Raw genomic sequence first — 98,466 nt, 5'->3', positions numbered from 1 at the left:
TTTGTTGGGTCTTTTGGACCTACCACGCCATCTAGAGCAACAAAGTTTGCCGTAATGGTCATATTTTTATCGATAGCAATAGCAGCATCAAGCGCAGGATTCCACCCGTCAAACCACTCGTCAAACTTATAGCCATCCTTTGCTATTGTGGCTGGAGCACTGTCTTTTAAGTCAGCAAATGTCTTATGGGCAGTCTTTAAGACATAAAACGTGTTTTCTGCAGCAACGGTGCCTTTAGTGGTGTCTCTTGACTCAAATGTTACCGTCCAATATTTGCTTCTGTCTGGGTTCTTTCCATCTGGCTTTGTTGGGTCTTTTGGACCTATCACTTTAACTAATACTGTCAATTCTGCATCAAAAACTCCATTTGGGTCGTCGCACAACTTATACTTAAATTTTATAGGGTTAGTTTGCTTATCCCAATTAAACACATCATCTTTTAAACTTGCACCAGTAATATCGCCCCAAATTTTATTTGTGACAAAACCTTGGGGAAGGGCACTAAAGGGAATTTTTGAAATTCCTTGCTCCATTGTTACAGTATATGATGGGTTCATAAGTAAGAGATCATATCCATCTGTTGGTTTAGCCAACTTCAGGGATATCAATGAATTACCAAGACCCAATAGTTCCCTAAGATCCGCGCAATTGCTTACGTCTAAGCTTTTGAGATTGTTGCTGCTGCAATCCAACTTAGTAAGAGCTGTGTTGTTGCTTACGTCTAATTCTCCGAGTGCGTTGCTGTTGCACCTCAGTTCAGTAAGAGCTTTGTTGTTGCTTACGTCTAATTCTTTGAGTGGGTTTGCGCCGCAATTCAATACTTTAAGAGCTGTGTTGTTGCTTACGTCTAAGCTTGTCAGTTGGTTGCCGTCACATACCAAGACACCAAGGTTTGTGTTCTTGCTTAGGTCTAATTCTCCGAGTGCGTTGCTGTAGCACCTCAGTTCAGTAAGAGCTTTGTTGTTGCTTACGTTTAAGCTTGTGAGTTGGTTCCCACTGCAACCCAACTTAGTAAGAGCTGTGTTGTTGCTTACGTCTAATTTTTCGAGTTCGTTTGTGTCGCACCCCAATACTTTAAGATCTGTGTTGTTGCTTACGTCTAAGCTTGTCAGTTGGTTGTCCCAACATTCCAAATTAGTAAGAGCTATGTTCATGCTTACGTCTAATTCTTTGAGTTTGTTTGTGGCGCACTCCAATACTTTAAGATCTGTGTTGTTGCTTACGTTTAAGCTTGTGAGTTGGTTATCCTTGCAATTCAATGTAGTAAGGGCTGTGTTGTTGCTTACGTCTAATTCTTTGAGTTCGTTCCAGCTGCAATCCAATGTTTTAAGAGCTTTGTTGTTGCTTACGTCTAAGCTTGTGAGTTTGCCGCCTTGGCTAAATTTCAAAGATGTAAGATTTTTAAAGTGTTCTACTCCCGTTAAAGAAGAAATATTTGAATTTTCAAGAGAAATTTCTGTAACACTATCGCATTCGCTCTGGCTTAAAGTATTATTTTTATCTTTATCAAAATTATCTTTTACGTATGTCCTAAAGCGAGCATCGGGGAAGTTTGTTTCATTTATTGGTATACCCCCCCCCGTTGAAGCATAGGCAACAAACTGGTTTATAGATAGACAACCTATAAGCGCTATAAGGGCAAACAAACAACCTGTTATGATTCTCCTATTTATTTTCATTTTCGCCTCGATTTTTGTCTTTTTACCTATATTTTCTTCTTATATAAAACTTATACATTTATACACTTATACAGAGTAAGCACTGTATTTTTATGGTCATCAATGAAATTTTAATTTCACAGAATTTCCTTAATTATAACTTAAAATTTTTTATAGTAAAGGTATTAGTAAAAATAAACGCGCACACGGATGCACGCGCGGAAATATATGCCCAAACGCGTACTCGTTCACACATCCACACGCCAACAGGCGCTCGCTCGTGCACACGCACGCCTAAACGCACGCTCTCCAAACAAAAAAACAGCCGACATGAGTCGGCTGTTTTAATCGTACAAAACTCAAACGAGGCTGTTTACGGGCGCGTTAACGCCACGTCACACGTGCATCAACGCCACGTCACGCGCGGCATCCAGCTCGCGCCAAGCGCCACGCGCCATGCGCGGCGCTCAAAACCTACTCGTCTTGTTTATCACTATCTGCGCTGTCTTGCTTCATAACGCTCGAAAGCAAGTCGCCTAAGGAATCAAGATCCTCGTTGATGATGTCGCTATCTTCGCTATCATCATGCTCATCGGAATCTGCACCACCAATAAACTCATCTTCGGTAAAGTGATGTGTTGCAGGAGCAGCAGTTCCAAGCATAATGTCGTTATCAGGATCGGGCGAGAATACCATGTTCAACAGCTGCGAAAGATCTTCGCTGTCGGCTTCGTCCTCATCGGGCTCCAAGATATACAGCAAGTTGCGTGCCTCAAGACCCTCGCGAAGCTCTTCAATTGCCTTCGCGCCAATACCGTCAATACGCAGCAGCTCGTCCTCGGTCTTGCCAATAAGATCGCCCACGGTTTCTATACCAACTTCGCTGAATTTATTTGTCCAGCGTTGTGACACACCAAGGTCGTCAAACAGGTAGAGCTTAGCATCCTCGGTAGAAAGCGAACGTCCGTTCTTAGAGTAAACACCATTGTTGGAGTAATCCTCACCAATCCAGTCAAGCTGCTTGGGGAGCTGCTCTTCAATGTCTTTAAGCTCATCGGGTGCCCAATCGGGGAGCGCCTTTGCGTTAGGAGAGGTAGGCCCATCGATAGCTTGACCCTTATACGTAAGCTGAACATCATCATACGCTTTAAGTCCAGTACCTGCAGGAATCTTCTTTCCAGCAATTACGTTAGACTTAAGGTCAAGTAAGTGGTCGGTTTCGCCCTTAATAGCAGACTCAGTTAAGACACCTGCCGTACGGATAAACGATGCGCTCGAAAGCCACGAATCAATTGAGGACGCAACTTTAAGCGTACCCAAAATAACTGCTTCTGCCTCGGGAACTTTACCACCTGCGGCGCTAATGTTTGCAACCGTATTGGCAAATACGTATCTATCAACATACTGACCAAGCAGGTATTGCGAATCGCCCGGATTGGTAATTTGAACACGACGCAACATCTGACGTGCAATAACTTCGATGTGTTTGTCGTTAAGGTCTACACCTTGTGAGGTATAAACGTCTTTAACCGACTTAACAAAGGTATGCATGGTTTCTTCGATACCAGTTAAGCTGCGTAAAACTCTAAAGTTAACAAAGCCGCGGGTAATCTGATCGCCAGGCTCAACTTCGCAACCATCTTCGATACCAGGCATAAAGCGAACTGATGCAGGAACACGCCACTGCGCAAGAATACGGCTTTCGTCGTCTTTATCGGTAATGCTAATTTGGTACTCGGTTTGCTCAGGCGTAATGTGCAAAATACCGCTGAACGTAGCAAGATCGGCTTCGCGTCCCAAAATCTTTTCGTTAACGTTTCCAACAACGTCGAACATACGAGCAACCGTAGGCAAACCTTGCGTAATATCCTCAGCACCTGCAACACCACCAGAGTGAATGGTACGCATCGTAAGCTGGGTACCAGGCTCACCAATGGACTGAGCAGCAATAATACCAACTGAAGTTCCGATGTTTACGGGACGACGTGTAGACAAGTCCCAACCATAGCACTTTTGGCAAACACCATAGCGAGACTTACAGGTAAGCAGCGCACGAAGCACAACGCTCTTAAGACCAGCATCAACAAGCTTTTGCAAGTCTTGCTTTGAAGAGATGTAAGAGTCTTTGGCAAACAAAACTTCGCCCGTGTTAGGATCACAAATGTCTTGCAAAACGCAACGACCCACCAGATCCATATCAACATCGTTTTCGCCCGGCTTAATAAGCTTATAGGTTACGCCGTCTACGGTTTCGCAGTCTTCTTCGCGAACAATAACGTCTTGTGCAACGTCTACCAGCCTACGTGTTAAGTAACCAGAGTCAGAGGTGTGCGATGCCGTATCTACCAAACCTTTACGTGCACCATAGGTAGAAATGAAGTACTCAAGTGGCTCTAGACCCTCGCGGAAGTTTGCTTTAATAGGCAAGTCGATGGTATCACCAGACATATCGGCCATCAAACCACGCATACCAGCAAGCTGACGAAGCTGCGTTTTAGAACCACGAGCTCCCGAATCTGCCATCATGTAAATGGGGTTGTCTTCGCTAAAGCCCTCGAGCATTTCAGAACCCAAGTGCTCGGTGCAATCGGTCCATACGTTAATTACTTCGCTGTGACGCTCTTTTTCTGACAAGAAGCCGTCTTCGTAGTACTCGTTAATTTGGTCTACTTTACCTTGCGCTTCTTCCAAAAGCTGAGGCTTATCATCTGGAATAATAGCGTCCCAAACAGAAACAGTTAAGCCTGCCTGAGTTGCATAATGGAATCCCACGTGCTTAATTGCGTCCAAAATGGGCTCTACGCGAGAAAGCGTATAGCGGTCGCAGCAATCGTTAACTAAAGTAGCAATGTCGCCTTTAGCCATCTTAAAGTTCATGTAAGGATAGTCGTCGGGCAAGCATTGACGATTAACAATAATGCGTCCAATTGAAGTTTCAAAACGAACAGGATCGCCGCTTAAATCGATTTCTTCAAGCTTGCCACGAGCAGAATACGTGCGGAAATAAGGCTTTCCATCAACGGTTGCATTTGCGTCTGCTGCGGTAAGACGTACAAAAATGCGTGCTTGAATATCAATACCAGTAAGCGCGTTATAAGACGCCAGTGCATCATCAAAATCTGAGAACACACGATCCTCACCAGCAAGACCGTCTTTTTGCGTAGTAAGGAAGTACACGCCAAAGACCATGTCTTGCGATGGAATATTTAACACTTTACCCGATGCAGGTGAGCGCAAGTTATTGCTTGAAAGCATAAGAACACGCGCCTCGGTTTGTGCCTGCGTAGAAAGTGGCACGTGAACCGACATTTGGTCACCGTCGAAGTCTGCGTTAAACGGAGCGCACGCCAATGGATGTAAGTGGATAGCTTTACCCTCTACCAAAACGGGCTCAAATGCTTGAATTGAAAGACGGTGAAGCGTTGGGGCACGGTTAAGCAGTACCAAACGGCCGCGAATGACCTCGTCCAAAATATCCCAAACCATAGCAGAGCCACGGTCGATAGCGCGCTTTGCACCCTTAATATTTTCGGCTTTGTTAAGTTCTACCAAACGGCGCATGACAAAGGGCTTAAAGAGCTCCAAAGCCATAACTGAAGGCAAACCGCATTGGTGGAGCTTAAGGCGTGGGTCAACAACGATAACCGAACGACCAGAATAGTCTACACGCTTACCAAGCAAGTTTTGACGGAAACGACCTTGTTTACCTTTAAGCGATTCTGCCAAAGACTTTAAGGGGCGGCCGCCACGACCAGTTACAGGACGTCCACGACGACCGTTATCAAACAGTGCGTCTACCGACTCTTGAAGCATACGTTTTTCGTTATTTACAATAATTGCAGGCGCATCAAGGTTAAGCAAACGCTTTAAGCGGTTGTTACGGTTGATGACACGACGATACAAATCGTTTAAGTCAGAGGCTGCAAAACGGCCACCGTCGAGCTGTACCATAGGACGTAAATCGGGTGGAATAACAGGGATAACGTCGAGGATCATGTTGGCAGGGTCATTGTTACCCTTCAAAAATGCGTCAACAATTTCCAAACGCTTGACCGCACGCTCACGACGTTGCTTTTGAGAATCGTCAGAAGCAATGATCTTACGTAATTCGGTTGCTTCTTTTTCCAAATCAACGCTGTGCAACAGGTCACGGATAGCACCTGCACCCATGTCGCCCTTAAAGTACATCTTGTAGTAACGACGCATTTCACTGAACAGCGACTCATCAGAAATAAGCTCACGGCACTCAAGCTGCATAAACTTGGTAAACGCCTCTTTGCGCAAGCGTTTTTCGTCTGCATACTCTTCGCGAAGATCAACAATACCGCGTTCAATTTCTTCGGCAGAAAGTGGCTCTAAATCGCTAAACTCTGGGTCATCGTCTGATGACTCGCCTTGCGCACGCAAGCGTGCAATTTCGTCTTCGCACTCTGCATCAAGTTCTTCAAGGTCGGCTTGAAGCTCTTCTTTAAGGTCTTGAGCATCTTGTTCGCGTGCTTCGGTGTCAACTTCGGTAATAACGTAGGACGCAAAGTAAAGAATTTTCTCAAGATCTTTGCTCTTCATGTCCAAAAGGCGAGCAAGAGGAAACGTGGCTGGGCTCTTAAAGTACCAAATGTGCGAAACAGGAGCAGCAAGTTCGATATGACCCATGCGATCACGACGAACCTTTGCGCTGGTAATTTCTACACCACAACGCTCACAAACAATGCCTCTAAAGCGAATACCTTTATATTTACCGCAGGCACATTCCCAGTCTTTTACAGGACCAAAAATCTTTTCGCAGAAAAGTCCGTCCTTTTCAGGCTTAAGCGTGCGGTAGTTGATTGTTTCGTCTTTCTTGACTTCACCACATGACCAACCGCGAATGTCATCCGCGCTGGCAAGGGAAATCTTGATAGCATCGAAATCTGTGGAATCAAAGTCTGCCACGTTCGCTACTCCTTATCCTTGAGCGTGCCGCCAATAAGAACCTCATCGGAATGATGAGACATAATTGTTGATCCGCCAATTAAATCATCAGCAGAATCGGCATGTGCAAATACATCGACCGCCTCGGGTTTGTCTTCTTGCTCCACAGGCTTGGCCGGAACATTTTCTTTATAAACAATAGGTTCAATGTTAAGTGCAAGAGAACGAATCTCTTTTACCAAAACCTTAAACGACTCGGGGATACCCGGACGAGGTGCGTTTTCGCCCTTAACGATAGACTCATATGTCTTAACACGGCCGTTGGTATCGTCAGATTTAACGGTCATAAGCTCGTGTAATACATTGGATGCGCCGTATGCATACAGAGCCCAAACTTCCATCTCACCAAAACGCTGACCACCAAATTGAGCTTTACCACCCAAAGGCTGCTGCGTAACAAGAGAGTAAGGACCAGTTGAACGAGCGTGAATTTTATCGTCTACCATGTGGCCAAGTTTTAAGATATAAGAAGTTCCAACGGTAATAGGGCTCTTAAATGCTTCACCAGTACGGCCATCATAAAGCGTGGTTTTACCTTGTTCGTTAAGCTGGGGAACAAATGCTTTGTTCATTTGCTTACCATAGGTGCGCATAGCTTTGTTGATCATGTTGATGTTGGTACGGCGAATTGCGTCGGCAACTTCTACATCGGTAGCACCGTCGAAGATAGGTGTAGAAACAAACATAGGTCCTTCTACAACCTTGTCTGAGTCCTCGCTGTCTACGTCGTAACCATGACTTGCAGCCCAACCTAAGTGGCACTCAAGCAGCTGACCAACATTCATACGAGAAGGTACGCCCAACGGGTCTAGCAATACGTCAATAGGAGTACCGTCTGCCATGTACGGCATGTCTTCAACAGGTAAAACGTTACAAATAACACCTTTGTTACCGTGACGACCAGAAATCTTATCGCCTTGTTGAATTTTTCTGCGTTGAGCAACAAATACGCGAATGAGTTCTTTAACTCCTGGAGGAAGCTCGTTTTCTTTAGATTTATCTTCGGGGCGAACAAAGCGAACAACATCCACAACGCGGCCGTATGCACCGTGTGGCATTCTAAGCGAGGTATCGCGAACATCTTGTGCACGGTTACCAAAGATTGCAGCAATAAGGCGTTGTTCTGGAGTTGGAGCAGGCTCACCTTTAGGAGTAACCTTACCTACCAAAATATCGCCAGGGCCAACTTCGGCACCAATGCGAACAATACCGTCTTCATCCAAATTGGCAAGCGCTTCTTCGGACTGGTTAGGAATTTCACGAGTAATTTCCTCGGCATGTTTTGCAGAAATGTCACGCGCGTCAACTTCGTGACGAGAGATATTAACAGAGGTTAACAAGTCGTCTTGAACAAGGCGCTCGGAGACAACGATACCGTCCTCGTAGTTATAACCTTCCCAAGGCATGTAGGCAACGGTTAAGTTAACACCTAATGCAAGCTCGCCTTTATCAATGGATGTACCATCGGTAAGAGGCTGACCTTGCTCAACCTTTTGACCTACTTTTACCACAGGACGGTGGTTAATGCAGGTGCTTTGGTTAGAACGTTGATACTTGGGGAAGTCATAACGCTCAAAACCATCCTCAGTTTGAACTACGGCGTGCGAAGCGTCTACCTCTACAACTTCTCCGGCATGAGTTGCCATAACCGATTCGCCAGAATCATATGCTGCAGCGCGCTCAAGACCAGTTCCAACATAAGGAGCATGAGGCTTAATTAAAGGCACGGCCTGACGCTGCATGTTTGCGCCCATGAGCGTACGCTTTGCGTCGTCGTGCTCAAGGAACGGAATAAGGTTAGCAGCAGCTGAAAGCATCTGAGAAGGAGACACATCCATATAGTCTACTTCGTTAACGGCTACTTCACTTGGTGCACCAAAGGTACCGTCGAAGTTGCGTGTACGCGCAACAACAGTTTCGGGATAATAAATTTTTCCGTGAGCGTCTGTTGCAACAAAACGACCCGTCTTTGGATCTACAGGAACATCTGCAGGAACAATAACATGATGTTCCTCTTCGTCTGCTATCATCCAATCAATTTCATCGGTAACCTTGCCGTCTACAATCTTGCGGTATGGTGCTTCGATAAATCCATACTCGTTGACATGCGCAAACAGCGCAAGAGAACCAATAAGACCAATGTTTGGACCTTCGGGCGTTTCGATAGGACACATACGCGAATAGTGAGAGTTGTGAACGTCGCGCACTGCGGTAGGAACATTAGTACGACGGCTTGAACCAGACTTATGACCTGCCAAACCACCAGGTCCTAATGCAGAAAGACGACGCTTGTGCGTAAGGCCAGCAAGTGGGTTTGACTGATCCATAAACTGCGACAGCTGTGAGGAGCCAAAGAACTCTTTAATAGCCGCTACAATTGGGCGGATATTGATAAGAGACTGCGGCGAGATGTCGTCGGGGTCTTGCGTTGCCATACGCTCGCGAATAACGCGCTCCATACGGCTTAAACCAATGCGGAACTGATTTTGTACCAGCTCGCCTACCGTACGAACACGTCTGTTACCAAAGTGGTCGATATCATCGGTCTTTTTGGTGGTATCTCCTGCGTGAAGGGCAAGCAGATAACGAAGAGCCGCAACAATATCTTCTTTAGTAAGAATCTTTACACTTGGATCAATATCAAGCGCAAGCTTTTTATTAACTTTATAACGGCCTACGCGTGCTAAATCATAACGCTGATTATTAAAATACAATCCTTCGATAAGCGAACGAGCAGAATCAACCGCAGGTGGCTCACCAGGGCGTTGACGACGATAAATTTCGATAAGAGCATCCTCACGCGTGGTTGCAACATCGCGCTGAAGCGTTGCTTTAACGATCTCAGAATCGCCCAAAAGCTTGATGATTTCTTCGTCGGACTCGGCAATGCCTAACGCACGAAGCAGCAGCGTTGCATTCTGACGACGTTTGCGGTCGATGGATACAACAAGATGACCGTGCTTGTCCACTTCAAACTCAAGCCAAGCACCACGTGCAGGAATAAACTGAACATGATGCGTTTGGACTCCGTTATCCATTTCTTCTGAGAAATAAACACCAGGAGATCTAACAAGCTGAGAAACAACTACGCGCTCGGTACCGTTGATTACAAAGGTACCGCGATCGGTCATGAGAGGGAAATCTCCCATAAACACGAGCTGCTCCTTCATTTCGCCCGTTTCTTTATTGATAAAGCGAACGTTTACAAGAAGAGGAGCTTGATACGAAATATCTTTAGCTCTACACTCGGCAATGGTGTGTGGTGGATCACTAAACTGATGAGCACCAAAGGTCACCTCCATTGTTTTAGTAGAGTTCTCTATAGGAGAAAATTCCATGAACGACTCAGCAAGACCATCGGTCATGAATCGTGCAAAGGACTCTTTCTGCACAGAGATTAAGTTAGGGAGCTCCATAGTAGGAGCAATCTTGGAGAAGCTTACGCGGTCGCGCTGCTTCGGTCTATCACCATGGATTGATTTTAATTTAGGCACCAGGCTTTTCCTCCTTCAAAAGGGTGGGAGGCGGCAATTGTCGCAACGTAACAATTTAGCTAAGGTTATGACAGTCGTCAATATCAGACCTTGACATACTTTACGCTTAGGACTAGATTTTCGATTTCACCATGTATAAACAGGCGTTTCTTAAAATCAACTCACGCGCATATATGGAGAGCATGTGAGGGGTCAGCAGAAACTGCACAGAATCTACACAGTTCAAACATATGACAAAAAGAGCTAGATCCAAGCGAATCTAGCTCTTCTTTTATGTATCACCTAAAAATTAGGCGCTTAAGAGGTGGTTGTTACTTAAGAGTAACAGAAGCACCTGCCTCCTCGAGTTGCTTTTTAGCAGCTTCAGCGTCTTCTTTCTTTGCGCCTTCAAGAAGTACCTTAGGGGCAGCCTCAACAGCGTCCTTAGCCTCTTTAAGACCAAGAGAAGTAAGAGAGCGAACAACCTTAATAACAGCAATCTTGTTAGAACCTACAGAAGTAAGCTCAACGTCAAAGTTGGTCTTCTCTTCTTCTGCAGGAGCAGCACCAGCAGCAGGAGCAGCAGCAACTGCTACAGGAGCAGCAGCGGATACGCCAAATACGTCTTCAAGTTCGTGAACGAGCTCAGAAAGCTCGAGGGCTGGCATCTCTTTAAGAGCCTCAATGATTTCATCTTTAGTTACAGCCATTGTATTCTCCTTATACAATCGGGGCTTTCGCCCTTTTATTTACTAAGACGGCAAGCATAGAGCCTGACCGATGCGCTTAAATCTAAGCAGCGTTTTTCTTTTCGGCAACTGCGTCCAAAGCAGTAACAAGTCCACGAGCAGGACCTGCGCAAACAGAAGCAATGCCAGACAGAGGACTACCAAGAACGTAAACGAGTTTAGCAACAAGCTCATCACGGCTAGCAAGCTCGGCGTAAGCTTTTGCACCTTGTGCATCAAGAGCTTTGCCATCGGCTAATGCGCCAACCCATTCGATCTTTTTAAGAGCTTCAGCTTGCTTTTTGATAACTTTAGCTGCATCAACAGGGTCATTTTCGTAGAACACGTATGCACATGTTCCTTCAAGACCGCTGATCTCGGGAAGATCGGCATTCTTAAGAGCAATCTTAACAATGTTGTTCTTGTAAACCTTCATGTGAGCTCCCGCTTCGCGAAGAGCACGACGAAGACCTTGTGTCTCTTTAACGGTAAGTCCGCGATAGTCAATAACAAACACACCTTTGGAGTTCTCAATTGATTGAGCGGCCTTATCGAGCATAGAAATATTAAGTTTGTTAGGCATAGATACACCTCCTTATGTTTTACTCGGGCACGAGCGCTGACGCGAGCGAGCCTTCATAAAAAAAGACCCTGCTTGGCTTATGCCAAAGCGGGGTCTACAAGAAGACGATTCTTAAGACCACCTCGGCAGGCGGTTATACACCATGTGTACTCCCTTTAAGCTTCTAGACGAAGCACCGGCTGTCTTTGGCAGCGAACGTGCTATGTGCACTTGAGCAGATTGGTATCTGCAACTTCTCTATTGTAGCTAACTTTTAGGGATGCGCAAGGTTCACAGGCAAAATATGTGGTAAATTGCTGGTCCTACATATGATTGCCATATATGCATCCAAGCCTTGCTATACAGGGACTCATTATTCCTGTGCGTAGATACGTTTGCCTATCTTATATACGGGCAAAATTCCTATGATGAGAAGCCCTCGTTATGCATGGTCTCAACAAAAATCAATCAATATCTTTCAATGAAGTAAAACTAAAACAGCTAAAAAAAACCTCGTCCAGAACAAACTGGACGAGGAAGATTCGCGCTTTATTGCGATTGCGTCTACTGAGCAAACGCGTTTATGCCTCGGTAAAGTTACGCGTTACAGAAGTGTCGGCTTTAACGCCAGGACCCATTGTAGAAGAAAATACAACGGACTTTACATAACGACCTTTAGTGCTTGAAGGCTTAACGCGCAGAAGCTCGGTGAAAAGTGCACCGTAGTTCTCTGCTAAGTCGTTAAGATCAAAGGAAACTTTACCCATAGGAACGTGGCAAATACCATAACGATCAGCACGATACTCAACACGACCTGCTTTAAGCTCGCCTACCATCTTTGCAACATCCATGGTTACGGTACCAAGCTTGGGGTTTGGCATTAAACCACGAGGTCCTAAGATTCTACCAAGGCGACCAACTTTACCCATAAGGTTAGGTGTTGCAATAACAGCATCAAAGTTGATAACACCTTTTTGAATGTCTTCCATCAAGTCGTCGGAACCAACAATATCTGCGCCAGCTTCTTGAGCTTCGCGAGCCTTGTCGCCCTCGGCAAATACAGCAACACGAACAGTTTTACCCGTTCCGTGAGGAAGAGAAATAGAACCACGAACGTTTTGATCTGCTTTACGCGTATCAACGCCCAAACGAATTGCAACTTCAACGGTCTCGTCGAACTTTGCAGATGAAAGCTCCTTAACAAGCTGAAGAGCTTCCTTAGGAGTGTAGAGTTTAGCTGCTTCTACTTTTACAGCAGCGTTACGATAGTTCTTTCCATGCTTTGGCATAAAAGCTACCTCCTTTAGGTAGTTGGGTGGTTATAACGGACGCCAATGTCCTCCCACATGAATACAAAAGCTCTGATATAACCTTTGAATTGCAGCAATGTTAAAAAGTTGCCAGCGACCCAAAAGTCATCAGAAAAGTGTTACTACTCAGCAACCGTAACACCCATAGAACGAGCGGTACCCGCAACGATCTTCTTAGCAGCCTCAATGTCGTTTGCATTAAGGTCGGGCATCTTGATTTCGGCAATTTTGGTTAATTGCTCTTGAGTAAGTTGTCCAACTTTGTCGCGTTGAGGAACGCCAGAACCGCCTTTAATACCAAGCTCTTTGATAATAAGCTTAGCTGCAGGTGGAGTTTTGCATACAAAATCAAAGCTGCGATCTTCGTAAACGGAAATCTCAACAGGGATAATGTCTCCGCCCTTGTCTGCAGTAGCCGCGTTAAATGCTTGGCAGAACTGCATAATGTTAACCTGAGCTGCACCCAAGGTAGAACCAATTGGAGGTGCAGGAGTGGCTTTACCTGCAGGAATCTGCAGCTTAATAAACTTTACAACTTTCTTAGCCATAATGCTCCCTTGGTGTTGTTTGAGGATCTTATTCTCAAAGCTACCCATACTATCTCTTGCATGCTGAGAAGCATATTCTTTCGAATACAACATGCACATCATTCATATCTTACCTGTTTTATGAGCAGTAAAGCAGGTAAGAGAATGTCAAACTTGTGGCTTTATACAAGCCCCGTAGAAAAGCTTAACTTCGCTTTGCTACGCAATAACTTCCACTTGATTCATGGTAAGCTCAACTGGAGTTTCACGGCCAAAGATGGTAAGCGAAACTTTAAGCTTACCTGCTTCAACCATAACCTCGGTAATTTTGCCTTCAAACTTTTCAAGCGGACCTTGGATAACGCGCACAGCCATACCCACTTCGAAATCGGTGGTAATGCTTTGTGGCGTAACCTTTTCTTGAGAAGCGTTTGATTTTCTCATCATTTTATTAAATTCAGAACGACGAAGCGGTGCAGGTTTTCCATCGATGCCAACAAAACCTGTTACGCCGTTGGTATTACGCACAACAGCCCACGAATTATCGTCAACTTCCATGCGAACCAAAACATAACCAGGGAAAACGTTTGTTTCAACGTTTTTGCGTTTTCCATCGCTTTTAACCTGTACAACTTCCTCGGTTGGAATTTTAATATCTACAATCTGATCCTCAAGACCATATGTTTCTATACGGTGCTCAAGATCTGACTTAACTTTATTTTCGTACCCAGAATAGGTGTGAATGACATACCAATGCTTTGCCACAACTAACCTCTCAAACCTGTGAAGCTCACGAGCAGAGCTACAAACCCTGTATCTACAAGCCAAATAACCAGCCCGCAAATAACGAGCGCACAAATAACGGCACCTGAATAATTTTTAAGCTCAGGTTTGCTTGGCCATACAACACGATGCATTTCTGTTTTAACGGCTTTAAAATAGGTTTTAATGCGCCCTCCGTTAGCCTTTTTTGCATCAGACTTGGAGTGCTTGTGTGATGGCTGAAGAGAAGATTGAGCTACTTTGCTAGATGATGCCTTTGTCTCATCGGTAGCGCCATCAGCAGACAAGCGTTCACGCTCCTGCGAACGTGCTTGACGAGCACTTCTCCTTTGTCGCTCTTTTTTTGCCATCAGTTCACTCCTTTAGAGCTCTTCTAAGTATGCATGAAACCGGCTCTCTTCTAAACGAAGAAAGCCGGTGGTATTTCTGGCAGGCCAGGTAGGACTCGAACCCACAACGAACGGTTTTGGAGACCGCCGCTCTACCATTGGAGCTACTGGCCTAATTACATCCGCTAATTAGCGGGTTTCCCTATGAAGGGTGTGTTTATGACACCACGGACAATATTTCTTGAGCTCCATACGATCTGGAGTGTTGGACTTATTTTTGTCCGTAGTATAGTTGCGACGCTTGCACTCGGTGCATGCAAGAGTAACTAAAGTACGCATGAATCCTCCTGTAACTGTTGCCTTCGATAAGACAACACGATAGCTAACGCTATCATTCAACAGTTAAGACTGTCAATAATTGTTTAAGCAAATTACAGAACTTAACAAAACCACCAAATTATCAAACATCGCAGCAAGTCATCTGAGTGATTTCTTCTGTATAACTAAAACGGTAAAATAGGTCCAGCGTCCCTATGTGGAGCACCGGACCTATTGTTTGCTGTAATAAACCTTACGGAATTTAGCAAGCAAACGAGAATGTACTACTCAATAATGGTAGATACACGACCATCGCCTACGGTGTGGCCACCTTCACGAATAGCGAACTTAAGACCTTCCTCCATAGCAATGGGGTGAATAAGTTCACAAGTAACGGTTACGTGGTCGCCAGGCATAGCCATCTCTACTTTACCACCGTTAGCATCGGTAAGAGCTTGTACGTCACCGGTTACGTCAGTGGTACGGAAGTAGAACTGAGGACGGTATCCAGAGAAGAATGGCGTGTGACGTCCACCTTCATCTTTAGTAAGAACGTAGATCTCACCAGTGAACTTCTTGTGAGGAGTTACTGAACCAGGTTTGCAGAGAACCTGTCCACGTTGGATGTCTTCACGTTTAATACCACGAAGAAGAATACCTACGTTGTCTCCTGCTTCACAGAAGTCAAGGGTCTTACGGAACATTTCGATACCAGTAGCAACGGTAGATTGAGTGTCTTTAATACCAACGATCTCAACGGTGTCGTTAAGCTTAAGCTCACCACGCTCAACACGACCAGTAGCAACGGTACCACGACCAGAAATGGTCATAACGTCTTCAACAGCCATCAAGAATGGTTTCTCGTTGTCACGAGCAGGTGTTGGAATGTAGGAGTCAACAGTGTGCATAAGCTCTACAACAGAGTCTACCCACTTTTGCTCGCCATTCAAAGCACCAAGAGCAGAACCACGGATGATAGGAATATCGTCTCCAGGGAAGTCATATTCGCTCAAGAGGTCACGAGTTTCCATTTCAACGAGGTCGATAAGCTCTTCGTCGTCTACCATATCGCACTTGTTAAGGAATACGATGATGTAAGGAACACCTACTTGGCGAGCAAGCAAGATGTGCTCACGAGTTTGAGCCATAGGACCATCGGTAGCAGCAATTACGAGGATTGCACCGTCCATCTGAGCTGCACCAGAAATCATGTTCTTAACGTAGTCGGCGTGACCTGGGCAGTCTACGTGTGCATAGTGGCGCTCCCAAGTTTCGTACTCAATGTGAGCAACGTTAATGGTAATACCACGTTGACGCTCTTCAGGAGCCTTGTCGATGTTCTCGAAAGCGGTGAAGTCTGCCTTGCAGCCCTCTTGCTCGGAGAGAACCTTGGTGATGGCTGCAGTTAAGGTAGTCTTACCATGGTCGACGTGACCAATCGTACCAATGTTAACATGCGGCTTACTACGATCAAATTTCTCTTTGGCCATTGCCGTCCTCCTCTGTGAAAAACAACCTTATCGGCCATTCACTTCTACATGTACTTTCAACTAGAGAGGAGTTGAAAGTAACTTTTTTTAAACGGTTTTCACCGTTAATTTCCTGGTACCGGTGACTGGATTCGAACCAGTGGCATCACGGGTATGAGCCGTGTGCTCTAACCAGCTGAGCTACACCGGCATAAATGCCTGAACAATGGAGCCCGCGACCGGACTTGAACCGGTGACCTCTTCGTTACCAACGAAGTGCTCTACCGACTGAGCTACACGGGCGAAATGGTGGGGGTGCTTGGACTCGAACCAAGGAACCTGGAAGGAGCGGATTTACAGTCCGCCGCAGTTGCCGCTGTGCCACACCCCCATATTTTCAAGCTTCCCACGAACTCTCGTCGTTGTGTTTTCTTCGGCGAAGACATACACATTTGTGAGTTTTTCTTGACTCAATCTTGTTCATGAGCGTAAGCATATTACGACTGAATTTTATTCTTGTCAACCTCTACCACTGACCCGCGCGTATCCATATCATATTTCCACCATAATTGGTAAAACTCGCCGATAGCTCATTGACATTAGGAGGGCTTTTATGATGACTTTTATTGCAAAGCTTATGCCTGTGCCTCACGCTTGCTCTTATGGTGACTCTTATGCTTGCCTGACACGCCCTCTTATGGTTGATGGCAATTCTTATGGCAACTCTTATGCACGCATGACATCAAGATACAAAAAAACCAAGCCGAAGCTTGGTTTGTTTAATTCAGTGGAGCTGGCGATAGGGCTCGAACCTACAACAACTGGTTTACAAAACCAGGGCTCTACCATTGAGCTACGCCAGCATTGCACTATGCATAATATCGTGTTCTTATTTTTTTTGCTACTGTTTTTTGCAAAATCGTTTAAATTTGGCAAAGTTCCACAATTTGCCGACAACAGGTTTCTTCAATAATATAAAGCGTTTGCGCAGGTGATGTTACTTGTAATTGGCAACATTTACGCAGGTGATATTGGTTGTGCTGTCAACATTTGAGCAGGTAATGTTACTTGGAGATGGCAACATGTGTGCAGGTGATAAAGCAGCAAGACGTATTAACTCCTAAACACCCAACTCAGCGATGAGAGAGATCATCCAAAAGTTTCCACAACTTATCGCGCGTTTCCTTTGACACACGCGATTCCACCGTCATCTTTTGATGACTCGTACGCGCAGAATCGGTATGTAAACGTGTATTTTGCTGCTCAACATCGTGCAATAAAAGCGCACTAGTTAATTTAGTAACGTCGTCGCCCACGGTAGAACGAATGGTATTATCCGAGGTAATAAGGGTAATTTTTCTGTTAACTTGCTTTTCTTGCGTAACCAGACGCTCAATTACGCTATCAGCCGTTTCACCGTTTCGAGAAAACACAACACAAATACCCGCTTGAATAGAAACGGCTGGCACACTTGACAAATTCTGTGTTCCGTCAAAAACCACCACTGCTTCGTAACTACCTTGAGCAAAAGCAGCAACGTCGCTGATCAAACGTTCGCGCGCGCGATCAAAAGGGTCGGCATGAGCGGCAAAAGTAGAAGACTCCCCTTCTACCAAGGTATTTCTGTGCAACCTAGAGCTTTGTGCCTGAGCACAAGAAGCATTATCAGATGGAGAAAAAGCAGCTTCGCCCATACTAGACGCGTAGTGTTTGGTAGCCATAAGTGCGTTGTAACCATCAACCACAAGAAGCGGCAAATGAGCAAACGCAGGGCGACAAATCAGCTGCAGCGACTGTTTAGCTCGCCGACCTGCAACTTTTGCAGACGCAGCTTGCGTTTCGCGCTTTCCCAGAGGCTTTTTTGTATACTGATTTTTATGACGACTCATGACTATTTCCGTATGGTAGCAAACTCACGTGCAGACGCAGATGGCTTAAACAGAGAGCGTGTTCTGACGCATCCATTCGTAACACATAACTGTTGCAGCCTGTGCAACGTTAAGCGATTCAATACGGCCACGTTGAGGAAGCTTGCAGATAAAGTCGCACTTTTTTTGTACAAGCGACGAAATACCGTTTTCTTCTGAGCCCATAACCAAACAAACGTTTCCCGAAAAAGGAGCGTTCCATACCGTTTGCTGCGCATGTTCGCTGGCTCCAATAACCCAAAAACCATGCTCTTTGAGCTCGTCGATTGCGCGCGCCAAATTAACAACCTGCGCAATAGGCATATGGAGCACTGCTCCAGCTGACGTTTTATATGCCCCCACACCAACCGATGCACAACGTGCATTTGCAATGATGACACAAGACGCGCCCACCACTTCGGCAGAACGAACAATGGCACCAAAATTGCCTTCATCAACTACGTGGTCGAGCAGCACAACAAGCGAAGCTTGTTTGGGGGCGCTAGGTTGATTGTTGGTGTTTGTAACGAGCTCGCTAGCATTTGCATCGAAAGCATCTGCGGCGCTAGCAGCTTTGCGGTCAATGGTGGCAAGCACATCACTGAGCTCGGCATATGCAAAGGGCGCCGTTTCAAACATAACGCCTTGATGCGCGGCGTGCGAGCTTAATGCGTCCATAGCAGACTTTTTAACATATTCGCACGAAATACCACGCTCGCGGGCACAAGCAATTAAACGCTCAACATCGGCTGTTTGCAACGCGGCGTTCATATTTTCTTGCACAAGGAGCTTTTTAAGTGGCAAATGAGCCTCAAGCGCTTCAAAGCAGGCGCGTCTACCCTCAATCATGGGCGCGTGTGTGCCACGTACACGCCGCGGACGCATGTGCGCAGAAGAAGCACCTGAACTACGCTTTTGGGATGAGAAAGAGCGCGCGTTTGCACTCGAAGAACGTGCACGCGCGTCGCTGTTAACAGCTGCACGCGTACGCTTTTTGTAAGGTGCGCCCTTTTCGCTTGAAGTAAAGCGGGCGATTGGCACATTCTTATTCTTTTTTGTTGGCTTTTTGAAATTGCCTCGTGGATTATGTGTTTGAGCCATCTTGTATTCCCTCATCAGCAGACCTGCTCACCAATACATTAAGCAAGCACGGTGTTAATACCAATTAGTTTTTAACCTTAATGCGCGTACCGTTAGCGGTATCTTCGAGCATAAGCCCCAGTTCTGCAATGCCGTCACGTATTGCATCTGCGCGCGCCCAGTCTTTATTGCTCCGAGCTTCTGCGCGAGCCATAATAAGCAGGCGTGCGGCCTCTTCGCAGCTAGAAGCACTCTGTTGGGTAACCTTTTGCGCTAAGTCAATAATTTCAGCAGGAAGCTCAGATGTTTTAGTTGCAAGCGTAATACCCAAAACCGAGCAGAGTTCGCAAAGCATGTCGGCACAACGAAGCATGGGAGCAACACAGGGATGAGCACCTGCTTCTTCGAGATATTTGTTTGCGTGCGCCATAAGATTAAAAATAGCAGCAAGTGCACCTGCGGCGTTAAAGTCGTCGTCCATTTGCGTATCAAATTCTATTTGAGCATGATCAACTGCATTGCCAAGAGCTTGTTCTGCTTTGCCTAAGGCACCTGATTTTCCCGACTGCTCTGCCGACCAACGTAAGTTTTCTACGCAACCAATAAGTTTTTGCAGGGTTCCGCGCGCACCGTTAAGCCGTTCAAACGAAAAATCAAGTGGCGCACGGTAATGTGTTTGCAGCATAAGCAAACGCACTGCATCGGCAGGATAGGCATCAAGAACTTCTTTGAGCGTGTAAAAATTGCCCAAGCTCTTTGACATCTTTTCACCGTCTACACGTAACATACCTGCGTGCATCCAATAATTTGCCAACGGCTTGTCCCATGCACAGCTTGCCTGCGCGTTTTCGTTTTCATGATGCGGAAACATAAGATCTTGTCCGCCACCGTGAATATCAATAGGCGTTCCTAAATACCTATGTATCATAGCGCAGCACTCGGTATGCCAGCCAGGACGACCTTTGCCCCAAGGACTATCCCAACTGGGCTCGGAAGGTTTTGCGGCTTTCCACAATACAAAATCAAACGGATCGCGCTTGGCATCGTTGACCTCGATGCGCTCACCTGCGCGCATATCATCAAGCTGCCTTCCTGAAACTACCCCGTAGTTGTGATCGCTTCGTACCGAAAAATATACATCGCCGTTATCAGCCACATAGGCATGACCCTTATCAATAAGTATTTGAATCATTGCCTGCATATGTTCGATTTCTGCAGTTGCACGAGGGCGAATGTCGGGATCCAAAATCCCAAAGCGGTGCATTTGCTCGATAAACGCACAAGAATATGTTTTTGCAAGCTCGTCTGCCGAAATGCCTTGCTCATTGGCTCGATTGATGATTTTGTCATCAACATCGGTAAGATTTTGAGCAAATACAACAGCAAAGCCTTTGTACTGTAAATACCGACGAATAATATCAAACGATAAAAACGTGCGAGCGTTTCCTATGTGAATTTGGTCATAAACAGTAGGTCCACACACATACATGCGAACGCGATTGGGTTCAAGAGGTATAAACTCTTCTTTTTTGTGCGTTTTACTATTGTAAATTAGCATGTGAACTCCTTGTTATACAACCGTTGCTTTAAAGGCGTAGCGGTTACTACGTTACTAGTTAATCTTAGCGCACACGTTTTCCTCAAGCAAAACGCATGCCCATGCAGCTATACCTTCTGACCTTCCAACAAAACCTAAACCTTCGGTGGTAGTTGCTTTAATGCCTATATGCTCAAGCGGTATATCCATAACCTCTGCCAATTTTTTGCGCATAAGCTCACGATATGGCGAAATCTTAGGCACTTGAGCCGCAATGGTGCAATCGCAATCAACAATTGCAAAGCCGCTTTGTTGAAGACGTCTTACTACCTCATGCAAGAGCTTACACGAATCGGCATTGTCATATGTAGGGTCATCGGGCGGAAACAGTTGTCCGATATCGCCTAGACGCGCCGCACTTAAAAGTGCATCCATAAGTGCATGTACGCAAACATCTGCATCGGAATGGCCCCATAAACCACGCTCATATGGTATGGTAACACCCCCAATAATACAGGGTCTATCTTTGGTAAACGCGTGAACATCAAAACCGTGCCCTATCCGCATGGTATCTCCTTGCTATGAGTCTTGCGCATTAAAGCGTTGCTCCAGCAAAGTTTTTGCAACGGCAAAATCTTCGGGGAGCGTTATCTTTATATTATCGCGCGGACTTTCAACGCACACCACATCTCCAAACATTTGTTCGACAACTGAAGCATCGTCGGTAACACTGCGTTTGTGCGTAAGTGCATATTCGTGCGCTTTACAGATAATTTCTCGCCTAAAAACCTGCGGAGTTTGCGCCGACCAAAACAGCGCTCTATTAGGTGTTGAGATAATGCGTGTACCGTCAACCGTTTTAAGTGTGTCGCTTACGGGAAACGCACAAATTGCCCCTGCTATATGAGGAGTGGTACGTAGTTTGTTGATACAAGCCTCTATGGTATCAACTTTAATAAGAGGGCGCGCGCCATCGTGGATAGCCACAAAATTAAAGGTAGAAGGTACGTGGCGCAGACCTTCATACACTGAAAGTTGACGCGTAGCACCAGCATGAGCAAACACTATGGGCTTTTGTGTATGCAGATGGCAAACCACGCGCTTTTCCATTTCGGATTGGCGCTCGGCAGCACAAACAATAACTATACAGCCTACCGAAGGCGCTTCTACAAAAGCACGTATTGCCCAATATGAAATGGGATAACCGCATAAGGTGGTGTATTGTTTTCCGCGCGCGTCGCCAAAACGCGAACCCGTGCCACCAGAGGCTATAACGGCGCAGGTATCTGCTGTCATGCGCGCTTGCCCCACATACGGTATAAACTATCAGCCAAAATTGAAGGATTATCCACACCAAGTTCATCGAGCTTAGAGGGGTTTTGTTCAATATCATCCAAAAGCTGTTGCAGTGAGCCAAACTCATCTACAATCTTATCTGCCATACCTTTTCTAACCACTGACACATTAGAAAGCGTTCTTAACCCAAGTGGAACCATAATTGATTCCTCGCCTTTGTTTTCAAATCCAAGAAGTTCGGCTATTTTATCGGGTGCATGCAGCTGCGAATTTGAAATTTCGTGCAATTGCTTACGAATGCGCTGCGCGTGCTCTTCGGACGAATCCTTTGCATAATCTCTAATAAGCAACGTGTAATCGCTTGACGCATTACCAATAAACTCTTCACGCTGCATTTCAATAGTTTTGCCCTCACTACCAAGCTGTAAAATAATGTCGCTTAATTGCTCGGAAACGGTCATAAGCACTTCAAAGAGATAAATGGTATCTGCAATATCAGAAAGCGTTACATAGTCATCAAGCTCAAGTGTGGTAAGGCGCAAAAGAGCACGGTCAAGCTGCGCGCGCGTGCTTTGCATAGAAACCAACATTTGGTTAACCGAACTCATAAGTTCTGGAACCGATTGAAGCTGATGGCCGTGACCGTCCACGTATATAGCAACCACTTGTCTGCGTTCAGACACCGAAATAACCACCGCTTTGGTGAGCAGGCTCATACGCGCTGCCGTACGGTGACGCATGCCCGTTTCGGACGTAGGAAGCGAAGGCGAAGGATTAAGATGATAATTTGCGCGCAAAATCTTAGTTAAGCCGCGGTCAATAACAATAGCGCCGTCCATTTTTGAGAGCTCAAACAAACGATTTGCCGTAAAAGAGATGTCCAAGCGAAAGCCATCGTCACCTGCCGCCAAAACATTATCCGTGTCGCCAATACATATAAGAGCACCAAGATGACCTGCTAAAATCATATCGAGCGCAAAACGCAAAGACGTGCCTGGCGCTGTTTTGCGAATGGCGTCACGCAAGCGTGCTTTAGTATCTTGCGCATCCTCAGGTGTTTGAGATGTGCTCATGGCATCTCCTTTCCTTGGCTTATGCTCTTACACGGTTTATAAAGGTGTTGCTCTGCTTTAACCAACGCGCAACGCCTTCAAAGGCTCCTTCATTTTGACACGAATTTCCTAGGCGCCACAACCATTATATAATTGTTGCACACACAAACGCTTACAAAGTCTGCATGCGGCATAAACTTATGTAGGTTACTCGCTGTATGCTCCACCACTTGCATTTTGAGTGCCAGCGTAAGAAACGCTGCGTTCATGCGATACGTGAGGTGCCACATCTGCAAGTTGTGATCCTTGCGCACGTAAAGCTTGTAACTTTTGTAAGTCTGCTTCGCGCTTTTTGAACACAAGCTCATGCTCCTGTGCGTCAACGTAAACCTCATCGCCTGCGTTCCACTTATGTTCAAGCAAGTCTTCGGCAAGACGATCTTCAACCAAACGTTGAAGCGTACGACGCAAAGGACGTGCACCATAAATAGGATCGGTGCCTTTTTGAGCAATTAAATCACAGGCGGCGTCGCTCAGCGTAAGCATAATGTGCTCTTGTGCAAGTCGATATGCCAGCTTAGAAACCATAAGCCCCACAATTTTTCTGAGTTCTTCTTTGGAAAGCGTGGTAAAGACAACAATTTCGTCAACACGATTAAGAAATTCTGGCCTAAATGAGCGCTTAAGTTCACCTTTAACGCGCGATTTTATTTCTTTGTACGACAGCCCGTCATCACCTTGGGAACTAAAGCCCATAGGAGAAGTGTGTGCAATCTCGCGTGCTCCAATGTTAGAGGTCATGATAATAACCGTGTTGGAAAAGTCTACAACACGACCCTGACCATCGGTTAAGCGACCTTCCTCCAAAATTTGGAGCAAGATATTAAATACGTCTGGATGCGCTTTTTCTATCTCGTCGAACAAAACAACCGAGTATGGACGACGACGAACAGCCTTAGTAAGTTCTCCGCCTTGATCGTAGCCAACGTATCCTGGAGGCGCACCAACTAGCTTGGAAACCTCATGTTTCTCCATAAATTCTGACATGTCAAAGGAAATAAGTGCCTCTTGGGTACCAAACAAAAACTCGGCTAAAGACTTAGCAAGCTCTGTTTTTCCTACACCCGAAGGCCCTAAAAATATAAACGAGCCGCCAGGGCGCGCAGGGTCTTTTAGAGGCGAGCGCGAACGACGAATAGCGTGCGCAACCTTTGCCACTGCTTCTTTTTGGCCAATAAGGCGTTTATGCAGCTCTTGTTCGCAGCGGAGTAATTTTTCTGACTCTTTTTCTGTTAGGCTCGTAACAGGAACACCAGAAATATCCGATATAACACGAGCTATATCATTTGCGTCAACATTTTGTTGCTCGGACGCGCGCGATTTCTCCCAGTCTTTTACCGCATGAGCAATCTTTTGCTCCAAAGATTTTTCGTCATCTCTTACCGATGCCGCATCCTCGTAATTTTCGCGCGCCAGCAAGCGCTCCTTTTTTTCTTTGAGCTTGGCAAGCGCGGTACGCATGGCAATTATCTCGCGCGGCTCGTGACGTTTAACCACCGATTTACGAGCGCCTGCCTCGTCAATCACGTCAATTGCTTTATCGGGCAAAAACCTGTCTTGAATATAGCGATGTGAAAGACGCGTAGCCTCAACTAAAGCATTTTGCGTGTAATGGACGTGATGAAACGCCTCGTAACGAGCACTTAAACCTTTGAGTATCTGCAGCGTTTGAGAAACCGTAGGCTCACAAACTTCAACAGGCTGAAAGCGTCTTTCTAAAGCTGGATCTTTTTCGATGTGTTTGCGATATTCTTCTGCAGTTGTGGCACCAATAACTTGAATTTCACTGCGCGAAAGCGGCGGCTTTAAAATAGAAGCAGCGTCAATGGAGCCCTCGGCAGAGCCTGCTCCTATAATCGTATGAATTTCGTCGATAAACAAAATGATGTTTTTTGCTTTGCGAACTTCGTTAATTACACGTTTTAAGCGATCTTCAAATTCTCCGCGATATTTTGCACCTGCAAGCATCGAAGAAATGTCAAGCGTCCAAATTTGTTTATCTGCAAGGGTAACTGGAGCATTATGCGTGGCTATCAGTTGAGCTAAGCCCTCTACAACTGCGGTTTTTCCTACGCCAGGATCGCCCAAAATAAGCGGATTATTTTTTTGACGACGGGCTAAAATCTGCGCAATGCGCGTGATCTCTTTATCTCTACCAATTACAGGATCAAGTTTTTCTTGTTGCGCCACGGCAACCAAATTTTTCCCATAGCGTTTAAGCAGTTTTCCCATCTTTGAGCGCGCTTGCGAAGCCGATGGAATACCATAGGCAACCTCGGTTAAGTCGTCATCTTGCTCGTCTTGAGTAGACTCTGCGTCTTCTGGAGTTGTGTATTCTTCGCTGTCATCAAGCGCGTCAATTGCCGTACTGAGCGACGAAAACGAAACACCTATACGCGTGAGCACCAAACATGCATGGCTCTCGGGCAGCGCAAGCATGGCAATAAAAAGATCCTTGGTGGTAATTAAACCAGTAGCATGAGCGGATGCAAGTGTAAAAGCCTGAGCAAGCGCGCGCTTGGTGAGTGCAGAGAACGGCACGTGTCCCGACGCGGCGTCGGCAGTACCTGTTGAGGCAAGCGATTCCACAATTTCATATGCCTGCGCGTAGGTAATGTCAAATGACGATAACACCTGCGTAACGGCATTTTCCTCGTCTTTGAGGTATGCGAGCAAAATATGCTCGGTACCAACGTAGAGTTTTCCTACGCTGCGAGCCTCCTCTTGAGCAAGCAATAAGATGTTGCGTGTTTGCGCGGTAAATTGTTCAAACATATGGGTTTAAGCCCCCTTTAGGAATTATCCACCTGAGCGGCAATATCGTCTTTTGAAATGCTTTCGGGCTTCATTTGTGGGAACAACAATACATCGCGAATAGACGGCTGGTCGCAGAACAGCATAATCATGCGGTCGATACCATATCCAATTCCGCCAGTTGGTGGCATACCATACTCAAGCGCGCGAACATAATCGTAATCGTAACCCATTGCTTCATCGTCGCCCATGCCCTTTGCCTTAACCTGTGCCATAAAGCGCTGCGCCTGGTCAACTGGGTCATTAAGCTCGGAAAATGCATTTGCGTATTCGTGACCACAAATCACAAGTTCAAAACGATCTGTTAAGCGCGGATCTTCATCTTTGCGCTTAGAAAGAGGCGAAACTTCTGCTGGATAGTCGCATACAAATGTTGGATCCTGCAGCGTTTGTTCACCCAACTCATCATAAATTTCAAAGAGTAGCTTACCTGCACCCCAGCTTTCTTCCCACGAAATCTCGTGCTTGTCGCAAAGTGCGCGCAAGTGCTCAACGGGCGTGTCCATGTTGATTTTTTCGCCCACAACCTCAGACGCAACATCGGAAAGTGCAACGCTTCGCCACGTGCCGCTCATATTAACACGCTTGTCCTGGTACGTAATAATTTCGCTTCCCTTTTCGCAGCCGCAAACATCTTGCGCAATAAGCTGGAACATTTGTTCGGTAAGCTCTTTCATACCCTGTAAATTGGAATACGCGCAATAAGCTTCCATAGACGTAAATTCGGGGTTATGGGTAAGGTCCATACCTTCGTTTCTAAACTGACGGCCAATTTCAAAAACTCGATCCATGCCGCCAACAATCAGGCGCTTAAGCGGTAATTCCGTTGCAATTCTTAAGTAAAAATCACAGTCGAGCGCATTAAAATGCGTGGTAAACGGGCGCGCATTTGCTCCACCTAAAATTTGATGCATCATAGGAGTTTCAACTTCAAGATAACCTTGGTTTTCCATAAAACGACGAATGAGCGAAATAATGTGGCTGCGCTTGCGAAAAACGTCGCGAACCTCGGGGTTCATAATCAAGTCAACGTAGCGCTGACGATAACGAATTTCGCGGTCACTTAATCCGTGAAACTTTTCGGGCAAGGGGCGCACGCTTTTAGAAAGCAAAACCAGCTTGGTAACCGACACTGACAACTGTCCTCTGCGCGTGCGTACAATCACGCCTGTTGCCTGAATAATATCGCCCAAATCGAGTTGCAAAAGCAAATTCCAGTCTTGCTCGCTCATATTGTTAATGCGCAAAAAGAGCTGAATGGTGCCTGTTTTATCTTCCAAAACTATAAAGCACACCTTGCCTTGACGACGATACGCCCTAATACGGCCTGCAACCGTGTAGGAATCTTCTGTAGCGGCTCCATCTTCAAGTGAGCCATACTGCGTTTCAAGATCGCGCGCGAAAGCAGTAATGGTGCTCGAAATAGGATATGGATTGATGCCTTGCTCAATAAGAGTCTTACGCTTTGCACGACGCGTGGCGCGCTCGTCATTGATAGTTGACTCCGATGAGGTTAAAGACGTAGATTCGGACATTTGATAACTCCTTAATAGCTGGTAATGCGTACGTTTACGTATTGTTGCTTGCCGTATGTGTGGCTTGCTTATGAAAACACATGCGCTGTTAAATGCAAAAACGCGCCTTGAGCCGCGGGGCGCAAGGACGCGAATGCTTATCGTATAAAACACACGAACGAATCAGTTGCACCTAACGAGTAATATTTAATATCGTGTAGGTTTTTTCTTTGCCGCTTGGGGTAGAAAAGCTTACTACATCGCCCACAACATGACCAATAAGCTCGGCGCCTGCTGGCGATTCATTTGAGATTTTATGCTCAAGAGAATCTGTTTCGGTGGTACCAACAATGGTAAAGCTGATTGACTTGCCTTTTTTATCGGAAAGCTCAACGGTAGTACCAATAGAAACGCTCAACTCACCGTCGGTGCGCTCAACCACTTTAGCAGTAGCCAAAATTTGGCGAATCTCATTAATACGCGACTCGTTGAGTGATTGCTCCTCTTTGGCGGCATCGTATTCGGAGTTTTCTGATAAGTCACCAAACCCACGTGCTTCTTTAAGGCGTTCAACAATTTCTTCGTGCTTCTCGCCCTCACGATACGCAAGTTCGTCAACCAACTTTTGGCGACCTTCCGGGGTAAGTATCAACTCTTTTTTATCCATCTGCTACCTTCTCAAAAGAAACTTACAAACCATGCTCATGTGTTAGCGCACAATACTTTACCTTACACACAAAGTGCGTGACGTGCGCGAACAAGACTAGTGCTCTTTGCTGTCCTCAACAACAACATCCTCTGCTTCTTGAGATTTAGCAGAGCTTTTTGCTTTTTCGTCTTTTTTATTGGTGTCATCGCTTGAATCATCAAGACCCTCGCGAACGCTTTTAACGGTTTTACCCAATGCACTTCCGAGTTTTGGAAGATTTTTAGGCCCAAAAATAACCAAAACAATGGCTACCACAATAACAAGCTCCAAAGGACCCATACCCAGAATCATATATGCCTCCAATACGTCCACGTATTACACATACCTGATGTTACCTGTTTTAGCGTACAATAGTATGCGATGTACAAGTTTGCACAAGTTAGTATAGCTGAGCCAACTGCAAAATAACAATTAGATTTTATCCATTATGCCTAACATAAGGAGTTTTCTTTAATAATGCACAATATACTTACATCACTTCTTACGATAAGCGGTTGGACTTGTGTAGTGAGCACAGGTATATTGGCACTATTTTACCTTATCTTACGAATGCGTGGGGCCCATCTCTTCATAAAAAGTAAATTTGGCCCCGTGCTGATTTTTGATTCACAAGATAAACAAAAAACGCCCATTAGGTTGTTGAACGTAGGTAACAAATTTCAGTCGGTATGCTACCTGCAAAAAGAGCTGCGCTATAAACTGGTATGCATCTATCATCAGTACATGATGCAATTGGTAAAGCTTGCGCATAAAGAATCAGGTAAAACTCTAGTCATAGGCGCAGGGGGTTATTCGCTCCCCAAATGGATGTGGGCGCACTACCCAAACATGCAGGTGAGCGTGGTAGAAATTGATCCTGTTATTACAAAACTTGCCAAGCGATTTTTCTTTTTACAACAAACGCTTGATACCTTTTGCAAAAACTCATATCAAGAGCTCAGCTATCCTGCGTGCCTAGAGGGGCAGCAACCAAGCACATGTCGCGCGCGCATTATCCATGCCGACGGTGTGCATTATCTGCAACACACTCAAGAAACCTACGACGTAATCATTAACGATGCGTTTGCTGGAAAAAACGCGCTGATCTCGCTTGCAAATCAAGAGGGCGCGCGCTTACTTAAAAACCGTCTGCGCCCAGACGGCGTATATTTAGCCAATATCATTTCCCCACTTGACATGTCTTCTGGCAGTATTTTGCATAAGGTTATTGCTTCTATGCAAACACAATTTGCCTACGTGTATCTCATTCCCGAAGACGAAGAAGATCCTCGTGTTGTAGCTAACAACGTGTTAGTTGCCAGCAATTTAGCGTTAAAGATTGCAAAATCCTACCGCGTGGAGTCTTTGCTCTCGTGCTAAGCGTGTAAAAATGTATCGGGTCTTTCGCCCATCATGTGCGCAAAGACTCAAACTACGCTAGTCATGCGCACGCTTATGTTTGAAAAACTGTTGCAGAAGATTTGCACTTTCATCAGCCAAAACGCCGCCTTTTAGCTCAAAGGAGTGATTAAGCCTAAAATCATTGCTTACGTTATACAGGCTTCCGCAAGCTCCTGCTTTTTGATCGTATGCACCAAAAACGCAGCGTGCAATGCGCGCGTTGAGCATAAGACCTGCGCACATAAGACAAGGCTCAAGCGTTACATATACACAGCAGTGCTCAAGATGCCATGAATCAAGCTTCTTTGCTGCTTGCAACATGGCAATAAATTCTGCATGATCGCTAGGGTTGTGGCTGTGTTGGCGTAAATTATGTGCTGCCGAAAGTATGGTATTGTTGCAAACAACAACCGCTCCAATAGGGACCTCTTGCTCTAAAGCTGCTTTTTGAGCCTGTGCAAGGGCGCATTGCATATAGTATGTGTCAAGGTCGCAAAAATCCTCGGCGTCACATGGATTCGGATGTGTTGTCGTATCAGGCGCCGTAGCAGCCAATGTATCAAACGCGCGCGAGTCGTACACATGGTGCAACGGCTGCTTGCAGTCAGCATGCGTACGCTGTAAAAGCGTCTCATTGGTTGTTGTGTTATTAGAACAAGAGCTCGTGTGTGTCATCGATAATTCCTTACAAATTTTTCCCCAAAACGGCACGTCATTTTGCGGCAAGAGCAAGCACATAGCATGCGTGCAAGCTTCGTATCCTTAAATTTTACACGAAAATCAAAAAGATATAAGTTTTTGTACACTTATAGAGCTTAATGTTGTACACTATAAAAGCTGTGCAAGAGCTTATGTACTTATTTCGTTTTGTTCATCGCACGTACAGAAGCTAGGCAGCTACGGAGGGGTGGCAGAGTGGTCGAATGCGGCGGTCTTGAAAACCGTTGAGCGGCAACCCCGTTCCGAGGGTTCGAATCCCTCCCCCTCCGCCATTTTTACTCAATCACGTTTACACAAATTTTTTGCAATATTCCCAGATTAACGTGCAGTTGTTTGCGCGCGCAAATCGCGTATAAAGTGCACGCAAATCGCACGTAAATTACGTTTTAATGCCTATGCACTTCATATAACCTGTATTTCATCAGCCGCTCCATCTTGCGTTGTTAGATTACTTCGTAACCATATGCCGCATCTCAAAACTGCTCAGCAACGTGTATAATAAAGATTTATGTACAACAAAATTATCAAACACAACAAGGCGAACAGGAGATACCATGCCTGAAACACTTATAATTGTCGGCATAATTGTGGTTGTGCTGCTTATTGCAGTTATGATGTATAACCACATTGTCCAGCTGAACAACCGTTGCGACAACGCATGGCAAACTATTGATACGCAGCTTCAACGTAGAAATGATCTTATTCCTAATCTCGTTGAAACCGTAAAAGGCTACGCCACGCACGAATCTAAGACGCTTGAAAACGTTATTGCCGCACGTGCAGCTGTTAACAGCGCAGCTACTCCCGTAGAAAAGATGGATGCTTCTAACACCCTTACGCAAACACTTGGTCATTTGTTTGCCGTTGCAGAAAGCTACCCCGACCTTAAAGCAAATGCCAATTTTCAGCAGCTTCAATCTCAGCTAAGCGATACCGAAGATAAAATTAGCTATGCGCGCATGAGCTTTAATGACTGTGTGCTTATGTTTAATAACGCCATAACCACGTTTCCTGGCGTTATTTTTGCAGGACTTTTCCACTTTGACAAACGCGAAGGCTTTGTTGTTACAAGCGAAAGCGCACGCAATGTTCCTGAGGTAAAGTTTTAATTGCCTCTTAAAAGCGTTGCCACTTAACAAACGCCGCTAACATAGCTTACAAATACGCCCCTTGTTCTTAAAACAAGGGGCGTTCTTTGCACGAAAGCTATCTTAAGAGAGTCGTATTATAAAACGAACAATGTAACAAATGCCCAAGTTAGTGAGCAAGCAAAGCGTTAACCGTCTTTACCACATCTGAAGCACAAAGGCCAAACTCTTTTTGAAGCCAATTGGCAGTGCCAACTTGACCAAACTGCTCGTTTACACCAATACGCTTAAATGGGACACATACTTGCGCTTCTACAAGAGTTTCGGCAACACTTGATCCCAAACCACCGTTAACACTATGATTTTCAAAAGTTACTACAGCGCGTTTACCTGCAGCTTCGCTTAACACAAGCTCTTTATCAAGCGGCTTAATGCAAAACATGTCAATAACTTCTACCGACAAGCCTTGTTTTTCTAATTCTTCTGCAGCATCGAGCGCATCTTTAACCAGCTGACCAGCGCTTATGATAAGAACGTCACTACCTTTTTGAAGAACATTTCCGCGTCCAAGCTCAAAGGTAGAACCACTCTCATAAATGCTGTACGAGGCTTTTCTTCCCGAGCGTACGTAGTGCACACCTTCCAAAGTTGCAAACGTGCGGATAATCCACTCCATTTGTACGGGATCTGCCGCATCGGTAACAACCGAACCCGGAATCATGCGCATAAGCGCTATATCTTCCCAGGTTGTGTGCGTTCCTCCGTTAGCCCCTACGGTAAAGCCAGGGTCGGAACCCCAAATATTGATAGTGTTGTGCGCATATCCACCCGACAGATAAATTTGGTCAAAGCATCTACGCGTAGCAAAAGGCCCAAAGGTGTGACAAAATGGAATATACCCCTCAGACGACATGCCCGCCGCTATACCCATCATGTTTTGCTCGGCAATACCCACTTCTACAAACTGCTCGGGGCGTTCTTTTTGAATTTTAAGCGTTCCGCTTGCGCCACCTAAATCTGCATCAAAACATAAAATACGATCATTTGCTTTCATCAGGTCAAGCAGTGTATCAACAACCGTGTCACGATAAGGTTTTCCTGCGCTTCTACAATCTTTTGCAAGTTTAAACATTATTCCTCACTCTCTGTAGCTACTCATATTAAGAAAGATTTTGTGTGGCGCAAGAACTTTCACCATCATCTAGACCGCTGCAAGCGCAAGGAAGGCTTTCTCCTTCGAGCGCAAAGGCAAGCGCAGCAATTTCTTGGTCAAAGCGCGCAATTGCTTCATCGGTAGCTTTATTGATTTCGTCGTTATTCCATTTCATCGAGTGATTCATTTCGGTTTCTTCAAAGTAAGGAACACCAGCACCTTTAATGGTGTCAAGCACAATAGCATTGGCTTGATTGTGCTGGTCTTTTGCACGAGTAATTGCCTCATCAAGCGCAATAATATCTTGACCATTAACCTTTTGTGTATAAAAACCAAAGGCGCGCATTTTGTCTACATAGTCAAACGGGTCAAGAATGTCTTTAGTTCTACCGTCTAGCTGCTTTTTGTTGTCGTCTATAAACACAATACAGCGATCAAGGCGATGCGCAGCAATGAACTCAAACGCTTCCCAACACTGACCTTCGTTAAGCTCGCCGTCACCTACAAAAAGATAGGTATTACGGGAAGAATGCTTCTTCTTAAGAGCATAGGCAATACCTGCTGCAAGCGAAGTCCCCTGACCCAAAGAACCAGTTGTTGCATCAACACCAGGTGTTTTAAGACGATCGGTATGAGAAGGTAGGCGTGTTCCGCCATCATTTAAGGTAAAGAGCCATTCCTTAGGGAAGAATCCACGCTCGGCAAGTGTTGAATACATAACGGGACCTGCGTGTCCTTTTGACAAAACAATACGATCTCTGTCTTCCCAGTGAGGATCATCGGGGCGATGGCGTAAGTGTTTTGCATAAAGCACAGCATAAGCGTCGGCTAATGAAAGCGAACCACCAACATGTCCGTAACCTCTGTGCTGAAGCATGGCAAGTACGTCACGACGAATTTTTGTTGCTAAAAGCTTAATTTTTTTATATTCCCTATCCTCCACGGAACACTCCTGTTCTATCACTGTTTTGCACGCTCTATATATCTAGCTGTTATAAAAATTGAATTATTTACCCACAAAACAACGACTATCCGATATGTTGTGCCAGCTTTTGTTCAAGCTCTGCCTTGTCTAAAATATTTATAAGAACTACTTTTTTCTCATCGGGAATACCTTGCATAAAATCCTTTAAATCATTACCGACAATAAATAAATCGGCAGCTTGAGGATTGATGTCAGAAATGGTAGTATGATCAACTTCAATTTCGGGATGACCAAGCTTTTTAACAGCGTCTTCCGCATTCATATGAACGATAAGGCTTGAACCCAATCCGGAACCGCAACAACATAAAATCTTATGTACACTCATAGCAACCCCTTACAATGTACTTGGACGCCCTCTACACCTACCGTATCACAGGGCTGTAACCTTATTACACTATTATTATCTCTGAACTTTATTGAACACATGTTTGCACTTACGGTAAACAGAGATATAACACAATACATTTGTAGGCTTGTACCTTTATAAGCCCACCGATAAAACAAGCGAGGCCAGCTGACCTCGCTTGATGTTAAACACTCGCCAAAGCCTTCTTAGCGCCACGGTAACACTTTCTTACGCCTGCGTCTTTGGTTTAGGTGCAAGGAAGTTATACAAAATAGGAGCAATGTAAACAACGACACAAATAAGCATTAAGAGCGAACCATTTGCATAATTTATAATGTTACCAAATACGATTCCCATCCAAGAGAAATCGGCATCGGAGAAAGTTGCGCCTGTATAACCAAGAGCATTAAACACTGGCATGCAGATAGCTGGCAAGAATGTAATAAGCAAACCGTGTGCAAAACCACCGGCAACACAACCTTTTACACCACCTTCTGCATTACCAAATACACCTGCGGTAGCACCACAGAAGAAGTGAGGAACAACGCCAGGCAAGATAAGAGCAACAGGAATCATAGCGTTTAATCCGCCAAGGATAAACAGTCCAACAATGCCACCAACAAATGAACTAATAAATCCAATGGTTACCGCATTAGGTGCATATGTAAATGCAACGGGACAGTCAAGTGCAGGTTTGGCACCTGGAACTAGCTTATCGGCAATGCCTTTGAAAGCAGGAACAATTTCGCCAATAATAAGACGAACACCACTTAAGATGATGTAGACACCACCAGCAAAGCTCAAGCCTCCTGTAATGGCCCATACGATCCAGTTGTTAACTGTTTCGGAACCAATGTTCATAAGCCCTTTTAATGCGCCAAACTGAGCGTCAAATGCTTTGGGATCTGCAGCGAGTAACGCTGGACCTTCGGTTAAAATTCCGCGTGCAACAGCAATACCTGTTACCACTAAGAACAAAATAACCATCGTTAATCCAATTGAAACCGTTGTATCACGTAAAAAGATAAGACGTTTGGGGAAGTTGATTTCTTCGGTGCTTTTGCGATGAGGGTCATTGGCAAAGCAGCGGCCAACCACACCAGCAAGCCAGTAACCAAGTCCGCCTAAGTGACCAAGTGCCACTGAATCGCTTCCTGTTACTTTTCTAAACGTTACCTGACAATATGCAGGTGACAGCACCATAATAAAACCAAGCAAGCAACCGCCGGCAAGATAGAGCATCCAACCTTCAAGATGACCTGCGCCACCTAAAATAACCGCAATCATACATGCCATATAAAGCGTGTGATGACCTGTTAAGAAAATGTAGCGCATGCGCGAAAAACGAGCAAGAACAATGTTGAGAACCATTCCTACTGCCATAATAACAGCCGAACTAACACCAAAGTTCTTAAGCGCGTCTGCAACAACGGCTTCGTTATTTGGTACAACACCTTGCATATTAAACGCATAGTTAAATATTTGACCAAAACCCGTTAGAGAGTTTCCTACCAAAAAACTCGCACCTGCACTTAACACCAAGAAACCAACAATGGTTTTAAGTGTACCTTTAACGATGTCTTCAACTGGTTTTCCTTGCAAACACAAGCCCAAACACGCAAGCAAGCCTACAAGAATAGCAGGTGTAGACAAGATGTTAATGATAACCTCAAGTACTGCCATCTGACTTCCTTTCTCTATGTATGCGCGCTTTATGTTAAAAACGGCGCACACCATAATTGGATTTATCACGAGCTTCTTATGTAAAGCGCATAGTTGGCACTGTTTTATCTGCTCTGTTACTACTGCTTTACCAACACGAGCAATGTGTGCGCCTTACGCTGAAGCGCTGATAAATAAATCGTAAATTTCCTGTGTTGTTTGAGCTTGTGCAATGCTGGTAATGTTTGCCTCACAAGCAAACATGGTTGCAAGAATACGCATAACGTCAATATGATCGTTAGGATTTTGCGCAGCAAGTGTCACCAAAACACGAACAGGAGCATTACCCTCCTTAAAGACAACTCCTTCACGTACCACCGTAACCGCAAGCTGCTGATGTATAACGCCTTGTTCAGGACGCGCATGCAACAGTGCAAGGTCGGGAGTTAAAACAAAATATGGCCCAAATTCATGCGCGTTTGCAATAATCCCGTCAATATAGGCACTCGTGACACTGCCATCATTCACAAGCGGCTGGACGGCAACGTGAATAGAATCTTCCCAGTCTTTGCACGCCGAAACAATTTGTATGTTTTTCAGCTTGAGCATTTCTTTCATAGTCATGCGTAAACTCCTTCAAATAGTTCGTATGCGTGCAAAAATATGAAAACCGTCGTTTAAGACAGCTCTTAGTGTAACAATTAGTTCGTAATATTGACACATTTTTTTATTGTTCTTTCCTGATTTTCCGTCAGCGGTCTTATTTCAAGCGTAAAAGTACGGCTAACTTGTCCAAACTCCCATAGCTCTTTAATATGCAACATAAGCTTAATATTGAGCATACAAAAGACGATCATCACTTTTGTGTGCAAATTATCCTTGAGGGGTTGTGCATAATCAAGGTTTCTTATGTTTACTTCTTATGATTACTTCTTACGTTTACAAGAAATTGAATAAACGTGTAGTGCTCAAGAAAATATAACTCATTTCACAAAGTACGCTACACTTAAATTGTCTAGACGAGAAAGGAGGAAACGTTGTTCCGAAAAGAACGCCATACAGAGATTTTGCGCCTGCTCGATAGACAAGGCCGTGTAGAAGTAGAAGATCTAGCCGCCCATTATAGAGTTAGCTGTGACAGCATCCGTAAAGATCTTCAATATCTTGATAAACACGGTTTATGCAAACGCGTGTATGGTGGTGCGCTTAAGAGTGCTGATGTGAGCGCGCTTAACAATTTTTTGCATCCCAACGTTGATTCCAAACTTTCTGCTCGTCCTAACAGTCAGCGTACAAAACAACGCGTTGACGAGCTTATACCTTCACTTAACCATGCTCTTTCACCTGAACCACAAACAGCGCAAGACTCAAGAACACAAGATCATGCTGACACCAACAGATGGGCGGTTGCAAAGCGCGCTTATTTGGAAATAAACGACGGAGATTCGATTTTTTTGGATTTATCGCGCATCAACATAGAGCTTGCACGGCTTTTAGCACAGGGAAACAAGCATGTTATTGTAACTACCAACATGTTAGATATTATTAAAATCCTCTCTGACGCACCGCACATAACAACACTTGCAACAGGTGGTTTTCTTAACATAAAGCTCAATGGTTTTGTAGGATCCGAAACTATCAGCTTACTCGAACCGCTCTTGTTCCTTAAAGCATTTATTGGCGCAGGCAGCATAGATTTGGATCAAATGGCGGTATCATGCGACAATATTGACGGCGGAGCCGTAAAAGAAAAAGTTATCCACAATGCTTCATATACCTTCTTGCTGGCAGATAAAAATAAATTTAATCGAGCAGAACTGTATCGCTTTGCAACTATAACCGATTTTTCGGCCATAATTACCGACTGCGATGATGAGGTTGTGTTAAGAAAGTTGCGCACAACAGGAACGCCTATACTACAAGCGTAATATAGGCGTTGTTTGGCACATATGTTCTATTACTTTACATTTAACAATGTAAAGTAATCATATCTTCCTAAATAATCTTCCTAGATAAACAGTATCATCGAAAGAATGAACATGAACACACAACCCAAAAGCATAGGCGCACTGACGCGCTTTACAACGTCGATAGGGTTGGTCTTGGTAGTACCCGATACAATCATAATAACCGCAGACACAGGAGATACCGCACGCAGCAAGTTTCCTGCCAATCCCATAGGAACTGAAATGGCAATAGGAGATATTCCTGCTGCCTGAGCCAAAGCCGGGATAAGCGGAACCATTGCGTAAAAGAGTGCCACACCCGAACCAGAAAGCAGCACGATAAGCGCGGTAAGACCAACCAGAATAAGCGGAAGTACAAATCCTAAACCATTACCGCTCATACCAGTCATCATTGCTTGTAGCGAAGCAATAAGGCCAATAGATTTAAGTCCAATTACATAAATCATTGCAGCAACCAACAAAGCGATAATAGGAAGTGTTGAACCCATGCCCTTGAAGAAAGTTTCGGTTTTGCCAAGTGCTTCATGCATATCCTTACGTCTTGCTGCGTCACAAATAAGCGCAATTACAAACGAAATAAGAGTTGCGAGCTCTACGCTCATCGTAATGGCTACGCCTAAACAAATTTTTGCGATGTACGCCACAATTAACAGCACAATTGGTAACAGGGGCAAAAATGCATAGAGTGCGTAGAAGCCGCCTTTGAGCTCGTCTTTTGCTGTATCAGAGTTTTGCTGCGCAGTGTGCGACTTATCTGCAGACTCATCAGCTTGATCATTGGACTTACTTGCATTTTGCGCGGTAGCTGTTTGAGCAGCGCGCTTGCTCATAAATTTTTGCCAGAAGTAGTGAACAACCGCCATAAAAATAAGGGTAGGAATAGAAACCACTGCATGGTATCCAAAAACATACTGAGAAACCGTAAGGTTTTCAAACATTGGATACTTTGCCAACTCTGCTGTAATAGCAACGTTATCGGCTCCTAAAGGTGTTGGCATAACGGTGGCTGTTGTTGCAATAACTGCGGCTGCAGTTAAAGCCGACATACCCGATTTTCTAAGCACTGGATACAACGTTGCAAGCAAAATAATTGCCAAGTTTGATGCACTTGGAACAACCAGCGATAAAACGTTACCCAACAGAAAGACAATTGGCACCAAAATATATGGTGACCGAACACGTTTAATAGGTTTTGCCAGCGCGCTCACGGTTGCATCATTAGCGCCAATTGAGCTCATATATGAGGTGTAGCCACCTAAAAACAGCATAACAAGGCCTGCACCCGTAAGCGTTGATTTAAACGTAACAATAATGGCAAGCAAAGGATCCAAAAGCGGAGTTGAACTTGGCTTAAAATCTTTAATCGCTAATCCATGACCTGTTGCGATAGCAACATACATAAGCACTAAACCAATGATAAACAGCGTAATTTTGATGTCCATCTTTTTTACCAGCATATAGCCGATAATGCCGATGGATAGTGCCGCTATCACATACATTACTATAAGCTCCATACCACTCTCCTTACGACACAAGCACATGCACGACATGTACGAACTTACATTACGGTAATTGCATCCACGAAACTGTTAGCTAATTTGAGGCCGCGGCGCGCTTACGCTCGCAAATACCAAGCTGCTCAACAAACCACGAACGAAATGCTTCAACATCAATATCGGTACAGACATCAACATTGGGCTCTCCATGCAGATAACCTCTAAAGTCAACCAACGTACAACCAGCGGTAAGCGTGCCTGCAAGCTCGATGTCAACAAATGTTTTTTCAACCTTAAAGAATTCTGGCTTAAGAAAGTATGCCATAGCTGTTGGATCGTACATTTTAAGCGCGGTGTTAATTGAACCCGAACGATAATGACTAAACAAGTCGTACACCATCTTGCCCGTTTTCCCAAACGTTTTAATTGTTAGGATGTCGTTTGCAGGAATCGTTGCCTTCCAACCAATATCAAGCCCAACCATAGCTAAAGGAATACCTGATGAAAAGACAATTTTTGCGGCCTCGGGGTCGGTGGCAATATTAAACTCGGACAAAACGCCTTTATTGCCACGCGTGCATGTTCCGCCCATAATTACAATCCGTTTAATAAGCTCTTGATCTTGAGGATACACACGCAACAAAAGAGCAACGTTGGTAAGAGGCCCTATTGCCACAATGGTCAAAGGCTCTTTACTTGCATGAAGCGCTTTGTGCATTGCAACAGGAGCCGCGTCATCGAGCAAACATTCATCTGCTTGACCTTCAAACTCATATCCTGCCAAACCCGATTCGCCGTGAACATTTGCGGCAGTTGTAAGCTTGCGCACAAGTGGACCTTGGGCTCCCTTTGCAACTGGAACATGCGCATGCCAAAAATGTAAAAGTTTAAGCACGTTATTTGTTACATTCTCAAGCGTTACGTTACCACCAACAGTAGTAATGAGCTTTATATCTGTTGTATCCGATGCAAGCGCAAGCCCTAAAGCCACTGCATCATCAACACCTGGATCGGTGTCTAAAATAATTGGTGTTTTCGCCATAGCAGTTCCTTTCAACGATGACGACCTTTACATATACACACATAATGGTTAAAACTCAGGGCACTTCATACGAGCACTTGTACCAGAATGCATGGTATCAACTGCTCAACCTACAAGATTCATATAACGTCTTATACGCAACTGGCAAGCTTGGCCAATTCGTGAGTTTGCTGAAACGCTTCGGCCTCATCACAGGTTGGAATGGACACCTGTGCGCCCACGCGCGTAGTTGAAAGCGCAGCCGCAGCTTGAGCAAAGCTTATTGCCTGTTCGATGTGCACGCCTTTTGCAAGACAAGCACTCATTGCGCCAACAAAGGTATCGCCAGCGCCTGTTGAATCTACGGCCTTTACCGAATATGCAGGCGCAAAGAGTTGATGCTGGTGCGAAACAAGCAAACATCCTGCAGCGCCCAATGTTACAACCAAAGTTTTCATACCAAGTTGCAAAACCTTTGTAAGTGCGCACATAGTAGAGGCGTCCATGGTTGGATTAATGTCAAATAAGCTCATGCATTCGGTTTCGTTAAGGCATAAAATGTCGATATTTTTATACAGCGATGGCTTAATAGAGCGCACGGGAGACGGATTTACAATTGTGATCATGTGATGGTCATGAGCAAACTCTATGGACGACTCTACCGCCTGAGCTGGACACTCAAATTGCGTCAAAAAAATGTCGTGCGGCTGTGCAACACGCGAAAGTGCCGCATGTGCAAATTGTGGTGTAACAAACTCATTTGCACCGTGATTAATAATAATCCTGTTGTTTCCATGGGAACGCAGGACAATTGCCATGCCAGTTGTTGAGCTAGTTGTTGTTACCTCTTGAATATCAACACCTGATTGAGCCATGCTGGTGCGCAACTCTTTACCAAAACTGTCGGTTCCTACACATCCAATAAGATGGGTATGAACTCCTGCACGTGCAGACGCCACCGCCTGATTTGCGCCTTTTCCTCCAGCGTTAATAAGCAAATTGTTGCCCGAAAGCGTTTCGCCTTCTAACGGCATTCTCTCTGATTCTATGGACACATCCATATTGATGCTGCCCAGCACCACAACTTTACTCATATATCACCATACCTTGTAACACTGCACGCGCAATCTATAACACACAGTACTACGCTTGTTTGTATCTGCGTATAAAACTTATGTTATCAGTTGCTCATGCGATGTAATCTTCCGTGTTTAGGAAAATGATTTCCTAATCTTGTTTACTATACTAGCTGCATGCAAAAACGCACCAATCGTGCGCATCCACGAGTGGCTCTGTTTATTCCGTCAACGGTATATTTCTTAAGAAAGTATAAGCAACTGAGGATTTTTACTGGTAACATAAAGCGTGCACGCTTGGATATTGAGATATGAAGTTTTTCCATGTCCAAGCATGGGCGATAAGCGTTCTAAGGAATACCATGAACATTAAAGATATAGCACGGTTAGCAGGCGTTTCGCCAACAACCGTTTCAAAAATCCTTAATCGTAAAGACCAAAATATTAGCAGCCAAACACGCTCTGTGGTATTAGATACCATTAAAAAATATCATTACACCCCTTATGCACGTATTACCGCGCAACGAAACACATGGCTTGTAGGTGTTTGTGTACGCGAAACAAAAGAGAATATGTGTTTGGTATCGGGCATAATAAGGGCGCTGCATAAGCATCACATCTCTACCCTTGTGGTATACACGAGCGAAAAGTCCCGTGAAGGACAGAGCATTACAGAGCTTATACAATCAAATATAAGTGCGCTCATCTGGGAGCCACTCGACGCTACACATACATCAACTAACGCAGCTGTAGATAGTCTTTGTGCAAAGCACGACATTGAGGTGCTTAAACTTGGCAAAGATGGTGGCAAGCACAACTATAGCATTGATTTTAAAACACTGGCGCACGACCTAAGCGCCGAGCTTATCTTGGCTGGTCATCGCCATATTGCGTGTCTTACCGATAAAGAAACTCCACGCGCGTTTATACAGGGATACGCCTCGATACTTTTTCAGCGAAAAATTATGCTTGCAGAACAAAACTGTTATACAAGCGTGTGCAATGAACTGTTGCAAGCACTTGTAAACGGCGATATAACAGCCGTGGTATGTGCTTCATGGCAACAAGCGCAAGACCTTCGTACGCAGCTTTATACGCTTCACATACAAGCGCCGCAGGATTTTTCGCTTGTATGTCTGCAAAGCGATGCAGAACACGCGCCACAAAGCGCAGACGAGCAGCCACAAACAGATACGGGCGCTGCAAACACAAATGGTTGCACCTCTGTGGTGTATTCCTATTTGAATACGCCTATAAGTGCATACAGCATAAGTTATAAAGATTTTGGAACATATATAGCGCAACAGCTAAAAATAGCAAATCAATCAGTTGCTAATGACGATGGATGTGCGCGCAAGCAAGACACTGCCTCAGACGCCGTGTTCAACTTTATCCCCACGTATAACGCACTTACCACCAGAGCGAGCATTGCTTCGCCTCAAAATAATCAACACGAACGAATTGTAATTGTTGGAAGCATCAATATTGATACTCAGCTTTTAGTGGATCATATTCCTGGAGCAGGTTCAACCGTAACCACAACCACATCGCATATTTCGGTTGGAGGAAAAGGTCTTAACTATGCTATTGGTGTTGCTAAACTTGCACATAAAGCCGTGCTTATTGGCAATATTGGCGACGATAGCGAATCAAGCATGATTTATAAAGAGTTAAGCCGCTGGAATATAGATACCAAAGGCGTGGTCCGCACAAAAGACGAGCAAACGGGCAAGGCATACATCTGTGTAGATAAACAGGGCGCGTCAACCATCACCATTCTTACAGGCGCCAATAGCAAACTTTGTGCTCAAGACATAATTGAGCGCAAACATCTATTTAAAAACGCGTCTTTGTGTCTTATTCCATCCGAAGTTCCACTTGATGCAGCCGAACAGGCTTGCAAAGAGGCAAAACGCCAGGGAGCGCAGGTTATTTTTAAGCCGGTGGCACTTACGGAATTTCCAAAGCGCATGGCAACCTATATTGATTACATTATCCCCAACGAACACGAGCTTGCCACGCTGTGTCGCGCGCTCAAACATTGCGTGCAGGCACATACTCCTCACCGTGATGACCGCAGCGCGAAAACGACGCAAAACGCATTGATTGACCAAGCACATATGTTACTTAACCTGGGGATTCCTCATGTCATAGTTACACGCGGCGAAAAAGGTTGCGATTATTTCTCGGCGTCCTCACATATTCATACGCCATCTCATGCATTCAAAACGATCGACACAACTGGTGCAAGCGATGCATTTATCTGCGCGTTTGCAACAAGCTTACTGAGCAATGATACTGTTGAGCGCGCTTTAGACGACGCGTGTTATGCCGCAGGCTACAGCACCACACGACCAGGCGTTGTTCAGGCGTTGATTGACGCGCAAACACTTGAACTGTATCGCGAGCGTCATATTGATACAAAACAGAACGCTTAGGAAGTAAAAGATTTTATAAAAGGGAAAAATAAAAAAATGGTGGGCGATGAGGGATTTGAACCCCCGACCTTGTGCGTGTAAAGCACCTGCGCTAGCCACTGCGCCAATCGCCCGAAAGAAGTGTATCACAAAATGGAATTATTTCGCAGTGATATTCTTCAAGAATCCTAAATTTCTAAAACGCACTATACTAAAACGTATGGAAACAACACTTTATGACATACTTAAACAACTCCAAGCTCAAGGGCTACTTCTTGAGGTTTATAACCTCAAATGCGACGAGCGTGACCCGCGCTGGGGTAATTTTTTGCCAAACGTTCGGTTTATAGATTCTACCTGCGGTAATAACAAAATTATGGCAACTGCAGACAGTTTAATAAACGGTTTGGATTCAAATTCGCTCTACTCACAAAAGCACCATATTTTTGTGTGCAAGGGTGCAGCTTTTAAGCCCGAGTATCTCCAAGATGCACTCAAAAAAGGCGCAACGGCATATATGTGCGACAACACGCGCGCGCAGGCGTTGCGAACATACTGTCCACATGCCGTACAAATTGTTGTTAACGACATTAGGCTTGCGATGGCACAGGCAGCACCTCTTGCATGGGGACATCCCGATACGCGCCTTATTACGGTAGGAATCACCGGAACCAAAGGCAAAACAACCACCGCATGCATGATTAAAAACATTCTTGATGCACGTGCACAACGCAAGCATATATGCACTTCACAAGGCAAATCTCCTATTGGTCTTATGGGATCTATCATCACGTATGATGGTATCATCAACGAAGAAAGTACCAATACCACACCCGAAGCCCCCGATTTTTGGCGTCATCTACACAATGCAGTAGAATCGGGAATCACACATATGGTTATGGAGATTTCAAGTCAGGCACTTAAACACCATCGTGTTGATGGTCTTCATTTGGATGTTGCACTGTTTTTGAACATCTCGCCCGACCACATATCCAAAGTTGAACACCCTACCTTTGAAGATTATTTCTTAAGCAAGCTTATGATATTTTCTATGGCGGATGCTGCAATTATGAATCTTGACGCCGATCATTTTGAAGCAATTTACGCGCACGCTCACACATGCAGTCCCTTGCTTGTCTGCGGACGCGTGCACGCGCAGCGACGTCTTGAGGCATATGAGTCACAATTTCTGTCAGACAAAAAAGTAGCAAGCACATTAAAATCTGCGCTTAACCGCACGTTACCTGCAGATATAGTGGCGCACGACATACACCCCCAAGGATGTGGTTTGCAATTTAGCTGTGATGAAGCGCACAACGCTAACGCTCAACAGCGCGAATTTTTTGTACCACTTCATGGAACATTTAACGTGGATAACGCATTATGCGCTGTTGCGTGTGCCGATCTTTTACATGTCAACACCTCTGATATTCAACAGGGTTTAGCCAACACACACGTTGCAGGACGAATGGAATTTATTCCAACTCACACGCAAAACATTCAAGGCATTGTAGACTATGCGCACAATACGTTGTCGTTTAGATGCTTTTTTAGTGACCTTGCTCATGAATTTCCTCATTACAAGATCATCGCTCTTTTTGGAGCGCCTGGAGGAAAAGCCTTTGACCGCAGGCGAGACCTGGTAGAAGAAGCAGCAAAATGGGCAGACACCATCATACTAACCGAAGAAGACCCCGGGCATGAGCGCGTGCAAGATATTTGCAACGAAATGGCAAAGCATATGCCAAAAGGTCAGAAATACTATATTGAATGCAACCGCGCGTCCGCTATAGAAAAAGCAGTTGAGCTTGCAAATTGCTCACAAGCCAAAACACTTATTTGTATGCTTGGCAAGGGCGACGAAACCACCCAACACGAGCAAGATCGTTACGTAAGCTGCTTGCCTGATAAAGACATATTTATACATGCCGTTAATGCTCTAAAGGAGTCTCATGACCAATAACCACGCACAAAGCGCGCCTTATCAAACCACCTCACTGAACCGTCTCTCATCACTAGACACCCTCAGTGACAAGCTTAAAGCACGTCTGAGTCGCGTTAGCTATGTATTGTCCGACACTGATAACACTATGATTACCCACAGTTGTGCTTTATGTTCCGCTGATGGAACACCCTCATTTGAGCTTGCAAAAGCGCTTGTTTTAGCACGTAAACACCATATTTCAATAGTTCCATGCACGGGTCGAAATCGCGCTATGATTCGCGAAGACGCGCGCCTTTTAGGACTTTCACAATGGATTGGCGAAATGGGCGGCATCATCTGCATAAAAGACGGAGCAGAATCTGTGTGGGAATATGCGTGCGCGGATATGGAATATGATGCAAACTCACATAAGACTCCACATGACATGATTATGCAAACAGGTGTTGTTGATGCACTTCTTAAACGTTGGAGCACGTCGCTTGAGCTGTATAACGATAACGGTCTTGGCTATCAATATCGCGAAGTAACCGTTGCGCTGCGCGGCAAGCTTGATGAAGCCGAAGCCCAAGACATGCTTAACCACTGTGGTTTGGCACTCGACTTAGTGAACAATGGTGTTGTTACTCATATTAACGGACCAACTATTCTTGCGCGCAATGCACAAGGTGTGGCTACCAATATCAGCAACTATCACATTGTTCCTAAAAATCTTAACAAGGGTTATGCCGTTGCTCAATTTATGCGTATGATGAATCTTTCTCGCGAGCAAGTACTTGCCTGTGGCGACTCATCTGCCGACTGTTCGATGGCGCAAAGCGCTGGGTTGTTTGTGCTTATGCAAAACGGTGCAAAAAATCAATCGTGTATGCAAGAACTCGCAGGCGCGGATAATGCATTTGTAACCGAGCGTCCTTCCACCGATGGTTTTTGCGATCTTATTCATCTGTTGTGTGCCTGTCGAGACGAATATAAATCAACAGAAGCCTAAACTCTGCATAAAAACTGCAACTCGTGGTAAAGTTGAAGCGTACTAAACGTGCGCACAGACAACACGTCTGCACTTTTTATGTACGAACAAATGCTCTTGCAGCACGCTTTTATGCAAACGGACGCTCTTGATCCGTATTTTATACATGTACATGACGTGATTATGGGTTTTGCTATGTGGTTTAGTTTTTTGACAAGCGCTCTTATCGGAAGCGCACTTCTTTATATTCCAGGGTTTTTGCTGCTTAAAGCAGCACACATGGATACTGCGCGCGCTCTTGCAAGCGCTCCTTTAATAAGCTGTGCACTACTATTTGTAACAGCAGAAGCTTTTGTGCTTATGCATATTCCGCTGAGTGCTGTGGCCTTATGTTTTTACAGCTTTATATGGGTTCCTGTCATTATGATCTGCGTTTATGCATATAAGCGCATAATTAAAAAAACAAGCGGTACCACTAATCAAGCGTCTGTCAAAGCGCGCACACTATGCCCAGGACTTAAACTTTCGCCGCTGCCACCTACCACATACCTAACATATCTATTTATGGGCTTATTAGGTGGCCTTATATTTTTTATCCTTCCAATCTCGTCTCCCGAAAATATTGCACAAGGTTGGGATATAGTCAGCCATCTTAACTTTACACAAACCATGATAGGCGAAGGTGCATACAATGCCTTTCTTCCCTCATTTTATGAGCACGCGTTTGATGCAATTAATCCGTCGTCCTATGGAACAAAATTTTACCCTGCTGGTTGGAACATTTTATGCGCAGCCATTACGCAACTTGCTCAAACCAATACCGTTATCGCAGCTAATGCACTTAATTTTATTTTTACTTCGGTAGTTTATCCTTGGGCAATTATGACTTTTATAGCACAGGTTTATCCACGCTACCCACGCACCGTATATGTAGGAGCTTTTTTACCTGCACTTACATGTGTGTTTCCTTGGATACTTTTGGTATATGGACCACTTTTCCCCTTTGTAGCTGCGCTTTGTATTACGCCTGCTATCTTTTGGATATTCATGACGCTTACGCGCTCAAAAACAACGGCGCGCGATCGTATGTATCTCATTCCCGTATTTATATGTGGCGCTATTACCCTTATCATGCTACATCCTTCGTCCTTTTTTGTATGCGTGCTTATCCTTACACCTTGGTGTATTGCACGCATCAAAAATACAAGCCGAAACCTTCATATAGGAGCAAAACGCATCAGCGCACTCTTGCTTTCAATAGTATTTTTATGGGCAGTTGTCGCTGGATGGATTGGTCTGTATTGTCTGATTGTAGGAAAAGTTGCACTCAATTATTGGTGGAGTGCATATAGCAGCATCCCAAACGCTCTTATACAAACCGTATTATTTGAATTTGTGGGCACTACAACAATGGGCAATTGGTTTGTTGCGCCGCAACCAGTTTTGTTTTTCGTGTTCATCATAGGAGTATGGCAAGCGTTCAAACACGCGCGCGGACGATTTTTGGCGGTCAGTTATCTCTATCTTATATGCGTTTGCATAATTGTCATCTGTTCTGATCTACCTATAAAAGGGGTTTTGAGTAGCTTTTGGTACACCGATCCTTATAGGATTGCTGCACTGATTTCGCTGGTAAGCTTACCGCTTGTAGCACATGGATTAGACGCTTTATGTGTCTTTGCACAAGAACAACTTTCCCCTATGGTGCGCACTATATGCTCGCGTATAAACATGCGCAATTGCCGCCTTATGGGACGTGTTAAACGCTTGTGTTATGCAAGCTCACGCACCACAAGTGGATATGCGCTTTCAACTGCCTTCGTAGTTGTTTTCTTTTTAGTAGCAAATACGTTAATACCGTTTCCTCAATTTAAGGGGAAAAATCCTCATGAGTGGCCTGAGGTAGTGCAAAGCGGCGGCGTTATCAATAATATAAAAGTTGTTGCTGCAGGTTATCACGATACACGATTTTTAGACCCTCAAAAGTACGAGTTTTTGAAGCGTGCTCAAAAAATTACGCAACAAGATGTTGTACTTAACAACCCCTTTGACGGCAGCGTTTTAGCATATGGGATGACCTCCATGCAAACGTTTTGGCGCTATCCGTATGTTTTAAATGAGTTTGAAAAGCCTAGTTTTGCACGCGTACGCATTGAACTTGATGAGATTTCTTATAACGACAAAGTACGTGACGCCGTTAAAAAGTTTGGAGCAAAATATGTGCTTAGTCTTGGTAAAAGCCGTTGTGAAGACGCAAGTCTTATGGGTAAGTATAGTCCGCAGGCGTTTAGCGGTATAGACAGGATTACGCCCGACACCAAAGGTTTTACCCTCGTCTTGCAACAGGGCGATATGGCACTTTATAAAATTGACACCATCTAAGCGCCCCATCTGCGGCGCCAAATTGTTTAGTATTTGTGATGAAACCGCCTCACCACGTTTTTCTTAAAAAGTTACTAGCATAAATTCTGATGGTTTGGTATACTTCTTCATTGCGCTTGTCCCCATCGTCTAACGGTTAGGACACCGCCCTTTCAAGGCGGAAATACGAGTTCGATTCTCGTTGGGGGTACCATAGAATTAAATGCCGTGCCTATAAGGCGCGGTTTTTTTTGCTTATTTTAGGGTGTAGCCTGAACTATAGAACTAAATAAGTTGTCGATAAATCGTCGACATGTGAAATAGCACAATCCGAGAACCATAGGACAAAATAGACAAATAAAAAGCTGACACCAGAATAATTCCGATGTCAGCTTATTTTTTTGCAAAGCTCTGAGCTTTTATGTACAGCAACAAGCTTTAGAGCGCCTTAATCACGCTGTAAAGGCGTGTTTAGTAATTCATAACCAAATGCTATAACACGTCATACACTTGGCGCAAAGGCGCTCTGTAGGTGCTTTGCAAGCCCTCTGTAAGACTTCTGCAAGCGCACACAAGCACGCGCGACAATTATTGTATGAAGAATTACACAAAGCCACGCAAGCACTTACTCGTTATCTCCGCCTGTTGCTTTAGTCGCAGACAAAACCTCGGCAGAGTCCTTTGCGTCGTGCCATCTCCAATCGGTAAAGGCTGGATGATCATAGCCCTTATCTACCGCAAACTGGAACGCATCAGCACGGAATTTCTCCCAAGCGTCAATCTGATCTTTCCACTTATTTGCATCAACCAAGCGCAAAGCATCTTGAGCCAAAGCCCAACGATCCATATGATTTTGACGAACCATATCATAAGGCGTTGTAGTAGAACCTTGCTCTTCGTATCCGTGAACACAGAAGTTATCATGATTTGGACGGTTCCAAATCAAACGACGAACGCTACCAGCATATGCATGGAACGCAAACAAAACGGGCTTATCAGCAGAGAAGAGTTTTACAAATTCCTCGTCAGAAATTGCTTGATCGTTTTCTTGAGCATTTTGAATTTTAAGGAGATCAACAACGTTTACAAAACGAACGTGAACACCCAGCTTATCAAGCAGCTCAACGGCAGCAAGCGCTTCTTGCGTAGGTACGTCGCCGCACGACGCAATAACAAGATCAGGCTCTTCTCCCTTTTGTACGGTAGAAGCCCATTTCCACTCAACAACACCACGTTTAAGCTCTTCGCGCGCCTCGTCAAGCGTAACCCAGGTAGGAGCAGGTTGTTTACCAGCAAAAATAGCGTTAAAGCAGTTGGTTGAGTTAAACGCACGCTCGGCAACAGCCAACAAAAGATTTGCGTCAGCTGGGAAATAAATATTGGTGATGTGGTCATTGTTAAAGCTCTTATTAAGCATAATGTCCACAAAACCAGGATCTTGGTGCGAGAATCCGTTGTGATCCTGACGCCAAACGTGGCTTGAAATCAAAAGGTTAATTCCCGAAATAGGACGACGCCAAGGAATATGACGAACGCATGCTTCCAGCCACTTGCAGTGCTGATTAATCATGGAGTCTACTACGTGTACAAATGATTCGTAGCTCGACCAAATACCATTACGACCAGTTAACACATAGCCCTCTAACAGTCCTTCGCATTGGTGCTCAGAAAGCTGCTCGATAACGTTTCCAACAGGAGCCATGTGCTCATCATTTTGAGGATCAGCGTTTATTTCGCCAAACCATTGTTTATCGGTTACACGATAGGACGGCTGCAAACGGTTTGAAGCAGTTTCGTCGGGTCCAAAAATACGGAACGAATCGCGGTTCTTGTTGATAACTTCGGCCGTAAAATTGCCCAAAACGCGTGTTGCCTCTACGGCACCGCAACCATGGCCACCTTTTTCTACGTCAACAGCAAAGTCTTTTGCATCTGGAAGATCAAGGTTTTGACGGAGCTTACCACCATTTGCGTTGGGGTTAGCGCCAAGTCTTAAATCACCTTGAGGCATAGCTGCAACAACTTCGCTTTTAATTGCACCGTTTTCGTCAAAAAGCTCCTCAGGTTTATAGGATTTCATCCAATTTTTCAAAACCTCAAAGTGAGCTTCGGTATCGCGAGCAGATGCTAAAGGCACCTGATGGGCGCGCCAAGAACCCTCGGTCTTTTTACCATCTATATATGCTGGGCATGTCCATCCTTTAGGAGTGCGGAACACGATCATAGGATATGCAGGACGAGCTTCTTCACCTGCTTGAGCGCGCGTCTTAATATTGCAAATTTCATCGAATACCGTCTCAAGAAGTGCTGCAAAACGACGGTGAATAGATGAATGGTCTTCGTCGTCAAAACCAGCTGTAAATACATAGGGGTGATAGCCCATACCACGGAAGAATTCATCGCGTTCTTCGCCACTAATACGCGACAGAATTGATGGGTTAGCAATTTTATAGCCGTTAAGATGTAAAATTGGCAACACAATACCATCGGTTAGTGGATCAAGGAACTTGTTGGTTTGCCAGCTTGTTGCTAAAGGACCGGTTTCTGATTCGCCATCGCCTACTACAGCTACAGCCAACAGCGATGGATTGTCCAAAACAGCACCATACGCGTGTGACAATACATACCCAAGCTCTCCACCCTCATGAATAGAACCAGGTGTTTCGGGCGCATAGTGCGAAGGAATACCTCCTGGATATGAGAATTGACGGAAGAACTTTTGCAGACCTGCTTCGTCTTTTGTAATGCGCGGATAGGTTTCGGTGTATGTTCCGTCCAAAAGTGACTGCGCAGTACCAGCAGGTCCGCCGTGACCTGGCCCCATTAAGAAAACCGTATTTTGGTTGTGGTCATGAATAAGACGATTAACGTGACCAAACAAAAAGTTTAAACCTGGCGTAGTTCCCCAGTGGCCTACCAAACGATATTTAATATCGTCACGATTAAAATCACCCTTCATCAAAGGGTTGCTGCGTAAATAAATTTGTCCAATAGACAAGTAATTAGCACAACGCCAATACTTATCAACAGCCTCGAGCTCTTCTTCAGAGACAGACTTCCCGAGTTTATGCCACGGTGTACCCAATACCGGTTGACCCATATTGTCCTCCTTATATTTTTTTACATATCTAACTCTAAGTGATAAAACGTTTTACTAGTTGAAAGTTGCGCGGTTTTTATCGATTTACATAATCCATTCATAATAGATTTGTTCATAACAAAAAGGTGCCAAAACATTCTGGCACCTTTTGTTTGCATATCCTCAACAACTACAGTATCGCGGTGAAATACCAGCAGAACAACCTGCAATGCACAAGGTACTAATGAGTGTCGCCAGGTTGTCCGTAATATGCATGAGCACCGTGTTTTCTAAAATAGTGCTTATCAAGATAATACTGAGGAATTGGCTCAAAAGGCTGCTCGCCTGCACTTGGACGCACGCGACCCATAAGGTCTTCGGTGCGTTCAGCCATATCACAAACGGTTTCGATAACCTTACCCACCTCAACAGATTTCATAGGAGTGTTTCCCCATGAAAATGTTCCATGATTACGTACAAGAACACCTGGTGTAGCAACAGGGTCAATATTACGAGTCCTAAAAGTTTCTACAATGACCTTGCCTGTGTTTTCCTCGTAGGCTTCTTCGACCTCTTGTTGAGTTAAGTCGCGCGTGCACGGAATAGGTCCGTAAAAATTATCTGCGTGCGTTGTTCCATATACTGGTACGTCACGACCAGCCTGCGCCCACGCAGCGCCTTGAACGCTATGCGTGTGCGTAATAGCGTTGATTTGAGGAAACTCTCTAAAGAGTACAACGTCTGTTGGTAAATCAGACGAAGGACGAAGGCTGTGCTCGCCCAAAATGCTACCGTCCAGTGTAGTTACTACCATATCTGAAGGCTTCATAGTTTCGTAAGGCACACCACTAGGTTTAATGACAATAACACCTAAGTCGCGATTAACCTCAGCAACATTTCCCCAGGTAAGCGTAACTAACCCCAACTCGGGCAAGCGGCAGTTTGCCGCGCAAACGCGCTCGCACATACCTTCAACTTCGCGGCAATGAAGCAACTCTTCGCTATTAAAACTCATAACCTGCCTCCTTGAAGATCGGCAAAGTATATGCAAGTGCCTTCTTGATTTCTGCCTCGGGATCATCGGAGGTTTCGCTCCACATCTCAAGCATAAAGGTTCCGTTATAGCCCAGGCGTTTTAAGGTTTTAAAGCAACCCAAAAAGTCTACTTGACCTTCACCAAAGGGAACGTTTTTGAATTTGCCCTTAAAGGTATCGGTTACATTAAGCGTATCTTTTACGTGAAGAGCAGCGATTTCGTCGATACCTAATTCAAGCTCAGCTTCAACATCGTTTTCAGGCCACGCATTCAAATTTCCAAGGTCGGGATATACCTGCAACCACGGAGAATGTATCTGCTTTTTGATTTTGTTGAACTTGGTAACCGAATTAATGAACGGATCGTCCATAATTTCGATAGAAAGCATCACTTGCTTTTCGGCAGCCATTGCAACAGCCTTTTGCAGATTTTCCATAAAGTAGGCACGCGACGTAAGCGTCTTTGGCTCGTAGTACACATCATATCCAGCAAGCTGAATATTACGTATGCCCAAATCAGATGCCAAGTCTATGGCTTTTTTCATAATTTCTAAACCATGGCTACGCGTATCAGGATCACTTGAACCAAACGGAAAACGACGATGACCGCTTAAACACATGGAATAAACTGTAAGGCCAACTTCGTATTCAGCATCGATAAGCTCTTTGCGCTCTTGCTTTGTCCAATCAAGTCGAGCCAGGCGCTCGTCGGTTTCGTCTACGGACATCTCTACAAAATTAAAGCCGAGTTTTTTTGCAAGTAAAAGACGATCTTTCCAAGAAACATTCTTAGGCAAAGCCTTCTCATAAATGCCTAAATGTGCCATATTGCACGTCCAATCTCTCCATGACTAATTATTAGCGTATGGGTTATTAGCCCCAAATTTCTTTAATCTTGTTTTGGAAGTCTACAGCAGCCTGACGAGGATCTGGAGCCTGCGTAATACCACGGCCTGCAATAAAGGTGTATACAGGAATGCCACGGAACAACTCAAGGGTGTTAACATTCAAGCCACCAGTTACCGATACCTTAAAGCCCATGTCACAAAGTTTTTTAATCTTGGTAAGATCTTTTTCGCCCCAAGTTTGACCAGCAAGTAAAGCATCGCGGCTTTGGTGGTATACTGCCTGCTCAATTCCCGTATCAAGCCAGCCTTGTGCTTGCTCAAATGTCCAGTCACCATACAGCTCTACCTGAACAGCGTCCACCTCTTTAGCGGCTGCAGCCATGGTAGGAAGTGTTGCGCAACAAATGCATGTCATAAAGTTGGCACCACCGTCGTGAACATTTTTAGCAACAGTTCCACCTGCGTCAGCACATTTAGGATCAGCAACAATCAGTTTGTTAGGATACATTGATCTAAAGCATTTGATAGCTTTTTGACCCTCTTGAAGAATAAGGATGGTTCCTACTTCCAAAATGTCTACTACGTCTCCAACTGCTTTAATGTCTGCCAATGCGCTTGGTAAATCATTATGATCGCAAGCTATCTGAAGCATAGGTAATGCCATAATTTACTCCTTTTGAGATTTCTTAATTTTCTTGGTGTTGTTTAAAGATTTTTGCTCTTAAGATCGCTCTCTTCGATGCGCTGTTTGCACTCGGGAACGCTCATAACATTGCGAACACCAATAACGGTAACGCCTTGTTTAGCAGCGTCATCAAACATGTTTATAAAGTTAAGCGGTGTGAAAACAACATCGTAATTTTTAGCGGTGCTTTTACCCTCGGCAATAGAGGTGTGATTGCTTGCGGTAACCTTGTATCCTAAAGCAGTAAGAGCCTTAGTTGCAGTTTGCAAAAGCATTAAAGAAGTACCAGAACCATTAGCACAAGAAACCAAAACACGCATGATATCCTCCTAAAACAACAGTGCGCGTATCAAACGCAATTCAAACAAAAGCGCGTGCTCAGGTGCTCAAGAAACACCTTATGAGCACGCACTTAAATCACCACATACAAAGTAAGGAACTAAAGCTTATGCCTTCTTGAATTCTGCTTTGTACTTTTCGTAATCCTCTACCTGCATAAAGTAACCCTTGGGGTTAGCACGGTATTGAAGCTGTGGGATAGCAAGCAGAACAACGATAACAATTGCGATACCAACGAATGGAAGGTATTTCATAACGAGGGTTGCAACCGGCCATACCGTTGCCCAGTCGAGCATACCAAGGTATCCACCGTATGCAGCCAAACCAACCCAGCTTGCAAACAGAGCTGAGCCCAAAACTTGAACGATACCAGAAATGAAAGGCAGAACAAGTGCAGCTTTGTAACCACCACGGTTATTAGCGAATACACCAATAGCAGCATTATCAAAGAAGACTGGAATAAAGCCTGCGATAACAATGGTTGGTGACTGGCAAATAATAAGAAGAGCAATGGTAATAAATTGTCCTACAGCACCAGCCAAGAAGCCGATGGTTGCAGCGTTTGGTGAACCAAAAGCAAAGGTTGCTGCAATATCGATACCAGGAACTGCACCAGGAAGAATGGTATTAGAAATACCTTGGAAGCTCTCAGTAAGCTCGCCCACGAAGGTACGAACACCAAGTTGTAAGATTGCCAGATAAACAGCAAAGTACAAACTGGTTTGAAGAATGTAGAAGAAGAAGTCATCTTCAGGTTTAAGCGCTTTAAGCGCTACAAGGTAATCCTTGCCCAAAACAGCCAAAATAATACCGAAGAACAAAAGCATCAAAATAGAAGTTGAAACCATGTTCTCGTTGAAGATCGAAAGCCAACCAGGAAGCTCAACATCTTCCATACGCTTAGGCTCTTTACCATCTTTAGGCTTAAAGAGTTCTGCAACTTTAGCAAAGAACGTTAAACCAAACATCTGTTGGTGAGCAACAGCAAAGCCACCACCATCAGTTAAGTCTTGGCAAATACCAATGGTAAGGTTTGAACCTACAGCCCAGTACAGACCCAAGATAACTGACATGATTGCCAAGATTTCCCAGCGACCCATAAATGGATAGCAGAACAAAATAATCCAGAACGCAGTAGATGCTTGCTGAACTTGTACGTGACCTGTGGTAAAGATAGCACGAAGTTTAGTAAGCTTGTTAAAGCGAACAACAATGATGTTGATAATAAATGCGAATAACAAAAGCAACATAACGTCGCCGAACATGCGACCAAATGTTTCTTCAACACCTGCGGTTACCGCATTTTGACCAAAGTATGGGTCGATAACCATTGCGCTTAAATTAAAGCGGTCTCTCAAACCAACCAAAATAGGACGGAAGTTTTTGACCAAGCCGCCTGAACCTACGCACAAAATCAAGTATCCACATGTTGCCTTTAAAAAGCCTGCTAAGCATTGATACCATGGCTTTTTAAGCAGGATATAACCGATCAGTACGATAAAACCAATCATAAACTGCGGTTGAGTAAGAATATTTTTAGCAAAGAACGACCAACATGCTAATAAAATTCCTGGAATATCCATTGTGCCTCCTTTGTCTTAAACGACGTATATACTCCTTTGCACCATTTGTGCAATTACCACCAATGTTTAAACTACAAAAGCTTTTTGTAGTCTTCTAAAGAATGAGTAGCTTTAAGTTGCTCAACCTTTTCTTCGTCCATCAAAAGATCCATAAGACGCTGAATGTTTTTAAGATGCTCATCAGAGTCTTTTGCAGCAAGCGTAAAGAATAACTGTGCCTGCGGCTCCTCTTTTGTGGCAGGATCATAAAACGTAACAGGAGCTTCAAACTTAGTAAATGCGATTCCTGTTCCCAAAACTCCCGGAGCAGTTGCAAGTGCATGAGGCATTGCAATGCCAGGAACTATAACAATATAAGGGCCGTTGTCCACAACGTTTTGAACAATAGTATCAACATAGGTTGGCTCAATCATATGGTTGTCAAGCAAGGGCTTGCAGCTCATACGAATAGCTTCTTTCCAGTCTTGAGGCTGTTTTTCGGCGTAGTAGACAAGATTGTTATCATAAAAATATTTAAGCATTTCACACTCACATCCGGTTGAAGTTCACGGTACGGCTCATCTTATAAGAATGCGTCATAAGGAAGATCAGTCTCATAATCAAACGCATCGTGGAAACCACGGTCATACATGTACTCCATGTGATCAGTGTCGCCAGGATAGTCATAACGACCGCCAACTTGCCATACAAATGGCTTAAATTTGTACTGCATACGATCTTTACGATATTTCCAAAGCATAAGAATTTCTTTAGGATCGGCCATAAAGTTGGTCCAAATGTCGTAGTGCGTAGGAATAATAACCTTAGTCTGAAGAGCTTCTCCAACCTTAAGAACATCAGAGGAGGTTAATTTATCGGTAATACCAATTGGGTTCTCGCCATATGCAACGCAGGCAATATCAATCTTGTTTTCTTTACCGTGCTTTACATACATATTGGAGTAGTGAGAGTCACCTGCGTGGTAAACGTTACCACCGTCAGTTTTAACAAGGTAGTTAAGAGCAAGCTGATTCATATCACGAACAGGCTTACCTTTAAGAGACTCATTAGGATCGTCTACGGTAAGCAACATGGTGCGGTCAAACGACTCAAGAGCCTTTACCTCAACGTCTTTTACTTTAACGCTTTCATTTGGATGAAGAACAACAATGCGCTCTGCAGGAACACCCCATGCAATCCATTTGTCGGCAACATCTTGTGGACCTACAAAGGTAGCGTTAGGGCAATTACGTGTTACAACAGCAGCGGTTGTTTGATCAAGATGGTCTGAATGTGAGTGCGTTACGCATAAAACATCGATATCACGAACTGCAAATGGATCAATAACAAACGGTTGATTACGACGATTTGGTTGTAAGTTGCGCACACCGCTCATGCGCATCATTTGATGGCCTTTTTTCATATGACCAGAACCAATGGTTTGTTTTCCTGTTTGGTTCCACATATCAATGACAACATTAGTACCGTGGTCTGATTTAATCCAGATGCCCATGTTGCCCAACCACCACATAGACAGTGTTTTTTCTGGAACTTTAGCCTGAGCTATCTCCTCGGTAAGCCATGTTCCCCACTCGGGAAATGTTTTATTGAGCCACGACTCCCTCGTAATCTCATCGATAGCACTCATATACATTCCTTTCTCTTGATGTAGTTAGTTCAATTATATGAACGTTTAAATATGCAGACAATGTGTTTTTATGTTTGTTTCAACCTTATATGGTGGTTTTATTCACAGTATTTATTGTTTACGAACTTTTTTCGCTCATAATAGAATTTATAAAACGCTCAAATGCAGATGTAAAACGTTTTATCATCCAAAAAAAGTTTTAGGTCTGAAAACCATATGAGTGACACGGTTTGTAAACTGGCGCAAGGATGGCGATACTCATGAAAAACTCCTCCAAGCTTATTAACGCACGGCGTGCTGTTATAGAAGAGACGCTTCATCAAGCTCCTGACCATACAATTTCGGTAAGCGCGCTTGCCGCACATTGTTGTGTTTCTCCCATGACTATGCGCCGCGACTTGGTGGCGCTCGAAAAAATGGGCGTGTTGGTTCACAAACACGGCTATGCTACGTTGAGTGAGCACTATCGCTTTAAAGACGCCAAACCAACAAACACCAGCATCGAGAAGATAAAAATCTCTATAGGCAAAATGGCAGCAAACTTTGTGCGCAACAAAGACACGGTTTTTATTAACACCAGTTCAACTGCTCTCTATGCGCTTGACTATTTGCAAACAAAAAGAGTGAACGTGGTAACTAACAACCTGCGCATCCACGAACAAATTCACAAAGACTCACTTAACCCGGCGTCAACCGTTATTATCACAGGCGGAGAGCTGCGTCTGCCAAAGGAGGCCCTCACAGGAGAGGTTGCCGAAACCGCCGTAAAACGAGTGATTGCCGATGTTGCCATTATTGGCTGCTCGGGGCTAAGCTTAAAAAACGGTATAACCACCAGCAACGCAGGCGAAACTAACGTTAATCGTTTAATGATTGAACACACCAAAGGAAAAGTTATCGTTGTTGCCGACCATCGAAAAATATTCCGTGATTCAAACTTTTTTGTAGCCGCTTCAAAAACCATAGATGTGCTCGTAACCGATGAGTTTGCGGACGCACAATCAATTGCTGATATTGAGCAGGCAGGTATTGAAGTTATTCAAGTAAATATAGGTAGCAGTATTGCAGAAGACGATATTGATAACCACACAAGAAACAGAACGCATATCCAATAGCATTTCTCATGAGAATAGTGCGTTCATACAAAATGTAATATGCTAAGCGCGCAAAACGCTTAGCATATCAACATGTACGCTAGTTATCATAGTTTATAACAACGCAAAATTTTATATTTGCTTAATATTGCTGTTTATAATGCAAATAACCCTACATCTGCTCCCAAATGTGATGGAACGACTCACTACGCGGCTTATCAACACGCTTAAATGTATGAGCGCCAAACCAATCGCGTTGAGCTTGGCAAAGATTTGCCGGAAGCTTTTCCGAGGTGTAACCATCAAAATAAAGCAGCGAATTTGCAATGGTAGGAACATATAATCCTGCACCAATACCTGCAAGCACTACACGTCTCCACGCCGCAACAGAGGATTTGATTTCGTCTTTAAACTCATCGGTCAGCATAAGGTTAACAACCTTACCCTCATCATAAGCGCGCTTAATACGCTCAAGAAATACCGCACGAATAATGCAACCTTCGCGCCATAAAAGCGCAATGTTACCCAGGTCAAGATTCCACTGATAGGTATCTGACGCTGCTTGCAGTAAAGAAAAACCTTGTGCATACGACATAATCTTTGAAGCATAAACTGCCTGCTCAAGATCGGTAATAAAGGTGTTGATTTCTTCTTGCGACATCTTTGGCGAAAGATTTTGACCCCCAGCTTGCTTGCCAAACTCGTGCGCGGCATATACACGCTCATCTTTTTGAGCCGATAAGTTACGCGCAAACACCGCTTCGCACATAGTTGGAACGCATTGATGCTTCTCTAAAGCGTCCATTGCCGTCCACATACCTGTGCCCTTTTGTCCTGCTTCGTCCAAAATTGCATCAACAAGCTCACCGGTGCCCAAAGGATCTTTAACGCGCAAAATTTTAGACGTAATTTCAACAAGATACGACTGCAGACGGCCACGATTCCAATTTTCAAAAACGTCTGCTATCTGAGCATTTGAAAATCCACATACATTTTTAAGCATAAAGTATGCTTCGTTAATAATTTGCATGTCGCCATACTCAATGCCGTTGTGGACCATCTTTACATAATGGCCGCTTCCGCCTTTGCCAATATAGTCGCAACACGAATCACCCGAAGCGGTATGTGCGGCAATATCTTTAAGCAGCTGTTTAAGGTGGTCATTAAATACATCTTTATTACCCGAGGGCATAATAGATGGCCCTAAAAGCGCGCCCTTCTCGCCACCAGAAACGCCCATACCAAAGAACTTAATGCCTTTTTCTGCATAGTGTTTCATACGACGCTCGGTATCTTTATAAAAAGAATTACCAGCATCTATAACGATGTCGCCCTCTTCAAGGTATGGCAACAAACCATCGGTCACAAGATCAACCACCGTACCTGCCTTAACCATAAGGATGATTTTTCTTGGCCGCTCAAGTGCAGCAACAAAATCTTTAAGCGAATATGAAGGAGTAATTTGATCGGTTTCTTGCACTTTATTTTGCATAAATTCACGCGTTTTATCCCCATCACGATTATAGACCGCAAGGGTATAGTGATGATGAGAGATGTTAAGCGCAAGGCTTTGACCCATAACGCCCATTCCGTATACACCTACAAAACAAGCCACGCTTATTGCCTCCTTTTACCTGTAGCAAAGGTTCTTCGTACACTTTGCTAACCATTCTAAACTTACAAGTTAACGCCCACCAATAGGGTATTTTACTTACAAGTGTATGCGCGCGATTACGCGTTTAGGCATAATCAGCATCTACCTACACTATAATTATTTTTTCTTATTATACCCCTCTTTAGGAAATATTTTTTCTTAAACGGTCATTTGCGAAAGCTCAACGGTCAATTAAAATCTTCAATCACGCTACACGCTACACTATTGCTACACTATGGTTAGTTTGGGTTTTATGAAAAGGCTGCGGCGGTGCATGGTCTAAGCTCCGCGGCAAAGAACGACAAGTCACGCATAAAACACGTCCAAACAAAAGGAAAGGTTAAAGAAAGAGCATCACATGAAAAGAATCTCGGTTACCGCAAAAATAAAGTCGCTCCTTCCCTCGTGCGCAGAAAAAGAACAGGCTATTGCACAGTTTATTCTTCACCACGTGCGAGAGACCTCGTATATGACAATCCATGAATTAGCAGATAAACTTGGGGTTGCCGATTCAACAATATTTAAATTTGCGCAAAAGATGGGCTATAAAGGGTTCCGTGATTTTAGAAACGATCTCTTAACCGAAGCCTACGACCCCGAGGTTTCGGTTCATGAGCACATAACAACGCGTGATTCCCTTGCAACGATTGCTGCTACCATTTTTGATTCAAGTGTAACCTCTTTACATAACACGCTGGCATTGCTTAATGAAAACAATCTCAAGCGCGCACTGAATCTCATTAACAACGCGCACACGCTTACATTTTTTGGCTGCGGTGGATCAAACATTGTGGCCGCAGACGCCTATCACAAGTTCCTGCGTTCACCGCTGCATTGTCAAAACGCGTTAGACGAGCACATTCAAATTATGCAAGCCTCGCTTTTAACCGCGCAAGATGTTGCAATTATTATTAGCCATTCGGGTCTATCTAGAACAACCCTTCAGATTGCTGACATACTGCGCGAAAATCGTGTTCCTATTATTTTTATTACAAGCTACCTTAATACGCCCATTACACGTTTTGCCGATGTTGTGTTTATCTCAGCCTCAGAAGAAACCGGATACCGAAGCGAATCGCTTGCAAGCCGCGTTGCACAACTGGTAATTTTGGACACGCTTTTTTGTGCTGTAATGTTTAAGTCTGATGATAAAAACGTAGCACAAACGCTGCATAACATACGCAGCGCAATTAATCGAACAAAAATTGAGGAATAGTGCCCCAAATAAGACAGTGCTAGGCTCCTTATTTTATCAGGCACATACATTATGCGCACATGCATATTCCTACGTGGTTTAACTTACTTTGGCAAAATACGCGCTCACAGGGCACTCCGAAGCCCTTCTTTACGATGAGCTTTTTTCTTGCTGTGACTGCAATATGCTTTTAGCGACAAATTGGGCATACACCTCAGATCCACCTATATTAGGGTGTGTTCCATCAGTATAAAACAGCTCAGTTTTGTCCTTAGCAAATTGATGCCAATCAATAAGATGCAGATTATCGTGGCGCTTAACAGCTCGTGTGATGTAATCATTTACATCGTGCTCGTACGAGTCATTTGACACAACGGTGCTGATGTATATATCGGTATCACTAAATTCGATTGAAAGGGTGTCGAGCATATCGTTGTTAATTATGCCGTTGGTACCGAGTGCAAAATACACAACATCCGGGAAATTATCCGAGTGTTTTAGCTCACGCAAAATGTTTAAACCTGCAGGTATCTGACGACTATTCGTTGCGTCAATAGTCATATTCGGTAAAATTTTGCCCAATTGTTTACGACACATTTTAAGCACCGAATCGCCCACGGCAAAGATTTTAATGTTGTGCGCAAGTGTTGCCTCTTCTTTAGTAATTCCAAGTTCAGGATATTGTGCAATAACCTTATCAAACTGATTTATGTTGTCAGGTTTTTCATATGGCGTCGTACCAGCAGTACCGTCTTCTTCCTCCTGCTGCGAAGCATTCTCGTCCGATTGCTGCGTGTCGTTTGTTGTGGTTCGCGCGTTTTCGTCGTCATCATCAGCAAGACGGCTTTGCATTTCGCGCACGTCTTCAGGCGCACCAACGGGCGCATGTATGCACGTCCACGCAAAGCAGGCGATAAGAGCCGAAAATGCCAAAAGTACAAGCATTTTTCCCCGACTATGCGCTTGATTTTTATGCAACGCAGAAGGTGCGCACCAGTTAACTAAAGCCATCAAGTGTTTTTCGCTTATCTGATAGGTAAGCTCTGCCAAAATAAGCAGAAAAACGGCTTGCATAATAACTGCCGATCCATAAGAGACTCCTGGAGGGTTAAAACCAGCTTTGCCAAATGCCCATAAGGTATATTGCCACAGATAAAGACTATAGCTACGTTTGCCTAAATACATAAGGACGGGATTACCAATCAGGCGCGCAGAAAGGCCAGACTCATCAACCGACGTTGCCATCGCCACAAGAAGAACTACATTAAACAAGACCATTCCGCCATAATACGCAAACCACGTATCGCCAGCCAGAAAAATCATGCACAAAGCTGTAATAATGCACGCCAATAGGCTTTTATATGTGTCTAACGTGCGAGCGCGCTGATACCAATTAACCAGTGTTTGTCGGCTAAAACGACACGCCAACGCAGACCCTAGCAAAAATGAAAAGACGCGTGTATCACTTCCATAGTAAGCGCGCGTAATATTATGTATAGATAGCTGATACATAACGGCTAACAATACGGCAGAAACTGCTGCACCTATAAGGGAAACTCTCAACAGCGCACGACGAGGCGCGCGCGAAGCCAGTTTGCCCACGACCCACACGACAAACGGCCAAAACAAGTAAATTTGTATTTCAACTGCTAACGCCCACATATGAGTGAGCATATCGGGTAGAGCAAAGTGCTGAAAATACGATAGATTTTGGCTAATCTGCCACCAGTTATTGACACCAAACAGGGTTGAAAATGCACTTGCAGAGAAATTGTAGAGTAAATCATGGTTTAAAAAGTTTGCCCATAAGGTAGCAACCAGCATAAACAAGATCATTGGTGGATAGAGCCGCTTAATGCGCCGCACATAAAATCTTATAATCGAAATCTTTTTATGCAGTTCCAATTCGGACAAAAAGGAATCTGTTACAAGGTATCCCGATAAGGTAAGAAAAATAATAACGCCTAAATAGCCACCTTGAACGGTATGAGGAAACCAGTGATAAAGGCATACAAAAAGAACGGCAAGACCGCGCCAAGCCGTGAAGGATTTGATCATGTGAGCCTGATTTTGACGCATAATGTTTCCTCAAATATTACCAACATTTACATTTTTATGTTAACTCATTATGTAAGTTACAAAAAGGTGCTCCGCACAGCACATAAACTGTCCGAAGCACCATCACACAAAACAAACATATGTTCTATACTTATCCACGCACAAATGAGCACGACTAGCACGCAGGAATGGTTTTTAACCCTCTCATATACGGCTGCAAAGCCTCGGGCACACTAATAGATCCGTCGGCGTTTTGATAATTTTCCATAATAGCTGCCATGCATCTTCCTACCGCCAAACCAGAGCCGTTAAGCGTGTGAACATAGCGTGTACCCTTAAACTCACTTGGATCACGATACTTTATATTTGCACGACGCGCTTGGAAATCCCAACAATTTGAGCACGAAGAAATTTCTTTGTAATTGTTGTAGCTTGGAAGCCAAACCTCAAGGTCATAGCACTTGCATGCAGAAAAACCAATATCGCCCGTACAAAGCGAAACGACACGATATGCAAGTCCCAATACCTGCAAGCACTTCTCGGCCTCGGCAACCATAGACTCAAGCTGATTCATGGAGTCCTCGGGCTTTGCAAACTTTACCATTTCAACTTTATCAAATTCATGAACACGAATGATACCGCGCGTATCTCTACCTGCAGAACCAGCCTCTTCTCTAAAGCATGGTGTAAAGGCAGTATATTTTAGTGGTAGCTGTGAAGCGTCAAGCACTTCATCGCGATGCAGGTTGGTAAGCATAACCTCGGCAGTTGGAATAAGATAGAGGTCGTTGCTTACATGGAACAAGTCTTCGTCGAACTTGGGGAGCTGGCCAGTTCCAAAGAGCGAATCATAGTTGGTTAATACAGGAGGCCACCACTCTTTAAAACCTGCTTCGTTGTGCATGTCGATAAAGAAATTGATGAGCGCGCGCTCCATTTGCGCACCATAACCACCAAGCACATAAAAACGCGAACCCGCAAGCTTTACACCACGATCAAAATCGATCATGTGGGTTTGCGTGCCCAAATCCCAGTGAGCTTTTGCATCAAAGTCAAAGGAGCGCGGAGTTCCCCATTTGCGAACTTCTTTGTTTTCGCTATCGTCTTTACCATAAGGAACGCTTTCATGAGGAATGTTGGGGATTGCACTCACCAAATCATGAAGCTGTTTTTCGACAGACGTACGCTGTTCCTCTAGCTCGGCAATGCGAGCTTTACCAGCCGCAACCTGCTCTTTTGCAGCCTGCGCTTCGTCTTTTTTGCCCTCTTGCATAAGCTTACCAATTTGCTTTGAGGCACTATTACGCTCGGCTTGCAAACGCTCAACTTCTACAATGGTTGATCGGCGTAACTCATCAAGTTTAAAAAATTGTTCCCTATCCCAATGTGCGTTCTGTCGCGATGCGCACGACTTATCTACCACGTCGGGGTTTTCCCTCACAAACCTGATATCAAGCATTGCTACTCCTTTTGCGTTACCAACTTTGCTCATCAAAGCACTGTTATACAAAAACTGTTAAACTACTCGTACGTAATATGTGTTTAACTATACGCCATTCAGGCATAATAACCTATATATACGCACTAAAGTATATACTTGTTCTATAAAAGATTTACACACTCCTTGGGAAAGGATGTATATGGACGCAATAAATGACTTTTTTACCTGGTTGTTCGCAAGCCGACAAGGCGTTTTGGTGCTTGTTTTAGGCGGAATTGTGTTCTTTGTCCTTATTTCTATTTTTCTTGAAATCAAAACACGTCAGCGCTTTAAAAACCACAAAAAGCAACAAGGTGATTGGGATTTGTTTGATTCTGATGACGAAAGTGGTTGGAGCGATTTTGAAGAAGACAACAAATAGAGGCTGTAAAACACAGGTAGAGTGCAAAAAACACGAAGTCGTAGAACCCGTAAAGCTACCACGTAATTGCACAACTAGGAGATTTGTTTAGTAAATCGTGGTGCGGGCGAAAGGACTTGAACCTTCACGAGGGAACCCTCATATGCACCTGAAGCATACGCGTCTGCCAATTCCGCCACGCCCGCATGGGTAGAAATTTTACTCCAATTTGGTAAACTTATGCAATAACGCATGTGCGTATTGAAGAAAAAAATATAACATCACATGCATAGCAATGTGTCACGCCAACCAAAAACGAAGTTCAAAAGGACACATTATGAGTAACAATCATTACACGCAACCTGCCTATACGCCACAGCAATCCCGTGCATTTCATAACGCGAGCGCTGCTGCGGATTCGGATTTCTCGCAAAGAGCTGACGCTTACGAAACTTCATACGACCAACAAATCCAAAACAGTGTTTTACAAGGTCGTTATCGCGTTATGGACGAATGTACCACGGGAGGCTTTGGCGATATTCTTATTTCGTGGGACACACGTCTTCAACGACGTGTTGCAATTAAACGTATTCCACTCTTTAGCGGCGCTGAATATGATGATTTTTCAAGTCAAGACGGCGCGTATAACCACATAAGCTCAACCATTCAAGAGGCGCTGCAAGAAGCACGAGCCGCGTCAAGGCTTTCGCATCCCAATATTGTATCGGTGTATGACTTTGAAACCGATAGTATGTATGCCTATCTTGTTATGGAGTATATCGACGGTCTTACGCTGCAAGAGTTGCTTGGACGCGTCGAAGGTGGCACTCTCACGGGTGACGAGGCAAGTTATGTGTGTCGAGCGCTTTGTTCGGCTCTGGCATGCGCGCATAAAAATCGAGTGCTTCATCTAGACATTAAGCCGTCAAACATCATGTTTGACCAAAACGGCTGTGTTAAACTCTGCGATTTTGGTATGGCCTCTCTTGCTTCGGCAACTGGATATGGCGATGCGCGCGGAGGAACCGTGGGTTATATGTCTTGTGAGCAAATATCGGGAGATTTGGTAGACGAGCGAAGCGATATCTTCTCGCTTGCAACCGTAATGTGGCAGTGTCTTACAGGCACATGTCCATTTGCGGCAAACACGGCAGAAGCATCGCGCAAGCTCATTGAAAAGGGAATTAAAAAGTCGCTTTCCGACTACGCAAGCGATCTTGCTCCTGTAAGTCAAACTCTTGTTGATCAAAGCTTAAAGGCGGCGCTTACTGCAAATCCATCGCTGAGATGTGCACATGTAGAAAATCTCTCGCACCAAATTGGTGACGTATTAGGCGACGAAAAAGAGGGCAAGCGCTCTATTGCGCAACTGGTACAACAAGCCCTTGAAACAGACGAGTGCGCCACAGAATTTGATAAGCACAAGCTTCCTTTTGGGTATCGCCACCCTCGTGTGCTTCCTTGCGCAAAAAAGTTGCTTAATGCCGTATGCGGAATATGTGGTGCATGGGTTCCTTTGGCAGGAATCGTGCGGTTTTTTGCTCACCTGTGCACGTCGTGTACATTTGAAGGCATTTCCTTTTTGACGCAAGGTCTTGGCGGCACTCCTTTGATAGTTTTTTTGGCATGTGCTTGCGCGATAGGCGTTTTATCAGCCTTTATACCGTTTAGCGCAGTAGGCATCATATGCCTTATATATGCATTTTCGCTTATACTACATCCACAATTTCTAACAGGCATTGGCGCCTTACTCCCCATCGTGTTAGCTGTCATAAGTCTTGCCTGGCTCATCGTATGCGTGCGCAAAAATACATGGGTGTCAAGCTGCGCGCTTATTGGAATTGCTACGCAAAATCCCTTCATGACTCCACTAGTTATTTCCTCTCATGTGCAGCTACTTCCTGCATGTATACACTGTTTTGCATTGTGGCTCATCGTTCATCTTACAAGCTGGACAACCATGGCTGCGTCCAATCCCCAACAGGTTTGCACATACCTGTTTCATCTTATACAACAACCAGCGCTTATGACTCTTGGTATAAGCGTGGCAAGCACGGCTCTTGCTGCATACGTTTTGCAACAAACCCAAAGCCCATGGCTTAGATATACCGTTCAAATTGCTGCAAGCGCGCTTATGCTCTATGCATTTATTACATCGCATACCATTATTGACATGGAGAGTTGCGGTATATACTCAATTGTGGATATCACACGAATCGCTCTTGCGCTATGCTTAAGTATCCTTATGTTTATTGTGATGAAGTTAGACGATTCACAACCTGCAGGTGAGGAGATTGAGAATGTCTATGAACTTAATTAAAACGTTTGAAGAAAGAATGAACACCATATTCGGGAGCTCTTCCGAGGGCTTTACCGCACCGTTTTCGATAAAAAAGCTTGCTAAACGCGCGGCACGCGAAATGGAAGCAGAAACATTTGAGATAGACGGGATCAATACCGCTCCCGCACTTTATACCGTATTGGTTTCCCCCACCGATGACGCCACCATGCGATCTTTGTATGTAAAGCTCATCAGCGAAATATCGGCTTTTATCGAAGCAAAAGCGCAGTCAAAATCCTATGTTTTTACAGGTAAGCCACTCATTCGCTTTATGGTTGACCCCGGTCTTAAAAGCGGAAAATTTGCCGTCTTTGCCGAAAACATAGACGCGTCCACGCTTGCTCGCCTTCGCGCCGAAGAAGACGCGTTTCTTTCGGGCTCATTGGGCGTTGGTGGCGCTGCACAAGAACAGCTTCACGGTGAAGTTAAAATGGTTAATCCACCACGCGCTCGGCAGCGAAACGCTCGTTTTTCTGAGCAAGCAACACCTCAGCCGCCCGTAAGCTCGCCTAACGCTCTGTCTAGTGTGCCCAATGAGGGAGCACGCGTCGCACAAAGCAAACCAGCATATAAGCCAACGCCTCGGCAAAACGAAGTTGCAGCTGCTAATCCGCAAAATTCGTACAAACGAGGTGTGGTTGCTATTCCCGACGAAACTTCTGCAGGAGATTTTGCGCCGCTTATTGGCGGACAAGACCTCGATTTATCTGCAGGTTTAAGTGTATTGCCTTCAAACCTTGCTACCATAGGCTCGGCTTCCATCAACACGCCTCCCGTAAGCGTTATGCCTGCAGCTCAAAACGTCCAGCACACGCCTTTAGTTAATGCGCGCGCAGATAATTGGGGTCGCCATGCAACCGCAGCAGACAACGCAAACTCCAATAGGTACGCACAAAACGCCTATCCTGCAGCTCCTGATGGTATGGCTCCTACGCAAAGAAGAGATTCGTTCTCGCAACCTGCGCAAAATTACGCCGAAGCAACAACTCCTACCTCGCTGCTTATCAATCATCAGACAGGCGAGACGTACGAGGTCTTTGCGCCGCAAACCGTTATTGGACGCGAACGCTCGCACGCACAGATTGTGTTACGCGATTCAAATATTTCACGTCGACACGCGCAAATAACGTACAACGGAAGAAATTGGTTGATACAAGATCTTGGTTCAACCAATGGAACGCAGGTAAACAACATGACGGTAGACAGTTGCGTTTTGCGCAACGGTGACATCATAACGCTTGCGCTTACTAACTTGGAATTTAGGGAGAACTAGCATGTTTGACCTCGTATTATTTGCAGGTCGAATCATATTAGTCGTGTTCTTGTACCTGTTTTTGTTTTTAGTTATGAAAACAGGAATAGGTCTTGTTAGACGACAGAGAACAGATGATGCGATTTGGTATATTGATTGCGAGAAAGGCAGCAAACAACTGCGCGGCTTGCATATAGACGTGCTTGGACCAGTGCTTATCGGGCGCTCTCCTTCATCGGATATTGTTATTGACGAGCCCTTTGTTTCGGCATCTCATGCGCGCTTTTCGCTGCAAGGCCCTGCATTGGTACTAGAAGATCTCCACTCAACGAATGGCACCCTTGTTAATGGATGCCCTATCGATGAACCTGTTGCACTGCGCGACGGCGATGAAATACAAATTGGAGATACCATCATGAAGGTGAATCGCCGATGAGATCTTTTCCCTTATCAAGAAAAGATTTGGAAGATTTTTTTGGCGCAAACGCAAAGAAAATTTCCCGTCTTGCGCATGTCAAAGTTGCCAATAGTCCTGGCCACGAATCAATTTCGGTAGAAAATAGAGAAGGTACCGATTCTAGGACTGGGACCAACGCACGCCTTATGTGGGGCGCGCGCACCGACGTTGGTTTAGTGCGCGAACATAACGAAGACTCGTTTTTGGTTCAACCTCCCCTTTTTGCAGTATGTGACGGCATGGGCGGTCACGCCGCAGGTGAAGTGGCAAGTTTTATTGCGGTTGAAACAATTGGAAAGCAAGCGCCTCATTGTGCAAACGATGTTTTATTGGGTGCAAGCGTTGAGGCTGCAAACACCGAAATTATAAATCAGGCAGCGCAAGGACATGGAAAACCAGGCATGGGCTGTACCGCTTCGTGCGCTTTAATAGAAAACAACAAAATAGCCATTGCTCATGTAGGCGATTCTCGCATTTATCTTTTGCACAACGGCTCCCTTGTTCGCCTTACGCACGACCACTCATATGTAGAAGAGCTAGTAGATGCAGGAGAGATTACGGCTGACGAAGCGCGCGTGCACCCATCACGCTCCATTATTACGCGCGCCCTTGGCTCTGATCCCGACATGTATGCCGATCACTTTAAGCTTGACATTAACACGGGTGACCGCATTATTATCTGTTCGGATGGTCTTTCATCTATGATAGAAGATGCAAAAATCGAGTCGCTTGCAGTTAGCGCCGTACATCCTCAATCCTGCGCAGATAATTTAGTTGCTGCAGCTCTTGAAGCTGGAGGACTTGATAACGTTACGGTAGTTGTCGTAGACATTAAAGACGACGGCGCACCGCAAAAAAGCAAACACATGCACATGAGGCGCCTGTACCTTGCAGGAGTGTGTGCGCTTTTATCACTTATTATGTGTTTGTTCATGGGTTTTATGGTTGTAAGTACATCTTGGTATTTAGGCATAAACAATAAAACCGTAGGAATTTATCAAGGGGTAAACAATAGGATTTTTGGCATACAACTCTCCCATCTGTCGGGTTCAACCTCTGTTGAAGTAAAAGATCTACCGCTTACCACGCAAAAAGACCTCGAAGGAGGGGTTCGCGTAGGAAGCGAGCAAGAAGCACGCAGTGTGGTAGAAAATTATCGTGATCAAATTGACGCCGAAAAAAGCGCAGCCGCTATAGCAGAGCAGCGCGCCTCGGAAGGAACATCTGCTGGTAGTAAAACTCCCGAAGCAGACGATCAAAAAGACACTTCGCCTACTCAAGATACCAATTCTAAATCCTCCACGACAACAAGTGAGGTGAACAAATGAGCCAGAACGCCAACACAAGACGAACCATGGAGCTGGGGCTGTTGATAGCAGCAGCTATTCCAACCACACTTCTTTACGCACTCTATATTATGAATGCACATGTAGAACTATCCGTATTTTCTTTGTCGGTTCCGCTAGGTTTGTTTGCGGCTTTTGCCGTGTCTCATCTTGCTGTCCGAATCTATGCACCAGGTGCCGATCCCGTTATTTTGCCAATTGTCTTTTTCTTATCAGGCACAGGCATTGCTTTTGTTACCAGACTTTCCCCCGAACTAGCAATTAGTCAGGTTTTATGGCTCTTCTTAGCTGTTGTTGCACTGGTAGTAACACTGGCTGTGGTGCCTGGCATAGAAAAGCTCTCCTCGTATAAATTTACGCTGGGGGCAGCTGGAATTATGTGCTTGCTTATTCCTATGCTTATAGGAACAGAGCGCGGTGGATCAAAACTTTGGCTCAGTTTTGGCGCGTTTTCATTTCAACCGGGCGAACTTGCTAAGGTACTTATCGTTCTCTTTTTATCCTTCTACTTAGCAAAAAATAGAGAATTACTTTCTGCTTCTGCTCTTCATATTGGACGCTTTAAAATCCCGCAGCCACGCATGTTGGCACCGCTTTTGGTAATGTGGGGACTCTCGCTGTTAATTGTCATCTTTGAGCGCGACTTGGGAAGCGCGTTGTTGTTCTTTGCGTTCTTTGTTGTTATGCTCTACGTTTGCACAGGCAGAGTAAGCTATGTCATTATCTCGCTTGCGTTGTTGCTACTTGGTGGAATCCTGTGTTATCACCTGTTCAGCCATGTACAAACACGCGTACAAATTTGGCTTAATCCTTTTAGTGATCCTAGCAACAAAGGCCTTCAAATAGTGCAATCGCTCTACTCACTTGCAGATGGTGGCTTGGTAGGAAGCGGTATTGGACGCGGTCTTGCAACGCTTATTCCAGTAGTTGCCTCAGACTTTATTTTTTCGGCAATTGGCGAAGAAATGGGCCTGTTAGGAAGTTCAGCCGTTTTACTTGCCTATGTTGTACTGGCAATACGAGGCCTTGCAACGGCAGCTCGTGCAAAATCAGATATTGCCGCATTTGCCGCAACTGGACTTACTGCCTCGCTTGTTATACAGGCTTTTATCATTGTTGGCGGCGTTACCAAACTTTTACCGCTTACTGGTGTAACTTTGCCTTTTATTAGCCAAGGAGGAAGCTCTTTACTGGCAAGCTTTATAATTGTTGCGCTTTTGCTTAAAGCAGGCGACGAAGGCACAGGCAGAAGCACTGATATTAACGTTTGCGAGCAAAGTTCTTCAATACTGTTGCAAGAAGACGAAAATTCATCTCATGCATCCGTGTTGCATGGCGCGCACGTACGAGGTGGTTTTAAGATCGATACGCCCGAATCAGGTATACTAGGAAGAGTTGCACTTGGAAATAGGCTGGTAAAGCTGGTTACCGCGTTTTGTATCCTTTTTGCGCTTCTGATTGCAAACCTTACGAACATACAAGTTATTAGCGCAAAGACATTCCAAAAGATGCCTGGTAACAACCATACCATTGCAAAAACATCAAATATAAAACGTGGATCCATCATCAGCTCCGATGGCGTTACACTGGCAGAAAGCGTTAAACAAAACGATGGAAAATCATATGTACGCAAACACCCCGAAGGATCGCTTGCAGCTCATACCTTGGGATATGCTTCCGTTCGATACGGTACGTCGGGTGTAGAAGCACGTCTTAACGATACACTCATTAACAACGGCAACTATACGTCACTTAACGATGTGCTCTTATCTTTGGCAGGAGCTGCAAAACCAGGGTCGTCGGCAGTACTTACGATAAACTCTCAAATGCAAAAAGTAGCTGAGAAAGCACTGGAAGGATACACTGGCTCTGTTGTTGCGCTTAATCCAACCACGGGGGCAATTCTTGCAAAAGCTTCCAATCCAACCTTTAACCCCGATAATCTCGACGAAGTGATGAGCAACTCAAGCACCAAAGGTCAATTACTTGATAGAAGCACACAAACGCTGTACGCACCTGGTTCTACCTTCAAAGTTGTTACTTTGGCTGCCGCTCTTGACTCAGGAATATCTTCTCTTGATTCAAAAATTTCAGCACCCGCAAAAATAACGATTGGCAACGGAGATCTCTCTAATTACAAAAATCAAGACTTTAATTACAAAAATCAAGACTTTGGACAAATAACACTTAAAGATGCGCTTAGATTTTCGGCGAATACAGCATTTGGTCAGCTGGGAACACAGGTAGGCGCTTCTAAACTGGTCAATTATGCACAAGGCTTTGGCTTTGGATCATCTTTAGGTCAAGACTTTACTACTTCATCTTCGCTTATGCCTAAGCCTTCAGAAATGACCGAATGGGAAACCGCCTGGGCTGCATGCGGACAGCCTGTAGGTATGCACGCAAGCCCCGCTGGTCCTCAAATCACCGTTATGCAAAATGCTGTTATTGCTGCAGCTGTTGCAAATGGCGGCGTGGTTATGAATCCATTTGTAATTGATCATTTACTCACCTCAGAAGGCGTCAGCACTTCTAAAACGCAACCAAAGGTTTTGGGTCAGGTAATCTCTGCGCAAACAGCCGACAAACTTAAAGAAGCAATGCTCGATGTTGTAGAACGAGGAACAGGCCAACCTGCACGCGTAAAAGGTGTAAAGGTTGCAGGTAAAACAGGTACTGCCGAAGTTTCGCCTCAGGTGTCAAACTCTTTGTTCATTGGCTTTGCACCCTTTGACAAACCAACTATTGCGATCTCGGTATGTGTAGAGGGATCCTCTGAGCAAGACGTACATAACAAAGCTGCTGCTATTGCAGGAAAAATTCTTGCAGGATGTCTAAACATACAAGCGTTAGGAGCGGCAAAATGATACGATTTTACCTGCTTTACCTGCGTTACAAACGCTTAGCACACCTGCCGTGTATGGTGCATAACAAATGGCACACGCACCAATCGTCTCAAACAAGGTGTACGCAAACAAGCGCGCATGTGCCGTATAAAGCGCTTCTACCATTACCTATAACAACATTAAACACAACAGATTGGAGTAACAATGCCCGATAAAGTTCTTGGTGGAAGATACATCATACAAGATAAAATCGGAACAGGCGGTATGGCTATTGTTTATCGTGGCATTGACAATCGCTTAGGACGACCTGTTGCAATTAAAACTATGCTACCCCAATATGCTGCCGATCCATCGTTTGCCGCACGGTTTAAGCAAGAGGCTCAAGCAGCTGCCGCACTTCAAAGCCCTTTTATTGTTTCGGTGTACGACTGGGGAAAAGATAATGACACGTATTTCATTGCTATGGAATACTTGCGCGGTACCGACCTTAAAAGCGGCGTTCGCAAACACGGAGCGCTCGATTGCAAAAAGGTTGCTCAAATTGGCTCCCAAATTGCGCAAGCGCTTTCGGTAGCACATCGTCACGATATTATTCACCGTGACATTAAACCGCAAAATATCATGGTTCAGCCCGACGGCAACATCAAAGTCATGGACTTTGGTATTGCGCGTGCAAAAAATAGTCACCTGACCACAGATAACTCGGTTCTTGGTACAGCGCACTATGTATCGCCTGAACAAACTCAAGGTAAGCCTTTAGGTCCTACAACCGATATTTACTCGCTGGGTATTGTTATGTACGAAGCGGCAACAGGTGTTGTCCCCTTTGATGGTGACGACGCTATTAGCGTTGCGCTTAAACAAGTTAACGAGCAACCCGTTCCGCCAAGTGCTCGCAACCCCCGCGTTGACCAAGCGCTCGAACGCATTATCTTAAAGTGCATGCAAAAAGATCCCAAAAATCGTTTTCAAACTGCCGAAGAAGTCTTTAAAGTATTGCGCGACTATCTGGCAGGCAAAATGACCGAGGTTAACAACGCAACAACTCAAATGCCTGTTATGGGTGCAAATGCTGTTTCGCCACTTAATTCAACTACCGCACTTCCGCATATTGCCAATAGTGCAACACAGAACAGAAAAAGTGCAACTCATCATGCACAGCTACGCGCGCAAGAAGATGAAAAACGCCATAAAAACAAAGTAATTGCAGGTGTTTTAGGTGGAGCTTTAGTTCTCATTGCCATAATTGTTGCCCTAGTAAACTATTTTATGGGTCAAGGCGCAACGCAAGAAGTTCCAAATCTTCTTAACCTCACACAACAAGAAGCTTTAATGAAGATAGATAATTCTAACTTCTTCCAGCGAGGTACGGTGAAAGAGGAATTTTCGTCAACCGTAGAAAAAGGAAAAGTTATCGACCAAGACCCCGATGCAGGTCACAAAGTTGCTAAGGGCACACAAATCAATATTGTGGTTTCAAAGGGAGCAGAACCTGCAGCCGATGTAACGGTTCCCGATCTTAAAGGAAAATCGCCTTCGGAAGCAGAGGCTATTTTGTCGAAGCTTGGTCTTAAAAGTCAGGCTGGTGACTCCGTTAACTCCGACGATGTAGAAGTGGGCAAAATTGCAGCCCAAACCCCTGCTGCTGGTACTGCTGCTAAAGCAGGAGACACCATTACCTATCAGCTTTCAAAAGGTCCAGACGAAGCCGATGTTCCTAACGTGGTAGGAAAAACAGAGGACGAGGCACAATCTACACTTCAAGCCGCAGGATTTAATGTATCGGTACAGCGAGAAGAATCCAACAAACCCGAGGGAACTGTTACCAAGCAAAGCGCAACAGGTAAACTTGCTCGGAAATCAACCGTTACCATTACGGTTGCAAAGGCACCTTCAACGGTAAGCCTGTCAACGCTTATCTCTAAAGGAATGGACGCTACCGAAGCCTCACAAAAACTCTCCGACGCAGGCTTTACTGTACGAGTAAAACGTCAACCAGATGCACTGGTGAAAAAAGATACCGTTATATCCTTCCCCGATAAAGCAAAGAAAGGACAAACGGTAACCCTTGTGGTTTCGGATGGCTTGCCACTTATCAACGACTCACACTAATACGTAGCAGCATAGACAAACATATGCGGAGCATCCACAACGGATACTCCGCATATTTGTAACCTTTCTAACCGCCGATAGCAATGTTTGCAGCGCTCAAATGTGTATCAATGCACCAACATGGCACTGACGTAACGCACCCTATCTTGTTTGCTTCCCTAACACTGAAGCGCGCATAACAACAAAGGTCATAAGGAAATACAGTGTATAGATAGCAAGAACAATACCAGCCGTAATAAAAAGCCATTGTTTTGCTTCGGCATCGGCACTCATAAGACGATAAAGGGCGTCCATTTCTTTCATAACACAAAATGCATGAGAAATCGCAAGCGAGCAGGGAAGCATAAACCATATACCCAGCTGCGTAAAAATAGTACCCGAGCAAGACGTGCGCGTGGCTCCAAGTTGAAGAAGCTTTGTATAACTTTCGCGCATATACGAAAGTTCGCTCAGCTGCTGAATAGAAAGAATGGCCGCCGAGATAATAAGCAGAATAATACCTGTATATACCGCCACAAACGTTCCCGTTACACGAATGGCAAGCGCTGCTTCAAGAATTTCATAGCGCAAGCTGGTATTCACTGCACGAAAATGGTATGCGTTATTTTGTCCTAAAATCCCTTGTGCATGTTTGTTGCTGTCTGCAAGCTCTTGCGAAAACTGCTCGTTGATTTCTTTGCTACTAGAATAGAACTGGGCAAAAAGGCGCGTTTGCTGTGGTTTCATAGTGCGCACCCAAGAATCTGGCACAATGAGTGAACACGGATTACTGGAAAGACCAGCAAGATCTGAGAGTTTAAGCTTTGGTTTTATGCGTACATTATGATACTTATCTGCTAACGTAAATGTCTTGCCCGACGCAGCTAAACTATCCGTTTGATCTGCCAAGCCAGGATATGACGCAAATCTCACTTCATTGTCGGCAAGTTCAATGGGCTGAAGACCAGCCAATGCTCTAAACCTGTTGTATTCAGAACATCCTACAAAATACACGGGATTAACAGCAACATCTATAGGAGCGCTGTCAATTGCTTTTTCTTTTGATAGACCGCAGTCTGAAATAAGGTTTGCTATGGTATATACATTGTCAGCTTCTCCCAAAGTATAGCTGGTAAGCTGTGCAGTTCCTCGTACAGTTGTATTCCAGGATGGAATCTCTTGTGCCATAAGGCTCACTAATTTATCTGTTTGTTCTGGTTCATACCCATCTTTGCAAATAAAATCTGCAAAAAAATCGGTAGGAGCCATCAGAGATTCTTGAGTACGAATCGAAGCAACTGCGGTAAAGCCTATGGAAAGTGTGCAGAGCGCAATAAAAATAGTTGCACAGATCATGGTCATAGAAATCCAAGAGGAATTAATTCTTGAGGCAAATTGACGTACTACATATAAGTTAAGCCCTCGGTAATAAAGAGGTTTGATTGCGCGCGCAATTTGGGTAAACGCTGTAGAAACCGAATAAAAGAAAAGCGCTGTTCCAAGCACTACCAATGCGGTGCAGCATAAGAAGGTTCCCCCGCCATTGACTGTGAGCACTTCATAGGAAAACATACGATAGGCTTGAGCAATGAGAAGAACCGATACAACAAACAGCGCCAAGGTAATCCATGGGTTTTTGATCTTAAAACGATCAGACGCAAAACTTGAGCGAAACAGCACAGACAACCTCGTACGCGAAATCACAAACGTAGCGCACAGTGTAGAAAGCACAAACACCGCGCCAAACATACAGGCGGTAAATATCATCGCTTGAGGTACCAAAAGAAAGTGGAACCGCTCAACGGGTGAATTAAAAAGCTTGAGAACAGCAAGCGAAGAAAATTGAGAAACAACAACGCCTACAAGCAAACCAACTATAAGTGCACATATGCCGACTATAAAATTTTCAATAAGAATCACAAACGCAAGCCTTGATTTTTTCATACCAAGCAGCAGATACGTTGCAAACTCACGAACACGACGACGCATAAAAAAGACATTGGCATACACAATAAGAATACCAATAACAATCATTAAAAATATCGAAAGCCCTGCTATTAGCTCTGCCATGCGTAACACAAGACGTGATGTTGAGCTGCTGAGTTCTACAAAAAACGCCTGATTAGTAAGCGTATTAAAAGAATAAAAGAGAGAAACCGAAAGCATCAGCGTTACAAAATAGACAGTAAAATCTTTTAAGGCGCGACGGAGGTTGCCCCATGCCAGCTTAATGTAAAGCAGCATCACTACCTCCTAAATACGACACAACGTCCATGATTTCCTTAAAGAACGCTTGACGCGATTTTTCGCCACGAACAAGCTCATTAAACACGCGCCCATCTTTAATAAAAATAATGCGGCTTGCATACGAAGCCGAAAACGGGTCGTGCGTTACCATAAGAATACTTGCAGAACGTTTATGGTTGATTTCCTCAAAAGACTCCAGAAGAATACGAGAATTTTTTGAATCAAGACTACCTGTAGGCTCATCCGCTAAAACAATTGCGGGATCAGAAATAAGGGCACGCGCAGCAGCAACGCGTTGGCGCTGACCTCCACTCATCTGATTGGGATATTTTTTAAGTACATCGGCAATGTTAAGTAGACTGGCCAGATTTTTAACCTTCTCGTCCATAACGCGCACAGAACATGCGCTTAAACATAACGGTAAAGCTATATTTTCGTAAGCGGTAAGCGTTTCTAGAAGGTTTGAATCCTGAAATATAAACCCTAGTTGCGTGCGCCGAAAACTGGCAAGCTGGCGGCCGCGCAAGCGCGTGACGTCTTGGTTGTTTACCGTAATAGTACCAAGTGTAGGTTTGTCAATGGTAGAAATGCAGTTGAGCAACGTACTTTTACCCGATCCCGAAGGACCCATTACGCCAACAAATTCGCCTTGCTTCATGGTAAAACTTACACCAGCAAGCGCTTTGGTAATATTGGTACGTGTACCAAAATATTTTTCTACGTTTGTGCAAACAAGCATAGAATCAGCACTTGAGGCATTGGCTCCTTTAGAAATGTTGCTGAAATGTGTGTGTGCAGACATACCGTGCACATCAGTGCGTGCCTCTTTGGTATGTAAGGCATGTTGAGCGGTCATTATTCCTCCTTATTGTGGTAGGTGATGATTACCTACTATTTCACAATGCGGCACATATCACCATAGAAGAACCTTACGGTATTCTTACGTTTTTATCACCTTGAGAATAAACAGGGATATTGCGAATAAGAGCGCTGTTACAGAATTGCTCATACGAACCTTATTACAAAACATCATGGAGTGACGAGCTAAAATAAATAGAAACGCAGGTGCCGCGTCCAACCTGCGACTCCAACGCAACACTTAGATTCATTTTGTTTGCAAGTTTGCGAACCAAATACAGCCCCATGCCCGTTGATTTTGCCGAGCGCCTTCCGTTTTCGCCCGTAAACGCTCTGTCAAAGACGCGCTCTTTGTCGCTGGCACTAATGCCAATACCCTCATCTTGAATAGAAAGACGTGTGTTCCATACGCCGTTTTCGCCTTGTGTGTGTTCAGCAGAAATTATAAGTTCAGCAGTTGTGCCGTTGGGTTTTCGATATTTTGCAGCGTTAGAGAAAATCTGCTCGATCATAAATTGAAGCCATTTTGCATCGGCTTCGACCACCACATCAAGATTGATGAGCTTTGGAGCAATACGAGCATCTATAAGTGTTTTTGCATACGATTGCAGAGCACGTGCTACCACGGTTTTAAGGTTGATCTCCTTAATAAAGAAGTCATTTGAAACCGAGCTACTCCGCGCGTAATAAAGCGCCTGATCAACAAGATGGTCTATACAGTCAACCTCAAAAGATGTATCTTCAACAAAACCACGATTTTTATTTTGTAGCAATAACTTTATTGCCGCAAGGGGCGTTTTTATTTCGTGTACCCATAATTCTGTATACTCTTTTTGATTTGAAAGCTCATCTGACATATTTTTAACTTCTTGATGCACAAGCCAAACCGTATGCCCCAGTGCATCACGCATTTCGCGAGGAAGCTCCTGTAAAAGCGTCTTAAAATTATCCTCGTCAAGCAAAACACGCGTATTTGGCAGGATTTGTAAATTCTTAAGGGCTTGCAAATGACGTGCATACAAAAGATAATCCCCTAGCACGCCAAAAAGAGTACACAGCAAAATACCAGACAACAAAACATTAATTAAATCCCATGTTATACCTAGCAAATAGAGCATAACGCTTATCAATACAACAGTGAAAACCATAGTAAAAAGAAGAAACGCTCTGCTGCGTATATATCCAAAGACATGCATAACTTACTCGCTTACTTTACTGAAGGTAAAATACAGTAGCCAAGACCTCGATGAGTTACCACGGCGTGAGGCTCACCAATATATGCGAGACGCTGGCGAAGATGAGAAACATTTACGGTAAGCGTGTTATCATCGACATACTCATCGCTTTGCCAGAGCGCCTCTTGGATTTGCGTGCGACTTACCACCTCTGTTTGACGCTGAATCAGAAGTGTTAAGATCTTAAGCTCATTTTTACTCAATTCAGTTGTTTTACCATGCGCGCTTACGGTGCATGTTTTTAAATTAAGCTCAATAGTTCCACACCTAAGAACCGATGCCTGCTTGTCCGACATGGGCATCACACGGCGCAAAACCGAAGCAATGTGTGCAAGCAATATTTGAGGATTATACGGCTTAGCGATGAAGTCATCTGCTCCGCTTGACAGACAAACAAGCTCGTCAAGCTCCGAATTACGAGACGTAAGCACAATAATTGCACCTGTTGAACTCTGGCGAAACTCGCGCGCAAGCACATTACCATCTACCGAAGGAAGCCCTAAATCCAACAGCAGTAAGTCAGGGCACGGCGATACAATTTCGTGCATAAGTTCATCGGGATTAGTAAAATTGCAAGGTGCATAACATTCATACGCATTGGCCTGCAAAAGGTGCACAAGCTCTAAACGTATTTGATTATCGTCTTCTATAACACATATCTTTGCCATAGCACAAACCTTTGTGACAGGTGTCTTGTGATTTTCCCCATATGCAGCACGCCTTGAAACCGAGCGCATGTTCGCTTTTGAGTGCTTATGTTATTTTATACTAAATTACCAGCAAGCGTTTTGGCGCGCCTTGTAAAGGCAAGGCATCACGTATACATACATGTATGTCCAACGTCGCGATCATACGCTTAATACAAAAACGACCTAAACACCTGGTCTAGGTCGTTTTGTTTGCGCTTGGATAGTGTCAGATACTCCCAAATAGCGATATCGTATTTCTGCGCCAACTTGCTTTGTAACAACTAAACAATACCTAGGCGTCTGTCGTCTTGAACTTCACGAGCTTGCGTATCTCTAAGCAGCGGCAACGTATTCCTTAATGTCACTGCAAAGGTAAAGCCATTATGCACGTACGCTGCATGAATCGCAGGAATTAAGCCAAGCAAACCCAGAACAATTAAAGACGTGTTAACAGCTACAATACCGTAAAAGTCTTCATGAATCCTACGCATAAGCAATGTTGAAATTTCATGCGCAATAACTGGCGAATTAAGAGATGTGTTATGAATAGAAACATCGGCAACCGCGCGCGCAATATCACTTGCATCGGACATAGCAATTGACACATCAGCGCAGGCCAGGGCAGGAGAGTCGTTAATGCCGTCGCCAACCATAGCAACACGATGCCCTTCCCGTTGGCATTGCTTAATGAATTCAGACTTGTCCTCGGGTAAGATTTCGGCGTGATATTCATCAATGCCTAAAGTTTGAGCAACCTCACGAGCCGTTTTTTCGCTGTCCCCCGTAAGCATAACAAGACGTTTTATACCAGCGCTTTTAAGTGCCGCAATCATAGCAGGCGCGTCCTCACGGATAGGGTCTTTAATGCTAAACACAGCCGCCAGCTCTGAGGCGCGCGACATGTAAATAAGCGTTCCTAAAGAACCTTGCTCGCGCTCAAGTTCTGCCAACCTCAAAGTTAGGTTTTGAGGCCTACGCACGCCCAAATCATCAAAGATAAAACGCGCTGAACCTATGCACACTTCTTCGTCACCCACATGGGTTTTAATACCGTGTGCAACTACATATTCAACTTTTGTATGAAGCTCTTTGGTATGATCAAGATTCAACTCTTCTGCAGCACGCGTGATAGACTTGGCAATGCTATGCGGAAAATGTTCCTCTATGCATGCAGCTATGCGCAAAGTTTCATCTTCGCTCAACTCGGTAAAGCTCAAAGTGCGGCTCAGCTGCGGCAATGCTTTAGTAAGCGTTCCTGTTTTATCAAAGACTACAGTATCAATATCAGAGAGAGCCTCAAAGAACTTGCCGCCTTTTACGGTAATTCCATAGCTAGAAGCCTCTTCCATAGCCGAAGCAATGGCAATAGGAGTAGAAAGTTTAATGGCACACGAATAATCTACCATCAATACACTAAGCGCCTGAGAAACCCTGCGCGTTAAGAGCAACACAACAAAAAATGCAGCAAAACTGTATGGCACCAAAGCATCAGAGAGATGTTCTGCCCTAGATTGCAAATGCGCTTTAAGCGCTGTTGACTCTTCAACCATGTCTACGATAGCGTCAATGCGCGCAGAACCTGCAGCAGCATTCACACGAACATAAATGTCACCATCTTCAACCGCAGTACCTGCATAAACGCTGGCACCTGTCTCTTTATGAGAAAGCCGCGATTCTCCGGTGAGCGACGATTCGTTGAGATCGGCAAAGCCCTTGATAATTTCGCCGTCTATAGGAAGCACGCTTCCCGACAAAACATGAATCACATCGCCTTTAACAACTTCATTGAGGTCAACACAGCGGTCTTCGTTATCAATTACCTTCCAAACTTTCTGCGCGCGCGTGATAATGCCGCTTTTAAGCGCAAGGCGAGAACGATACGAAACATGGCGCTGCACCGCGTCACTGAGGTCGAGCAAAAACATGATCGTTGCAACACTTATATATTCTTTACGGAAAATAGAAATGCCAATAACCGTAGCATCTAGGACTTCAACCTGCAGTTTTTTAGTGCGAAGCGTTTGCAGAGCTTTCTTTATAAACCCATAGGCTCTCATAACCACATACGCACAGAGCGCCGCTGGTGGCAAGGGCAAAAGCTTAATTACATATCTACGCGCAAACAAAAAAGCCAGCTCAACATAAAATCTGTTGTTTTCAACCGCCGCTTCAAACTCCACGGACCGCGCGTCAAGCGCGGCCTCTTCTTTTGTCGGGATATTCAATACGTCAAGCTGTCCAAAATACGCTAAAACATCTAAGCGTGCTTGTTTAGAGGTGTACTGAATAACAAATGCACAATTTTGAATATGTGCATGTGCCGAGGTAACCCCATCTATCGCAAGCAGCTCAGATGAAATTCCACGTGCTTCGGCAAGCGAAATATAACCCATATCACAGCGCAAACGCAGGCGCTGCGGTTGATCTGAACATATGTTAATTTGCATGGTACACCACTACAAAAGCAATTAATTTGCAGTGTCTTGTTGCTTGTCAAACTGTTCGCGTACCTCGTTACGTATACCCGGCTCAAGTTTTGCCAAACGCTGGCGAACGCATGCATCAATACGAGCCTCGCGACGCGCTTCAGCGCTTACATCTTGAGCCTCGTCCACAATATTTTGCAATTCGCGCGAGCAAACATCTGTTGCCTGTAGTCCCACAACAGTTGCTTTAACAGCAGCTTTACGAAGAACTCCACATTGTGCCAAACCAGCAACTACGCCTGTAGCTACTACACCTAATGCTCCAAAAACTAATGATGAGTGTTTCATGATACTTCCTTCCTCTTTGGGCAATTGCCCTGTGTATAAAGCGCGCGTTAAGTTTTCCACCACATATGGCAAAACTTTCGCCCCTCTCGATGTGGTGCCATATCGATGTAATACAGCAAACTTATGCGCGCGTGGCAAGGTTTACTCATCTACTCGTGAGCGCGAGTTAGCCTAAGCCTTACTTTTACGTTATGCTGTTTATTACCGTTTAGCAAGCAAAACTTTCTGAGAATACAAAAGAATTTTTTCTTTTTGAGGGCGCAATGCGTGTACCTGCACCAATAGAAACGCAGGTAAACCTCGGTAAACTCAAATATGAAGAAAGTAAGTAGGGGGTTAACTTATGGTTACTTTTATGGCGGCGCTTGGCGAGCGTGCACATGCAGCATCGCAAACGCATGCGGCACCACCGCTACATACGCAAAAATAAAACCCAAGCAACCACGCTTGGGTTTAATCTTAAATGGTGACCCCGATTGGATTCGAACCAACGACACCAAGTTTAGGAAACTTGTGCTCTATCCCCTGAGCTACGAGGCCATATACATGTATTGTATCATGCTCATATGCACCGCGCGCTTGACACGGCGCGCGTGCTTACAATTATTTCTTAAACGTGCGCTTAAGCCTATTCATAAAAGACGCCTTATTTGCGTGCTGATGCTCAATGTTATCTGCATCTTTATCAAGCAACTGATACACCTTTTTTGAAGTCAGCGCACTTACTTTTCTATCAACAGCGTTTCTAAATGGTTTTACAAATTTTAAATCATAAATAAATCCCAAAATTACCAGCGCATACGCCAAAACAAGGAGCACAACTTCTGCAATGCCTTCTATGCGATCCATTTGATACATGGCTTGCGGATTGTAATAATTTATAACCCATGACAAGGCAATACAAACAAGTCCTGTGAACAGCGTAATCCACAAAATGTTTTGACGCTTACGATACACAGGATCTTGATTAAGCAAAATACGAGATACCGCAACCCTTCTATCACGTTCATCACGCTCTGCGCGACGTTGTGCACGCTTTTCTACGGCAGTTTTTTGATGAGTTTGTTTTACGCTGTGAGCGTCTCTGACACCATACGCCTTTTCCTTTGCTGGCTTTGCCTGAGCAAGAGAGGCCTTCAGTGCACCCTTTTTCTCATCGTCCTTTTTGGATTTTGTTGGTTTGGCACTTGTTTTGTCTCCTGCTAACCAAGATGGAAGCGAACCTGCATCGCGTGCCTCGTCCATTGCATTGGTAATTGTTTCTTTAATTGACATAAAAACCTCATCCGCACTTCATTTTGTGTTTTAAGACCATGAACACATATGATTGTACCTAAAAAGTACAAGCACTGCCCCATAACTATGAAAATAATAACGCAATTTATTCAAGCATGCATACATATAAGAGAAAAGAGCTTGGCATTTAAGCTGTTTGCTGTGCCTTGTGCTCACATGGAATAGCAAGTGTAAATGTTGTGCCTTTGCCAAGCGTTGACTCTACTGCTATGCGGCCATTGTGTTTATCGATAATCTCTTTGGTAAGCGCAAGACCAATACCCAAACCGCCAGAAACGCGGCCACGACTTGCATCCGAACGCCAAAATCGAGCAAAAACACGTGGTATGTCTTCTTTTGCAATACCAATACCAGTATCACGAACAGAAATCAACACTTCGTTACGCGATTTACTAATGCTTACAATAACCCAGCCACCTGCTGGGGTATAACGCATGGCATTAGACATAATATTGGTGATGGCTTCTCTAATAAGATCGCTGTCCATCTCAATCATGCATTCGTGTTCAGGGATTTTGTCATCAAACTTGAGGCGCAAATTGCGTTCAGCAAAAAGCTGTTCTTGCATAGAAACAAGACTTTTAACCATATACACTGCGTCAGATTTTTCAATTTTAAGAGCACGAGTACCGTTTTCGATACGAGAAAGCCTTAGCATTGCGTCCACCAAACGAGACAAGCGTCTTACTTCTTGTGCAACTGTCTCATAATGCTCATTATCAGCAGGAAGGACACCATCTTGCATGCCCTCAACCGTTGCAAGCATTGCCATAAGCGGCGTGCGAAGCTCGTGCGCCACGTCAGAAGTAAGGCGGTGCTCAAACTTAATATCGCGCTCTAACTCAGACGCCATTGAATCAAACGTTTCGCCCAAACGTCCAATCTCGTCATCACCTGTTAAATTGGTGCGCGCCGTAAGGTCACCGTTGCGAATCTGCGCTGCAGTGGACGTAATTTTTTTAATTGGTTTTACAAATACATGCGACGCAGCATACGACAAAGCACACGCCAACAAAATTGCAATGACCGCAGCTGCAAGAATAGCTCCATAGGAGTTTTTCCTAAACACATCATCACTTTTAGTAATAAGCGTTTCCGAGCCAAATGCCCACAACCTCACGTTGCCCACATATTCGCCACTATTGTCAACAATATCTGCAGTAGCCGTTGCACGCTCTCCCTCGGGAGGTCCCCCTACCTCAGAAGCTGAATTGCTTTTATCGCTTTTAGAATCAACAATTTCAATGTGATCCGCATTATCGCGCGCATAAGAACTAGCAGGTACATTTCCATAAATAAGCTGCCCGTGGGCATCTACAATTTCTATACCAACGTCTGAAGGAACGGGAAACGTTAAAGACGAACTGCGTATAAACGTAGATTTCCAACCACCAGAAACACTGTATTGCTTTCCAAGCGAAAGCGCAATTTTTTGCGCCATGTGTTGCATACCGCGTCGTGTATATGTTTGAAATTGGTCTTCCCACACAACCGCCAAAACAATTGAAAGAATAACAGCGGTCATAAAAGCGGTGAGGGCAAAATATATGGTCAAGCGACCCGTTACTGTTTCAGAAGGACGAACCCTATACGGAGTATGAGACATGGTATTAAAAGACACCTTAGAGGCACCTTGACCGTCTTCTTTAAGATTGTCATACATTTGTTCTTCAAGCTTTACATACGACGTTATTGATGGTTTGTTTTTCACTGATACAATCACCTATATTCCGAAAAACTCATCTACGCTATATCCACACCACCCAATAGCTTATAACAGCTCTTTATATAACTCGTGCACATGCTTTTAACATGTGCACGCGTGCAAACGTCTATTCTTGATGTGACGGCGCATCTTGAGATTGCGGAGCTTCAAAACGATATCCAACACCATGAACGGTATACAGCCAACGCGGATTACGTGGGTCATCGCCCAATTTTGCGCGAAGGTTTTTAACATGAGAGTCTATAGTGCGCTCGTAGCCTTCAAAATCGTAGCCCAAAACTTTTTCAACAAGCTCCATGCGTGTATAAACACGACCAGGAAAACGAGCAAGTGTGGTTAAGAGCTTAAATTCTGACGCTGTTAAGTCGATTTCTTTATTCTCAACCAATACTTTATGACCCGAAATATCAATGACAAGCTGGCCAAAATCAAGAACCTCAAGTGCAGGCTCTGATTCGGTGTGAGCACGTCTGAGCAACGCGCGAACACGTGCAACCAGCTCGCGTGGTGAAAACGGCTTAATAAGGTAGTCGTCTGCGCCTAATTCAAGGCCAATAATACGATCTTCTACCTCGCCTTTTGCAGTAAGCATAATAATGGGTACATTAGATGTCTCACGCACCGCACGACATACACGCTCACCAGAAAGCTTAGGAAGCATAAGATCCAAAATAATCAGGTCAAAGGAATGTTTTTCAAACTCTTCAAGCGCGCTTTGACCGTCGCCAACACTACGCACAAAGTAGCCTTCGCGCTCAAGATACGCGGCAACAGCATCGCGAATGGTTTTTTCGTCTTCTACTAAAAGAATACGTTTCTCATCTGAAGCCATATACAGCCTCCTTTAATGTTTATCGTCAAACAATGGTTCTGATAGTAGTTTAACATCAAAATAAACTTCTAACAGCACTATTCTACACTCTAAATTGCCTTACTAAAACATTTTTAGGATATCCGGTTGTTTTATCCTTAATAGTTGCATATGTTACCACGCTGTTTTGCTCACCTGTGCACGCAGGATATTCACCATAATCGGTGCAGCGGTTAGAAGCGGCCAAAATGGAGTAACTTTTTTGAGCAGTGTCAACTACAAAATACGAAGCCTTACTCCGCACAATAAATGTATTATTGTTTCCAACAACGGGGGCAGATGGCTCACGAGGCACTACGACAAACCCCTTATCGCGAGAACCTATATATGTTCCCATTTTTCCCAGCAAACCCCCGCTTTGGTGATTTGCTTCAATGGAAAACGCAAAAAGCGAGTTAATATACGTTGCGTATAGAGGTGCCACAGAAGGCGGCAAAAACAGCTCGTCTTGTTGCTTTTCCATAGAATCGGTCAACGAATAAACGCGCATAACATACAGCGGCGCTGACTTTGTTTTAACTTTAGGAACAATGACCACCAAGTCTTTAGAAAAGGTGGGTGCACATGCAAAACGCGAAAGCGATTCTACAACCGAAGCCGCTTTATCATCGCCCAATTTCCATAAATAACAATAGGAATTTTCTTTTGCACGAGATCCTTGCGGTGAGGGAGATACTTGCCATACAACATAGTTTTCGTGAACACAAAACTGTGCAGGAAGATAATCGGCATCCGCTTTCCAAAGTTCACTGACCTGACCATGCAATTTTCCGTCGGCAAACGCCGAGGCATACAGTGTCCAGTCACGCGTAACGATATCAAACTCAAGCCATACAAACACCTTATCCGACATGCGAACATCGTAAATAACGCAATTTGTTGAGTTCTTGCCATAGGGTTGTTCAAGCACTTGAACAAGCCGAGCAGTTTTTGTATTGAATGCCGACGCTTTAATAGCAGGCGTTGCAGAAGTTCCAGCAGTTGTAGCCGCAATCCATACGCCGTCCGAAGGATACAACATGTTTCCTAACGGCAACTCCCAATTTCCTGTTTGTTTAAGGTTAAAATCAACAGCCGAATATTTGCTTTCGTTTGTTTGAGGATCAATGATATATTCCGCTTGGGCGTCATCCACAACCACGGGGCTTTGCGGATCATCCACGGCGCGATGCTTACACCCTCCTGCAGATAGCGCAATACACGCCAGTGCACTAGAAGCCGCTGTTGCACACGTTGCGCGAAAAAAAGCGCGGCGTGAAAACAGAGCGCGCGGCTTTTGCGCAGACGCATGTTCTACACTGCCCTTTGTTTGATGACCAAAAACTTGTGCCATAAAAGCTAATCCCTTAAGTTATTGTTACGTTATTCACCGCTGGTTTTTTCATGACAAGCACATGTGAAATCAAGCGCTTGCAAGCGATCAAACACAATAGAGGTGTGTGTTAAAAATTGTTGCGGATCAAAAATGGTATCTAATTCATCGTCAGACAAAACACAAGCGGGATCTGCTTTGAGCTTTTCCTTAAACGACGTGCCTTGCTCACACTCTTGAATTTCTTTCCATGTTTTCATTGCACAAGATTGAACAATTAGATACGCGTCCTCACGCGTCATACCCGTATCTACCAGGGCAAGCAAAACTTTGGACGAATAAATAAGACCGCGCGTTTTGTTGAGATTTGCCAACATGCGTTTGGGGTACAAAACAAACCCATCAACAATACGAATTAAGCAGGTGAACATATGGTCAAGTGCAATAAAGCTATCGGCAAGTGCTACACGCTCATTTGAAGAGTGGCTGATGTCGCGCTCGTGCCACAGCGCAACATTATCATAAGCTACCTGCGCGTTTGCCTTAACAACACGAGCCAGACCACAAACTTTTTCTGCGGTAATAGGATTTCGCTTGTGAGGCATGGCGCTTGAACCTTTTTGTTTTTTCTTAAACGGCTCTTCAACCTCAAGCGTATCCGTTTTTTGTAATCCGCGAATTTCGGTAGCAATACGCTCACAGGTTGCGGCGCAAACCGCCAAAACACTTGCAACATATGCATGGTGATCACGGCTAATAACCTGCGTAGAAAGCGGATCTACTTTAAGATGCAGTTTTTCGCACACCATTTGTTCAACGCGTGGATCTATCGAAGAATACGTACCAACAGCGCCCGAAATAGCTCCGTACGACACGCTTTCCTGCGCATTGTTGAGACGGTTTAAATCGCGTTTAAGCTCTTGAGCCCAGCTTGCAAATTTCATACCAAAGGTCATGGGCTCGGCATGAATACCGTGGGTACGCCCTACGCACAACGTTGATTTTTCTTCAAACGCGCGGCGCTTACAAATTTCACCCAAACGAGTAACATCGTCTTTTAGAATATCAAGCGCTTGCGAAAGCATATAACATAAAGCCGTATCACCCAGGTCGGTGCTGGTCATACCAAAGTGCACCCAACGACTGGGATGTGGGGCATCTGCAGGAACATCTTTATCAATATAGGACGCCATATTAGTAAGAAAGGCAATAACATCATGGTTTACCTGCGCTTCAAGAGCGTCAATCTCTTCTTTATTACAAGCCGCATGAGCACGAATCCACGCCGCCTCGTCTTTGGTAATGCCGATAAGCCCTAATTCTGCTTGTGCTTCACAGGCACATACTTCTATTTCTTTCCAGACGTTATATTTGTTTTCAAGAGAAAAAATATGCCCCATAGCAGGTTGAGTATAACGGTCTATCATAAGAGAACCTTTCTTACCAAGCCCTTGTAAAATAATGTACGTGTTAAGTATACCAACGATATATGTTCTAAAAATAAAAACAAAAAATATTAAATAAGCGGCAATAAATAAGTAACGAAGCCCAGCCTGAACGCTCATTTGCTTAAATTTATTATTGCGTGTTAATTGCATGAGAATTTTTTGGCTTATCGGGCAAAATCTGTCACACCAGTTAAACACGCTTTTTTACACTTTGCAACACTTAGCGCACTTGATGAATATTTACGTATTAAAATGTTTGCATTTGCGCTGGTAAAATAGGGTAAAAAGAGAGAAAAAAGGTGGTGGGTCGTGTGGGAATCGAACCCACGACCTTGGGATTAAAAGTCCCCTGCTCTACCAACTGAGCTAACGACCCAAAATGTCTACCATTCATAGACAACAAACTCTGTAACGATCATACCATGACCTCAAGTAAGCTCAACTATTTTCTTACAAACCAACTGTAATTACATCGAAAATCTCAAAAAACCTTCAATTATGGAGATAATTCCATATGTTCGCTTTGGTAGTGGGCACATGCAATCATTCACGTGCAGCCGTTCAGAAGCAGTGTGCACGATTAGACATCACCTGAACACCAACTAAACCATCTTTAAGGTGCAGCGCGTTGTATAGGCGCTGCTCACGCCATACAACCATAGACATAGCCGAATACAGCGCTTTTCTCATAAACCGTTTGCCGTTTGATGCTTTTAAAAGCCGTTCTTTACCGTTACCATTACTATGAACGTACCAGTAGTTTAAGGAGCACATATGCCGCAATACGGCTCAAACACAGCGCACCGCCCTTCATCAGATCAAGGGCACAACTCAGCACAACAATCTCACAGCACTCTGCGTGTTGTTCTTGCTTTTATTATTGGTGTAGCTGTAATGGGTGCAGCTTGGGGGCTCTATACTTTTATGACATCATCAACCAACACCAATAAAGCAGGTACACAAATGACATCTGATGAACAACCAAACAGCAAATCCCCCAATACAAATGCAGATACGTCCCAAGCTCCAGATAAACGCCAACAAACTGATGTTCACAACGTTTATGCAGAAGCATTGAAGCACCCTGCAACGTACCTCAAAAAGAAAGACGGATCTTCGTTTAAGTATTATCGCTACCTTGTTCGCGATGCAAGCTCGGATAAAGTAGATGACCTTATTCTTATTGGCTCAGATGAGCCAGGAACCGATCCCAAAACATTTAGTATCGCGCTATGCTTTGCCGAAGGTAAAAAGATTGCGCAGCCAGCGCACGTGTTTGAATTTTCACCTTCTTTAGGCGATACGTATTACCTGTCCACCAATAAAAAAGACGATACATGCGCCGTTACCAGTGTTAAAGGATCTACCTACACATCTGATTTATATGCGCGCTTTGATGGCTCGTATCGCAATGTAGAACATAAAGTTTATCAATCGAAAAATACGCCTCAAGATTTTTCTGAAGATAGGTGGAATAAGGTTGATATCCAACAATCTCTGCCTTCAGACGATTTAACAGGTGTTGCTCAGTTTTAAAATCATGAGTACACAAATTATATACACACGATATACCAGGCAAATCACAAATTTCATAAGGAAAGTGCGTTAATTTTGGCGCAATTTGTACCCAAGTCACTTACGAATGAGCACTTATGTAGAAACTATTAATTTGTTGCGAAATATGTACATAATTCTCAGAAATTTACGTTTTTACTTTGTTTCGTAAGAAATTGTGTGTATTATGCTTACCAACGTAGTTTACAAAGCTATCGTGTGAACATATGCAAAGGAAATTCAATATGAACATGAGTTTTATTTTGCATAGTTCACCATCTGACCAACTGGCTACATACGTAGTCACGTAATTTGAGGAGGCGTTTATGGCTCAGATAAAAGATACCAACAGTCACAACCAGCAAAGTGTGCAGAGTTCCATGCAAGATAAGAAGAGCCAGAGCATGTGCACCTCAAACGAAAGTGACTCAAAACAAAGTGCCCAAAGCTTATTTGACGATGATATAAATGATGTTGTGCGTACAGACACCTCGCGTAGAACATTCATTTTAGGCGGCCTTGGACTTATAGCAGTAGCTCTTGTTGGCGGCGGTATTTATCTGCATCAAAGCACCAAGAGCGCGCAAGCAGCCGAAAAAGGAACCAAGAACAATCCTGTTATCATAGGTACCGTTGGCTCCAATGATCCACAGTGGAAAGTCTTTTTGAAAAAATGTGAAGAAGCTGGCATTGCGGTTGAGCTCAAGAATTTTTCTGACTACACTTCGGCAAACCCAGCCCTTGCACAAGGAAGCCTTGATCTTAACTTGTTCCAGCACACGCTTTATTTAGCAAATTACAATGTTAAAAACAACCAGGATCTTCAACCAATTGCTGGCGACGCTGTTGTTCCTTTGGGCTTGTATTCAAAAACATACCAGAAGCCTGCCGACATTCCAGCAGGATCGCAAATCACGCTTCCTAACGACGAAACCAACCAAGCTCGTGCGTTGGGCGTTTTAAGTGCTTGTGGTCTTATCAAGCTTAAAGGCGAGTGGAATGCCCTCGTTACACCAAAAGACGTGGACGAAGCGGCTTCTAAAGTTCGTGTTGTTCCTGTTGAAGCAGCAAAAGTGGCAACTTCTCTTCAAGATCCTTCTGTTGCAGCAGCTGTAATTAACAATACGTTTACCAAAGACGCTGGCTTAAATCCTCAGGATGCCATTTTTGCCGATAGTGCAGATTCGCCTTCATCAAGACCTTATATCAACGTATGGGTTGCACGTAAAGAAGACGAAAACAACCCTGTGTTCAAAAAGGTTACCGAAATTTGGCACGATAAGGAAGTCTCAGACGCAGTTATCGAGCACATGCAAGGTCAAGTTATTGTTAACGATGACCCCGCAGACCTGTTGAAACAAGATCTTGCCGACTTAGAGCAGCGCATCAAAGAAGCACAGACCAAATAATACGCATACGCGAGGTTTAACTTGTTACAACAAGTTCAGCGTTACAACAGGTTCAACTTGTTACAAACCTTGCAAAATAACCTCGCAAACTTGTATCTAAAGTAAGTACAATAGATATGCGTGTGTAATTTCAATAACGTCATATGCGGCTCACCCATATGCTATGGGTGAGCCTTGCAGGTATAGAGGTAACTATGGAAAACCCTATTATTTCAATCAATCACGCTCATAAAACCTTTACTCAAGGCGGAAAGTCAAAGTATACCCACACGGCGCTTGAAGATGTATCGCTCTCAGTCGAAACAGGCGATATCATGGGTATTATCGGATATTCGGGTGCAGGAAAGTCTACGTTGGTGCGCCTTATTAATGGTCTTGAAAAAGTGGATAGCGGTAACATTTCTGTCTTTGATAAAGACATTACACACTTAAGCGAAACACAACTTCGCCCCTTCCGCCAAAAAATTGGCATGATTTTTCAGCAGTTTAATTTATTTTCATCTAAAACAGTTGCGCAAAATATTGCATATCCTTTGGCGCAAGATCGTTGGCGTCGCGATTTTCAAGAACGACGCGTTGCAAAGCTGCTAGATTATGTTGGTCTTAGTGAATATGCACATGCATATCCTTCGCAGCTGTCTGGTGGACAAAAACAGCGCGTCGGTATTGCGCGAGCGCTAGCGCTGCAGCCAAAAATCTTACTTGCAGACGAGGCAACAAGTGCACTTGATCCCAAGACAACGCAAGAAGTGCTTAATTTACTTAAGCGCGTAAATGCCGAGCTTGGGATTACCGTTGTACTTATCACGCATCAAATGGACGTTGTTGCAAAAATTGCTAAACATGTAGCCGTTATGGAAACAGCACGCATTGTTGAGCAAGGTCCGGCTTTTAAGATTTTTGCACGTCCGCAAACGTCAATTACACAAAATTTTGTGCGCGCAGCTGTTGATTGTGCACCCACCAAAGAAGAACTTGAGGTTCTGCGTACGCAGCATCCAGGACGCCTTATAAGCGTTATCATGCGCGATGCAGACGCTCTCAATGGCATTGCCTCATCAGGAGATCACATTTCAGCAATGCTCACACACAGAAGTATTACCAATGCTATTTTGTGCGGTGGCGTAAAAATGATAGGAGACAAGTCGTTAGGAACATTTACCTATGAACTTTACGGTGATTCCTCGCGCATGGATGAGTATATATCCGATCTGGCACGCGAAAACACCATTGTTGATTTTGGTTCGGCAGAACATCCCGTACCCTGGTCTAAGGCATATGAAGCCTATCAAACTTTGGACGAAAAACGCTGTAGTGCATATAGCAACACCACTACAGACGCCAACTAATAGCTAAGCTACGTAAAAGAGGTTATTATGTCTTCTCAATTTCTCAATCATTTGTGGGTTACACAGGCAAGCACGCTAAATTCTGCCGCATGGATGGATTTTTCATCCTATGTTGCAGATGGCGAATTTATACGAGCACTTATTGAAACGCTGCAGATTGTTGCAATTACCCTCGTTGCAGGCGGTATCATCGGTATTGCTGTAGGCGTTGTATTATGGGGATGCCGTAAAGGTAGCTTATTTGAAAATGTTGCGGTATATAACATTGTTGATGTTTGCATAAATCTTATACGCCCTATTCCGTTTATCATATTTTTAGCAGCCATCCAACCAGTAACTATTGCGCTTATTGGAACCTCCATTGGAACAGCAGCAGCTATATGCCCCATGATTGTTGCGTGTTCTGTTGCGTCATCACGTTTGGTGGAGCAAAATCTTCTTTCAGTAGATTCTGGTGTTATCGAAGCCGCACGATCGATGGGCGTATCTAAATGGGGAATCGTCAAAACCGTTCTTATACCCGAAGCTCTGGCTCCGCTCATTTTAAGTTATGCGTTCTTGTTCATAGGCGTGCTAGATATGAGCGCAATGGCTGGATATATCGGTGGTGGCGGTCTTGGTAACTTTGCTATTGCTTATGGATATCAAAAGTTTAATCCCTACGTCACCTGGACTTGCGTAATCATCATGATTGTACTTGTTCAGCTTGTACAATTTATCGCTAATCGCCTTGCAAATCATTTACTTAGAAGAACAAAATAGCTGTTTGAGGCGTTTGGATAAGGCTGTTGTATAAGGCGTTTATATAAGCTTAATCAATGGGCTTAACGTTAAAACCCCAAATCAGAGTCAATCATACAAAATACGCTCTTGCTGAAAGTTTCAGCAAGAGCGTTTTATTATCTGGAGCGGGCAACGGGATTCGAACCCGCGAATGATGGCTTGGGAAGCCATTGCCTTACCTCTTGGCGATGCCCGCGCAATAGAGCGCCTCTTAGCAAAGGTGCGCACTACATTGTATCATATGCACACGCGATATAAAGTTTATATTATGCGCGACGAATAAGTTCACACACCATTTGTGCTACTTGTTTTACCTGCTTTGCATCTATCATATGAGCAACATCGGCTTGTGTATGAGCAAGCGCAGGAAGTCCATTTTCGTCACAACCCATAATAGTGGCAGATCTCACAGACGCATGCATAGCTGGCGTTGCGTCAGTTCGACCGTAATCGTATGTTCTCTTTTGCAGCTGAATGTGCAGATCTTCGGCAATTTTAGAGAGCAGACGCGTAATTCTTCTATCTGCTCGACGCGTGTTATACGGATCTTCTGCCGTTAACACCGTAAGAGAACCTGCTCCTACACAATCAAGGTTGATAAGAAAAGCACCACGAATTTCGCGACGGTATTCAGACAAGAATTGCTTCATGCCTGCATGATTATTTTCAGAAGCACCAAGCGCTACAAACCAAATGTCGTGACATAATAGCTCATCTGAACCCATCGACAACACAGCGTCTTTCAATTCTTGAATTTGTTCATCAGATGACACAGGCTTGTCTTTTTGCTTAAGTTTGCTTGAAGTTGACTTCACTGCATCTTTTTTAGCGTCTTCCCATAATGCAGTTTTTTCTGGAATGTTTTCATCACTTACAGCGTCTGATGAGCGCGCGTCAGAATGTACTGTGTCTTCATTGCCAGAAGCCGCAGGAGCAACACCCGCATCAACGATGCCACCTTGGACAAATGGATTATGTTTCAAACTCAACGTATGATCTTCTGATTCGTTGGCGGTTGTGGTATGAGCCTCTACATCATCAACGCTTGGCAAGTCTTGTGGCTGCGTACCCTTTATACCATCATGAACGCGCAGGCCAACTCGTGTTGTTGCGCCACCTTTCCACGACTTTGGATGAGAAGAAGCTTGGTTACTATTATCTTCCTCGTGTACAAAGTTATCCCACGAACCAATCTGACGACCATCTTTCTTAGCGTCAAAGCTATCGTCAACGCCCAACCACGAACTCATTGAATCTTTATCAGCTGCTTCTTTTTTCTTTCTACCAAAAAGTCCTAAAGTGCGCTTTTTCTTCGAAGGCGCATTGGATGCCTCCGGTTTATCAGAAGATGAAGAATTATCAGAAGTTGAATTCACAGCATCATGAGACACTTGAACAGCTGGTGTTTCTTGAGGTGTAAACGCAATGGTTTTCTCGTTAACATGAGAATCGAGTGATTTTTGTCCAAGAGCATCACGATCAGATAAGTGATCGGTATTTGATTCACTATCTTCAGACACAAATGGATCTTGTACCTGCTCACGCGGATCTGGAAGATCAAACAGCGCCGCACGACGCACCATAGCAGCACCGCCTAACGCATTTTGCTCGTCTTTAAGAATCTGCGAAGCATCAGCTACTTGCACGTCATCACGCTGCGTTCTCGCCTGAACTTCCTGATGAATTTGAGAGATAATGGCCTCTTCGGCAGACAGGGGCTTTTCTTCTTCAGAAGTTTGCGCCTTATCAGATGCCTGTTGTTCGTCTTTTGCAGCATCAAGCGATTCGGTTTTTTCTGCTACCTCTTGTTGATCGTCATGAGCCGACTCAGAATCACTCGGTACGGCACCATCTTCACCGTCTTTAGCGTCTTTATCAACACTGTGTTCAGATTCTTGATTCTGCTCTTGCTGATCATCCTTAGATTCGCCATCAGAAGACTGTAACAAAGACGCAGCGTTGTCTGATACTGCCTTCCACTCAGCAAGCGGATAGTCTTCTTCAAAGGTAGGCGCTACAAAATCGTCGCGTGAGCTTGTACGAGCCCCACGCGTATTTCTCTGTTCTGTTTGCGCATCATTGCGTAAAGCGTCTTTTTCATCGTTCGCATCTGGTGTCGAAGACATTTCTTCTTGAGGTAAAACAGCGTTATTGTGCAAAACTTCAAACTTCTGAGGTGAAGGAGTTTTTGGCTGTGTTTTTTCATATTGAAGCCCCACCGTATATTCAACTTCACAGTCTTGTGGAAGCAAATCTAGTTTTAGCAAAGTGTCTTTGCCACGGCGCACAACACCGTCTTCAACATCATATCCAATAACTTTAGGTTCAGACGGCTCGCCAGAAACTGTTTTGTCTACATTCCTAACCTCTGGTGCTTCAACGCTCTTTTCTGTTGCATTATCTTGATTCTCAGATGAAACTGCAGCTTTGGTAGCATCTGCCTGTTTGGTATCCATGGGCGTATCCAAAGAATCTTGTGTAGCCGCGTATTCATCAACGCTTTGTGCCACGTTACCAGTATTATCTACCTCAGACGGCATATCTAAAGGATCTTTGCGCAGCTCAATACCTTGATCTTCTGATGCATCCAAATTCTGCATTTGAGGTGCACCAACATCACTAGATTTATCAGCAGGCGCAACCTCAACTGCATTGATTTTATCGGTCTTTGTTATACGTTCTTCTGTAGATTGCGAAGATCTTTGACCAAGTTCCTCGGTTGCGTTCGCGTCTTTGCTATCTAATGCAGGAATAAAACTCGTGTCGTTTTCTTGAGGCATATCCTCAACTTCGCTAAACGTTTTTTGAGGATGAACATAACCCCATCTACTTGCTTCATCATCTTCTGGACGAACAGTATTCA

General features: G+C 44.4%; 73 protein-coding genes and 12 tRNA genes (1 of these 85 cut by a window edge). 22 read left to right on the top strand and 63 right to left on the bottom strand.

Features of this window, described 5'->3' with window-relative positions:
• The 26 genes from AC1DBT_RS01935 to AC1DBT_RS01810 all read right to left on the bottom strand — a co-directional run.
• Nucleotides 1-1,679, bottom strand: a 1,679-nt coding sequence (locus AC1DBT_RS01935) for a leucine-rich repeat domain-containing protein (RefSeq protein ID WP_480018375.1), incomplete at its 3' end; no start/stop codon positions are given.
• Between the two features lie 453 nt (nucleotides 1,680-2,132).
• Nucleotides 2,133-6,590: a DNA-directed RNA polymerase subunit beta' gene (locus AC1DBT_RS01930; protein WP_480018374.1), complete on the bottom strand. Its 4,458-nt coding sequence runs from the start codon at nucleotides 6,588-6,590 to the stop codon at nucleotides 2,133-2,135.
• A gap of 5 nt (nucleotides 6,591-6,595) precedes the next feature.
• Nucleotides 6,596-10,123, bottom strand: coding sequence for a DNA-directed RNA polymerase subunit beta (gene rpoB / locus AC1DBT_RS01925; RefSeq protein WP_480018373.1), 3,528 nt, complete (start codon nucleotides 10,121-10,123; stop codon nucleotides 6,596-6,598).
• A 311-nt stretch (nucleotides 10,124-10,434) separates the two neighbouring features.
• Nucleotides 10,435-10,812 carry a 50S ribosomal protein L7/L12 gene (gene rplL / locus AC1DBT_RS01920; protein WP_006302356.1) on the bottom strand — a complete coding sequence of 126 codons (378 nt, stop codon included), beginning with the start codon at nucleotides 10,810-10,812 and terminating at the stop codon, nucleotides 10,435-10,437.
• Between the two features lie 82 nt (nucleotides 10,813-10,894).
• Nucleotides 10,895-11,413, bottom strand: a complete 519-nt coding sequence (gene rplJ / locus AC1DBT_RS01915) for a 50S ribosomal protein L10 (protein ID WP_048596384.1) — start codon at nucleotides 11,411-11,413, stop codon at nucleotides 10,895-10,897.
• A 560-nt stretch (nucleotides 11,414-11,973) separates the two neighbouring features.
• Entirely contained in the window at nucleotides 11,974-12,681 is a 708-nt protein-coding gene (gene rplA / locus AC1DBT_RS01910) for a 50S ribosomal protein L1 (protein WP_048596385.1), read from the bottom strand.
• A gap of 143 nt (nucleotides 12,682-12,824) precedes the next feature.
• Complete coding sequence (rplK, locus tag AC1DBT_RS01905) at nucleotides 12,825-13,253, bottom strand: 50S ribosomal protein L11 (RefSeq protein WP_082734871.1); 429 nt, start codon at nucleotides 13,251-13,253, stop codon at nucleotides 12,825-12,827.
• 195 nt (nucleotides 13,254-13,448) lie between these two features.
• Nucleotides 13,449-13,994, bottom strand: a complete 546-nt coding sequence (gene nusG / locus AC1DBT_RS01900) for a transcription termination/antitermination protein NusG (RefSeq protein ID WP_006302350.1) — start codon at nucleotides 13,992-13,994, stop codon at nucleotides 13,449-13,451.
• Between the two features lie 2 nt (nucleotides 13,995-13,996).
• On the bottom strand, nucleotides 13,997-14,362 hold the full coding sequence (gene secE / locus AC1DBT_RS01895) for a preprotein translocase subunit SecE (protein ID WP_480018372.1): 366 nt from the start codon (nucleotides 14,360-14,362) through the stop codon (nucleotides 13,997-13,999).
• A 77-nt stretch (nucleotides 14,363-14,439) separates the two neighbouring features.
• Nucleotides 14,440-14,515 (bottom strand) — tRNA-Trp (locus AC1DBT_RS01890).
• 15 nt (nucleotides 14,516-14,530) lie between these two features.
• Nucleotides 14,531-14,680, bottom strand: a complete 150-nt coding sequence (gene rpmG / locus AC1DBT_RS01885) for a 50S ribosomal protein L33 (RefSeq protein WP_013252477.1) — start codon at nucleotides 14,678-14,680, stop codon at nucleotides 14,531-14,533.
• Nucleotides 14,681-14,943: 263 nt separating this feature from the next.
• On the bottom strand, nucleotides 14,944-16,149 hold the full coding sequence (gene tuf / locus AC1DBT_RS01880) for an elongation factor Tu (RefSeq protein ID WP_006302344.1): 1,206 nt from the start codon (nucleotides 16,147-16,149) through the stop codon (nucleotides 14,944-14,946).
• A 113-nt stretch (nucleotides 16,150-16,262) separates the two neighbouring features.
• Nucleotides 16,263-16,339, bottom strand: a tRNA-Met gene (locus tag AC1DBT_RS01875).
• 16 nt (nucleotides 16,340-16,355) lie between these two features.
• Nucleotides 16,356-16,431: transfer RNA gene (locus tag AC1DBT_RS01870), tRNA-Thr, on the bottom strand.
• Between the two features lie 4 nt (nucleotides 16,432-16,435).
• A tRNA-Tyr gene (locus AC1DBT_RS01865) sits at nucleotides 16,436-16,519 on the bottom strand.
• A 397-nt stretch (nucleotides 16,520-16,916) separates the two neighbouring features.
• A tRNA-Thr gene (locus tag AC1DBT_RS01860) sits at nucleotides 16,917-16,991 on the bottom strand.
• Nucleotides 16,992-17,261: 270 nt separating this feature from the next.
• Nucleotides 17,262-18,017 carry an NYN domain-containing protein gene (locus tag AC1DBT_RS01855; RefSeq protein WP_480018371.1) on the bottom strand — a complete coding sequence of 252 codons (756 nt, stop codon included), beginning with the start codon at nucleotides 18,015-18,017 and terminating at the stop codon, nucleotides 17,262-17,264.
• Nucleotides 18,018-18,062: 45 nt separating this feature from the next.
• Nucleotides 18,063-19,136 carry a 23S rRNA (guanosine(2251)-2'-O)-methyltransferase RlmB gene (gene rlmB, locus AC1DBT_RS01850; RefSeq protein WP_480018370.1) on the bottom strand — a complete coding sequence of 358 codons (1,074 nt, stop codon included), beginning with the start codon at nucleotides 19,134-19,136 and terminating at the stop codon, nucleotides 18,063-18,065.
• A 64-nt stretch (nucleotides 19,137-19,200) separates the two neighbouring features.
• Nucleotides 19,201-20,673, bottom strand: a complete 1,473-nt coding sequence (gene cysS, locus AC1DBT_RS01845; protein ID WP_480018369.1) for a cysteine--tRNA ligase — start codon at nucleotides 20,671-20,673, stop codon at nucleotides 19,201-19,203.
• A 54-nt stretch (nucleotides 20,674-20,727) separates the two neighbouring features.
• The gene (gene ispF / locus AC1DBT_RS01840; RefSeq protein WP_464360871.1) at nucleotides 20,728-21,219 is read right to left on the bottom strand and encodes a 2-C-methyl-D-erythritol 2,4-cyclodiphosphate synthase; all 492 of its coding nucleotides are present in this window, start codon (nucleotides 21,217-21,219) and stop codon (nucleotides 20,728-20,730) included.
• Nucleotides 21,220-21,231: 12 nt separating this feature from the next.
• A complete protein-coding gene (gene ispD / locus AC1DBT_RS01835; protein WP_464360870.1) occupies nucleotides 21,232-21,948 on the bottom strand; it encodes a 2-C-methyl-D-erythritol 4-phosphate cytidylyltransferase in 717 nt (238 codons plus the stop codon).
• Entirely contained in the window at nucleotides 21,945-23,021 is a 1,077-nt protein-coding gene (gene disA / locus AC1DBT_RS01830; RefSeq protein WP_464360869.1) for a DNA integrity scanning diadenylate cyclase DisA, read from the bottom strand. Before disA ends, ispD begins: the two co-directional genes overlap by 4 nt.
• A 186-nt stretch (nucleotides 23,022-23,207) precedes the next feature.
• Entirely contained in the window at nucleotides 23,208-25,835 is a 2,628-nt protein-coding gene (locus AC1DBT_RS01825) for an ATP-dependent Clp protease ATP-binding subunit (RefSeq protein WP_480018368.1), read from the bottom strand.
• A 17-nt stretch (nucleotides 25,836-25,852) separates the two neighbouring features.
• The gene (gene lysS, locus AC1DBT_RS01820) at nucleotides 25,853-27,409 is read right to left on the bottom strand and encodes a lysine--tRNA ligase (protein ID WP_480018367.1); all 1,557 of its coding nucleotides are present in this window, start codon (nucleotides 27,407-27,409) and stop codon (nucleotides 25,853-25,855) included.
• 172 nt (nucleotides 27,410-27,581) lie between these two features.
• A complete protein-coding gene (gene greA, locus AC1DBT_RS01815) occupies nucleotides 27,582-28,055 on the bottom strand; it encodes a transcription elongation factor GreA (protein ID WP_311431198.1) in 474 nt (157 codons plus the stop codon).
• Between the two features lie 96 nt (nucleotides 28,056-28,151).
• Nucleotides 28,152-28,388, bottom strand: coding sequence for a twin-arginine translocase TatA/TatE family subunit (locus tag AC1DBT_RS01810; RefSeq protein ID WP_010241907.1), 237 nt, complete (start codon nucleotides 28,386-28,388; stop codon nucleotides 28,152-28,154).
• A gap of 300 nt (nucleotides 28,389-28,688) precedes the next feature.
• Between AC1DBT_RS01810 and AC1DBT_RS01805 the strand changes: the two genes are divergently transcribed.
• Entirely contained in the window at nucleotides 28,689-29,456 is a 768-nt protein-coding gene (locus tag AC1DBT_RS01805) for a spermidine synthase (protein ID WP_480018366.1), read from the top strand.
• Between the two features lie 57 nt (nucleotides 29,457-29,513).
• Here the strand turns inward: AC1DBT_RS01805 and tadA are convergent, their stop codons facing one another.
• On the bottom strand, nucleotides 29,514-30,152 hold the full coding sequence (gene tadA / locus AC1DBT_RS01800; protein ID WP_480018365.1) for a tRNA adenosine(34) deaminase TadA: 639 nt from the start codon (nucleotides 30,150-30,152) through the stop codon (nucleotides 29,514-29,516).
• A 226-nt stretch (nucleotides 30,153-30,378) separates the two neighbouring features.
• Here tadA and AC1DBT_RS01795 point away from each other — a divergent pair.
• Together AC1DBT_RS01795 and AC1DBT_RS01790 are read left to right on the top strand one after the other, a co-directional pair.
• Nucleotides 30,379-30,469, top strand: a tRNA-Ser gene (locus AC1DBT_RS01795).
• 282 nt (nucleotides 30,470-30,751) lie between these two features.
• Nucleotides 30,752-31,306 (top strand): LemA family protein, encoded by a 555-nt coding sequence (locus AC1DBT_RS01790; RefSeq protein ID WP_480018364.1) that lies wholly within the window; start codon nucleotides 30,752-30,754, stop codon nucleotides 31,304-31,306.
• Between the two features lie 148 nt (nucleotides 31,307-31,454).
• Here the strand turns inward: AC1DBT_RS01790 and AC1DBT_RS01785 are convergent, their stop codons facing one another.
• From AC1DBT_RS01785 to AC1DBT_RS01765, 5 genes are all read right to left on the bottom strand, one after another.
• On the bottom strand, nucleotides 31,455-32,417 hold the full coding sequence (locus tag AC1DBT_RS01785) for a transketolase family protein (protein ID WP_480018363.1): 963 nt from the start codon (nucleotides 32,415-32,417) through the stop codon (nucleotides 31,455-31,457).
• Nucleotides 32,418-32,445: 28 nt separating this feature from the next.
• Nucleotides 32,446-33,381, bottom strand: a complete 936-nt coding sequence (locus tag AC1DBT_RS01780) for a transketolase (RefSeq protein WP_480018362.1) — start codon at nucleotides 33,379-33,381, stop codon at nucleotides 32,446-32,448.
• A gap of 85 nt (nucleotides 33,382-33,466) precedes the next feature.
• A complete protein-coding gene (locus tag AC1DBT_RS01775) occupies nucleotides 33,467-33,748 on the bottom strand; it encodes a PTS sugar transporter subunit IIB (protein WP_006302322.1) in 282 nt (93 codons plus the stop codon).
• A gap of 249 nt (nucleotides 33,749-33,997) precedes the next feature.
• A complete protein-coding gene (locus AC1DBT_RS01770) occupies nucleotides 33,998-35,452 on the bottom strand; it encodes a PTS ascorbate transporter subunit IIC (RefSeq protein WP_480018361.1) in 1,455 nt (484 codons plus the stop codon).
• 153 nt (nucleotides 35,453-35,605) lie between these two features.
• A complete protein-coding gene (locus AC1DBT_RS01765) occupies nucleotides 35,606-36,055 on the bottom strand; it encodes a PTS sugar transporter subunit IIA (RefSeq protein ID WP_480018360.1) in 450 nt (149 codons plus the stop codon).
• 413 nt (nucleotides 36,056-36,468) lie between these two features.
• Here AC1DBT_RS01765 and AC1DBT_RS01760 point away from each other — a divergent pair, with 413 nt between their 5' ends.
• Nucleotides 36,469-37,359, top strand: coding sequence for a DeoR/GlpR family DNA-binding transcription regulator (locus tag AC1DBT_RS01760; RefSeq protein WP_480018359.1), 891 nt, complete (start codon nucleotides 36,469-36,471; stop codon nucleotides 37,357-37,359).
• A gap of 80 nt (nucleotides 37,360-37,439) precedes the next feature.
• Here AC1DBT_RS01760 and dcuC read toward each other — a convergent pair whose 3' ends face one another.
• The 3 genes from dcuC to rbsK all read right to left on the bottom strand — a co-directional run bounded on the left by dcuC (nucleotide 37,440) and on the right by rbsK (nucleotide 41,009).
• The gene (dcuC, locus tag AC1DBT_RS01755) at nucleotides 37,440-38,912 is read right to left on the bottom strand and encodes a C4-dicarboxylate transporter DcuC (RefSeq protein ID WP_480018358.1); all 1,473 of its coding nucleotides are present in this window, start codon (nucleotides 38,910-38,912) and stop codon (nucleotides 37,440-37,442) included.
• A 79-nt stretch (nucleotides 38,913-38,991) separates the two neighbouring features.
• Nucleotides 38,992-39,936, bottom strand: coding sequence for a ribonucleoside hydrolase RihC (gene rihC, locus AC1DBT_RS01750; protein WP_480018357.1), 945 nt, complete (start codon nucleotides 39,934-39,936; stop codon nucleotides 38,992-38,994).
• 131 nt (nucleotides 39,937-40,067) lie between these two features.
• The gene (rbsK, locus tag AC1DBT_RS01745; protein ID WP_480018356.1) at nucleotides 40,068-41,009 is read right to left on the bottom strand and encodes a ribokinase; all 942 of its coding nucleotides are present in this window, start codon (nucleotides 41,007-41,009) and stop codon (nucleotides 40,068-40,070) included.
• Between the two features lie 344 nt (nucleotides 41,010-41,353).
• Here rbsK and AC1DBT_RS01740 point away from each other — a divergent pair, with 344 nt between their 5' ends.
• Nucleotides 41,354-43,429 (top strand): PfkB family carbohydrate kinase, encoded by a 2,076-nt coding sequence (locus AC1DBT_RS01740; protein ID WP_480018355.1) that lies wholly within the window; start codon nucleotides 41,354-41,356, stop codon nucleotides 43,427-43,429.
• A 37-nt stretch (nucleotides 43,430-43,466) separates the two neighbouring features.
• Here AC1DBT_RS01740 and AC1DBT_RS01735 read toward each other — a convergent pair.
• Nucleotides 43,467-43,542 (bottom strand) — tRNA-Val (locus tag AC1DBT_RS01735).
• 86 nt (nucleotides 43,543-43,628) lie between these two features.
• Between AC1DBT_RS01735 and AC1DBT_RS01730 the strand changes: the two genes are divergently transcribed.
• The 4 genes from AC1DBT_RS01730 to AC1DBT_RS01715 all read left to right on the top strand — a co-directional run bounded on the left by AC1DBT_RS01730 (nucleotide 43,629) and on the right by AC1DBT_RS01715 (nucleotide 48,895).
• Complete coding sequence (locus tag AC1DBT_RS01730) at nucleotides 43,629-45,371, top strand: Mur ligase family protein (RefSeq protein ID WP_480018354.1); 1,743 nt, start codon at nucleotides 43,629-43,631, stop codon at nucleotides 45,369-45,371.
• On the top strand, nucleotides 45,361-46,341 hold the full coding sequence (locus AC1DBT_RS01725; protein ID WP_480018353.1) for an HAD family hydrolase: 981 nt from the start codon (nucleotides 45,361-45,363) through the stop codon (nucleotides 46,339-46,341). Before AC1DBT_RS01730 ends, AC1DBT_RS01725 begins: the two co-directional genes overlap by 11 nt.
• 48 nt (nucleotides 46,342-46,389) lie before the next feature.
• Nucleotides 46,390-48,702: a DUF6541 family protein gene (locus AC1DBT_RS01720; RefSeq protein WP_480018352.1), complete on the top strand. Its 2,313-nt coding sequence runs from the start codon at nucleotides 46,390-46,392 to the stop codon at nucleotides 48,700-48,702.
• Nucleotides 48,703-48,820: 118 nt separating this feature from the next.
• Nucleotides 48,821-48,895, top strand: a tRNA-Glu gene (locus tag AC1DBT_RS01715).
• Between the two features lie 411 nt (nucleotides 48,896-49,306).
• Here the strand turns inward: AC1DBT_RS01715 and AC1DBT_RS01710 are convergent.
• From AC1DBT_RS01710 to ulaG, 8 genes are all read right to left on the bottom strand, one after another.
• Entirely contained in the window at nucleotides 49,307-51,781 is a 2,475-nt protein-coding gene (locus AC1DBT_RS01710) for a phosphoketolase (RefSeq protein ID WP_480018351.1), read from the bottom strand.
• Nucleotides 51,782-52,001: 220 nt separating this feature from the next.
• Nucleotides 52,002-52,775, bottom strand: coding sequence for an L-ribulose-5-phosphate 4-epimerase AraD (araD, locus tag AC1DBT_RS01705; protein ID WP_480018350.1), 774 nt, complete (start codon nucleotides 52,773-52,775; stop codon nucleotides 52,002-52,004).
• Complete coding sequence (locus AC1DBT_RS01700) at nucleotides 52,765-53,622, bottom strand: L-ribulose-5-phosphate 3-epimerase (RefSeq protein ID WP_480018349.1); 858 nt, start codon at nucleotides 53,620-53,622, stop codon at nucleotides 52,765-52,767. The genes araD and AC1DBT_RS01700 overlap by 11 nt, the downstream gene beginning before the upstream one ends.
• A 46-nt stretch (nucleotides 53,623-53,668) precedes the next feature.
• Nucleotides 53,669-54,307 carry a 3-keto-L-gulonate-6-phosphate decarboxylase UlaD gene (locus AC1DBT_RS01695; protein ID WP_006302304.1) on the bottom strand — a complete coding sequence of 213 codons (639 nt, stop codon included), beginning with the start codon at nucleotides 54,305-54,307 and terminating at the stop codon, nucleotides 53,669-53,671.
• A gap of 41 nt (nucleotides 54,308-54,348) precedes the next feature.
• On the bottom strand, nucleotides 54,349-54,648 hold the full coding sequence (locus tag AC1DBT_RS01690) for a PTS sugar transporter subunit IIB (RefSeq protein ID WP_311431212.1): 300 nt from the start codon (nucleotides 54,646-54,648) through the stop codon (nucleotides 54,349-54,351).
• Between the two features lie 126 nt (nucleotides 54,649-54,774).
• A complete protein-coding gene (locus AC1DBT_RS01685; RefSeq protein WP_480018348.1) occupies nucleotides 54,775-56,250 on the bottom strand; it encodes a PTS ascorbate transporter subunit IIC in 1,476 nt (491 codons plus the stop codon).
• Nucleotides 56,251-56,321: 71 nt separating this feature from the next.
• Nucleotides 56,322-56,771, bottom strand: coding sequence for a PTS sugar transporter subunit IIA (locus tag AC1DBT_RS01680; RefSeq protein WP_048597197.1), 450 nt, complete (start codon nucleotides 56,769-56,771; stop codon nucleotides 56,322-56,324).
• Between the two features lie 41 nt (nucleotides 56,772-56,812).
• Nucleotides 56,813-57,877 (bottom strand): L-ascorbate 6-phosphate lactonase, encoded by a 1,065-nt coding sequence (gene ulaG, locus AC1DBT_RS01675; protein ID WP_480018347.1) that lies wholly within the window; start codon nucleotides 57,875-57,877, stop codon nucleotides 56,813-56,815.
• A gap of 260 nt (nucleotides 57,878-58,137) precedes the next feature.
• Here ulaG and AC1DBT_RS01670 point away from each other — a divergent pair, with 260 nt between their 5' ends.
• Nucleotides 58,138-58,992: a DeoR/GlpR family DNA-binding transcription regulator gene (locus AC1DBT_RS01670; RefSeq protein ID WP_480018346.1), complete on the top strand. Its 855-nt coding sequence runs from the start codon at nucleotides 58,138-58,140 to the stop codon at nucleotides 58,990-58,992.
• Between the two features lie 151 nt (nucleotides 58,993-59,143).
• On the opposite strand, the gene gnd is transcribed toward AC1DBT_RS01670, so the two are convergent.
• Nucleotides 59,144-60,586 (bottom strand): decarboxylating NADP(+)-dependent phosphogluconate dehydrogenase, encoded by a 1,443-nt coding sequence (gnd, locus tag AC1DBT_RS01665; protein ID WP_480018345.1) that lies wholly within the window; start codon nucleotides 60,584-60,586, stop codon nucleotides 59,144-59,146.
• A 397-nt stretch (nucleotides 60,587-60,983) separates the two neighbouring features.
• Between gnd and AC1DBT_RS01660 the strand changes: the two genes are divergently transcribed.
• Nucleotides 60,984-61,841, top strand: a complete 858-nt coding sequence (locus AC1DBT_RS01660) for a MurR/RpiR family transcriptional regulator (protein ID WP_480018344.1) — start codon at nucleotides 60,984-60,986, stop codon at nucleotides 61,839-61,841.
• A 129-nt stretch (nucleotides 61,842-61,970) separates the two neighbouring features.
• Here the strand turns inward: AC1DBT_RS01660 and AC1DBT_RS01655 are convergent, their stop codons facing one another.
• Together AC1DBT_RS01655 and serS are read right to left on the bottom strand one after the other, a co-directional pair.
• Entirely contained in the window at nucleotides 61,971-63,899 is a 1,929-nt protein-coding gene (locus AC1DBT_RS01655; RefSeq protein WP_480018343.1) for an acyltransferase family protein, read from the bottom strand.
• Between the two features lie 154 nt (nucleotides 63,900-64,053).
• Nucleotides 64,054-65,337: a serine--tRNA ligase gene (gene serS / locus AC1DBT_RS01650; RefSeq protein ID WP_464362176.1), complete on the bottom strand. Its 1,284-nt coding sequence runs from the start codon at nucleotides 65,335-65,337 to the stop codon at nucleotides 64,054-64,056.
• A gap of 181 nt (nucleotides 65,338-65,518) precedes the next feature.
• On the opposite strand from serS, the gene AC1DBT_RS01645 reads away from it, so the two are divergent.
• Nucleotides 65,519-65,740, top strand: coding sequence for a DUF6724 family protein (locus AC1DBT_RS01645; RefSeq protein WP_061103305.1), 222 nt, complete (start codon nucleotides 65,519-65,521; stop codon nucleotides 65,738-65,740).
• A gap of 98 nt (nucleotides 65,741-65,838) precedes the next feature.
• On the opposite strand, the gene AC1DBT_RS01640 is transcribed toward AC1DBT_RS01645, so the two are convergent.
• A tRNA-Leu gene (locus AC1DBT_RS01640) sits at nucleotides 65,839-65,925 on the bottom strand.
• Between the two features lie 131 nt (nucleotides 65,926-66,056).
• Between AC1DBT_RS01640 and AC1DBT_RS01635 the strand changes: the two genes are divergently transcribed.
• The 6 genes from AC1DBT_RS01635 to pknB all read left to right on the top strand — a co-directional run bounded on the left by AC1DBT_RS01635 (nucleotide 66,057) and on the right by pknB (nucleotide 76,073).
• Nucleotides 66,057-68,039, top strand: a complete 1,983-nt coding sequence (locus AC1DBT_RS01635) for a serine/threonine-protein kinase (protein WP_480018342.1) — start codon at nucleotides 66,057-66,059, stop codon at nucleotides 68,037-68,039.
• Nucleotides 68,026-69,333 (top strand): FhaA domain-containing protein, encoded by a 1,308-nt coding sequence (locus AC1DBT_RS01630; RefSeq protein WP_480018341.1) that lies wholly within the window; start codon nucleotides 68,026-68,028, stop codon nucleotides 69,331-69,333. Before AC1DBT_RS01635 ends, AC1DBT_RS01630 begins: the two co-directional genes overlap by 14 nt.
• 1 nt (nucleotide 69,334) lies before the next feature.
• Entirely contained in the window at nucleotides 69,335-69,748 is a 414-nt protein-coding gene (locus tag AC1DBT_RS01625; RefSeq protein WP_061103308.1) for an FHA domain-containing protein, read from the top strand.
• Entirely contained in the window at nucleotides 69,745-71,097 is a 1,353-nt protein-coding gene (locus AC1DBT_RS01620) for a Stp1/IreP family PP2C-type Ser/Thr phosphatase (protein ID WP_480018340.1), read from the top strand. Before AC1DBT_RS01625 ends, AC1DBT_RS01620 begins: the two co-directional genes overlap by 4 nt.
• Complete coding sequence (locus tag AC1DBT_RS01615) at nucleotides 71,094-73,982, top strand: FtsW/RodA/SpoVE family cell cycle protein (protein WP_480018339.1); 2,889 nt, start codon at nucleotides 71,094-71,096, stop codon at nucleotides 73,980-73,982. The genes AC1DBT_RS01620 and AC1DBT_RS01615 overlap by 4 nt, the downstream gene beginning before the upstream one ends.
• Nucleotides 73,983-74,165: 183 nt before the next feature.
• Nucleotides 74,166-76,073 (top strand): Stk1 family PASTA domain-containing Ser/Thr kinase, encoded by a 1,908-nt coding sequence (gene pknB / locus AC1DBT_RS01610; RefSeq protein ID WP_480018338.1) that lies wholly within the window; start codon nucleotides 74,166-74,168, stop codon nucleotides 76,071-76,073.
• A gap of 141 nt (nucleotides 76,074-76,214) precedes the next feature.
• On the opposite strand, the gene AC1DBT_RS01605 is transcribed toward pknB, so the two are convergent.
• The 13 genes from AC1DBT_RS01605 to AC1DBT_RS01545 all read right to left on the bottom strand — a co-directional run bounded on the left by AC1DBT_RS01605 (nucleotide 76,215) and on the right by AC1DBT_RS01545 (nucleotide 90,884).
• Nucleotides 76,215-78,296 (bottom strand): ABC transporter permease, encoded by a 2,082-nt coding sequence (locus AC1DBT_RS01605; protein ID WP_480018337.1) that lies wholly within the window; start codon nucleotides 78,294-78,296, stop codon nucleotides 76,215-76,217.
• Nucleotides 78,280-79,155, bottom strand: coding sequence for an ABC transporter ATP-binding protein (locus AC1DBT_RS01600; RefSeq protein WP_311438859.1), 876 nt, complete (start codon nucleotides 79,153-79,155; stop codon nucleotides 78,280-78,282). Before AC1DBT_RS01600 ends, AC1DBT_RS01605 begins: the two co-directional genes overlap by 17 nt.
• Before the next feature lie 163 nt (nucleotides 79,156-79,318).
• On the bottom strand, nucleotides 79,319-80,179 hold the full coding sequence (locus AC1DBT_RS01595; protein ID WP_416436822.1) for an ATP-binding protein: 861 nt from the start codon (nucleotides 80,177-80,179) through the stop codon (nucleotides 79,319-79,321).
• Nucleotides 80,180-80,364: 185 nt separating this feature from the next.
• Nucleotides 80,365-81,060 (bottom strand): response regulator transcription factor, encoded by a 696-nt coding sequence (locus tag AC1DBT_RS01590; protein WP_480018336.1) that lies wholly within the window; start codon nucleotides 81,058-81,060, stop codon nucleotides 80,365-80,367.
• Between the two features lie 302 nt (nucleotides 81,061-81,362).
• On the bottom strand, nucleotides 81,363-83,528 hold the full coding sequence (locus tag AC1DBT_RS01585; RefSeq protein ID WP_480018335.1) for a heavy metal translocating P-type ATPase: 2,166 nt from the start codon (nucleotides 83,526-83,528) through the stop codon (nucleotides 81,363-81,365).
• Nucleotides 83,529-83,549: 21 nt separating this feature from the next.
• Nucleotides 83,550-83,855 carry a hypothetical protein gene (locus AC1DBT_RS01580; protein WP_061103317.1) on the bottom strand — a complete coding sequence of 102 codons (306 nt, stop codon included), beginning with the start codon at nucleotides 83,853-83,855 and terminating at the stop codon, nucleotides 83,550-83,552.
• A 464-nt stretch (nucleotides 83,856-84,319) separates the two neighbouring features.
• A tRNA-Arg gene (locus tag AC1DBT_RS01575) sits at nucleotides 84,320-84,395 on the bottom strand.
• A 63-nt stretch (nucleotides 84,396-84,458) separates the two neighbouring features.
• Nucleotides 84,459-85,130 carry a hypothetical protein gene (locus AC1DBT_RS01570; protein ID WP_480018334.1) on the bottom strand — a complete coding sequence of 224 codons (672 nt, stop codon included), beginning with the start codon at nucleotides 85,128-85,130 and terminating at the stop codon, nucleotides 84,459-84,461.
• A gap of 148 nt (nucleotides 85,131-85,278) precedes the next feature.
• Nucleotides 85,279-86,862 (bottom strand): sensor histidine kinase, encoded by a 1,584-nt coding sequence (locus AC1DBT_RS01565; RefSeq protein ID WP_061103318.1) that lies wholly within the window; start codon nucleotides 86,860-86,862, stop codon nucleotides 85,279-85,281.
• A gap of 121 nt (nucleotides 86,863-86,983) precedes the next feature.
• Nucleotides 86,984-87,709, bottom strand: coding sequence for a response regulator transcription factor (locus AC1DBT_RS01560; RefSeq protein WP_006302277.1), 726 nt, complete (start codon nucleotides 87,707-87,709; stop codon nucleotides 86,984-86,986).
• A gap of 82 nt (nucleotides 87,710-87,791) precedes the next feature.
• A complete protein-coding gene (locus AC1DBT_RS01555) occupies nucleotides 87,792-89,081 on the bottom strand; it encodes a transcriptional initiation protein Tat (RefSeq protein ID WP_480018333.1) in 1,290 nt (429 codons plus the stop codon).
• Between the two features lie 29 nt (nucleotides 89,082-89,110).
• Nucleotides 89,111-90,487, bottom strand: coding sequence for an adenylosuccinate lyase (gene purB, locus AC1DBT_RS01550; RefSeq protein WP_480018332.1), 1,377 nt, complete (start codon nucleotides 90,485-90,487; stop codon nucleotides 89,111-89,113).
• 321 nt (nucleotides 90,488-90,808) lie between these two features.
• Nucleotides 90,809-90,884, bottom strand: a tRNA-Lys gene (locus AC1DBT_RS01545).
• A gap of 398 nt (nucleotides 90,885-91,282) precedes the next feature.
• Between AC1DBT_RS01545 and AC1DBT_RS01540 the strand changes: the two genes are divergently transcribed.
• The 4 genes from AC1DBT_RS01540 to AC1DBT_RS01525 all read left to right on the top strand — a co-directional run bounded on the left by AC1DBT_RS01540 (nucleotide 91,283) and on the right by AC1DBT_RS01525 (nucleotide 95,582).
• On the top strand, nucleotides 91,283-92,044 hold the full coding sequence (locus tag AC1DBT_RS01540) for a hypothetical protein (protein ID WP_480018331.1): 762 nt from the start codon (nucleotides 91,283-91,285) through the stop codon (nucleotides 92,042-92,044).
• Nucleotides 92,045-92,388: 344 nt separating this feature from the next.
• On the top strand, nucleotides 92,389-93,471 hold the full coding sequence (locus tag AC1DBT_RS01535) for a MetQ/NlpA family ABC transporter substrate-binding protein (protein ID WP_480018330.1): 1,083 nt from the start codon (nucleotides 92,389-92,391) through the stop codon (nucleotides 93,469-93,471).
• A 194-nt stretch (nucleotides 93,472-93,665) separates the two neighbouring features.
• Nucleotides 93,666-94,820: a methionine ABC transporter ATP-binding protein gene (locus AC1DBT_RS01530; RefSeq protein ID WP_480018329.1), complete on the top strand. Its 1,155-nt coding sequence runs from the start codon at nucleotides 93,666-93,668 to the stop codon at nucleotides 94,818-94,820.
• A 27-nt stretch (nucleotides 94,821-94,847) separates the two neighbouring features.
• Nucleotides 94,848-95,582 (top strand): methionine ABC transporter permease, encoded by a 735-nt coding sequence (locus tag AC1DBT_RS01525; RefSeq protein ID WP_303869974.1) that lies wholly within the window; start codon nucleotides 94,848-94,850, stop codon nucleotides 95,580-95,582.
• Between the two features lie 142 nt (nucleotides 95,583-95,724).
• On the opposite strand, the gene AC1DBT_RS01520 is transcribed toward AC1DBT_RS01525, so the two are convergent.
• Together AC1DBT_RS01520 and AC1DBT_RS01515 are read right to left on the bottom strand one after the other, a co-directional pair.
• Nucleotides 95,725-95,799, bottom strand: a tRNA-Gly gene (locus AC1DBT_RS01520).
• Nucleotides 95,800-95,869: 70 nt separating this feature from the next.
• Nucleotides 95,870-98,466: the 3' portion of a M28 family peptidase gene (locus tag AC1DBT_RS01515; protein ID WP_480018328.1), read on the bottom strand. It continues 712 nt past the right edge of the window; 2,597 of the gene's 3,309 nt are visible here — the last part of the coding sequence; its start codon lies off the right edge, out of view; its stop codon occupies nucleotides 95,870-95,872.

Source organism: Fannyhessea sp. C0108B2, assembly GCF_056583915.1.
The sequence above is the reverse complement of the archived record's forward strand: the minus strand, read 5'-3'. Positions and strand labels throughout refer to the sequence as shown.

Coding starts and splice junctions, on each gene's coding strand:
- rplJ (WP_048596384.1), bottom strand. CDS start 11,413: ATGCCTAACAAACTTAATATTTCTATGCTCGATAAGGCCGCTCAATCA.
- lysS (WP_480018367.1), bottom strand. CDS start 27,409: ATGTCCGAATCTACGTCTTTAACCTCATCGGAGTCAACTATCAATGAC.
- AC1DBT_RS01535 (WP_480018330.1), top strand. CDS start 92,389: ATGGCTCAGATAAAAGATACCAACAGTCACAACCAGCAAAGTGTGCAG.
- AC1DBT_RS01540 (WP_480018331.1), top strand. CDS start 91,283: ATGCCGCAATACGGCTCAAACACAGCGCACCGCCCTTCATCAGATCAA.
- AC1DBT_RS01590 (WP_480018336.1), bottom strand. CDS start 81,060: ATGGCAAAGATATGTGTTATAGAAGACGATAATCAAATACGTTTAGAG.
- AC1DBT_RS01680 (WP_048597197.1), bottom strand. CDS start 56,771: ATGCTTAAATATTTTTATGATAACAATCTTGTCTACTACGCCGAAAAA.
- AC1DBT_RS01615 (WP_480018339.1), top strand. CDS start 71,094: ATGAGCCAGAACGCCAACACAAGACGAACCATGGAGCTGGGGCTGTTG.
- AC1DBT_RS01620 (WP_480018340.1), top strand. CDS start 69,745: ATGAGATCTTTTCCCTTATCAAGAAAAGATTTGGAAGATTTTTTTGGC.
- AC1DBT_RS01770 (WP_480018361.1), bottom strand. CDS start 35,452: ATGGCAGTACTTGAGGTTATCATTAACATCTTGTCTACACCTGCTATT.
- AC1DBT_RS01725 (WP_480018353.1), top strand. CDS start 45,361: ATGACCAATAACCACGCACAAAGCGCGCCTTATCAAACCACCTCACTG.
- rihC (WP_480018357.1), bottom strand. CDS start 39,936: ATGGCGAAAACACCAATTATTTTAGACACCGATCCAGGTGTTGATGAT.
- AC1DBT_RS01600 (WP_311438859.1), bottom strand. CDS start 79,155: ATGACCGCTCAACATGCCTTACATACCAAAGAGGCACGCACTGATGTG.
- AC1DBT_RS01785 (WP_480018363.1), bottom strand. CDS start 32,417: ATGTTTAAACTTGCAAAAGATTGTAGAAGCGCAGGAAAACCTTATCGT.
- rlmB (WP_480018370.1), bottom strand. CDS start 19,136: ATGGCTCAAACACATAATCCACGAGGCAATTTCAAAAAGCCAACAAAA.
- AC1DBT_RS01710 (WP_480018351.1), bottom strand. CDS start 51,781: ATGGGTCAACCGGTATTGGGTACACCGTGGCATAAACTCGGGAAGTCT.
- rpmG (WP_013252477.1), bottom strand. CDS start 14,680: ATGCGTACTTTAGTTACTCTTGCATGCACCGAGTGCAAGCGTCGCAAC.
- serS (WP_464362176.1), bottom strand. CDS start 65,337: ATGCTTGATATCAGGTTTGTGAGGGAAAACCCCGACGTGGTAGATAAG.
- tadA (WP_480018365.1), bottom strand. CDS start 30,152: ATGACACACACGAGCTCTTGTTCTAATAACACAACAACCAATGAGACG.
- rplL (WP_006302356.1), bottom strand. CDS start 10,812: ATGGCTGTAACTAAAGATGAAATCATTGAGGCTCTTAAAGAGATGCCA.
- AC1DBT_RS01660 (WP_480018344.1), top strand. CDS start 60,984: ATGAAAAGAATCTCGGTTACCGCAAAAATAAAGTCGCTCCTTCCCTCG.
- AC1DBT_RS01825 (WP_480018368.1), bottom strand. CDS start 25,835: ATGTTTGAACAATTTACCGCGCAAACACGCAACATCTTATTGCTTGCT.
- AC1DBT_RS01525 (WP_303869974.1), top strand. CDS start 94,848: ATGTCTTCTCAATTTCTCAATCATTTGTGGGTTACACAGGCAAGCACG.
- AC1DBT_RS01635 (WP_480018342.1), top strand. CDS start 66,057: ATGAGTAACAATCATTACACGCAACCTGCCTATACGCCACAGCAATCC.
- purB (WP_480018332.1), bottom strand. CDS start 90,487: ATGATAGACCGTTATACTCAACCTGCTATGGGGCATATTTTTTCTCTT.
- disA (WP_464360869.1), bottom strand. CDS start 23,021: ATGAGCACATCTCAAACACCTGAGGATGCGCAAGATACTAAAGCACGC.
- dcuC (WP_480018358.1), bottom strand. CDS start 38,912: ATGGAGCTTATAGTAATGTATGTGATAGCGGCACTATCCATCGGCATT.
- cysS (WP_480018369.1), bottom strand. CDS start 20,673: ATGCTAATTTACAATAGTAAAACGCACAAAAAAGAAGAGTTTATACCT.
- ispD (WP_464360870.1), bottom strand. CDS start 21,948: ATGACAGCAGATACCTGCGCCGTTATAGCCTCTGGTGGCACGGGTTCG.
- AC1DBT_RS01810 (WP_010241907.1), bottom strand. CDS start 28,388: ATGATTCTGGGTATGGGTCCTTTGGAGCTTGTTATTGTGGTAGCCATT.
- greA (WP_311431198.1), bottom strand. CDS start 28,055: ATGGATAAAAAAGAGTTGATACTTACCCCGGAAGGTCGCCAAAAGTTG.
- AC1DBT_RS01790 (WP_480018364.1), top strand. CDS start 30,752: ATGCCTGAAACACTTATAATTGTCGGCATAATTGTGGTTGTGCTGCTT.
- ispF (WP_464360871.1), bottom strand. CDS start 21,219: ATGCGGATAGGGCACGGTTTTGATGTTCACGCGTTTACCAAAGATAGA.
- AC1DBT_RS01605 (WP_480018337.1), bottom strand. CDS start 78,296: ATGCTGCTTTACATTAAGCTGGCATGGGGCAACCTCCGTCGCGCCTTA.
- AC1DBT_RS01690 (WP_311431212.1), bottom strand. CDS start 54,648: ATGCGTGTTTTGGTTTCTTGTGCTAATGGTTCTGGTACTTCTTTAATG.
- rbsK (WP_480018356.1), bottom strand. CDS start 41,009: ATGAGTAAAGTTGTGGTGCTGGGCAGCATCAATATGGATGTGTCCATA.
- AC1DBT_RS01580 (WP_061103317.1), bottom strand. CDS start 83,855: ATGAAACACTCATCATTAGTTTTTGGAGCATTAGGTGTAGTAGCTACA.
- AC1DBT_RS01695 (WP_006302304.1), bottom strand. CDS start 54,307: ATGGCATTACCTATGCTTCAGATAGCTTGCGATCATAATGATTTACCA.
- AC1DBT_RS01530 (WP_480018329.1), top strand. CDS start 93,666: ATGGAAAACCCTATTATTTCAATCAATCACGCTCATAAAACCTTTACT.
- secE (WP_480018372.1), bottom strand. CDS start 14,362: ATGGCAAAAAAAGAGCGACAAAGGAGAAGTGCTCGTCAAGCACGTTCG.
- tuf (WP_006302344.1), bottom strand. CDS start 16,149: ATGGCCAAAGAGAAATTTGATCGTAGTAAGCCGCATGTTAACATTGGT.
- rplA (WP_048596385.1), bottom strand. CDS start 12,681: ATGCCAAAGCATGGAAAGAACTATCGTAACGCTGCTGTAAAAGTAGAA.
- AC1DBT_RS01775 (WP_006302322.1), bottom strand. CDS start 33,748: ATGAGTGTACATAAGATTTTATGTTGTTGCGGTTCCGGATTGGGTTCA.
- pknB (WP_480018338.1), top strand. CDS start 74,166: ATGCCCGATAAAGTTCTTGGTGGAAGATACATCATACAAGATAAAATC.
- AC1DBT_RS01670 (WP_480018346.1), top strand. CDS start 58,138: ATGAAAAACTCCTCCAAGCTTATTAACGCACGGCGTGCTGTTATAGAA.
- AC1DBT_RS01765 (WP_480018360.1), bottom strand. CDS start 36,055: ATGACTATGAAAGAAATGCTCAAGCTGAAAAACATACAAATTGTTTCG.
- AC1DBT_RS01630 (WP_480018341.1), top strand. CDS start 68,026: ATGAACTTAATTAAAACGTTTGAAGAAAGAATGAACACCATATTCGGG.
- araD (WP_480018350.1), bottom strand. CDS start 52,775: ATGAGTTTTAATAGCGAAGAGTTGCTTCATTGCCGCGAAGTTGAAGGT.
- AC1DBT_RS01585 (WP_480018335.1), bottom strand. CDS start 83,528: ATGCAAATTAACATATGTTCAGATCAACCGCAGCGCCTGCGTTTGCGC.
- AC1DBT_RS01560 (WP_006302277.1), bottom strand. CDS start 87,709: ATGGCTTCAGATGAGAAACGTATTCTTTTAGTAGAAGACGAAAAAACC.
- AC1DBT_RS01685 (WP_480018348.1), bottom strand. CDS start 56,250: ATGGATATTCCAGGAATTTTATTAGCATGTTGGTCGTTCTTTGCTAAA.
- AC1DBT_RS01555 (WP_480018333.1), bottom strand. CDS start 89,081: ATGGCACAAGTTTTTGGTCATCAAACAAAGGGCAGTGTAGAACATGCG.
- AC1DBT_RS01570 (WP_480018334.1), bottom strand. CDS start 85,130: ATGTCAATTAAAGAAACAATTACCAATGCAATGGACGAGGCACGCGAT.
- AC1DBT_RS01730 (WP_480018354.1), top strand. CDS start 43,629: ATGGAAACAACACTTTATGACATACTTAAACAACTCCAAGCTCAAGGG.
- AC1DBT_RS01740 (WP_480018355.1), top strand. CDS start 41,354: ATGAACATTAAAGATATAGCACGGTTAGCAGGCGTTTCGCCAACAACC.
- AC1DBT_RS01700 (WP_480018349.1), bottom strand. CDS start 53,622: ATGGCACATTTAGGCATTTATGAGAAGGCTTTGCCTAAGAATGTTTCT.
- ulaG (WP_480018347.1), bottom strand. CDS start 57,877: ATGAGTGCTATCGATGAGATTACGAGGGAGTCGTGGCTCAATAAAACA.
- AC1DBT_RS01655 (WP_480018343.1), bottom strand. CDS start 63,899: ATGCGTCAAAATCAGGCTCACATGATCAAATCCTTCACGGCTTGGCGC.
- AC1DBT_RS01645 (WP_061103305.1), top strand. CDS start 65,519: ATGGACGCAATAAATGACTTTTTTACCTGGTTGTTCGCAAGCCGACAA.
- AC1DBT_RS01625 (WP_061103308.1), top strand. CDS start 69,335: ATGTTTGACCTCGTATTATTTGCAGGTCGAATCATATTAGTCGTGTTC.
- AC1DBT_RS01855 (WP_480018371.1), bottom strand. CDS start 18,017: ATGAGTCGTCATAAAAATCAGTATACAAAAAAGCCTCTGGGAAAGCGC.